Source organism: Pseudomonadota bacterium, assembly GCA_036339585.1.
Taxonomy (GTDB): domain Bacteria; phylum Pseudomonadota; class Alphaproteobacteria; order UBA8366; family UBA8366; genus UBA8366.
Map to the genome: position 1 here is coordinate 1 of JAYZAS010000005.1, position 115,343 is coordinate 115,343.

A 115,343-nucleotide genomic window follows, 5' to 3' on the forward strand; every position below is an offset into this window, starting at 1 on the left:
ACAAGACATAATTGGCCTGGTAACGTAAGAGAATTAAAAAATTTAATTGAAAGAGCATGCATACTTTTTCAAGGTCAAGAAGTTACTAGTACAAATGTTACTGAAAACCTCTTAAGGTTAAAAGCTCCAAATACAATTGAAGAACAAAATGAGATTTGGGATGTAACATCAGAATTAATGGATGAAGTTGAATTTGATAACAATGATGAAGAAACTAAGATTGATAATCTTCCTCATCCAAATAATTATAAAGATTGGTTTACTTTTTATGACGAAATTGATATTCGACGTCATTTACAAGATATTGAGATAATATTAATAGAAGCAGCTTTAGAAAAAACTAATGGGAAGATCGCCAACGCAGCAGACATCTTAAAGCTTAGAAGAACTACCTTAATTGAGAAAATGAAAAAGTTCTCAATTAAAAAAAATGATACTAATTAATAAATTTTTAATTCTTAAATTAACTGCTTTGATATGATTAAAAATAAATATTTTGAAGATTTTAATCTTGGAGACAAGTATGTACTTCCTTCAAGAACTCAAACAAGTGGTATTTTTTCAATGTTTCAGGGTGTATCAGGAGATAATGACCCAATTCACTATGATGTAGAATTTTGTAAAGAAAAAGGTCATAAAAATATGCTTGCTCATGGTATTCAAGTTATGTCTCAAACAGCAGCTGGTGCAGGAAGTTTTCCATCAGAGGTTAGACAAAGTTTATTAGGAATGATCGAAATTAGTGGCAAATTTTTAAAGCCAGTTTATAAAAATGATACTTTATATCCAGAACTTAAAATCATTAATTTAGTTTCTCAAAAAACCACAGGTATAATTGAAATGAAAGCAACAATACTAAATCAAAATCAGGAATTAGTATTTGAAGGTATTCAAAAATACTTAATAAAAAAAAATATTTGATATTTTAAAAGATTTGTTTAACAAGAATTTAATATTATCAATTGGGACGTGCTTGTTGAAATAGCAATGGGGTTGTTTTTTTGAAGTGGTTTAAGAACAACGGATTATTGTATTTAGCAAAGTCATAATAGCCACCTTATTATCTAAAAGTTTTGTGCTCTTAAAGATCGAAGGCTGTCATCCAAAGATTTTTTTCCAATCTAATAATCAAAGTTCAAGAGATTTTTTTATCACACCTATTGGGATGGCAAGCCTATCATACTGACTAACAAGCTGCAGACGTACAGAAGAATCATCAAATAGCTCCTTAGGCAAGGTAGCAGTAATAAGATCGCCTTCTACTACTAAATCAACTAGCATTAAATTATCATTTATGATGAGAGATGGATTGTTAAGTTTATCTAAGTTTTGAATTTTTATCCAAATACCTACTTCACCATTAGGTTGAATATTTGGTAGTGCACCCTCAGAGTAGCTATCAGGGCCCCAATATAATAATTTCAGATCTTGATTAAGGTCTAAATTAACATTGCCATCGAACAGAAAGTTAGGCGCAAGACTAGCAGGTTTTTCTAGACTTAATTTATAACCATTTTGAATTTGGAGTGAATTAAAGTACAAACTACGGACAAGTTTTGCGTATTCTATTATTGGCTGAGTATCAACTGTTTGATTCGTCAATGCGCTTTTTTTCTTGGAAAGATTATTCAAAAAAATTTTCAAGTTAAACAACTCACTCCCCATGTCAAAAAGATCATTAACATCTTTACGCGCACCATTGTAGCCAGAAATGATTTCATCACATAGTTGTTTAGGTTCTAGCTTTCTTCTGCAGCATCGACCACTATAATTAAAATCCAAAGATGTTTTAAAATTATCTATTCGTATATATCCTGGACCACCAAATCTGTCATAACAATATACTGGACGACGAGCAAGAATTGCACTTTGTACTGTTTTTCCAATCGTCACTACAACGTCAAATTTTTGTATGTCAGGTTTTGAAAGCCGCTTGTAATTTTGTTGCCCAAGCCCAAAAGCCTCTACCTTTACACTAAGTTTCGTCAAATTTTCTGCAGCTTTTCCTAATTCATCTGGAATATGATTCGAGACAATTAACACGCTTTCGATTGGCTTGAAACTTTGTGTTGGTAAAATTTTTTTTTCAACAAAATCATCTTTAGTGGCATTGTTAAAGTTATATATTTTATGAGAATTCATAAAAAAAGAATTAATCTTTTTAGCTGTTTCTTGGCTATTACTAACTAAGTTGGCTCCAATAGGTTTGGCGTAAACAAGTGAAGCTAACTCGAACGGTTCATAAGGTGACAAATGTATTGAATTAAAGCTGCCAGAAAAATTATCTAAATCTGAAAAACCTTTGCACAGAGGCGCTACAAAATGTTGTGCCCAAACAAAATCAAATTCACGTAAGTCGAATTTTTCGGGTTCATTTGAAACGCTAATACCATACTTTTTGTATAATGTATAAATCTCATTAGCTACAACATTTGCTACGAGCGAAACTTTATACTTATAATACTTAGGACTTCACTCACCTCAAGTGCTAGAATTTCACTACCTGCCCAATCATGGAGATGATTAGTTAACACTAGCGCACGCTTCATTACTTCTTCCTACATTCTATTGATGATAAGCAACTAATTAAATAAAATCAATCACTTACACTAAATTAATTACTCCCATTCAATAGTTCCTGGTGGTTTTGAGGTAATATCATAAGTTACCCTATTAACACCACTTACCTCATTTATAATTCTTGTTGATGTGTCAGAAAGAAAATCTTGGTCAAATTTAAAATAATCAGCTGTCATTCCATCCACAGAAGTAACAGCTCTCAAAACACAAGCATAGTCATAAGTTCGTTTATCCCCCATAACCCCTACAGACCTAGTAGGTAATAACACTGAAAAGGCCTGCCAAATTTGATCATAAAGATTATTTTTTTTAATTTGGTCGATAAATATTTCATCAACGTTTTGTAAAATTTTAATTTTTTTAATTGTTACTTCCCCAGGACATCTTATAGCTAATCCAGGTCCTGGAAATGGATGTCTATTTATAAATGTCTTGGGTAAATTTAATTCATTTCCTAATTTTCTAACTTCATCTTTAAAAAGACTTCTTAAGGGTTCAATTAATTTCAGGCCCATTTTTTTTGGAAGTCCACCAACATTATGATGTGATTTTATGGTAACAGAAGGACCATCATTTACAGAAACACTCTCTATTACATCAGGGTATAATGTACCTTGAGCCAAAAACTTTATATTATCCATTTTTTTTGCATGTTTTTGAAACACTTTTATAAATAAATTTCCAATTATTTTTCTTTTCTTTTCTGGATTTGTAACACCTTTTAATTTTTCTAAAAAAAGTTTGCTTTCATTAGCGTAAATTAGAGGTATTTTATAATTATCTTTGAACATTTTTAAAACTTTTGAATGTTCATTTTTTCTAAGCAATCCATGATTAACAAAAATACAGTTTAAATTATTACCAATAGCCTTGTGTAAAAGGATAGCCGTTACAGAACTGTCAACTCCACCTGATAGTGCACAAATGACTTTGTTATTACCAATCTTTTTTCGAATATTGTTAATCTGATCTTGATAAAATGATTGTATTGTCCAATCACGTTTAAAGCCAGAAATTTTTATGGTGTTCAATTTCATCCTGAGGTTCATCATACTCCAAAAGGAAAAGTTTTATTTGATAATTTTTTAAAAATCTCAGGTTTTAAACGTGATTGGACCATGCAATCATTTTATGAAGATGAGATTGAAAATATTAGAAAAAAAATTGGCAATAATAAAGTTATTTGTGCACTATCAGGTGGTGTTGATAGCTCTGTGACAGCTATCCTTTTACACAAGGCTATTGGTAATAATTTAACCTGTATATTTGTTAATCATGGATTGCTTAGGAAAAATGAACATTCAGAAGTTTTAAAAATGTTCAGAGATAACTATAAAATACCTCTCATTTACGCCAATGAAAGCAAGCTCTTTTTAAACAAATTAAAAGGTGTTACAAGTCCTGAAAAGAAAAGAAAAATAATTGGTAATTTATTTATAAAAGTTTTTCAAAAACATGCAAAAAAAATGGATAATATAAAGTTTTTGGCTCAAGGTACATTATACCCTGATGTAATAGAAAGTGTTTCTGTTAATGATGGTCCCTCTGTTACCATAAAATCACATCATAATGTTGGTGGTTTACCTAAAAGAATGGGTTTGAAATTAATTGAGCCTTTAAGAAATCTTTTTAAAGATGAAGTTAGAAAATTAGGAAATGAATTAAACTTACCTAAAACATTTTTAAATCGACATCCATTTCCAGGACCTGGATTAGCTATAAGATGCCCAGGAGAAGTAACAATTAAAAAAGTTAAAATCTTACAAAACATTGATGAAATATTCATCGACCAAATCAAAAAATATAATCTTTACGATGAAATTTGGCAGGCATTTTCAGTATTGTTACCAACAAAGTCTGTTGGTGTAATGGGAGATAAAAGAACTTATGACTATGCTTGTGTGTTGAGAGCTGTAACTTCCGTAGACGGAATGACAGCTGATTATTTTAAATTTGATCAAAGTTTTCTTTCTGAAACATCAACAAGAATTATTAATGAGGTAAGTGGCGTTAATAGGGTAACTTATGACATTACCTCAAAACCACCTGGTACAATTGAGTGGGAGTGAATAAAAATTGTTCAAAAGAAGTCACTTTGTAAAAAAAATATACTCAGTTTTTGTTTGTTTAATACCATTAAATATAATTTTTTCTATGGCGTTTGCTAAAGATAAATCAAGCAATTATTCAGAATGCATAAAAGATTTTGGAACAATAAATAATGCAGCTGTTCATAAATGTGCCTCTGAAGTTTCAGAGTTTTTAAAAGTAGAAATTGAACATAAATTAAAACAAATTATTAACAAAATTATTGAGAAGGGAAACTTTGAAAAGAAAAATGATTTGAATGAATTTCTACAAAGTGACTATCATTGGAAAACTTATATGGAATTGCAATGTAAATTTGAAACAAAATATATTGGTTCTCCAATGTTCAATTATTGTCCAATGACAAAACTTGAAAAAAGACTAGAAGAGTTAGAAATTATTTTAGATAAAGTTTCAAATTAGTTTCAAACTTCTTAAAAAATCAATATAAACAATGATTTACAAGGTTTAGATTATTGAGTGGGAATAGTGATTGACTTGTAAGTCATTGATATTATTAGGTTTCGAAGTTTGAAAGTTTTTGTAACATGTTGATAATAAAAAATAAAAACACTATGTCGCCATTAAGTGGGAGTAGCAAAAACGGTCATAAAAGCATTACAGTGACAGGGCTAAATAAGCCATTGATGTCGATGGTTTGTGATGCTGGTGCCATTTACTTTTAAATTGTTATTAAGCGGTTGCCATCATCCAAGCGAGGATTTTTGTACCCTCGCAAAAATCTTCCATCTCCATTGCTTCGTCCGGATTGTGGCTACCATTTTTATTGCGGATAAAGATCATTGAAGAGGGTACGCCCTCGTGATGGAACTCAGCCGCATCGTGACCGCCGCCACTAGCAAGGCTGAGTGCCTCGAGACCCATCGCGGCACAGCCTTTCAGCATGCGATCCTTCTCACCATTGTGGAGGGCGGCGGGCACGGATACCGAAAATTCCCCAAGATCGACATTAACGCCCCTTTGTTCAGAAATTTCTGCTGCAATACCTTCTGCCGTTTTCCTCATCGTGTCTAATGTTTCCGAACTTTCGCTCCGCATGTCCAAAGTGAACTTGACTTCACCACAAACCTTAGAAAGTCCGTTAACATCGGGGTCCGTATGGATAATGCCGGGATTAAAAACTAGATCACCGCCGTCGGCCAGTGTTTGTAGACCTGCCTGCTCAAATTTATAAAGAAATTCAGCAGCGCCCAGTGCTGCGTCCTTTCTAAAAGATTGTGGAGTGGCGCCACCATGATTGTATTCGCCCAATACTTTGCAATTTCGGAAGCGCCGATTCCCGCGAATGCCGCTGACTACGCCGACCGGTTTGTTCTCAGCTATCAATATGGGTCCTTGTTCAATATGAAGCTCACAATAGCCTTTAATTTTTTGCGGGTCCAAATGGGGCGGATTATTAGCAATAGCGTCGGGATCAAAACCAGCCGTTTTAATCACCTCATAGAGGGATTTGTCGAAATAGTTGTGGTGGGCAGTATTCAACTCATCTTCCATAAATCGGCCCAGCGCTGCCCGACTGCCAAGATGGCCACCGTGTAGGCCTGAAAACCAGCTGCCGGCCTCTTCGGCGCGGATTGCCATCACAACGGTATCCTGGGCGGGAGTGATACCGGCTGCTTGAAAAGCTTGAATGGCGGCAAGTCCTGAAATAACTCCTGCGGCACCGTCATAATTGCCACCGCAGGGCACGGTGTCCATATGGGAACCTACTATAAATGGTGGCGCTTCGCGATCTGCACCCGGAAATGTCATATACAGGTTGCCGGTACTGTCCCCCGAGATTTCTAGTCCGAGCTCGTTTGCCCATGCCTCGCACATGTCGTGACCTATTTGTTCACCTTCGCCCCATGCAATACGAGTGACACCCGGTCCATCTTTTGTTTTTTCTTCTATTTCTAGGAAAAACTGATCGGCACGCTCCATTGACTCTTCGACGGCGGTAATCAGTGCCTGTTCAAAATTATCCGTCATATTTCACTTTGCTTCTTTGTTAATAAATTGCCAAAGGTATAAAAGGTACATACCGTTCTAGCATGAAAATAAATGCCGTTAAAATGAGCAAAAAAATTATCGGAATTGGCTGAGTAGGTCTTAATGTTACATCAGTGAGGCTCTAGATACGAAGGATAATAAATTACGTGTGTGAGATATACATATAATAGCAATTATTTTGATATTTAAACCAATTTAAGCAAATTATAAAATAATATTAATCAATAAAAATTATTTTTCACAAATCAAAATATTGTAATAAATATTAAATAAAAAATGAAACTGCTACAAAATTAAATATAAATTTTTATTTATATCTAATAAAACGCATTAATATCGATAAAATATATTTTTCATTGTAATTTTACGTATCTATACAATGTTCGCATGCTATTAATAAATTATGTATTCTCGATGATGTCATGAACCATTGAAAAGCGACCTCATGTTTATTTAACCCAAATTATAAGAAAGTGATTTCGGGGATTAAAAATAACAATTAACATTTACTGTTAGAATTAATTCAAAGCTCAATGAAATAGAGCCGAGACACGCGAGGCATCGCATTTCATTTGCATAATGGTTGGAAGGAAAATTTATTGGCTAAAATTTTAATGATTTATTCGACGACCGACGGACAAACGAAGAGAATAATTGAACGTATAAAGGTTGAATTAGCAGGTAGTGATGTTGAAACAGCACCGATTTGCCGTGCAAACGAATTGGCATTAACCGATTTTGATAAGGTAGTGTTAGGTGCCAGTATTCGATATGGAAAACACAAGCCGGAGGTTTTCGACTTCGTCAAAAAACAAAAAAAGACCCTTGAGGGAAAAGAAACTTATTTTTTCTCGGTTAATGTTGTTGCACGCAAACCTAACAAAAATACGCCAGCCACCAATCCATACATGAAAAAATTTTTGGAGAAAACGGGCTGGAAGCCAGATTTTATTGAGGTATTTGCCGGAATGGTGAATTATCCAAAATATAATTTTTTAGATAGAAATATAATTCGTCTCATTATGTACATAACTAAAGGGCCAACCGATATTTCCCAATGTCATGAATTCACTGACTGGGAAAGTGTTAAGAGATTTGGCAAATTAATTTTAAAGCCGTCGTGATTTGCTTTGCATTGTATCTTTTTCAATACCCGCCTACTCAAAAAGTTTAAATGCTACGGCCGATAAAAATCCCACCAATGTGGCCAGTCCAGTCGAGTTTCTTCCGCCTAAGTGAATGGCTTCCGGAATCATAGCAGCGGCGATCATGGTTAACATTGCACCTGCTGCAAAACCTTCTACTAATACAAGAACACCGTGACCTAATATGCCGCCGAACCAGAACCCTGCGCCGGCACCGATGCTTGTCATAACCGTAAGGCTCAACCACATAAGTAGGATCCTTGTACTTCCCCATCCCTGCTTTTTCATTCCAATAGAACTACTCATCGCTTCTGGGAAATTAGCTAGGAATAACCCCGCAATAAGCGTGTAGGGAATTACAGACCCTAATGTAACTGAGTCAGGTCCGGCTTGCGCAATCACGGTTGAGATAGCGACTAATAGTGCAGAGCCTATCACAAAGCTCTCCGGGATGCCGTCTAGCATTATGCCGAGCCAGATGGCTAGCGGTGCTCCATCATGCTCTTCGCTAACCTCTTTGAGTTGAGATTTAGTGGGCACGAAAGAAGTTTCCACTGATGAATTCATTACATCGTCGACCCAAGCATCCGAATTACTATTGTATCCATCGCGGGCCAAAAGCTCCTTGAGGCGGCTTGCGGATAGTACTGTTGCCGCTGCTTCAAATGTTTTATATCTTGATCGCCAAGCATCAAATTCCCTTTTGGTAAGAGAAAATGCTTTTGTGGTTTCCGCGGCTATTGCTGTCGCGGTTCTTGCTGCTCCAGTTACAAGCGCTATCTCTCCCAATACGTCGCCGCTACTTAGTCGGGCGATTTCTTGAGAATCACGTGAAATGGTTACGCTGCCCGTCTCCAGAAAAAAAACATCATCCCCGTCATCCCCTTCTTGAAAAATTATTTCGCCAGCCTTGAAAGACTTCTCACTCACCCTTCTTACCATTTCTTCGACTGCTTCAAGCGGGAGGTGCCGAATTAGCTCGCTTATTGATAAGTGCTCTAAAATCTCTCTTCGGCGTGCGGCTCTACGGTTGGTGAAATATTCAATGGTGGAAGATGTTTTTCTAAGAAAACCGCCTTTCGAATTAATGATTTCGTCAAGAACTACGAATACAATACCGCCGCCGGCAGCACCCAATAATAAATATACAAGATGGTGTGCGGCCTCATCTTTCTCATCAGCGGTCGAGGCACTAACGAGGTCCATTGCAGTTGGTGCAACTAATTCTATTCCCAATGCAGCGAGCAAAGCACCTCCACCAAAGGCAGTCATCATCCCGACAATGCGATTATTAGGCGTCCAGACTAATCCCAATAATGAGCCCAATGGAAGTGATGCTGCAGAGAGAGCTCCTAGGAAAACGGCCCAAATCAGAAATTGAAAATCCATAATGGTGCACTCTTATTCAGTTAAACAACAACATCAAACCCGTGGAAATCCTGTCGGCTTAGGCGAGGGTAATGGAGACTTAAAGATAAATTTAGGTAAATGATTGATATTAAACTTAATATTTGTTGCATAAAAATCGTATAAAATCCATCTAATTGACTTGAATTCATTGCATGAAATAATTGTTCTGTCTTCTCAGACGGTCGATAGGTTAAAATCATGAACATAAAATTAGAAAAATTACAGGTGGCGGATACGTTGTATGGGAAGATGATTTTTCCCGAAAACGACGCCGTGGTCGGTAAGAGTTTGCCTTTGTATGGCGAATGGTCTGAGGGCGAAAATATTGTTATGTCGCAGTTTGTTGAACCGGGAGATACTGTTCTAGATATTGGCGCAAACATCGGCACAACAGTAATGTCGTTATCCAAAAGGGTTGGAGCAAAAGGGAAGGTATACGCCTTTGAGCCTCAACAGTTGATGTTACAATGCCTGAACGCAAATTTAGTCCTTAACAACATTAAGAATGTTGACGTATTTTCATTAGCTGTATCTTCGGAAACAGGCTGGGTACTATTAAATGACCAAGAGCACTCGGGTGCAGGACGTTACGGGTCCGTTGGCATATCCATCGATGGGACGCCTGCACAAGCCATTCATCTCAACGAATTTCCAACAAATAAATGTTCATTTGTGAAGATTGATGTGGAGGGTCATGAGTGGAATATCGTTCAAGGTGGCGATAAATTCTTAGTCCAGCACCAACCTGTAGTCTATTTGGAAGCAAAAAAAGAGTTGGAGGGAACCCAAAAATATTTGACTTGGTTTATGGATAATGGCTGGGTTTGTTATTGGCATTTTGCTTTTTGGTACAGAGATAACAATAGAAACAAAGTTAGTGATAATATTTTTGGTGGAACAGGTGATATGAATGTTGTTGCTGTCCCGGAAGGCAGTGCTCCGTTAGAAAATTTACTACGAATCAAGTCTCCTCAAGACAAATGGAACTCCAAAACATATTTTGATTTTTACAAAAAAAATAACATTCCAATCGTTTAGAATATTTAATTGAGCCAAAAATAAAATTGGGCTCTGTTGCTAATACCGTTCATTCGCAGGCTTTTGCCGACCAAACTTTAAAACTAATAAAATTACTTGTTATTGAATAAGGCGACAAAAAAGCTACCTACCAAAGGTAGTATTTTCACTACACTCGGTGCAGCATGAAAAGTAAAACTTTTGTAATACTTGGGAATCAATTGTTTGACCCCCGCTTATTAAGGGCAAATGGGTGTGACCATGTATTTATGTCGGAAGACCACGGTCTTTGTACCTACCAAAAACATCACAAGAAGAAGATTTATCTATTTCTCTGCGCAATGAGAGAGTACCGGGATGAATTAGAGCGTAGTGGTTTTAAAGTCTCATATTTTTCTCTGGAAGATAGAAACGATGGGTTGGGCTACGTCGAATTTCTTCTTCGATTTTGTGAAGAAAATAGAGTAGATCATTTAAATTTTTTTGAAATCGAGGATAAGAACTTTGAAGAATCTCTTCTCAGAGGGTGCACAAAAAAGGGATTGGCTATTGAGTTTTTTAATTCTCCTATGTTTATGTTTTCACGCGACGAATTCATTTCAGCACAGGGAGAAAAGAAAACATTTCGGCTCGCAAATTTTTACAAAACTGGAAGAAAAAAATTCCAAGTACTAGTCAACGAACATAACGAACCAATAGGCAACAAATGGTCGTTTGACGAGGAAAACAGGAAAAAAATCCCTGCAAACGTCTCTATTCCTCAGCCAAGTGCGCCGTGCTTGTCTAAGTATCACGATAAGGTCATGGACTTAATAAACAGCCGGTTTGCTGATCATCACGGCAGTTTGAATGATATTTGGTTTCCTGTTGAACGTCGCGGTGTAGAAAAGCAGCTAGAATTTTTCTTGCAAAACAAACTCTCTAACTTTGGAGTTTATGAAGATGCTATGCGGGTCGGTGAGAATTTTTTATTTCACAGTTGCATTAGTCCATTCCTCAATATTGGTTTAATTACACCAGATATCATTATTGAGAGGGTATTTGGGCTTTTCAAAAAAGGCGAAGTGCCCATTAATTCTGCGGAAGGTTTTATAAGGCAGGTGTTGGGTTGGCGGGAATTCATACGCGGAATCTATCAGATGAAGGGTGTTGAACAGTATGAGAGCAACTTTTGGAAACACAAACGCAGCCTGACTGATAGTTGGTATGATGGTTCTACCGGCATATTGCCCTTGGACGATTGTATTAACTCAGCGATCAATGATGGGTACAGCCACCACATTCCAAGGTTGATGGTAATCGCTAATTTAATGAATCTCAGTGAAATAGACCCTGTGGCTATCTATAAATGGTTTATGGAAATGTACATAGATGCTTCTGATTGGGTGATGGTGCCAAATGTGTTCGGAATGGCAACCTTCGCAGATGGTGGATTGATGTCAACCAAACCATACACGTGCAGTTCTAACTACATTCTTAAGATGAGTAATTACAAACGGGGAGATTGGTGCAATGTGGTGGATGGGCTCTACTGGCGGTTCATTATGAAACACAAGGCTTTTTATCAAAAAAACCCCCGGCTTTCATTTCAAGTAAAAATGTTAGAAAAAATGAATCCAGATCGAAAAGACACAATACTTCAAAGCGCGGAACGATTCATAGAAGAACATACATGCTAGCTGGAATTTATTATGTGTCCAAATCAAGGCACCACTGTAAATTCATCGGCACTTTTCTGTAATACTATTCGGATTTTTTCTGCACTCTGGTTTTTCTGCGAGACTGTATTTTCTCTAGGCTTAATTTATCCTTTAAACTCATTATGTAGGCCGCCCCCGCAAGCAAAAGTATAGAACCTGAGGCCGCTAGAAGCGTGGTGTCTTCAATATCTTTGCCTTGAGCTATCATTACACGACACAAAGCTGTAATCGCAATAATTATTGGCAGCGTTACGGGGATCCGGCTACTTGCATAAAAAGCACCGATCATGCCAACGATTTCGGCGTAAATAAATAGTAAAAATAAGTCGCCAAGCAATATTTCTTTTTTTTCCCATAGGGCATGTATCTCTAAAGCGGCAGCTAACATTGTAAGGGCACCAATTACTGCGAGAAGCCCCTTTTCACTAACGACAGTGGTCCAATGAAGGCGGCGATTTACCGACTTGGAGTTCAAAATTTCATTCATTTTTTTCTCTGAAAATAAATCCATGTGCCTGGTGCAACCAAAAAAAAATCTAAATCTTCATCCACCGAGGTAAGCAATTTAATAGAGTGTAAAGCTTAATAAAGCATTGGTAAAATGGATATTCTCAAAGCTCGCAAAATAATGTGATTTGAACCAAAAAAGGGCCACGATAAATGGGCCAATTGTTTGACTATTTTCATCTTTTTGTTTGCAATTAGTTTTGTAATTAAAAAATAATCACAACAGCACTAACACCAAAGAGCTTTCGCTCATTCAAAGTAACTAACTATATTTTATTATTTGAACAACATTATTGATAACATTGAATAGTAAATATCAAAAAATATTGTTTATTTCCTTTATGCATATTCTAGAAGCAATGATAGATGAGCATGTATATTGTAAAGTAGCACGTTTTGACAATCAATATAAACTCATGATGAAGAATGACAACACTGATTACTTAATTTCAAGCATTTGTTATTATTGATTATTTGGCCTTTTTACAAAACCTTTTTTCTTATCTCTGCCATTGTTCTTGGCCTATTTTTTTCGTATCCTCTTACACTAGTCCGCTTCAAAAATTATCGGTCTAAACTTTTAATTACGCATTTTTTCTGGAGATGTAGTTATGACTTTTGCACGACAAACGCAGTTAATGATAGTCGCAAGCCTTGCCTTATCATTACTTCCCTCGGTGACCATGGCCGACACGAAAAGCCTATCCGGTCGGCAAATTATGGATGAGGTCGAAGCCCGTCACGACAAACCCTTCGAGTTTGAAATACAAAAAATGACCTTGGTGGACAAGTCAGGCAAGAAAGAAGTGCGTGATGTGCGGCGGTTCACACGTGAAAAGGATAAGTCGCAAACTCGGTATCTCACAATCTTTAGATCTCCTTCCGGCATAAAAGGTACGGCTATGCTGACGTGGCAGAATGATAGCAAGGCTGATGATCAGTGGTTGTATTTGCCTGCGCAGGGGAAAAAACTGAAACGAATAGCAAAGGGGGGTAAACGAAATTACTTCATGGGCACAGATTATACTTATGAAGATCTGGTGTCTGAGGCTAAGGAGAAATTTTCGTACGAAAGACAAAAAGATGAAAAGATGAACGGTGAGAATGCATTTGTTGTAAAGGCGATGGCCAAAGACAAACAGCTAAAGAAAGATACCGGCTATAAATTCAGACTTCTTTGGGTGGGCCAAAAGCATTTTAATATCATAAGAACCGATTATTTTAATCGCAGAGGCAAGCTTATAAAGCGTCAAACTACCGACAAGTGGGTGAATGTTGAAGGAAAAGCATGGCGCGCAAATCTTTCAATTATGGAACATCTGAAAAACAAACATAAAACAGTGACGGAAGTTATCGAGCGCAGCCTCAAGGAGGCTGATGCACCCTCAAAGAATTTCAGAAAGAAAACTATTACTTCTGGCAAATTGGCGCGTTAATCCGGCCAAATTTGAAACCAAAATGTAATTGTAACTCAAGACCACGGTTCACTGGCTATTTAAATTTAGGAACACAGCATGGCAGAAGGCAATGTAAAATCCTTATCGCAACACGGCAACGGAGGCCCGGAGAGCGAGAATAACGGTAAGAAGAAGCCGTGGTATGAAATAGCAATGACTTTCGGGGCTCGCAGGCCAGTCGTCAGTTTTATGTTAGCTGCTATCATTACTGTGATATCAGTTTTTGGGGCCCTCAAACTAACTGTAGATGGTAGTTTCGATATTCTCTACAGCAAAAATGACCCGGGTTATGCTCCTTACCAAGAGACAGTCGCCGAGTTTGGTTCAGACAATATCGTTCTTGTGTATTTCAAAGATAAAGACCTATTTTCAAAAGAAAAACTGAGTTTGATTGAAGAATTTGCATTCGGCTTAGAGGATGTGAAATACGTTGAAAAACAAGAAAGCTTGTTTACAGCGTTAAATATCCGCGCGGGTCCGGATGGGTTAGATATGAACCCATTGATGGATGCCACTCCCGAAACAGCCCAAGAGATTGCAAAAGCGCGCGAGGATGCACTTTACAGTCCAATAATGCGCGGGACTTACATTTCTGATGATGCAATGAAGACGACTGTAGTGGTCACATTGGAGAATATCGAGGGAGATCCATCTTTTAATCGTAAAGCAGCAGCGGAAATAAATAGTCGCCTTAAAAATATCCGTGATGAATTTGAGGATGTTTTTGTAATGGGAGCGCCTCGCATCAATGTAGCCATAGAAAGAGGTCTGTTCAGCGATATCGGATTACTCACTCCGATTGGTGCGGTGCTTCTGGTAGTCATACTGTTAAGCCAATTAAGGACCCCAGTGGCTGCCGGTTTGCCATTGATTACTGCTGGAATGAGTATTCTGTGGACCGCAGGTTTCATGGGTTTTGCCGGCATCCCTTTAAATCTTTTAACGGCAATTTTACCAGCGTTGGTAATCGTGATTGGCTCAACCGAAGACACGCATATGCTGACTGCATACCTGGACGGTATAACTAAGGATAACCCTCCAAATCGGATTAACGCTGTCCGCTTTATGGCAGTTCATGTAGGCTTGCCGATTTTTATCACGTCCTTCACTACGGCTGCCGGTTTCATGGCAAACATCTCCAGTGATCTGATAATGGTCCAGCATTTTGGAATTACTGCAGGCTACGCAATGGTGGCAAATTTAATTGTTACCATTTTAATGCTTCCTTTATTGTTGAGGTTTTTTGGGCCGCGTAAGTCAAAAATAAAGGGCGACGGTGAAAATGTTAGTGGACTGGCAGGGAAGGTGCTGTCCATCCTCGATATGCTTGGAGGTCGATATGAGCGGAGAGTGGTAGTCGTCGTTTTATTGGCAGCAACTATCTTTGCAGGGTACGCGACCAAGGTTCAAACAAGCAATGATCCCTTGTCATTTTTTAAACCAGATAACTCGGTAAGGCTTGATGCTGACACCTTGCATAATGACTTGGCAGGGATGCAAGTATTCTACCTATCTATTAACGCAGACTCTGGTAAAGATTTCAAAGACCCGGAATGGTTACAAAAAGTTGACAAAATCCAAAATGTAATGAGGCAGCAAGGGGCGTACGACAAGGTCACTTCAATTGCTGATTATTTGAAACTCGTCAACCAGGAGATGAACCAAGGAAATAAAGCATTTTATGTAATGCCAAAGACGCGCGCATTGGCAGAACAATATCTCTTGCTCTTTGCGAGATCAGACGTTGAGCGCTTCATCAACGCAGACGCTACACGCGCAAATCTAATGGTGCGTCATAACATTTCAAATTCGTACGAACTAAAACAATATCTCGATGATCTTCGAAAGCAAATCGCCAACATTCTTGATCCCAAAACCACGTATCACATAACCAGTAAAAATATTTTGATCAACAATGGCGCTGAAACAATGATTAAGAGTCAAAGTACGTCTATCATTTTACTAGTTGCTATTATCTTTGTGCTGATGTGTTTCTTGTACACTTCTCTCACTGCTGGCTTTGTTTCTTTGGTGCCTAACCTCATACCTGTCGTTACTATGTTCGGCATTATGGGAATATTTGGGGTACCGCTAAACGCTGGCACCACTTTGGTATCAGTCATTGCGATAGGTATAGCAATTGACGATACCATTCATTTGCTTACGAACTTTAATGATCAGTTGAAAATCAATCCAGATCAAACGGTCGCTGCAAGAGCAGCGGTGCGCGTGGAGGCTATACCGGTTGTGTCAACCTCATTAGCTCTGGCCTTTGCTTTCCTCTCGTTACTCTTATCGGACTTTACAATCATCATTCAGTTCGGGCTTTTATGTGCTGTAACGATGGTGATGGCATTGATTACAGATTTGTTAATAACGCCTATACTTCTCAAACGATTTAGGCTCGTCAGCCTGTGGGACATTGCATCGCTTAAGCTTAATCAACAAGTTTTGGCGGATAGCGAGGTATTCAAAGGTATGTCTGCCTATCAAATGAGAAAGACAATATTACTGTCCTATGCAAAAGAGTTTGAACCCGGCGAGAATGTATTTCTTCAGGGAACCACGGATCGTAACATGTACGTGATCTTGTCGGGTAAGGCAGAGGTGGTGCTCGGTATAAAAGACGGTAAAGAGACTCTATTGGCCACGCTGGGCACGTCAGAAATATTTGGTGAAGCTGCGTATGCTGGCAATGTCGCCAGGACAGCAACTGTGCGTGTTCCAGAGAACTCAAAAGAGCCTCTCAAGGTTCTTATGCTGGAGCAAGAGCGCGTTGCATCAGCTATGCGCTCATACCCGCGCATCCATGCTCTTTTGAATCGTAACATTAGCGCCATATTGGCGGGTAGGCTTGCAAATATGGGCGAGCAGCTCAGCACTCGAGATTAACTTTTATGCATAAGAATTTTAAAGCTATTTGCGCAATCCTTTTAGCGATTGGTCTTAGTGCCGTTAACGGCCAAGCTGAAGCTGGTTCAGAAGTTGACGCGAAAATTAAGAAAGCCTTAATTACGCCAGTTAATAGGGTGCTCGTTGATCTTGCAACCAACGTCCAACGTACGGCCACTACTTCGTTTTCTGGCTTTATTACCAAAATTGATGATAGTTCAATCCGCGATGACTACGTTATTTTTAGCCCCAGACTTGAAGGGGAAACGGAGGCAAGCCTGAACGAAGAGTTTTCAATCGGGATGAAGGGATATTTGTCTCTATCTACGGATCAGGATACGGTGCAGGGTTGGTTTAATGGCCCTGGGCAGAATTACCAGAAAATTCGGTATGCCGACCTAACCGCAGCTTGGCTCAAATATGAGGCTGAAAATTATGAATTAATTCTCGGCAAAGATGTGCTATCGATGGGATTGCTTGAGCTTCATTCCCCCTCTGATCGATTTGGTTTGTGGGATGGAAGCGATCCCTCATCGACAACAGAGTTAGGTGTCTGGCATCTTGGTTTGAATTATTTCATTGATGACGACACCGTCTCATTCAAGTTTCTCCCATTTGACAAAAAATCAATAAGCCCCGGCGAGGGTTCTAGGTGGGCTGGTACTTCTGGAAGCTCTGTTTTTTTAAATCTACCAACGGGGTCATCGGTGGTTGATTTTTACCATCCAACCCATTTTGAAAATATGGGTTATTTGGCGCTATATGAGGGTGCACGAGAGGGTATTGATTTTTTTGGGTTTGCTCATCACGGCCCATCAAGTTATTCGGTACTGAGTTCTACCACGCGTAATGTAGCTGATCCTAATTCACTTGTTTTGGAAAGAGTAAACCCCATTTCTATAAGCACCGGAGCTGGATTGTCTCGTGTGATAGATGAATGGAAATTCACCGGTGAAGTAGTTTATCAGAGAACTTATAACGGCCGAGACGAGGACTTTATTCGGTACGGAGCAGGCTTTAGCTACACCGATAGTAGGTTTGCAAATTTTATCGGTTTGGAGAAGATAACTTCGATAGCGGAATTTTCCGGGGATGAAATAATTAGCGACGCTTATGCAGATGATTGGGTTCAGAGCTCGAAGCTATCTAGACCATTCCGACGCACAGTTTTTCTGCGAGTAGTAGTTGAGCATAATGAAGAGCTAAGCTACTTCGCAGGTAGTACCGTAAACATAAAATATGAGGATCATACTTTCGGTGCCGGAGTTGAGTATCGTCCAAATGACAACTTTAAAATACAAATGAGCGGCGCATTTTTTGAGGGAAATTCGGACACCCATTTTGGGCGATGGACCGATAATGAGCTTATTAGACTTGGCGCAGAGTATTCATTTTAGCGGGAGTACATCAACGTTTTAGCGTTACAGAACTACACTTTCAGTGTCGAGGATTATCAATTGAATTTGTGATACACTCAGAAAAAAATGGTAATTGTTTGCGGGTAGGTGCCATTATGGTCATTGGCTAGGCCTACAATTTATTATTCTGTGTCTATGCCAAAAACATCAAAATTAATAGTGCAATCTGAAGTGGCTTGAGCGTTTTTTTGCATCTCCTCTTTGTGGATTGCAAACGAGGGCACAGCTATCCGTAGCTTATGTCCGGGCAGATCTCATGAAAGTTACGAAGGTTATGATATTTTAACGTCATGGAGAAAGTATTAGATGCCCGAAAAATCATTGGACAAACTGCATAATAAGATAACAAATCAAATTGTATGCTCAAAATGTGAGATCGAATTTATGAAGGGTGAGACCGGGCGTCGCTCATTGCAGGAATATTCTTTGCTTGATGTGGGGTTCACAAATATTGGTGTGCAAGTATGGTGCCGCAGACACGATGTGAACGTGGTGCATATTGATTTTGATGGCAGTAGATTAGATGCAGATTTTCGTTGTCTGGAGCCTAAATTGCAATAAACATGGTGATGATCTTTACTCAGTAGATTGAATTAATGTGACTGTTATGTGCCGGATCTAGCAAACAACTGTTTGGTAAGAACTGGAGGTTTCAATGGTTGTGTCGAGATTTGTTCTCATTACACCCTACGAGATTTTTTTACATTATCCCCATTGTGTAACGTATACTGAAAGAGCTGTATTCATTTACACAAAAAAATTGTGACGCTACGCTAGCGTCTTAGAAAACTAGCTGAAGTCAAAGTGCATTAGGAGGTTGTTATGGACATCATTTTGATAATTGCCGCAGGGTTGGCTGTGGTTCTATACATCTGGTATGCAAAAATAGTTGCACGGCGAAATACGGCAGGAGAAGCATTGTCCGGGATTGACGTACAGTTGACCAAGCGGTCAGAGCTGATTCCTAATATCCTGGCAATAGCTAAGAAATTCATGGAGCATGAGAAAGAACTTCTAGAAGAAGTAACGAAACTGCGTGCAAAAGCCACTGAGGGATATGATACTTTAGATCCGAAACAAGTTGCTAAACACTTTGAGGATTCGGCTGCACTGGGTGCGCAAATGGGCAAGCTTATGATTTCTATGGAGGCATATCCAGATTTGAAGTCCGACAAAACCATGATCCAAGCTCAAAAGACATATAATGAAGTTGAGGCTCAAATCGCGGCTGCTCGTAGGTTTTACAACTCGGCTGTCTCTGACTTGAATAACTCGATAGAGATTTTTCCGGGTAGTTTGTTAGCTCCGCTGGCAAATTCGCGGGTCATGCCTTTTTACGAAGGTGATGCCACTTCGCGGGAGCCGGTAGACGCAGCAAAGTTGTTGGGCTAGCGTCCGCATAATATGTGGCAAATCAAACTTCAACTTTGCCAACCAAAACTTATTGTTCTCCGCACAAGCAAAAATGGGAGAAACACACTCGATAGTGAAGCATTGCGGGACAACCGGAGTGATTAATACTGATATTTTACCGGCGTGCTAAGGCTATAGGGTATTGTGATTTGTAAAAAAATGCTACGGATATATGGTAAACTAAATTCGTACACTGGTGAATTTCAATCATGCATTTTGAATCTGAATTTAAAAAAGGCATTTTTCTTCTATCATTGCCGATTATCATGTCCACGAATGTTGCACTGGGCTTCGAACGTCTGAATGTTGGTGATACTGTATTCGTTGCATGTGAAAACATCTTCATTCATTCTAAACCTTCGGTATTTTCTGAAAGAATTAAGACTTTAAAGTTTGGCGATAGCGTAAATGTTATTGGGTTAACTAAGTTATTCACACTGCCAGCATCTGATGCGTCGTCTAAAGAAACGCTCGAACGAGAGGAAGAAAACTCTGCGGAGCAGGAAGAAAGAGAAATTAGGCCAGTCCCGGCTGAGTCGTATACTCGGGCCTCTTGGCTACAGTTTACGAATGGATATAGCCCAGCATCGTGTTTTGTAACAAAAAAATTGATGAAAACCCAGACCCCCGAAAAGATAAAACAAAAGGTAGACGCTCTGTCTGCGAGCAAAGCGAAAAGAAATTTTTCGGAGGATGAAAAAGGAGATATGACTGCTATGCGTGGAGTAGCGGGAAAAGCAAAAGGTGCGCAGGCTGACTATGAAAAGGTTGATCAATTAATTGAGGAGAACCAAAAAAATCTAGATATCGAAAAGTTCCAGGTATTTCGCAAAAACGGTCGGTTGGGAGAATTCAGATGAAACGATGGCAACAAAAAATAGTTCTCCAAGCTGTAATATTCATCGTCCTAAGTGTGGGCGCTAGTGACGGAAAAGCGCAATCTCTCGGAGGTTTCCTTGATTCACTTAATAGCCAGAAGCCTGCTCAAAACGGTGGACAATCTCAAGAGCAAAGTCAAAGTCCAAGCCAGACTATCAAAAATCTGTTAGGCGGCATTAAGTCAAACAGTGACACGCCAGAGGGACAAGGCGAGACCCCCGGGGGCGGTGTAAATTTAGGAAAAATGGTTGGAAAGGTTTTTGATGCACATCACAATACCATTCTCGGTCCGATGGGAAGGTATTACTTGGGCAGGAAGCTTTCAGCGCATGTGTTGGGGCGTTACGCTACCCTGCCGCAAAGCGATTTGCGTACAAAATATGTTCGAAGTATAGTTTTGACACTGCTATCAGCAAGTAACTATGCCGGCAATCACAAAGAGCCGCTAGTTATTATTTTGCGAGATAAGAGCGTTATCAACGCGTTTTCTGCGCCCGGTAATTTTGTTTTCATTTCAACAGGAATGTTAGACTTTGTTCGGAATGAAGATGAATTAGCTTTTGTCCTTGCCCACGAAGTGGCTCACGTAGAGTTGGACCATGGATTGAATGCTGTTAAATCAAAGCAGGGCACCGACCTTATGAAAGATGTTGCCGGTAATGCTTTTCCTGGCTTGGGAGGGGTCCTTGGGAATATGATGGGCTTCATGGAAAATGGTTTTAGCGCTGACTTGGAGGGAGAAGCTGATCGGCGCGGCGCAGAGCTCGCCGCCAAAGCAGGGTATAATGCAAGGGCTGGCGTGAACGTGATCAGGCGTCTTGAAAAGTCGCAGGGGCATCAGCATGCGAAGGGCTATCCAAAGGATCGAACTTCTATTGTTACACGGGTAGCGAATGCATCCTCTCAAGTTTCGGAAAATTTGGTACAAATAAGATCGAGACGTTTTGATGAAATCATCAGAAACAAATGAGGAATACTCCGAACAAACAATACAAGAGCTTTTAACGCTACAAACCCGCTCACTGCGGCGGCTTGAAAATCACTTTGCGCCGGAGGTTGTTGAGGAACAAGAACGCCGTAGGTTTCAGAAGATTCGGTCTTTATGTGTCAAGTTAACCTCTTTAATTGCTCTACTTGCAACAGCAATTGTGGGTGGTGGCGAAGGTGTAATTTATCTTAAGGAGTTATGGGAAAAACGCGCTACTGCCCAAAAATATGCAGAAGTTGGCGTGCGGGTTTACTACGATGAAAATAATATAAACATTGGTAAAGAATTTATTGGAAAGGCTCTTGAGCTAAGTCCCAACAACTCTGAATATTTATACTTGGATGCATATATCGACGGTATGGCCGAAGTTCGAAGACTTCTCAACCTTGACCGTCCGTATACCGCCAGTGAGCTTGATGCGGCCCATAGAGCTATCGCTAAGTCTATACTTTTGGAACAACAGGCTCCACAGAAACCGGAAGCTTACATTCTACAGGGTCAGATTTACACGGCATTGCGCGAGAGTGACCGAGCAAAAAAAGCACTTTCAAAAGCAATTTTATTAGATCCGGATAACGATTTCGCAATAATGCGCCTTGGGGTGGTTGAATATAGGAGTGGGCGGAGAGATAGGGCAGTCGAACTTTTTGATAAAGCTCTTAAGATTAATAAAGAATCAAAATGGGCCCATTTATGGAAGGGTATAATTTTTTCGGACGAAAAAAAGTTAGACTTGGCCAAGTCTTCCTTCAATGCGGCTCTTAATATCGACCCACGATTTGATTTGGCTCTTTACAATCTTGGATGGTTGGAGCTTAAAACGAAAAAAAGAGACTATGTTACGGCCGAAGCATTTTTTAGAAAAACACTCCGCGTAAATCCATCATATAAAGAAGCGTTTTATGGGATGGGAATGGTTTACGGGTATCAGAAACAGTATGAAGTTGCCCATAGGTACCTTTCAAAAGCGCTAAAAATAGACAAGGAGTTTCTTACAGCTTGGAAGTGGCGAGGGATCGTCAACTATGAAATGAACAAACTCCAAGAAGCAAAAGCTGATTTTACGGCTGGCCTAGAACTTGATCCATCCAACGCAAATTTGTTCGTTCGTCGAGCCCGTGTCGCGATACTGTCGGAAGAGTTTGAAAATGCTTTATCAGATCTGATGTTTGCTAATAAGTTAGATAAACGGAATGCAAGGACATTTTTATATCTTGGTCAGGTTTATGAAGCCTTGGGTCAAATGGAACCAGCGATTGAAAGCCTTAATAAAGCATTATCAATTAACAGAAAATATAGTGAAGCACATGCAGCATTGGGCAGCGTTTACCGGAAACAAGGTGACAATAACAAAGCCATTGCAGCTTATCAGAATGCGTTAAACGGTTCTTCTTACAGAAGAGAACGTTTCGCAATACCAATGTCCCGGATTTTGCGTGATTTAAAAAGGACTAATGAGGCATATCAGTTAATCAATCAAATAACATTCACGGAACGTGAGTCACCCGAGCTTTGGTTCGCTCTATTTGAGACAGCTTTAAGTGTTGGTAAACTAGATCGCGCAAAGTCGGCTTTTGTTGAATACCAAAAATTATTACCAGGTTCTGACAAAATCGCATTGATGAGAAGAAAACTTAAAAGGTAAGTCCTTTAGTTTTCGTCCTCGCAAAATGTTCGTTATCAGGCTCTTTTAACGGTCTCTGTGTTTTTTTTATTTTTGTTACACTCTGCTATGTTTCTTGGCGGAGGTTCAAGAGTTATGGTTATTAGTCTAAAAAAAGGAAAAGATAAAATTGCAATTGCAAGAGATGATGCTGAGGTGCGTGAGGTTGTTGAGGGCATCATCAATGATATTGAGGCGCGTGGAGATATTGCGATTCGCGAATTATCTTTAAAGTATGACGGTTTCACGCCAAAAAAAATTTTTCCTTGACGAGGATGATATTGCAGTTGCCCTCGCAAGGGTTTCTGCAAATGATCTCGATGACATTAAATTCGCTCAGACACAAATCCGTAATTTTGCTGAACTCCAAAAAGATTGCCTTAAGGACCTAGAGGTCGAGACTCTTCCCGGTGTGGTGCTTGGACACAAAAATGTGCCGGTTAATGCGGTGGGTTGCTATATCCCTGGCGGCAAGTATCCAATGGTTGCATCTGCACACATGAGCGTCCTAACTGCGCAGGTAGCTGGGGTAAACCGGATAATGGCCGCTGCCCCTCCCCAGAATGGTAAACCCCATCCTGCGCAAGTGGCAGCAATGCATTTGGCCGGGGCAAATGAAATTCTTTTAATTAGTGTTCAGGCAGTTGCAGCTATGGCTTTAGGTACAGAAATTATAAATGCTGTTGATATGCTTGTTGGACCAGGCAATATGTACGTGGCCGAAGCAAAGAGACAGCTTTTTGGTCGTGTCGGAATTGATCTCCTTGCCGGCCCCACGGAGACGCTTATAATAGCAGATGACAGCGCCGATCCAGAGGTATGCGCGGTAGATTTATTGGGCCAAGCAGAACATGGGCCTACGTCGCCCGCAACGTTACTTACAAATTCCAATGAATTAGCTGTAAACACGTTGAAACAGGTTGAACGGCAACTCGAAATAATGCCCACTGCCGAGGTGGCAGGACGGGCATGGGCTGATCTTGGTTCGGTACTTGTCTATGACTCATTAGAAGAGATGGTTGTTGAGGCAGATCAATTGGCATACGAGCACGTGCAAATAATGACAAAAGACCCCGATTATTTTGCAGAGAAGATGACGAACTACGGTGCGCTCTTCTTAGGAGCGCGTACTAATGTTTCGTACGGTGACAAAGTCATAGGCACAAACCATACGTTGCCGACGGCAGGAGCAGCGCGTTATACAGGAGGTCTCTGGGTAGGAAAATTTATGAAAACTTGCACCTATCAAAAGGTGCTAACCAATGAGGCCTCTGCAATGATTGGAGGTTATTGTTCTCGTCTTTGTGCTTTGGAGGGTTTCGCAGGTCACGGTGAGCAGGCAAATCTACGGGTAAGACGTTATGGTGGATCTAATATCGAACCTTACGGAGTGGCAACGAAGGTATGAGTAAAGCGTTACCTAAAATGCCCAGTTTCCGTTTGGATGGTCGGCGTGCACTTGTAACGGGTGCAGGGCGAGGCATTGGCCGTGCTGCTAGTTTTGCTCTTGCTGAAGCTGGCGCAGATCTTTTCTTAGCAGCACGGACCATCTCTGAAGTAGAAAAAGTGGCCTCTGAAATTCATGAGGCTAATGGTAGGGCTAGAGCAATCCGTCTCGATGTTACCGATACGTTAGCGGTGAAAGAAATGATGGTAGAATTGGGGCCGTTTCAGATCCTAGTCAACAGCGCAGGTGGAAATCGGCCGCAGGACTTGTTAGATGTGTCAGAAGGAGATTTCGACTTAATTGCAAACCTCAATTTTAGAGCATCCTTTTTCGTTGCCCAGAGCATGGCGGCTGGTTTGATTGAAGGTGGCCTTCCACGATCAATTATAAATATTTCATCTCAAATGGGACATGTCGGGGGGCCCAAGCGAACAGTTTATTGCGCAACCAAACATGCGATTGAGGGTGCAACAAAAGCTATGGCTTGGGAATTAGGGAAACATAACATTCGGGTGAATACACTTTGCCCAACGTTTATTAGAACGCCTATGGTCGAGAAATTTTTGGCAAATTCTGAGTTTCATGATTACGTCATAGAAAATATTGCTCTGAAACGAATTGGGGAAGTTGAAGATATTATGGGTGCTGTAGTATTCTTAGCATCTGATGCTTCGGCACTAATGACTGGCTCAGCCCTCGTCATTGATGGTGGTTGGACAGCCGCATAAGAATTTTTAGACTCCGGCTCGGATTTCTTACCTCGTCGTTTATAGCTTTTGTAAGGCACTCACATGGTTCAATTCATCTCTGAATGTAGTCCTATTTTGCGGCGTCTGTATTAATGCATAATGAGACGCTTCATAAGGTCTCGGTTGCTCCGATGATGAAATGGACTGATCGGCATTGTCGGTTCTTCCTAAGGCAATTTAGCCACTATCTGTTGTTACATACAGAAATGATCACGACAGGCGCAATCCTGCACGGCAACTATAAACGACTACTTAGATTTGATCCCGAGGAACAGCCTGTAGCGCTGCAACTCGGTGGTTCGTGTCCTAAAGATCTTTCCGAATCTGCTCGCATAGGTTCTGATGCTGGTTATTGCGAAATTAATTTAAATGTTGGATGCCCAAGCAGTAGGGTCCAAGAGGGCAGGTTTGGAGCGTGTCTGATGAAGGAGCCTCAATTGGTTGGAGATTGTGTCAATGCAATGATTGAAGCAGTTGACATACCTATCACTGTAAAAACTCGTATTGGCGTAGACGAGCAGCCGGAGGGCCCAGCTCTTGAGGAATTTATCGATATCGTTACTCAGGCAGGATGCAAAAGGTTTATAATTCATGCGCGCAAAGCATTCCTTCAGGGACTCAGTCCACGGCAAAATAGAGAGGCACCGCCCCTCAATTACCCAGTTGTATATGAAATGAAGAAACGGTTTTCAGATATTGATATCGTAATTAACGGGGGGATCGCAGATTGCGACCAGGGTAAAATGCATCTTTCCCATGTTGATGGGATAATGTTCGGTAGGGCAGCATACCAGAATTGTTTCATGTTGAACCAAGTTGACCATTGTTTTTACGGCGAAGATGGGCCACACCGTAGCAGGCATGAGATTGCGCAAGCCATGATCCCTTATATTGCACGCGCAATCGAGGAAGGTACTCCTCTTGTCGCAATTACGAAGCACATGCTAGGTCTTTTTTACGGAGTCCCTGGAGCTCGATTATGGAGACGAAACTTAAGCGTAATGGCACGTGATCCGCACGCTTCGGCCTCACTAATTGAAGATACCCTTACTTCAATGCCGAATTCCGATCATCGCCCATGTATTCAAACAAAAACAGTATGTACGTCGTGATCTTCTATTATTTTGGGTTAAATCTAGCCACTAGTCCATCTTATTAGAGAATGTAAAACCGCAACGACATGCCTAGCTATCTATTAGCAGTAGCATGGGTGGAGTTTTCACTTTTCCTCCGGTAAGCTGCGGTGCAGTGATCCTCACAATAGGGCCGCCCATGCAACGCTGGCTTCCCACAAAAACGGAATTCAGGGTCTCCAGGATCCCCAATTGGCCACTGACACATACGTTCACTTACAGCAGCCAAAGGGATCATTTTACGTTTGATAGGTGATGGGCGTGAGGATAGACCCAGCCTATGAGCTTTGCCTATTACGGCATTGCGGCTAACCCCCCCTAACTTTTCGGCAATTTGACTTGCCGTTAGCCCATCTCCCCACAACTGCTTGAGCTGGTCCACACGTGTTTCAGTCCACTCCATTCTGGCCTCTCTCGCTACGTTCTTACGCTCGCTGGGCTGTCCAGCATAAATAATAAAATTTTTTGTCACGGACTATATGTTGCGATATTATCTGACAATTAACACAACTTATTGAGAGCTACTCCACCAAACAACTCTATTTGTGTTATGGCTTCACTTTGTAGACCCGTCAATAATCGAATCCGTCGAAACACTAAAAAAAGTTTTAAGAAACAGCCGAAAAGCGCCGTTTGCGGCCCGAACTAATTGACTTATCCACAGGATTGCCAGCGCGAAAATTACCAACTTTTGAAGAAGTAATTAAACTCGAGCAATAGAAGACACTACGAAATAATTGGATTCATTGGGATTCTCTGTAACGACTCGAAGATAAAAAATTGTTTTTTAATAAATTCTCCTTAATTGAAGGCTGTTTCGCAAATTTCACGAAAGGTAAAGGATCTTTTTTCCACAAGGTAGGTATTGGGTATCATTTATTTTGTCTGTACCTATTCAATTGGAACGATAAATACTACTAATGCTTTAGAGCAACCTGGTTGAACGACGTTCGACTCAATCATTGATGTTCTTTACGCTCAAGAGAGAGCTGTTTTTTCAGCGCGAACGGAAAACGAGATAAGGCTTGGTATCAAAGACTGATAATACCTCATTTATGTTCTTGCCGTGTTTCAGTTTTTGTGGTCCTGCAAAAACAGTGTAATAAGCCTTACGGCCTTGACGGTGTTTGAAGATCGAGAAAAGCGGCGTGTCGTAGGTGCTTCGGAAAATTGAGAAGGTAGCTGACCCTTTCTGGAGATCTATCGCGTAGTCTCTCCATTCCCCGGCCGCAACGCGGCGACTGTAGACATCCAGCAATTGCCGTAACTCATTTTTATCAAATGACACATAGGAATGTCGACGTTTGCGAAGTTCAGAAAGCCTTATCGGAGTACTCAGGGTCATAATATACTTTCTGCAAGTTGTTTCATGCTACTGTGAGGATAAACTACAAGCAAAATCTCCCAGCTTTTTTGATGGAATATTACTGTACTCGTGTAGTAGTAGGACCATACGGGTCTGGCTGTGCATAACATGCAACTTTGCCCAAGGTTCGATAACAATAAATCGGTTTTTCGTAGATCTGTGGGTTAAAGCTCTCGCGACAAAGTGGTCCTTTATCTCGCATAGCCTTTAATGTGCTGCATTCTTTACCTGTCACTAATTCAGCTAGGTAATCTTGAGGTAAGCGATCAGACTGGATGAAATTAGCCATGCCAGCTCCAAGAAGATATACGGAGGTTTCTGTGCCGCAAGCAACAACTAGAAGACAGGCACCCATAGCTGTCGCTATCACGCCCCGTCTGTAGATCTTTTTGATTTTATTTAGCCAGGTTTTATCCGGATACGTTTTTTCTAACAACTTGGAAGACGCCCACCTTTCGTATACTTTTTCCTAATGGGGATAGACAATAATGTTTTCATCGTTCTTTCGATTATTCACGGAAGCCGTATTCTATGCAAGTATTGGTCCTAGCTGTTTATGTTTAGGCAAGTTGAAAAGATCGACGATGGATTAAACTTGTAGAAAAAAAATCATTAAACCCTATACAATATAAGCGGTCATAAGTTTCATTGCGAGGGATTTGCGATGAGGTGCAGAATATCTTATCGGGAGCAGACCCGAGCGGAGGATTGAATTGTCAGATATTTTTGAAGAGGTCGATGAGGAGGTCCGAAAGGATAAATACTCAAAGTTGTGGCGAAAGTACGGTAATTGGTTTGTCTCTTGCGCTGTAGCACTCTTAATTTCAGCAGTCGGATATGTTCAATGGCAAAAATATAATTTTGAGCAGCGTGCTCAATCGAGCACTGAATTTAACGCTGCTCTTAGGCTAATTGATTCGAAAAAACTAGATGAAGCTACAAGCGCATTAGCTGGACTAGCTGAAAGCGGCACTAAAGGTTATACAATTTTAGCAAAATTTCGGGCCGCTGGTCTCAAGGTACAGGCTGGCGACAGTGCAGCTGCTAGTGATATTTATGACGCTATAGCCAATGATGATGAGATAAATGCGTTATATCGAGACTTAGCGCGACTCTACGCGATAATGCAGAAGATTGATTATGGTGATACTTCAGAATTATCTACTAACATACGTAAATTACTTTCAGATGACAATCCTTGGCGATTTTCTGCGCGGGAAATGGCAGCAGTCTTGGCATTACGTAAGCGAGATACAAAAACTGCTAAAGAATATTTCAAAATGCTGACCGATGATCCCGGTACTCCTGCAGGATTGAGACAGAGGGCCAGCGAAATGCTGCAAGCAATCGATGGGTAAAAACACAGATCGCTTCGGTACACATCATAACTTTTCAAAGTTTAGTTCGGTAATCATCTTTTTTCTAATATTGAGTGGGTGTGATACGTTTGATAGTCTTATTGGCAAGAAATCCCCCCCTCCGCTGCCTGGTGAACGCATCCCAATAATGCTTCATGAGCGTGACCGAACAGCAGATCCTCGTGTCTCGGACTTGCGAGTGCTGTTGCCTCCCCCCCGTTTGAACCGCGATTGGTCTCAATCAGGCGGCACCCCCTCCCATGCTATGCACCATCTTAAGATCAATAAGTCAGTGTTACGCCGTTGGAGTGCAGATGCAGGTGAGGGGTCAGGGAAAGATCGACGGTTGCTAGCATCACCCATTGTGGTCGGGAACAAAGTTTTCGTTACCGATCTCGAATCAAAAGTTACCGCATTTGATGCGAAGAATGGCAACTTTATTTGGCATTTCCGACCAAAAGTGCCGGCACGAGATGACGAGGCATTTGGTGGGGGACTTGCCTTTGGAAGTGAAACGGTATTCCTGAGCACCGGATATGGCCGTGTATACGCTTTAGAAGCGAAAACGGGCAAGCTCAAATGGGAAAAGAAATTGCAGGGCCCAATGCGCGCGCCTCCAGCGGTGGCAGGTGGTCGTGTCTTTGTTGTGACCATCGATAACCATTTAATTGCGCTCAATGCTGAGAGTGGCGAACGATTGTGGACCCATGCAGGCCTCTCAGAAATTGCTGGTTTGTTAGGAGGTGCAGCACCAGCAGTTGATGGTAACACGGTAATTGTTCCTTACTCATCCGGGGAGATTTTTGCGATCCGGGCCGAGAACGGTCGGGTTTTTTGGTCGGAAGCGTTATCTCCGGCTCGTAGAATAGATGCTCTTGCGACACTCGCGCATGTGCGCGGTAGTCCTGTCATTAATCGTGGGTTAGTCCATGCTATAAGCCATTCCGGCCGTTTGGTGGCAATTGATCAGCGATCGGGCGCTCGTATTTGGGAGCGGAGTATTGGTGGAGTAGAGACACCTTGGGTTGCTGGTGATTTTATTTACCTTCTTAGCAATCAAGCCGAAATTTACTGCCTAACGCGTCGGGGCGGTCGGATAAGGTGGGTTCGACCACTGCCAAAATTTGAGGACCCTCAGGATAAGGAAGGTCCCATTAAGTGGTCGGGGCCAGTCTTGGTAAGTGATCGTTTAGTTGTGACTGGCAGCCATGGCGAAGCCTTATCGATATCGCCATACACCGGTGTGCCGTTAGGGCGGGTTGAATTGCCTAGTAGCATTTCTATTGCGCCAGTGGTAGCGGGCGGGACACTCTACTTTTTCACTAACGATGCAGAATTGATTGCTTTTCGTTAGGATAGTCTAAAATATGTTTGGCACCTGAGGAGTGTGCACGGATGGGTATTACCGTGGCTATTGTTGGACGTCCAAATACTGGTAAATCAACGCTTTTTAACAGGCTTGTAGGCAAACGCTTAGCAATAGTAGACGACGCGGCTGGTGTTACCCGTGATCGACGTGAAGGGGATGGATCCCTTGGAGATCTCCACTTTCGTGTTGTGGACACTGCTGGATTTGATGGCATCGAGTCAAACAACCTAGCGGGAAGAATGCAACAGCAAACTAAGCAGGCAGTTTCGGAATGTGATGTAGTGTTGATGCTAATAGATGCCCGAGCCGGGATAAATCCACTAGACCGGTTTTTTGCGAATTGGCTCAGGGGTCAATCGGCCTTTACAATACTGATTGCAAACAAATGCGAGGGTGGGGGAGGTGTCTCTGGGCGGTTAGAAGCGTTTGAATTGGGGCTTGGCGACCCTCTAGCTATTTCTGCGGAACATGGCGAAGGCTTGGCAGATTTGTACACAGCGCTTCAACCAATTTTTGACCATGCCGGTAACTCAAATAAACTAGCTACGCCGCCGGAACTCCAATTGGCTATTGTTGGACGTCCAAATACCGGTAAATCCACACTTGTAAATCAATTATTGAAAAATGACCGAATGCTAACGGGGCCAGAGGCTGGAATAACTCGTGACTCAATCGGTATTGAGCTGCACTACCAAGGACACTCGTTGAAATTAATTGATACTGCGGGTCTTCGTCGCAAGGCAAGAGTAGACGATAAGTTAGAGAAGCTTTCTGCCTTAGATACTTTGCGTGCTATTAGGTACGCTCAGGTAGCTGTTGTCTTACTAGACGGACAACAACCAGTTGAACGGCAAGATATAACAATTGCTCGCCAAGTTGCAGATGAAGGGAGAGCTCTAATAATTGCAGTAAATAAATGTGATTTATTAGTTTCAAGAAAAAATACAAAACAAATGTTGGAGCAACGCCTTGAAAGCTCTCTTGCTCAGGTTCGCGGGGTTCCAATTATAACTTTGTCGGCCCTTACAGGACGTGGAATAAAAGAGTTAATGGAGGCGGTCTTTTCAATTTATCAAACTTGGAATCGCAGAGTCACCACCGCACAACTCAACCGCTGGCTGGCGGACATGGTTGAAATTCATCCGCCACCTTTGGCATCAAGTGGGCGTCGTATCAAGCTTCGATATATAACTCAGATTAAAAGCCGTCCGCCGACCTTTGCGATTTGGGTATCAAGACCAAAGAACATAGCTGAGTCTTATAAACGTTATTTGATAGGTGGCTTACGCGAATCTTTTGGATTGTGTGGTGTGCCAATACGGATGGAATTTCGTCAGGGTAAAAACCCATATAGTACTGATAAATAAATTTATTTCATTTGGGACAAATTTCAGGATAAGCCTCAAATGTCTTACCATTTTGTTCGAAATCTGCTTCGGCTAAATCAACGAAAACCCCAGTCATCTCCTCTGGTCGGCGAAGTTTTTTTGGATTTTCTCCAGGAAATGCCTTAGCTCGCATTGAGGTGCGCTGACGACCAGGATCTACAAGATTTACACGTACATTAGTGTGTTGAACTTCCTGGGCGTATGTTCTTATAAGCGCTTCTAACGCTGCTTTGCTGGCCGCATAGCCCCCCCAAAAAGGGTTTAAATCAATTGCTGCCCTTGACGTCACAAATATCGCACGTCCAGCATCAGAGGCCTTTAAAAGTGGATCCATAGAACGGATTAAGCGATAATTCGCTGTTACATTCAGAGCAATGACATTATCCCACGTAGTCGGTTCAAGGTGGTGGACTGGAGTTAATTCACCGAGTGTTCCCGCATTCCCAATTACAATGTCTATCCTGCCAAACCGCTCATATAGCGCAGCGCCAAGTTGATCAATTGTATCGCCGTCTGCTAGATCAAGTGGAACCAGCGTGGACTCGGTGCCATTAATTTTTCTGATGGAGTCGTCCGTGTCCTCCAAGCCCCCTACCGTTCGTGCTGTCAAAACAGTATGGGCCCCCTCCTGTGCAAATCTTTTTGCAATGGCCGAGCCTATGCCGCGGCTGGCACCAGTAATAAGTGCTATACGATCTTTTAAGCGGTTATTTGGCATCATGTATGTGTCACAATGTATCCCCTTGGCGCTCAACATTTACCCTTTGAATTTCACATATGTAGAGCACAAAAACGGAATTTTAAAGGTTTGCAAATGATACTAAGCTCTCGAGGCATTTTTATGGTGTAGTGATTTTTATCAATAACAAAAATAGTAGATTCGCAATTTGAACCTACTTTTTTACGCAAATTACCAAGGGCGAAGCAGTATGACGACATTTCTCTTGGAAATTCCTATTATCCAAGGCGTAGTCTTATCTAAACAAAATCATTGTACCTCGCGCTGCAAAAGCTCGTTAAATTCCCTGCGCTCGTTTTCATTGTATCCCTGCACCCCTTTTTGTCTGTTAGGATTAGCAGCATTAGGATTGAGAAGCTTTTCAAATGCCTCGCGGTTGTTTTGAGTGTTACCGAGTCTTTGAACTCCCTTTTTTAAAAGGTCTATTTCCGTTTTGCCCGTAACCGATTTGGCTGCATCGCCCACATTATGTTGCAGTCGAGTGGGCAGCAAGGACCAGATAAAATCGGCGCCGAGTGTAACTAACGGTGCAGCTTTAGCCCCCCTTATATCCGATGGAATATGCTCTTCTTTTTCATAAAAGATACTAATCGCGATGTAGATTACGGCGAGGAGCAGCCAAGCTCTTGCGATGCCAAAGAATACTCCAAATGTGCGATCGAGGCCGCTCATGTAGCTTTTCTGAACCTTCTCTGATAAAAAGTTTCCAATAATCGATAAGATAATTATTGATACCAAAAACAGGCCCGCTCCAGTAGCGATCCGAGATAGCCAAATATTACCTATCAAAGTGTAAACGTGAGGCTCGATATAAGGAAACGAAAACAGAGTAATCAAGCTTGCGCCAACCCATCCAAGTAAAGATAAGATTTCTTTCGCCAAGCCACGGGAGAGCCCAATCAGTGTGGACAAAAACGTAACGACCATCACGATAATATCAGTTACGGCGATATCACCCATGCTGTTTTCCTAACAATTTATCTTTAACCGCATCACTGCCGAACTGATGAATTAAGCCGCTCAAGTGTCGTATTTCTGTAACTTTCAGGTTCTGATCTTTGTTATTTTTTTTCGCTCGTTCTGGAAACGCTGGTGTTAATGCCACTGTAAACCCAAGTTTGGCTGCCTCACGAATTCGCGCTTCGGCTTGATTTACCGGACGCACCTCACCGGAAAGGCCTATTTCACCGAATACAATCATATTTTCAGGCATTGGCTCGCTTATGAGCGAGGAGATCAATGCGGCCGCAACTGCCAGGTCAGCTGCCGGCTCGCTAATACGCAATCCTCCCACTACATTGAGATAGACGTCGTTACCGCCAAATTGCAAGCCGCAACGAGCCTCTAAGACGGCCAGTATCATTGAAAGCCTTGCAGAATCCCATCCTACGACAGCACGCCGCGGCGTGGCTAATGGTGACGGGGCAACAAGTGCCTGAATCTCGACCAACATTGGCCGCGATCCCTCAATTCCAGCGAAAACCGATGCGCCTGAGACTTCACCTTGACGATCTGCTAAGAACAAAGCTGAGGGGTTAGTGACCTCGCTTAGACCTTGGCCAGTCATTTCGAAAACCCCTATTTCATCAGTTGCGCCGAAACGATTTTTGACTGACCGCAGTAAACGAAATTGATGGCCCCGCTCTCCTTCAAAATAAAGAACGGTGTCAACCATATGTTCCAAAACGCGTGGGCCTGCTAAGGCGCCCTCTTTAGTCACGTGGCCAACCAAAAGTAAAGCGAACCCACGCCTTTTTGCGAGTCGGATTAACTCTTGTGCAGATGCTCGGATCTGCGCAACTGTTCCGGGCGCTGACCCCAAGCTAGCGCTGTACATTGTTTGAATTGAGTCTATCACGACTACATCTGGTCGATCATCAATGTCGAGTGTTGCTAAAATATTGGCCACATTTGTAGCTGTTGCCAGCTCTACTGGCTCTGCAGCCACATCAAGCCTGGCCGCTCGCATTCTTATTTGATCGACTGCTTCTTCGCCGGATATGTAAATACAGCGAGCTTTCTGAGCAAGTGCTGCTGTTACCTGCAATAATAGAGTTGATTTTCCAATTCCAGGATCACCACCAATTAAAAGAGCAGATCCATCGACAAGACCATTTCCAGTAACGCGGTCAAATTCTTCGATGCCGGTTTTCCGTCGTGGTGCACTTTTGGAATTTCCCACTAAATTTACGAAATTTATGGGGGTTCCCATATCTGAAAACGACTGCGCCCGTAATTTACCGCCAATAGGTGCAGATTCAGGAAGGATTTCCTCTACAATACTATTCCAGGCGTCGCACTCATCACAATAACCGACCCATCGGGGATGCACAGATCCACAGCTCTGACAAACGAAACGATTTTTCACTTTGGCCATCAGTACATATTTCTTGCCAAAAATGGAGGATATGAATCAAATGATTGCAGGTTCGAAATCTATTGGTCCTTCAGAATTACCATTGATGAACTGGCGGAGGAACTCATTTTTGGTCGTTTCAATTTCTTCGACTGTTCCATGCCAGATGATTTTGCCTTTGTAAAGCATGGCTATACGGTCCGCGATTTTCCGTGCACTCGACATATCATGTGTAATTGATAAGCCAGTAGCACCAATATTTTGGGTGGTTTCGACAATAAGCTCGTTGATGATATCTCCCATAATGGGATCAAGGCCAGTAGTTGGTTCATCAAAAAATATTATTTCGGGATTAATCGCAATAGCGCGCGCAAGGCCGACGCGCTTGCGCATTCCTCCTGATAAATCGGAAGGGTGCATCTCTGCTGTATCTTTTTCCAATCCCACTGCAGCCATCTTTTCAAGCGCAATAGCGCGAGCCGTGCTTGCTAACATTCCTTGTCCTTCAACAAGACCAAAGGCTACATTCTCCCAAACTGACAAGCTGTCGAATAATGCAGCATGTTGGAATAGCATGCCGATCTTTGCGTTGATGGTATTGCGCTCAACAGGACTTAGATCCAGTACGGATTGGCCGTCTATTTCAATTTCTCCAATATCTGGTGTTAGAAGCCCTAGTATGCATTTAATGGTGACGGATTTGCCCGTACCGGAGCCTCCAATTATTACAAGCGACTCCCCCGGCATGATCTCAAGATCTACACCATCTAGCACAACCTTGTCACCGAAGCGCTTATGAATATTTTTTAGCTTAATTTTTGGTGTTTTCATGCGCCAAAGAACATCGCGGTTATCATATAATTGAGGATGAGTATTAAAATTGCCGAAGAGACCACCGCGTTGATGGTGGCCGCGCCAACACCTTGCGCTCCTCCTTTTGAGAAATATCCCTGATAACACCCCATTAACGTTGTGACAAAACCAAAAACTGTCGCCTTTACCAGGCCAGAAAAAACATCAGTGAATTGGACGAAATCCCAGGTGTTTTTAAGATAGATTGCAGCATTAAAATCAAGCTTATATACCGCTACTATATAACCACCGAATATGCCGATAACATCGCCTACTAAGATGAGAATAGGTAATGTGGCTATTCCGGCAATCACACGCGGCGCTACGAGATACTTAAAGGGCTCCGTAGCGAGCGTAGTCAAAGCGTCAATTTGTTCAGTTACCCTCATAGTGCCGATTTCGGCAGCGATCGAAGAGCCAACCCTCGCGGCAACCATCAGACCAGCGAGTACCGGGGCTAACTCTCGCGTTATGCTGAGCACGACAACCTTCGCTATCGAACTTTCTGCACCCGCGGCAAAACGAGCAAAACCGGTATAGCTTTGTAGGGCTAACACCATTCCGGCGAACACGGTTGTTAGCCCCACGACTGGCAGCGAATAATATCCAATCTCTACTATTTGCCGCCAGATGAGTTGGAAATAGAAAGGTGGACGAAAGCAATGTGACACTGCCACTATTGTAAAATGGGTAATATGTCCAACGGCTCGGAAAAATCCGAGGATTGTTGCCCCCGTAAGTTGCAAAAAGCTCATTCATTAGCCCCAATATAAATCCGTTTGTGGCGTGGTCCTAGAGTAGTTAGCAATTCATATCCAATAGTTCCAGCGCATTTAGCAAGATCGTCAACGCTAATTGTGGAGCCTATTATTTCAGCCCAGTCCCCTGGTTTTACGCCTTCTATACCCGTTATGTCTACGCTTATCAGGTCCATTGAAATACGGCCGGCAACAGGGGCAAGCATTCCTTTTATAGCAACATGCGCTGTTTGCGCTAAAGCACGTGAATAGCCGTCCGCATATCCAATTGCTATCGTTGCGATTTGGCGTCTTTTATTAGATCGAAAAGTAGCTCCATATCCAACTGTTTCTCCGCGAGTTACTTCTCTGCATTGCATTATTCTAGCCTTTAAATTGATGACAGGCCTCATTGGGTTTGGTTGATTTTTTGTTGGATTTCCACCGTACAGTGCATATCCGGGCCGCACCATGTCAAAATGATAAGATGGGCCCAAAAAAATTCCAGATGAGGCGCTCAACGAGCGGGGAGAGGATTGAAATGTGGGTCGTAGTGCTTGAAATTTTTTAAGCTGTTGAACATTTAAATCATGGCCTGGCTCATCGGCACATGCGAGGTGGCTTAATATGAGTGTTGGCTGGATTACAGATCCATTTGAGATACTAGAGGACAGTTTTAAGAAATCTTTTTTCGATAGCCCAAGTCTATTCATACCTGTATCCAAATGAAGCGCTGCAGGTCCTCTCGAATTCCATAGTTTAACTTGCGGAATTGAATTCAGCACGGGCCGCAGTGAAGCCTCTGCAAGGGCAACGTTGTTCTCTTCTGATACTCCAGCAAAAACATAAATTGTCTTTGCGGTTATAGTTCTTAAAGTTAGTCCTTCATCAAGTGTTGCAACAAAAAATGTCTTGCACCCGGCTTCCTCTAGCGTGCGTACGACGGGCCGCAATCCTAAACCATAGGCGTTTGCCTTGACGACCGCGGCGCACTCCGAAGGCGCACTTTGTTCGGCAAGAAAATGATAGTTTGCGGCGAGTGCTTCAAGGTTAATAGAAAGCTCGCTCAGGCTGTTTTTAGTTAAAGCCGTCTCCATCGTGATGGCGATCATAGTTGGCGAATCTGGTAAAACGGCCATCGAAATAAAGGTCTATTGTACCGACCGGGCCGTGTCTTTGTTTGGCTATTATAATACTGGCTGTGTTGCGAACTTGTTCAATACGTTCTGCCCACTTTTGCGAACGCTCTGAGAATTTAATGTTGTCTTCGTCGGAGCGGATTATCGGCTCTGCTTTCTCCAAATAATATTCTTCGCGGAAAATGAACATAACCACATCAGCATCCTGTTCAATTGAGCCCGATTCTCGGAGGTCGGACAATTGCGGCCTTTTATCATCACGGTTTTCGACTTGACGAGAGAGTTGTGAAAGAGCCAAAACCGGAACGTCTAATTCTTTTGCCAGTGTTTTGAGGCCACGCGTAATTTCAGATATTTCCTGAACGCGATTATCATTTCTTCCACCACCACCCTGCAGCAATTGAAGGTAATCTACAACTATTAGGTGTAATTTTTTTTGTCGTTTCAGCCGGCGGGCGCGGGTTCTCAGCGCAGACACCGTTAAAGCTGGGGTGTCATCAATATAAAGAGGTAACGCGTTCAATTCTTGTGCAGCGGATGCTAGCCGATCAAAATCATCCTGCTTAATATCGCCGCGGCGTATTTGATCTGAGGGAATTTCTGACTGTTCAGAAAGTATACGCCCAGCTAATTGTTCTGCTGACATTTCCAGTGAAAAAAATAAAACGTGCCCACCCTCAGTAACAACTTCGCCCTGATCATTTTTGATTTCTCTAAAGGCCTGGGCTGCATTAAAGGCAATATTAGTTGCTAGTGCAGTTTTGCCCATGGATGGCCGACCAGCGAGGATGAGTAAATCGGATGAATGTAGACCACCAAGTTTAAGATCTAGATCTTTAAATCCGCTTGTAACACCAATTACTTTGCCATCACGTTTATAAGCTTCTTCGGCAGTTTTGATTGCATCGTATACCGCATCTTTTAGATCAACGATGCCTCTTTCTAGGTCGCCAACATTCGATAAATCGTAGAGCTTTTGTTCGGCCGCCTCAATTTGGGTGGGGGCTTTTTCGTCTACTGATGGAGCAAATGCGTCATTGACTATATCTTCCCCAAGTGTGATCAATTGTCGCCGTAGATACAAATCATGAATTGTTTGCGCATAATCATGAGCATTTATTATGTTTGGTGCGTTGGCGGCTATATCAAATAGATATTCAGCCCCGCCAACGTCGGCTAAGGCATCATCGCGTTCGAAAATATGTTTTAGTGTCAATGGGCTAGCGATTTGCCCGGTTTCGGTGAGTGTTTCAATGGCCCCATAAATTCGTCCATGAACTGGCTCAAAGAAATGGTCGGCCCGCAAGAAATTTGAGACTTTCTCAAGAGCTCTGTCATGTGTTAGTAGAGCTCCAAGCAACGCGGCCTCTATCTCGGTATTCTGTGGAGGCGTTCTGTAAAGAGGATTGCCATCGCCATCAGCCTGATGGAGGGGGGTTATAGTTGTATTTGAAGATAAAGTAGCCATGGTTGTAATTTAAACCGTGGTCTTTATGAGGTTGTATAATTTCTAGCTGTAGATAAAAAGAATTGTGGGGAAAACTTTTTCTATTGATGCAAAAGGCATGTAAACAAACGAGTCGCAGCGCATCAAAAAACCATTCTGGAAAAAACGAAGAGTAATTACTGACTGCAACTCCTCTGCATTGTAGGATGCTACTCTGTTTTTTCTGTCGAATCGGATTGAACTCCGTCATCAATTTGACCAGCAGCTTTGTCCTCTAGGACCTCTTCGTGTGAACTACGGTCATCAGTATCCTCCCGTTTTTGCTCGTTGTCTTCATTTCCCATCGCAAGATCTGCAGCAGCGTTTGCTTGCGCTTCGGGCTCAAACATTTCTTCTGTATTTTGTGTTGCGGATTGAGCCAATTCTTCCTCCGCATACTGTTGTTCATCCTCGCCGCTGATTATAGCGCGGCCAAGTTCTTGCTGCTGTTTAGCCTCATCTTCAGACCGAGCCACATTCACACAGACAAATGCATCAACCTCTGGATGAAGACGTATACGTATATCAAAGATGCCCAACAACTTGACTGGTCGGTCTATTACGACCTGGTTCCGAGTAATTCTAAAACCGTTATCAGACACTGAGTCGGCAATATCACGAGCATTCACAGATCCATAGAGCTGTCCTGCTTCGCCGGCACTGCGTATGATCGCAACCTGCAATCCATTCATACGATTAGCTATATCTTCCGCCTCACTTTTACGCTTCAGATTCTCCGCTTCAAGCTCTTTGCGTTGATTTTGAAAATGCTGCAGGTTAGCGTCGCTGGCTCTCAGTGCCTTTTGCCTGGGAAAGAGAAAGTTGCGGGCATACCCTGGCTTTACTGATACCACATCGCCCATTTGGCCCAAATTTTCAATACGTTCTAACAGAATAACATTCATGGGAATCTCCTTAGTCTTAGCGTGAGGCCTTCGACTAACTTAATACATACGGCATTAGGCCGAGATAGCGCGCTCTTTTTATTGCCCTTGTCAATTCACGTTGCCTCTTCGCTGAGACACCTGTTATTCTACTGGGAACAATTTTGCCTCTTTCAGAGGTAAAACGGCTCAATAGTTTAATGTCAGTATAGTCTATTTTCGGAGCATTTGGCCCGCTGAATGGGCACGACTTTCGGCGTCTGAAAAAGGGACGTCGACCACCGTTTGCACTGGAACGCGGTGAACTCACTGTTAATTCTCCTTTTCATCATGCGGTTCGTTTTGGTCAATATTTTCGCTTTCGTCTGAAGCAAGTTTCGCTTCATCAATCTCTGTTTGTTCAATGCCGGACACTTCTTCGGGTTTCTCTCGTTTGCTACCGCGATCAGCTCGATCCCGATCCCGATCGCCTTTTCCCTGCATTATAGGTGAAGCATCCCCCCTCAAACTCTCTAGACGGACTGTCATAAACCGAAAAACGTCCTCGTTCAGACCCATGCTACGTTCCATTTCTTGGACGGCTTCTACGGGTGCATCCAAGTTAAAAAGGACGTAATGACCTTTGCGATTTTTTTTGATGCGGTATGCAAGAGTGCGCAAACCCCAGTATTCCCTGCGTTCTACTGAACCTGAATTATCAGTAATAATCTTTTCAAAGCCATCAGCCAGACTATCTACCTGAGCAGCAGACACATCTTGCCTAGCGATAAAGATACTTTCGTAAAGTGGCATACAATAAGCTCCCTGTGGTTATTTATGAGCTGGCGTCAAAACCAAGACATTCCAACTCCAGACGGCAAACGTGTTTGCCGCCAAGGAGGTTTCCAAACTTTCCACAGTTCAGCGTGGACAGTAAAGGTGGGAATATACACAAATACTACCTAATCGAAAGTAAAAACTGCATTGAAGTTAATAATTAGGTTTGCTCAAATGGTAGTTTCTTGTTAGGTCGATGGAAGGGTTCATGTTTCGCAGTTTCTGCATGCGGCAATTACATACAAGAGGGTAAATTCATATGAAAAATGCTTTCGTTTTTCCCGGGCAGGGCTCTCAAGCGGTTGGGATGGGCTTTGCGCTGTCGGAAGCATTCCCCGCTGCCCGATTGGTTTTTGAGGAAGTAGACGATGCACTTGAGCAAAAGCTTTCTTCTTTGATGTTTGATGGCCCGGAAGACAAACTTATTCTTACTGAGAACGCGCAGCCGGCATTGATGGCAACGAGCATTGCCGTTATTCGTGTATTGAAGGATGAGTGTGGGATTTCCCTCACTGAAACTGCAAAGTTTGTTGCTGGTCATTCTCTTGGTGAGTATTCAGCACTCGCAGCTGTAGATGCATTAGCTCTAGCTGACGCGGCCCGTCTCCTTAAGCAGCGTGGAATGGCTATGCAAGAGGCAGTGCCAGTCGGTGAGGGTGCGATGGCAGCCTTGTTGGGTCTCGATTTAGATGCGGCGCAGCAGGTTGCTGATTTAGCCTCAGAGCACGGGGTCTGTGCTTGTGCGAATGATAATGCTCCGGGCCAGGTTGTTGTTAGTGGTAGCAAACAAGCGGTGGAGCTGGCTGCAGAGATTGCAACGCAAAAAGGAGCCCGGAGGGCAGTTATGCTGCCTGTGAGTGCTCCCTTTCATTGCTCATTAATGCAGCCGGCTGCTGACACGATGGAAGAAGCCTTGAACCGAACACATATTCGGGAACCAAAAGTACCTATAATCTCCAATGTAACCGCGGCTGAAGTGACTAATCCCGATGACATAAGAACCCATTTAGTTGAGCAAGTTACAGCAATGGTTCGTTGGCGTGAGAGCGTTCTTTATATGAGGGAAAAAAATGTGGATACGTTGATTGAGATAGGTTCTGGAAAGGTTTTATCGGGTCTTGCTCGGCGCATTTCGAGTGACTTAACTGCCAGAGCAATACAAAACCCGAATGATTTTGATAGTTTCGTAAAGGACGTTTAAGAATGCCTTGTCTTTTTGACCTTTCTGGCAAAGGAGTTTTGATTACTGGCGCATCAGGCGGGATCGGTGGTGCGATTGCGCGAGGCCTTCATGGAGCAGGTGCTGAGGTCGTGCTATCGGGTACTAGAACTGATTCGTTGAATGCGCTGGCAGGCGAGCTCGGGGATAGTGCCCATGTGCTAACAGCAGGACTGGGAGTGGAGGGCGCGGAGGACCAACTTATTAAGAAAAGTATAGATGCACTTGGCTCTTTGGATATCCTTGTAAACAATGCCGGCATAACGCGAGATATGCTTAGCATGAGGCTATCCGATAAGGATTGGGAGGATGTTTTAGACATTAATCTTTCCTCAGTTTTTCGACTGTGTCGCGCCACCGTGCCGGCTATGATGAAGAAGAGATGGGGGAGGATTATCAATATCACATCAATTGTCGGCATCACTGGAAACGCTGGACAAGCAAATTACGCTGCGTCAAAGGCAGGTATGATTGGCATGACCAAGTCGATTGCCCAGGAAGTAGCACCACGCGGGATAACAGCAAATTGTATTGCACCAGGTTTTATAGACACAGCCATGACGGAGGATCTTAGCGAAGCTATAAAAGAAAGACTCTTAGGGGCTATTCCAGCAAAGCGCCTTGGAAAACCCGATGATATAGCTGGTGCAGCTATCTACCTCGCGAGTGACGAGTCTGCTTATCTAACAGGTCAGACACTACACATAAATGGTGGAATGGCGATGGTGTGAAAAAGAAGTGACTTTAGTTGTAATTTCTGGGTGTTGGCAATTAAAAGGGAATCGTGATAGGACACGCCCGGTATCATTTAGGGCATCAATTAAAGAGGCAATCTCACTGTTGATGCGGCGATTGTAAGTAGTTTCGTTTTGCAACTTTTGAGAAGGAATTTTCGATTATGAGTGACGTTGCCGACCGCGTGAAGCAAATCGTTGTGGAGCATTTGGGCGTGGATGAAGCCAAGGTAACCGTTAATGCGAGCTTTATTGATGATCTCGGTGCTGACAGCTTGGATACGGTTGAGCTGGTGATGGCTTTTGAGGAGGAATTCGGTTGTGAAATACCTGATAACGCAGCTGAAAAAATTCTTACCGTAGAAGATGCCATTGGGTTCATTGAAGAGCAATCTTCATAATTGTAATGCTAGCGTTTTGGGCACCTTTGAATTAGGTGCGTAGGTTAAAGAGATGAGACGGGTTGTAGTTACCGGGCTTGGGCTAGTGTGCCCTTTAGGGCTTGGTGTGGATTTTGTGTGGCGAAAGTTGGTAGCCGGGAAATCCGGTATAACTCGCATTAACAACTTTGATACGTCCGATTTAAACTGTAAAATTGCGGGCCAGGCACCTTTTGGTCCTTCTGAGACTGGTGGGTTTAATCCGGATGAGTGGGTCCAACCCAAAGACCAAAAGAAAATGGACCGGTTCATTGTTTGCGCGGTAGCGGCTGCTGCCGAGGCGGTTTCGGATGCTGGATGGACGCCGACAGAACAATCGGCGCTGGATCGTACTGGAGTATTAATTGGTTCTGGCATCGGTGGTTTGCCGGGAATTGCTGAAACAGCTGTCACGTTGCACGAACGTGGACCTCGCCGAGTTAGCCCGTTTTTCATAGCGTCGGACCTAATCAATTTAGCATCGGGTCAGGTATCGATAAGATTTGGATTTCGTGGACCGAACCATTCAGTAGTTACGGCTTGTGCTTCTGGAGCTCATGCCATAGGCGACGCCGCTCGCATGATCATGTGGGACGATGCAGACGTCATGCTTGCGGGTGGCGCAGAGTCGACAGTATGCCGCATTGGTATTGCGGGGTTCTCGGCTTCAAGGGCTCTCTCAACTGAATTTAATGACACTCCCGAGGCCGCATCACGACCGTGGGACATAGACCGCGATGGGTTCGTAATGGGCGAAGGTGCAGGTGTTTTGGTGCTGGAAGAACTGGGACATGCTAAAGCACGAGGTGCACAAATCTATGCAGAATTAACTGGTTACGGGATGTCTGGTGATGCTCATCACATTACGGCACCGGCACCTGATGGCAATGGTGCTTTTCGGGCTATGCAGACGGCATTGAAGCGTTCCAAACTTAATCCCGAAGATGTGGATTATATAAACGCTCACGGAACATCGACGCCACTTGGTGATGAGATAGAGGTAGGTGCTGTAAAAAAACTTTTTGGTGCTGCTGCATACGATCTTTCGATGTCGTCAACCAAATCGGCGATAGGGCACTTGTTGGGAGCAGCGGGTGCTGCAGAGGCTGTATTTTGCATCAAAGCTCTTACTGAGGGAGTTTGTCCACCAACACTCAACTTAGATACCCCATCCGATGGTTGCGACATTGATTTAGTGCCACACCAGGCAAAGGAGCGGCCTATTGAAAATGTAATGTCAAACTCCTTTGGCTTCGGAGGAACTAACGCATCTTTAATCCTATCAAATAAGCCGTGAAAAAAACCGATCGGGCTCATAGTGAGCAAGCTTCCAAGAAGCTAAGGAGATATTTGTTTCTCGGTATCATGTTAGTTTTTGCATTTGCACTTGTTTATGAGGGCATAAACGGGGCCGGCCCTTTATCGAAAAGTACAGCGGTAATTGTGCCCAAAGGTGCCGATTTAAATAGCATTAGTCGAAAGTTGAAAGATGAGGGTGTTATTGGGTCGGAGTTTCTTTTTTCTTTCGGCGCACGGCTGAAGCAAGTACACCGGGAATTGCGTGCAGGTGAATATCGATTCCCTCCTGGAATAAGTATTAGAGATGTTTTATCTGTGATGCGTGAGGGGCAACACATAAACCGTCGGGTTACCATAGCCGAGGGGTTGAACGTCCGACAGGTGTTAGAAGTTTTGGATAGAACGAAGGGTTTAGACGGCCAAATATCTCCTTTGCCGGAAGAAGGGACCCTACTTCCTGATACGTATTATTTTGTTTTTGGGGCAACCCGTCAGAGTATAGTCGATCAAATGAGATCACAAATGAACGATTTGCTGGAAAAATCGTGGACTAATCGTGCAGCAAGTCTCCCAATAAAAACAAAACAAGAGCTTATTATTTTGGCGTCTATTGTTGAAAAAGAGACTGGCCTAGCGGCGGAACGACGCCAAATTGCCGGAGTATTTATCAATAGATTGAGGTTGGGTATGCGCTTGGAATCTGACCCGACTGTGATGTATGCGGTCACAGGAGGAAAACGGAAGCTAGCAAGAGGTTTGAAGAAAAGTGAGCTGCGCCGCGAACATCCTTATAATACATATCGAGTTCACGGTCTGCCCCCAGGTCCGATTTGTAACCCAGGAAGAGAATCTATTGCTGCGGTTCTTAATCCAGAAAGAACATCAGCATTATTCTTTGTTGCTGACGGAACAGGAGGACACATATTTTCAGACACGCTGAAGGAGCATCTTAAAGCAGTACGCAAATGGCGGAAAATTGAACGAACACTTAAGCGACGCACGACACAAGCTAATTAATGCTGAACGAAGATTCACGCCATATTTCAGTGAGAAAAAATGCTATTTTTAACGACTTGTCATTCGAGGAGTGACCGTCCTAACTCAGCGCCGGCCTTTGAGTTGTCTTTTTCCACAGCCTTTACCGCATCAACGATGCGGTCATTTACCGGTGTGGGTATCCCGAGTTCCTTACCTTTAATGCAAACAAGGCCATTCATAAAGTCTATTTCAGTACGCCGGCCTTTTTGCATATCTTGGCCCATGGATGGTCGCCCATCGGGATTTCCCTTTTTGCCCATAGCTATATAATCTTCCTCAATTTCATTGTAAGCCGTCGTATCGCCATCCACAGCCTTTATCCATTGCTCGCAGTTTATTCCGTGTAACTGCTCTAAATTAAATCCAGCCGCTTTTCCAACAATGATGGCCTCTGCTGCTAGATGAGTCTTTAATTTCCTGAGGACTTCGTCCTGGGAAATAGCTGTAGAGGACATGTCAGTCACGGCTGAAACTGGATTAGAGCTGGCGTTCATTACCAGCTTTGTCCAGCGTTCACCCCAAAGGTTAGTAGTGACCATGTGGCTATCGCAATAACCGCAAAGTCGCGCAACCTCTTCTGCTCGAGGGGTAATGCGGCCATGTGGTTCTCCTACTCGAAAAACGGTGTGGCTTGAGCCCATTATCGGACCGTTTCTGTGAACATGGCCCGGACCGGGCAGTGCGACAGAAATCTTAGCCGCAATGGTGCCCATGACCTTCCCCCAACCTACGATAGCTGCAATAAATTCCTCATTCATGCAGTTTTGGAGCGACACTATGAATCCATCGGGAGAAAGGTAAGGTTTAATCAGTTGTGTTGCCCACTGAGTATCGTAGGATTTCATGCTCACAAATGCGATATCGATAGGGTCTTCCTTGGCTAGTTGTTGGACATCGGTCAAATGCAGCGCTCGGCCTTTTACGGTGATCTCTTCTTCAGCGGTATTTCCGGTCAAGTGCAGGCCCCGGGAATTAATTGCCTCCACATGCTCAGGCCACCCGTCTATGAAAACAACATCTTCGCCATTAGCTAGCATATGGCCACCAACTTTCGACCCAACAGCTCCTGCGCCGACAATAGCGATTTTCTTACCCATGAATTCCTCCGATTAATTCCGATTTTTTGAACTTTTTATTTATTATAATATAGAAAGGTCAATTTGGGAAAAGTTTGTGTTTATCTGGGGATAAAACAATGTCCGACGTGACACGGGAGCTTGATGGAATGGTAGCCCTTGTAACTGGCAGTGCGCGAAACATAGGTCGTGCTACAATAGAGGAGTTGGCACGGGCTGGTGCGGCGGTAACTGTGAATTCCAAACAAGCACGGGACCTGTGCGAAGAGGTGTCTGCTGGCATTAAAGAGAATGGGGGTAAAGCAATTGTTGCAATGGGTGATGTTCGTGATCCATCACAGGTGAATGAGATATTAACGGCGACTTTTGAAACTTTCGAGTGTATAGATATTATTGTTCATAATGCTGCGGTCAGAACCAATCAATCCATAGAAGAAATCAAATTTGAGACTTTTAAGCACATTGTTGACCTCTCGATACATGGCTGCTTCCATTTGGCGAAGGCTGCAATACCCTCGATGAAACGAAGGGGTGGAGGGTGTTTCGTTGGGGTAGGAGGTATGAGTTCGTTGCAAGGAGTAAAGGGTCGTAGTCATGTTATGGCGGCTAAGATGGGCTTGAATGCTTTTATTCGCGGCTTAGCGATTGATCTGGCGCCCTATAACATACGAGCGAACCAGGTCGTAGTTGGGCATTATGATACTAATCGCGATGGTAACCCTTCGTCATTGTCGGAGCGTCAAGTTGTTGATTGTGATGTTCCGCTCGGTCGCAGAGGTGTGCCTCAAGATATGGCTAATCTAATAAGATTTATCGTCGGGCCAAAAGCAAGTTACATCACGGGCCAGACCATTCACTCGAATGGCGGCGCATATATGAATCTTTAGGGCCAAAAAAATGAAAGGGAGAATAGCGGTAATTGGTGCTGGTATCACAGGCCTCACACTTGCTCAACTTCTGCAGAGAAAATTTGATGTGTTGTTATATGAAAAATCCTGGAGACCAGGCGGGCGCATGTCAACAAGACACTCCGATGAATTTCAATTCGACCACGGCACGCAGTATTTTACTATTCGTGGTGCTGAATTCCGAAATTTTTTAAATGATGCCCTTTTGGATGGAATTATTAGGCCCTGGGAGGCCCGTTTTATGACTTTCGATGGCCGTAATACCCTTAAGTGCGAAAAACGACAAGAAGTTGTGTATGTTGGTACGCCATCTATGAATTCCCTCTGCCAGTATCTTGCTCGGGACCTTGCCATAAAGTTTGATACTGATATTAAAAGTTGCCGATACGACGCGGAAGGTTGGTTTTTAAGTATTGAGGATGATATCGAAGAAGGTCCGTTCGATTTACTTGTTTCAACTATTCCTGCGCCTCAGAATGATGGTCTTTTCACCAAAAATATAACGCTTTGGGAAGGCTTGGCGGGTGTTCAAATGCGCGGCTGCAGTACTCTTATGCTTGGCTTTAATGATCCTGTCGATATTGCTTGGGAGGGCGCAATCGTCACCAATTCACCTATTGGCTGGATTGGGCTAGACAGTTCCAAACCCGCGCGTCCCGGTAATACTTCATTGGTAGTCCAATCAACAGGCGACTGGGGCGACAAACTACTAAATGCAAAGACGTCCCAAATTGAAAATGTTCTGTTAGAGGAATTAAAAAAGATATCTGGAATTGATGGATGGCTGGCGTCTCACCGTTCAATCCACAGGTGGCGTTACGCTGGCACCTCAAAAGCTGCGGGCCAAAAATATTTTTTGGATCCCGCTGGCAAATTAGCTATTTGTGGAGATTGGTGCATCAAGGGCAGGGTGGAGGCCGCCTTTATGAGTGCCGAAGCATTGGCAAAAGCACTTTTGCAATAACCATATGGTGTATTAGATGAGCACCTGTCGCTCTTGATACAGGGTTCTCGAATCTTTCAATCCACTGGGATTCGAATATAGCACAAATAAATTTTAAGCTTAGGGGGTAGACGAGTACGGGAACGGTGAATTTTTTATCGTTGAGATATTTACAGAAAAATTAGGCTGATAAAACAACAGCCTTCGTTATTGTATTTAATCTTTAAACTTCCTGTCTAAATGCTATGGAATCATTTATTGTTGGGATGAAATTCGGGAGGGCATATGTTTCAGGACGTCAACACTTCGAAAATAGATCGGAACAATGAACTTGAGGGTAAGGTTGCTATAATTACGGGTAGTGCACGCAACATTGGGAAGCGGATAGCAATTGAGTTGGCGAAAGCGGGCGCAGCAGTAGTCATTAATGCGGTGTCAGCGCAAGATCTTTGTGAGGATGTTGCGAATGAAATTGAAAATGGTGGGGGACGGGCAATCCCGATATTAGCTGATATCACTAAGGAAAGAGATGTTGATAAAATAGTTGCCGAAACAGTTAGTGCTTTTGGTGGAATAGACATTCTAGTAAACAATGCAGCTGTTCGGACAAAAAAACATTTCACTGAGCTCACATTTGAGGACTGGGAAAAACTAAGGGAAGTTGCGCTCGATGGCGGTTTTCGGATGTCAATGGCCACGGTGCCTCATATTATCCAGCGTGGAGGTGGTTCGGTCGTCGGTATTCATGGTATGAGTTCCTACTCTGCCGGACCGATGGGAGCTCATAAGTCTGCTGTCAAGTGTGGAATGGCCGGTATGGTGCGAGGGATGGCTCGTGATCTCGGGGAACATAACATAACTTGTAATATTGCAGTGGTTGGCCGTTTCGATACAGAGCGTGTAGGGAGCTCCGGCGAGATAGAGCCAGCTCACGCTGATTTGGGTATACCTCTCCAGCGAAGGGGTACCCCGCAAGACATGGCGGAATTAGTTCGCTTTTTAGTGGGCCCATTTTCACGATATATTTCTGGCCAGACGATTCAACTCAATGGGGCAGCTTTAATGCCTCACTAACAAAAAGAAGGAAATTTGAAATGTGTGCTATGCGTATTGCTCATATTGCTGTGCGTGTCGATGATATTGGCGAGGCGCGTGATTTTTACGAGGGAGTTCTTGGAATGAGAGAGGTTCGAAGTGAGCACCATCGTGAACATTGGTCGTGTCATTTGACGGATGGTCATATTGATTTTTCAATACTTCAATACGATAAAGGCAGCAAGACGAAGGAATCACTAGCTGCGGGTGACAAGCCATGCATTCACCACATAGGATTTGAGGTAGATGACTTGGAAACCGGAATTGAAGAGTTGCGAGCGCGTGGGTACGAAATCATCACTGCTCCCGGCGTGATCCCGGTCAAGTTTCGAGCCCCTGGCGGAACAGTTGCTGAAATTGCTCCAAAAGGAAGATTTTTGAAGGATGCCTCTAAATAAAAAGTTACGAGCATAGTGGCTGTATTTTGTCTTTTGACTCGGATACCGAAAATTTCTTCTGCTAATCATGGGTTCAGAATATTCTTACGCTCATTCAAAAATTCTATGAAAAAATTTTATTTCTAATTTGAAAACCAATTTATGCAAATTCTTGATGTTGCCATACTCACGATAGCGGCATTCTTTACATCTGCCCTTACCGCTGTTGCAGGTTCAGGTGGGGGGGCAGCACTAATGGCAATTATGTTGCAGTTCATGCCGCCAGTAGCTGCAATCCCGGTTCACGGGGCCGTACATTTAGTGTCAAATTTAACACGCTGTTGGCTTTTATGGCACAACATGTCTTGGCCGATAATTATTCGATTTGCCCTGCCGTTACCCTTTGGCGCGGTCTTAGGAATATGGTTATTCCAAGGGCTCTCAACCGAAATTGTTCAAATTCTAATCGGTGTTTTTGTTCTTCTGTCGCTGGTAAGTGGAAGGAAAGGTTGGCTTGGGAATAATGAACTGCCGTTATGGAGTTTCTTTCCAGTGGGTTTTGCGGCTGGCATCATGAATATGATTGTGGGTGCAATCGCCCCTATCCTTGGGGTATTTGTAATCCGAAAGGATTTAAAAAAAGAAAATGTAGTGGCAACGCTTGGATTATTTGGGGTTGTTTCAAATATTGCTAAAATAGCAGGGTTCACTTTAATAGGATTTAGTTATCAATCTTATGGAATAGCTGTGCTTTGTATGATCCCTGCGGTCATTATAGGTACTCGCCTTGGTCGTTTAGCTCTTGATAAGATTAATGAACGGATATTCCTAATAATATTTAGGATTATTCTCTTGGCTCTGGGCTTGAAGCTAATCGTGGTAGATGGTTTGGCATTATTTAAAAAATTTTAATGATTGGGTGTTTGCCAGTTAAACTTTTTTCTTCAGCTGCTCGGAAAAATAATGCAAATCAGAAAGCTTCTGATTAAAGGGGATATCCCCGCGCCAAATTAAAAATTTGAAGGCAGTGTCTTAGATGAATTCGGCTGTAAACTGATTTATTCTCCAGCTATAATGACTAAATTTAGAACGATTAATTACAGATCCGGACTTATTTTCACTTGGTTGGAGGAATTTCATTATGGTTTCGGCGGAAGTAAGGATCCTTGCAGGATCGGGCGTTTGTGGCGCAGGATTTAGAGCTGAGTCTCTCGAGGAGGGCATTGGAAAGAAGCCACATTTTATCGGTTGTGATGGTGGGTCGACTGACCCAGGACCATACCCACTTGGTTCAGGCGAAACTGCGTTCGGGAGGTCATCCATCAAACGGGATATGCGATTGATGTTGTTGGCCGCACAAAAAGAGAAAATACCATTACTTCTGGGAACGGCAGGAACCTCTGGTGGCCATCCTCATGTTGCTGCGGCAAAGGAGATATTGCTGGAAATCGCGGAAGAGGAGGGCCTTAAATTTCCGCTTGCCGTTATCCATGCTGAACAAGACAAGGCTTTCCTTAAAAAGTGTTTCAGGCAGGGTCGCATTAAGCCACTCGATCCAGCTCCAAAGTTTGATGAGGCAACTATAGACAAGGCCGAGCGTATAGTTGGTATGATGGGCGAGGAGCCATTTTTAAGAGCGCTCGATAATGGGGCGGAAGTTGTGTTGACAGGTCGTTCTAGTGACTGTGCGATCTATGCCGGGATCCCTGTGCGAGAGGGCATCCCTGCGGGTATTGCTTGGCACGCTGCAAAAATCCTTGAATGTGGTGCGGCATCCGTGGAGCAGCGTAAAACTGCGGACAGCCTCTTTGCCACATGCCGCGGCGATCACTTTGACGTCGAACCGTTGGATCAAGACCTCCGCTGCACTCCACAGAGCGTCGCCTCTCATAGTCTCTACGAAAATGCTGATCCATTTCGTCTTGTGGAATCTAGCGGGACAATGGATTTGTCGACATCCGTTTATGAGGCACTTAATGATAGGTGTGTGAGAGTATCCAAGTCTGGATTTGAGCCAGCAACAAGATACACCGTAAAATTGGAAGGGGCGGAAAAAGTTGGATATCAGACTATTGTTATAGGCGGGGTGCGCGATCCATACATATTACGTCAGCTTGATGGCTGGTTAGAAACAGGCGAAGCCAATATTCACAAGCGGATCGCTGATATTTATGGTGACACCATTACTCGTGATGATTACGAATTAAATATCCGAATATACGGTAAGAATGGTGTCATGGGTCCTTTAGAGCCCCAAAAAGAGCTGACTTCGCACGAAGTTTGCCTGATTTTAGAGGCAACTGCATCAAGTCAAGAGATCGCAACATCGATTGCTACGATAGCCCGGCATAAAATTTTGCATGAACCCATCCCTGAATGGAGCGGTTTAATAACCGGTCTTGCTTGCACCTATAGCCCGGCTCATATAGAGCGTGGAGCTGTATACAGGTTTAATGTTAATCATGTATTGGAGCCCGTGGATCCTTACGAGATGTTTCCGATTGAATATATGAATGTAAATTAGGAGATATCGCATGAAGACAATCGGGGAATTAGCGAAATTAGTACGATCAAAGAATGCTGGGCCTTTTGTAATGACAATCGATATTATGTTCGCAGACTCTGAGACTTACGAATTAGTTAAAGAGACTGGAGTGCTGAATAGGGGGATGGTTTCTGAGATTTATAACGTGTCAGAAAACCAAGTGCAGTTTTTTGAGGTTGATAATTGTTACGCGTTCAAAATCTCAATTCCAAGGCCATATTTTCAAGGAGATATCCGTGACTCAGATAGTCACGCCGGGCAGCAATACGCTCCTTTTGTTGACCTATTAGTGCCAGGCACCTGAGTTGCGTTTTGCGGTCTAGCAAAGTTCCCATCCTAGGCAGTCTTTGGCGTGCCCTAAGCATATGTTATGAAATATAATTATATGCTAGGACTTCAGGGCACTCAGTCCTTCAAAGATTAATTAATTGGAATACTTAGATTTAAGCCTATCATCTCTGTACCTGGATTTGTGTCTGAATTGAGCAGCTTTCCGTGTGACATGTGGTGGAAACTTCCAGTGATTCTCATAGCGTTATCAAATCTATATCCAACTTCAAAGCCTGACCTTAAAACACCGGCTGAGCCAAGGTTTTTGGCTTTCTCCCCTCCAATGTAAAACGCGGGACCAATATTAAAGTTGATTACGAAATGGCGAGTTATATGGAAGTCGTGGGATGCGGCAAGCCAGCCATAAAAGCTACCATCTGTATTACCAGTTACACCTACAAGGGGTTTGATTCGTGCCCAAGTCCAACCGGGCTGAAATTCTAAACTAAAATCGTAAGCCTTATTTTCATCATCCACGGCATCAAATTGACTAGCACTAAGTTTGGTAAAGGCTTGTTCTGAGTCGGGCTGAGGTAGATCAAACACAAACCCGGGCAGCACAGTAGTGAGTGCTGCTCCGGCAATGTAGTAAACCGCAGGGTCTTGAGCACGGGACTCTGATGTCCCCATTAGATTCAGCAGAAGCACAAGCGTAAAAGAAAAACTTGTTTTTTTTATGTGATGCCATTTTTTCATATCTATTTTCCGCCTTTGGGAGCTGAAATTGGATCATCAGCGCCAGTTTTACCGTGTCGGTGCGTGTGGCTAGTATCCGCGCCCATATTGATTTCTCTATGAGTCGTGCAAATGTGTTGTTTATTTTTTTCTGCATCTTCCTCGGCAACATCTGAATCTGACAAGCGGTCTTTCATTAAAGATCTGAGCTTTGTAGGTGTGCGTTTCATCGCCCAGGTTGAAATTTGCGCGTATCCATAAGCACCTTCAAACATAAATCGGTAAAGAGTAAGGCATGTTATGAGTGAGATAAGGGCAGAAAATACGACGTCGCTCGTAAAGTGCCCGCCCTCTCCGACCCTTAGGACAGCAAAAAAAACTCCATACCCAAGTGCAAGTTTTATCAACAGTGGCCGCCGGCGTGAAATCATACCGAAAGCCAAAAAACAAAAAGCGAAAGATGCTTCTCCAGATGGGAACGAACAATTCCCAGTACATTGATTGGTTCGCATCATTGGCGGGGTGTACTCCATTTTGCCGCCAAAATCTGCAATGTGCGCTGGCCGTGCACGACCCCAATTCTCTTTTAAAATAACACTTACGAATAGCCCAGGAGCCAATGCAAAACAAAAGAAGACATAGAGCAATTTCTTGCGATTTAGCCAAAATCGAGAACGACGGAAAAAGTATGCAACGACAATAAGTACAAAAAGTCCAATCATTGTGATCCGTGTTATTGCGAAACCAGCTTGTCGGAGGTAACCGATGATAGCAAGGCGTTCCTCACTGTGAGTCAGCGCAAAGATAGTAGGCTCAATGAAAAATACCTTCGAGATCCATAAATCAATTTCTGGGAAGGAAACAAATAAAAATGCCAACCCAAAGCCTGCCGCTAGCACTGCAGCGAGTGCTCGCTGCACGCGGGTTTGTGTAAGACGATTATTGTCGGTTGAGGATACTGCCGACACATTAGGCTCCGACGCTTCGTGCCTGTTTATGGCACCCATTTATTTTTTTAAAACACGCAAATATGCGTGGACCAAATCATTGCCATGATAAGGTAACATGTGAATAAAAATTTGCAAATAAAAATCGACCTGTTTATAGTAATTAATGCAGTAAAAAATACTATATATGGTAATGACTTCAATATTAGTCTATTTAATAGCGATATTACTTAAATTATTTAGGTGATTTGATCGCCAAATGTACTTTTATTATCCTTTTATTTATGTTTTATGATTTGGCGATCACGCTCCGCAGGGGCGAAATAATGGGTAACAAAGATGTTTGATTCTCAAGGTTCCAAACCGAGGCAATGGTATTTTCGGCATTTTTTTCTCCCACCAAAGGCACGGCGAGAGCCCGAAATTTAGAAGACAATTTTTCCCATTGGCCTGACAGGTCCTCGTTAGGTTTAGCAAGGTCATCAGTCTCTCGGATTACAGTTCCGTCATCCTGATGAACAATTACCTCAGATTGGTTAGGCGTAAAAGTGTTCTCAGCTATTAACTTCACTTTATCGCGAAGCTCTATCAGACCTTTTTTCTTAGCTGTTTCGCGACTGTATACATCAAGTCTTCCTGTATCCAAACCAGCCAAAGCCATGGCGGTAGTCATATAAAGACTAAATTTTATTTCCAGACCTGTTTCTGGCTTTGGTTGATCACACATACCCTTAAGACGCGCGGCGTGCCGAACCTCTATTTTTGTAACCCTTTCGATTCTGAAAGCTGGGTTTTTTGATATTCGTTTTGCACACTCGATTGGTGAGTGCACACCGTAACAAGCAGCGTGATATTTGAATAGTAAATCTGTAAGGTGAAACTTTTCACCGAGTCCCTCTAGCGCTGCATTTACGTTGCATTCGCCCTCAAAGTTTTCACCAAACCCATCGACGCGCTCGACGATATTTTGGCGTGAGGTAAAACCGCGCTTTGCCCATTCTGCTGATAATAGTCCATTCATGGCTGCTTTACCTGCATGGAGTGGTTTGCACATAGTTCCAAAATTAGCTTTAAGACCGGCGGCCTGTGTGCCTGAAATGCCAAGGGCATTTGCGGTGGTTACTGCATCTAATCTCAGCAACTTTGAGGCACCAGCAGCTGAGCCAAAATGTCCCATTGTGCCAGTTGCATGCCAACCCTTCAGGTAATGTGAGTCGCCCATATAGGCGCCAATGCGGGCTTCAACCTCAATACCTGTAATTAATCCAAGCATGAAATCTGCCCCTGAACATCCATCGCGTTCAGCAATAGCTAGCACTGACGGTGCCACAGGAGCAGTAGGGTGACCACGAAAAATACGCACAACATCGTCGTAATCAAGAGCGTGCCCGGCAGCACCGTTAATTAGAGCAGCTTGACTTGCAGAGGCGGTTTGTCCCCGGCCGATTAGACTTGCTTGGCTTCCAAGGCCCTCCATGTTTGCTGTGTCATGTAGAATGCCTACCAATTCGTCCTGAGCGCCAGCAATGGTGACTCCCAGCCAGTCTAGGAGGCAGTGTTTCGCATTGATTTGCGCCCTCTCTGGCACCTGCGCGAGCGTAAGAGCATTGCCCCAGTGCGCCAATTGTTCTGTGAACCCATATTCCTCATTAGAGGGTGTAGCTGCAGTTTCCATATTATTCTCTCTTTACCTGACGAGTTTGGCACGATATTAACATTAATAGAAACTTTACGATAGAAGTATGGTTTCTCCGGCGGAATATGTTTAGCGTCTCACATTTACTGAATAGGGGTTGGCACTTGAAAGTCTTAATAGTTTTCTGTAATTCCTGAGGTTATGACCGAGAGGCTTTCCGTGTGAGAGACTATCTAACTGAAAAATTCGAAGCTGATGTTTCATTGCAAGAAGGTACCGGTGGCATCTTCGATGTGTTTGTTGACCAAGAATTGCGTTTTAGTATTTTTAAAACCGGTTGTTTTCCGACTGAGAAACATTTAAATGCGCTGGGTTTATAACATGTCAATCGTATTTGTTTGGCAGTGCATTCATTTAAGGATCGGTCAACTGGTTGGGCAGGATTCCCACGAGTCAACTTAGAAAATGGCTCGCCACCGGAAACGCAATCATGGGCTTGTTAGCTTGCAAGCCTTGGTAGATAATCGGCGCTGTATGTTCAGCATCCATTAATAGAGGCATAGGGAACTGATTTCTCTCCGTCATTCTGCTATCAACAAACCCGGGACATACGACCGACACGTTTATCGTATGTATCTGAAAGGCGCCGCGCAAAGCTTGCCCGTAAGCAGGTGCAGCCGCCTTAGACGCGCTATAAGCTGGTGCTACTGGCAGACCACCAAACTCGGCGAGGGAGCTCATAATGGTAATCTGCCCTTTCCCGCGTTGCTGCATACGTTCGATTGCAGGATGGATTGTGTTTAGCATGCCCTCAAAATTGATTGAAAATATTTCTCGTGCCTGCTGTCCGGTTTCACTACCGGAGCCGGCAGAAATGCGGGCGTTAGCGATAACCAAGTCAAGTGGTGCAACATCATCTATTGTTTCGATCCACTGTCTCATTCCTTTCTGGTCTACTACATCAACTGGCTTACAACTGACAGACGCTTTCTTATGGTGGCACGCCAACTCCACCATCTTTATCCTCATTGTATCACGTCCATTTATAGCCAAATTTCGTGTTTTACCTGCATAAAGCATGGCGAGCGCCTCACCAATGCCACTCGAAGCATCTGTAATCAACACTGATGAAGGATGTTTAAACAAATTGACACTTTAGCACAGTCTGAACTTCAACGCTGGTCCATTAGTTAAAAACAGCGTCACTATATTTATAATTTTAGAAAGAGAATACTTTGACCGTTTCATCTATGACTGGATTTGGCCGCGCCGAATATGAATTCAATAATTTGAATTGGTGCTGGGAAGTAAAAAGCGTGAATAACAAATCCCTTGATATTCGTGTACGATTACCAAGTAAATACTATCGCCTTGAGTCAGCAGTGCGTCGGGAGGCTCAACGTCGATTTAAACGTGGCGCATTAGATGTGTCACTAACGGTTCGGCAGTCCGAGGTAACTGAAGTCCAACATAAATTTCACATAAATCATACTCTTTTGCATCAGTTAGTCGAAACAGCGCAAAAAATAAATCCTTGTGAAGTGGTGAATATCGAGGCCTTACTTAATGTTCGCGGAGTTGTTGAAAAACTGGAGGAACCTGAGGGTGAAGAAGAAAAAGGGGCACGGACTGCTAAGATGATGGAATCACTTGTTAAAGCACTTGATTCATTAAAGCACAACCGAGTTGCAGAGGGTGAAAAATTAGCGAAAGTATTGCAGCAGCAGCTGCAAGGTATTTCAGATTGTATAGATGCTACTGAAATAATTTTGATTCAAAGGGGGCAAGATAAGAGTGAAAGGTTGCAAGTTCAGCTCAGCGAAATTTTAAAAGCGCACCCTCCTCTTTCAGAAGAGCGTTTATTACAAGAACTTGCACTAATTACAATTAAATCTGACATTACTGAAGAGTTGGATCGTCTTCGATCGCACGTCTCCGCCTCAAAGCAGATCCTGAAGGAAAGTGAACCCAAAGGACGGCGTTTGGATTTTTTGTGTCAGGAATTTAATCGTGAAGCCAATACAATTTGTTCAAAAGCAAACTACACAGAGTTGACGAAGCACGGGCTTGAAATGAAGGCTTTGATAGAGCAATTTCGCGAACAAGTTCAAAATGTGGAGTAGAATATTTGACTAATGAATTGGGGCTCCGGCGGCGCGGCTTGATGCTTGTTTTATCCTCACCGTCTGGAGCAGGGAAAACAACTATCGCTCGCGAGATTCTAGTTCGCGATCAATCGATAGAGATGTCTGTTTCAGCAACAACGCGTCGTAAACGTCCCGGCGAAGTAAGCGGGGTGGATTATCACTTCGTCAAAAAAACTGAATTCAATATAATGCGCAATCAAGGAGCATTTCTCGAGAGTGCGAAGGTTTTTGATCATTACTATGGTACACCATCAAAACCAGTTATGAATGCTCTCGCAAACGGTACTGATATTCTGTTCGATATCGATTGGCAGGGGACGCAACAGCTTGTTGAGAAAGCGCCTGATGATGTTGTGAGCGTTTTTATTCTGCCTCCGAGCCACGCCGAGCTTGAACGCCGCCTTTACAGTCGAGCTCAAGACTCATCGGATATTGTTGCTAGGAGAATGGCAAAAGCTGCGGCCGAGTTAAGCCATTACGCCGAATATGATTATGTATTCATTAACAATCATTTAGGTGAAAGCATTGTAAACATTATGGCTATTCTAGAGGCTGAACGCTTGAAACGTCGTCGGATGATTGGCCTTAGTGATTTTGTAAAACGGCTTTGCGAAGGTGGCTAAACCCTCGGGCAAGGCGCGTGTAATCTTCAATTGTCAATTCTTCTGCTCGCTTTGTAGGGTCTATTTTCGCTGCGTATAAAAGTGTTAATGTGTTACAGTCAAGAGTTTTCAGAGAACTTCGCAACATTTTGCGTCTTTGTCCAAAAGCGGCAGCGGTGACCTTTTCGAGGTCCGAGAGCTCCACATTTTCAGATAAGCTCATGTGAGGTTTGATCGATACTAATGCGGAACTTACTTTTGGTGGTGGCGTAAAGGCGCGAGCCGGTATTTTGAATAGGAAATCAGTGTTAGCTCGCCAATTACAAACTACCGATAGTCGCCCGTACACTTTGGTGCCTGGCCCTGCAACGATCCGCCTTGCAACTTCATTCTGAAACATGAGGGTCATGCGTTTAAAAGCATTGCCCTTAGAGATCCATTTGGTCAGCAGGACTGTCGATATATTGTAAGGTAAGTTGGCGACTATTCGACGGGGAGGGGGGGCGAGTTCTGTTAGATCAATATATTGAGCATCTCCCTCCAATACTTTTAGCCTGCCGTTTGCAGCATCTACTAAGCTAGTTAATGCAGTTATACATCGCGGATCACGCTCAATCGCAATTACACGGCGGGCACCCGCCTTAAGAAGGGAACGGGTCAAACTGCCCGGCCCTGGGCCAATTTCGAAAACGGTTCCGTCCGTTATATTCCCGGCGCTACGAGCTATTCTGTCTGTGAGGTTTAAATCAAGTAGAAAATGCTGGCCGAGTGTTTTTCTCGTTTTCAAGTTGTGGGTAGAGATGATTTCCCTTATTGGCGGAAGTGTTTCAAAGTGAGTTTTAATGTTCATGTTACTCGGGTATTTGTCGTTTTTTGAGTCGTCGATTTGCAATATCGGCGGCCATTCTAACGGCAGAAACAAGGCTAGTTTCATCGGCGATCCCTAAACCTGATATTTCAAAGGCTGTGCCGTGATCAGGCGAGGTCCGTACAAAAGGTAAACCCATTGTGATGTTAACTCCCCCGACGAAATCGATAGTTTTGAGGGGGATCAGTGCCTGGTCATGATACATGCAAATCACTGCGTCATAGTTTTCTCGTGCTTGGGCGTGAAATAACGTATCTGCAGGTGCCGGACCGGCGACATTTGCCCCTTGCCTCTTAAGTTCCTCTATTGCGGGTTGTATAATTTCATGCTCTTCAACACCTAATCGGCCCTGTTCGCCACCGTGCGGGTTAAGAGCAGCTATTGCGATTTGCGGTACTTCGATACCAAAATCTTGTTTTAGCGAAGAAATAGTAATGTTGCTTATCTCAATAATATTTTTGGCGGTGAGGGTTCGGATAGCATTACTAAGGGATACATGGGTAGTGACAGGGACCGTTCGCAAACCCGGGCAGGCTAGCATCATTGCTGACCTATTTTTACCTGCAAGTTTTGCCAGATATTCCGTATGTCCAGGATGCCCAAACCCATTCTCATAAAGTATGTTTTTGTGTATCGGATTCGTTACGATTGCTGAGGCAGAGCCTTTTGTCACTAATTTCACTGCCATATCTATGGCAGCGACCACACTCTTGGCATTAGCAGGATTCGGCTCCCCAGACTTGACCTGTGCTGGTAATTTGAGTGGTAATACTGGAAGGCCTAGTCTAAATACATCTGCTGTTGCAGCAGGGTCCTCAATGGGGATCACCTCGACTGGCCATTCGAGATCTCGCGCGATCTTTTGTAATCGTGCAGGATCGTCGATTGTGAAGAATGGTGGCAGAGGGCCACCTTCCGTATTGGCCCAAGCCTTCAAGGTTATTTCCCCACCAATTCCAGCGGGCTCCCCCATAGTCATTGCAATTGGTGTGAAATTAGTCATTAGCCGCGCAGGTCAATATATGCTGTGCGCCTCAAGTCGCGCATGTATCGCTGCATGAGTAGATTTAATTGCCGGTCACCCAAGCGCGCCCGAACTTCTTTTTTTGGCGGAAGGCTGGACCTAGGTTTGTCCCATTCGCAAACCATCATTAGCAATAGCCCTTCAGCAACTCGGATAGTCGGGCTCACTTTGTTAGCTGGTAAATTCCTGATTGCTTTTGAGATCGTTGATGGTAGCTCTTCAATATTTATTTTTCCAAGACTGCCTGACTGAGGTGTATTGAGTGCGCGCCCACTCTCGTCAAGGTGTTTACACGATGTCGAGGTGTCTCGAATTTGCGCAGCAATATCTTCTTGCGAATCAATTTCCGCTTTTTTTGCTTCCGCTTTTAAAGGTAAAAGTAATTGTGAGACCAAGGCCATGACCGGTTTATTGTTATGTATGGTGGGTGAAATGCGCTCGTGTAATTTCAAGATGTAAAAACCAGATATAGTGCGGAGGGGGCCAGCCAATTCTCCGTTATTTAATGCATCAAGCGCTTTCTCGAGTTTAGGGTCAAGCTGGCCTTTTGACACAGTCCCCAAATTTCCACCAGTTGCCGCACTTGAACTTTGGGAAAATTCTCTCGCGATCAAATTGAATTTGGCCCCTTCGTCCAATTGACCTAAAAGCCTGCGCGCTACGTCTAAAACCTGATCTTCTTGGTCTGGATTATCGACGGCGAGAAAAATTTCGGAAACCTTATACTTAGGTAAGTGTTGAATTGATTGTAAGCGACGAAATTCATCCTCTATTTCCTCATTACTTACATTAACTTGTTTAATTAGACGGCGACGAACAATAGATTGCCATGCAATTTCACCTCTTAATTTATCATGTAAAACACTATGACCTATGCTCGCTTGATCAAGTAATCGTGGTATGCTCCCACTTGGCAGATTATTGCGTTTCTCAAGTAAAGATATCTGTTGGTTCACACGGCTTGTCGGTACACGTATGTTTAATCGGGCCGCTTCTTGGAGGCGCAGCTTTTCGTCAATCATTGCCCGAAGAACTTGGGGTGCCAGTCTTTTTCGGTTATCAGGAGAATCGGGAATTGCACTTGTCATGATCAAAAGACGAACCCGTTGAAAAAGATCGTAAAATGAGATCACATCATCATTGACTATTGCACGAATACGTAACACTTCGTTAGCGTTCGCGCACGTAGAGGTAATAACGCAAGCCATACCAATTAGTGCAGCGAACACCATTTTTAAGAGTCGCTGTTTGATAAGCTGGAATAAGCTTATAGTCGTAAGAGAATTAGTTTGGGAATTCGCCATGGCGTCATCCTGCGTTAGTCGATACCTGTCCCAAGTTCTTGAATATAATTCTGAATAATAACGAGGTTGATGGGCGTATATCGGCGTCCCGAAAAAAGCTGCGTCTACCTATCACGTTGAACGTTATACACTCATCTGCATATCTAAGGCTCGCAGAATGGCTAAGCGAGCCGCCATCTTTGGTCAAATCCCTATGAGTAGATGCACGGATTGACCAGAATTGACTAATTTGTGAAATAACCGCAGTTTTTATTTCTTCACGCTTTCTTGATGAGCCGGCACCGGTCCCGTTATCAACGTAAATGTAATCTCCTGAAATCTGAAAGGCTTTTGGGCCAACGTTGAATGAGAATTCATTACGCAGAGGCGTTAGATTCATGTGGTTGGCTCGAAATCTGTACAAAAGGTCAATATATCTGTGCGGTTTGATATCGACCCGTCCCACTAGATCGGAGAATCCTTGGTTAATCCCGCTATTTGCAGCCAGGTCATCATCTTCAGAAATTCTGAAAGTTTGACCAATGAAGATACTATTCTGGCCAAATTGTCTGCCAAAAAGACCATATCTAGCACCATATATTAGGCGTTGCCCACTCTCGACGCGATCAAGTCCCGGCAGTCTATCCATGCTTAAAAGATTGGTGTCATCCTCTTCAAAAACACTGCTATCTTCGTCGGGAATTTTGTTTGAGTTTCCACCATTTCGCGTTGCAACGAGGCCAATCAGGGGTTCAACTAAGTGGGAAGTTGCGTCCCTCGCTAGAATAAATGGGAATCTCCAGTCTGCATATATCCGAGGCATGAGCCGATATTCAACACCATCTGACGAAGTGGAGTTAACTTTTGGGTTCGAAATCTGATCAGTGTTGTAGAGATCCATTTGCATATCTAGATTTATTCGAGATACAAATCCGATATCTGAGGTGCGCGAAAGTCCATATCCCGGCTGTGCAGAAAATCGTTGGCCAGTCGGCCCATCACCTCGTCCAAGAAAACGAAAATTTGCATCAAGAGAGGTGCGTCCGCCCCAGGAGTCGGCCTCACCAATATGTTTGTAATCAATAATTGGTGCTACAAAAGGTTGTTCGTTTTGTCCTTCTTTACTTGAGCGTAGGTCTTGGAAGGAATAAAAATTTAGTGAAGCGTAGTTCCGGTGTCTAAAGCCCTCGATGTACACATGCTGTTTGAGCGAATTTCCTTCAGGTTTAAAAAAATTAAAGCGACGTAGGTATGAGCGGTCGGTACTCCGCTCAATATCCATTCCCATACGCCAAGTATCATTGATATCGTAACGCCCAAAAGCTTCAACATGCCCCCGAAATTCGTCTTCTTTTGTTTGTGGATTGGATGGATCTCCCTCTTTGCGGTCGGCCCCAGTGGCACTACCTGCCAGATAGAGTTCACCCTTATTGAATCTATGGCGATATTCACCGTTAAAAATTAATCCTTCCTTCATTGTATAAATCGGTGAGATGGTCATATCTTTGTTATCGTCAAGCACTAAGAAAAAAGGTGTTTGTAAAAATCCATCAAAGTTCCCCCCTAAGCCAAAGTTTGGAGTAAGAAAACCACTTCGGCGATAGACAGTAGGGTCTGGATGCGAAAAATAGGGTGAATAAGCTACAGGCACCCCAAAAAGTTCGAGGAAGGCGTTACGGTAGGTTACCTCTTGATCAGATTGGTCATGGACTATTTTCTCTGCTTTTAGTTGCCAAACAAGGGCCCTATTGGGGTCGTCTTTGCAAGGCTCGCATGGTGAGTATACGGCCCGACGCATCACAGTTCTATTGCCGTCGCGCCTAGTTCCTTCAGCAGCAGCGAACCGACTTTTATCGGCTAATAAGATACGAAGTTCTTTAACAATACCATTTTTAAAATCGTCAGTAAGTTCAATGTATTCCGCAAAAAGGACTTCTCCTGAGGGTTCGAGTAGTGAAATATTTCCAGACGCACTTACAGTATCAGACTTCTGATTGTAGCTTATGGAGTCAGCCGTGAGCAAACGTTCACCTTGAGCAATTTCGACATTGCCACGAGCTAGAATTGCACCTAGTTCTTCATCATAATTTACTTCGTCGGCAGTGATTAATATTTTGCCGGCTTGCTGATACTCGATTGCGTTTACTCTTTTTTGCAAATTGTAGGTTGTTGGTTGCTGCGCAACAGTTACAGGTGACGTAACCATCAATGCGGCCACAATGAACCAACGCTTTGAAGTCCCCTTGAACATTATCCATCCTCCAGATGAAATAACATTGCGAGTCCGATCATGATTGAGACACACGCAGGAGTCCAAGCAGCAAGGGTTGCTGGAATGGTGGCCGATATGCCGAGCGCGTGCACTACGTCAGACATAAAGTAAATGACAAAACAAACGACGATACTTCCAATTATGGCAAAGCTTGCCCCAGTTCGACGATGCACCCTTAAAGTAAAACTGGCAGCAATCAGGACCATTGCGCAAAGAAGGAATGGATAGGCGAGAAGTGAATGAAAATGAAGTAAGTGCCGATGTCCAGAGAACCCTGCTGCTTCTAAAGTGCGGATAAACTCCGGTAAATCCCAAGAAGACATGGTTTCTGGAGACGCAAAACTCTCTTGGATTTTTGTTAAGGTGAGATTTGTTCGCACTTGGTGTCGCTCCCGAAACTGTGCCTGAGCTAGGGGGGCAGAGATCCAAGCATTGTCAAGTTGCCAATAGCCTTTTTCAAGTCGCGCTTTTTCAGCATCAATGCGTTCTGCAAACCGGTCTTTTCCTTCAAAACGGAAAATTATTACATCATGCAGGTCCATGGTCGAATTCGTTATGCGTTGGGCATGAATTACTGATTGATACCGTCCATCTGCCTGTCGAAGCCAAAGCCCATTTTTCGAAACTGCGAGCATACTTGTGCGTCTTTTTAGAAATTGTGCCTCATACGCTTCATATTTGGATAGCATAGCTGATGCGAATGGATTGAAGCCGCCTATTTCAAATACACCCACGACAAATGTAATAAAAACGGCTGGTAGCAAGAATTGCCATACCGAAATTCCAGCAGCGCGGGCAACAACTACTTCATTTGTTCGAGCAAGGCGCCAGAATGCCAAAAGTGCTCCGAATAATATGATGAACGGCAACAAAGAATGGATCATAAATGGCAATTTTAGCAAACCCATTTTCAGTACTACGTCCATTGTCGCATCTACTTTGCCGGATGCTCGACGCATCAATTCTACAGTGTCTAGAACCAAGGCGATACACGCAAAACCAAGAAATACGCTTCCGAACCAAAAAAGAAATTGGCGCGAAAAATACTTTGAAAGTGTTAGTGACAGCCGCAATTGCACGCCCTCGCAATTATGCCAGCTCTACCGGCGTGGTCATCTGGGAACGAAATAATTTTTATGGCCGCATCAACCACGAATCGGATAATTAGGCTACCATATTGAAGTCGCCTCAGGGTATGCCGATAGGTGGAATAGCGGCTTGCTCGCTGGCTCGCGAGTAAGCGTATGGTGCCCATCTCGTTACGTTCTTCTTATTTTTCTTCAATTTTCACTATTCATCACACTCTTTAACCTTGTTTACGATATTTTTGAAAGCTTTTTCTTAAGTTTATTTGAAATTGTTCTTGGCAACCTTTGTTCTTTATCAATCTTGTGGGAGTTATATTTCAAAAAGTAATTAAAATTTTTTAACCACTTCAAAGAGTATTTTGATTTCGAGAGTTATTCATGTCTGATTGCATTTTCGCTTTCGATTTGATTGTGTTATCTGCATTTACAGCTATTTTACTTTTGAAATTTCTGGCCATCGGAACTTAATCTTAATGATCGATTTTTTAATTGAGATTTTGCCATCTCAAAAACAGACCATAGGTTTGCTCTCAGTTTTACTTGCAAGCTTGGTGATGAGCATTATTGGTCGTTCAATCAGCTCTGAGTGTGTTTTAGGTGGGTCCACTCTATTAATGGGATGGGGTATAGGAAGTCTTTTGTACACAGGACTTGCAACACTTAGTACCACAAATCTTTCGAATGTTGTTTGGACATTAATTCTGTTCGCTTTCGGGAGCATTATTTTCTTAAAACGACGTGGGGTAGAATTAGTGACGATGAAGCCGTGGCGAGTTTTTTTCCTCGGGTTTCCATTTTTACTAATTGTTGCAGCAAAATATCCATCTGAAGTAGATGTCTTAAGCCACTGGCTCTACAATGTTATATATTTATTAGATTATGGCACTCTTCCTCGACCAGGATTGCCTCAGTCACTTTCTGCTTATACAGGATTTCCCTATAATCACACTTTTGCGCTTCATTTTGTCTCTGTATTAGCGGGAGGGGTGGCGGAGAGTGCAGGTAATATAATAAACTTTGGTCTAGTAATTCTTTTCGCGGTTTTATTGGCCAACTTGATTCAATTGGCTAAGACAAACAGTCCTACGCAAAGTCCAGCTCCTATTGGTTGGCTATTGGCTGCTTTGGCATTGATCCTTGCTACATATGCAAACCCTATTTTTGTGCGAAAAATCGTATTAATGGCCAACCCCGATACTGCAACCAGTGTTGGGCTTGCTTTCTTGGGGATTACCGCATGGCAACTCACAGAGCGACTTCGAGCAAACAATGCCCCTATAAAACCCTTTGTATTTCAATTTAGTTTAATCTCACTTCTTTTCGTTAATTTAAAGCAACCAAACATCATCATATTTTCTATACTATTTATGGGTATGGCTTTGGTTTTGCTAGGTCAAAATGCGTTTCCACGCTTCCAAAGACTTCTCAGACTGTCACCAACATTGATTGGTCCCGCGTTATTTTCATATCTTCTCTGGCGTAATTTCGTATCTGCGGATGCCTATCTTCACGAGGCGACTTTGTTACCTTTCGAGCAATGGCAATACCAGAACATTCCAGCCATTTTGAGCTCTTTTTGGGCAAATGCAGTAAAGAAGGCGGGCTATTTCGGACTTATGGGCGTTCTTGTTGTTTTGGCAGGTATGAAATTATTTAGGCCTGAAACTTCGTTTGACAGGCTTGTTTTTTTAGCTGCAGTTATTTTTATAGGATGGAATGGCGTTCTATTTTTTCTCTATATTGCTCATTGGACTGGGCACGCTAGTACCGGGGCATCAAGTTACTGGCGCTATAATACCTTTATCGGTTATTTTGGTTATGCAGTCGCAATATATGGCCTGTCCCGTTTTTACTTCCAGAATTATTTGAAAACACCCGTCATTAAAACGTTTGTACGGAGCACAGCCCCAACGCGGATCATTATAACATTGGCAATCTTGATGCCGTTTGTAACAGCTCCATATCTGCGTTTTGATAGGCAACAACCAAAGCCATACTTGCGTTCAATCGGTCACGAACTTGGCACCAGTGTTCCTCATGGAGCAAGAGTTTTAGTTCACATACCCGGGGACATCGGAGATTATGCCACCGTGATGCAGTATTTTGCAAATAGGTTTCGATCAGATATTTCTGTTGCTCCAGCTCCTAGCCTGTCGATTATTAAAACCGATCTGCGCAAGGAATACCCGTCACCGCCAATGGTGTGGTCCATATGCGGTAGCAAAGAATTAGAGCAATATTTCACATTGAAACTACCCGAAAACAAATCCTTCCTCCTTAAGAAACGCAATGGAAACTGGGCAATCGCGAAATCATGGGATTGGCCAAAATCGCGTCTTCTGAGTAGTTATCATAAAAATATTAGGAACCTAAGCTGTGACATTAGACAATAGTGTTCGAAATGTCATATTGCCGCGGTGGGGGAAAGCGACTCGGCTTTAAGATTATGTAAAGGGCAATCAAGAGGGGAATAATAGAATTGCAATACATCAATGGCAGAAGCCACTGGTGAGTCACAGCGTAGTTTTTAAGTGTTAAACTTAAAAATAAGACCATAAAAACACCGCCTAAAGCCTTTACAATCAGAATGGTGTGGCCGCGGCGGTTGAAACTCCCATTCAGAAGGATAGCCAGAGCTAATGCACAAAATGTAAGCGGTAAAAACCCGGTAGCGAGGCGATTATGCCCTTCCGCAAACATTTCTGACCTATAACGTAAATTTTTATATCTACCGTCATTGGTTTCAAAAAATAACTCGTTCAAGAATCGTTCTGCCGGCTCACGTGACCGTGATGCACTCTGTCGACGGCTTGGTAATTCTACTGTCCAACGATCAAACTCCAGGGTATCCGGAGAATTATTTTTTTTATAATTTACGGTCTGACGTATTCCGTTGACAAGAATTATACGCGGGCCTTTATCTGTATCCACTAAGGCTCCCTTTTCCGCCATCATGGTCTCTGGGTGATCTTTTTTACGGTTGTCATGCAACATTATGCCGTATAGCTGGCCGTCTTTATCACGTTCTCGCACATACACGGTTATGTCTTTCCGGATATCATTAAAAATACCCTCTTGAAGAGCCACTGAGGCTAATTCGTTTCGGAATTCATGTTCGCGTGACTTGTACTCCCTAAAACTGGCGGGTTGGACATAAAGATTAAGAATGAAAGTAAGCGCCATCATCACAAACCCGACGGCTAATCCGGGGCGTGCTAGAGCCCAGTTCCCAATTCCAGCTGCTCGCATAACGATAAGCTCACTGTCGGTAATCATCTTACTATAAACAAAAAGAGTCGAAAAACAGGGTGCTACTGGGAATAAAACAACCAAAAAAAATGGCATTTGTAAGCTTGCCATGGTTAGGAAAGTGGAAAAATTTAATCCTCTATTTAAGGTCCAGTCAATGATACGCAGCGATTGTGTAAGAAAGACAGCAAAAATGAGCACCAAAAGGAAAACAATGGTGATACCAACAATCTGTTTCGAGATATAGGTCCCTAGACTTTTCAAGTTCGCTTCCTATTTATATTTTTTTGCAAATCTTACTTACCCCTTATAAAGGCATATCATAAGATATAATTGTGAAGGCAGTACCTTAACTACAGCATAAACGCATTTTATTTGATTGGACTTTCAGAATGAACATCACTTTTTCGAAGTTGAGCCTACCAAAATCTGGTCCTGTTGTCTTTGGCATTCAGGATAAATCACGCCTTTGTCCATCCGTTGCCGCATTAGATAAGGAAAGTGGAGGTTCTGTGCGACGCGCTATTGATGTCAGCCAATTTAAAGGTAAGAAAAATCAAATACTTGAGATCATCGCGCCACATGGTCTCAAGCATGAAATGGTTTTTTTCATAGGTTTAGGAAGTGAATGTCTTAGTGAAACTGAATTGCAAGATTTAGGTGGTTCTATTTATGCCTGTATTGATAAACTTAAGCAGCAGCGAGCTACGGTCATGGTGGATTTTGGCAGTGACCCCACACAATCAGCTGCTCACCTAGCATATGGAGCTAAATTACGTAGCTACACATTTTCGAAATATAAAACGAAACTAAAAGAAAACAGCAACAAAGTGAAAAAACTTATCATCGCTGTCAATGGAGAGGCAAAAGCAAGACGCGAGTTTAATAAGCTCGGAAAACTGGCGGAGGGTGTTTTTCTCTGTCGTGATTTGGTCACTGAGCCACCGAACATTCTCTATCCGGCTACATTTGCTGCCGAAGTGCGAAAATTAAAGCGACTTGGCGTAAAGGTTGATATCTTGGGTGAGGCCGCGATGAAGAAGCTTGGTATGGGCGCGTTGCTTGGTGTTGGCCAAGGATCGCGCAAGGATAGTCAGTTAGCAGTGATGAAATGGAATGGTGGGGTTTCCTCGCAAAAACCAGTCGCTTTCATTGGTAAGGGTGTCACATTTGATACAGGTGGCATATCCCTTAAGCCAGGTGCTGGAATGGCAGATATGAAGTGGGATATGGGCGGCGCTGGAGCTGTGGCAGGCCTCATGAAGGCGTTGGCTGGTAGAAATGCAAAAGTTAATGCTGTGGGTATAATCGGCCTCGTAGAAAACATGCCAGATGGTGACGCGCAACGGCCCGGAGATGTTGTAACTACGATGTCAGGTCAGACTGTTGAAATTCTAAATACTGACGCGGAGGGTAGGCTTGTTTTGGCTGATGCACTATGGTATTGCCAGAAAAAATTCAAACCATGCCTGATGATTGATCTTGCTACTCTTACAGGCGCTATTTTGGTAGCGCTAGCAAAAGAATATAGCGGTCTATTCTCAAACAATGATGAGCTTTCAAATCAACTTATCTCGGCTGGAGAAGGTAGCGGAGAAAAAGTTTGGCGCATGCCTTTGAGCGAAATTGGCGGTCATTTTGATAAGATGATTGATAGTAAAATAGCTGATATGAAAAATATCGGGGGACGCTATGCAGGCTCTACAACAGCTGCGCAATTCTTACAGAGATTTGTTAATGGAGTACCATGGGCGCACCTAGATATTGCGGGAATGGCTTGGGCGGAAAAAACTACGGCAACAGTACCTGAAGGAGGTACAGGATATGGAGTAAGACTTCTCGATCGATTTGTGAAAGATAACTTCGAATAGGCTTCATAAGTTTTGACTGAAATACGGTTTTACCATTTGTTTTCAATGACCTTAGAAAAGGCATTACCTGTTTTATTGGAGAAAGTCTTAGAGCGTGATTGGCGAGCTTTGATAATTACGGACTCATTAGAGAGAGTGACCGAGCTTGATTCTGGCTTGTGGACTTACAAACCGAGCAGCTTTTTGCCTCATGGTATGGTGGGAGATGAAGACGCTGATTCGCAGCCAATCTTGATTACCCATAAAGATGAAAACTCTAACAACTCAAATGTACTTTTTCTTGTTGACGGTGCAGAAAGTAAGCAAGTCGGAAAATTTGAAATGTGTTGTTTACTTTTTTTTGGTAATGATACAAGTGGGTTAAGGAAAGTTCGTGAGGCTTGGACAGGCTACAAAAATGAAGGCCACAAGGTTATATATTTGCAGCAGGACTCTACCGGTAAATGGAGTGAAAAGCGCACGGTTAGCGATTAAAAATATTCACCAATATTTGTAAATTTTTTTGACACAAACCCTTGCGGCAACGCTTAGAGCCGTCTATAAGGCGCTGCCTTTAATAATACTCTCCATAAAAGGGAAATATATCAAATGGCCCAGGAACGGACACTATCCATAATAAAGCCTGATGCTACTCGTCGCAACTTGACCGGTGAAATTAATGCGCGGTTCGAACGGGCTGGATTGCGCATTGTTGCACAGCGGCGCATCCACCTGATACGTAAAGAAGCTGAGGGATTTTATGCAGTTCACAAGGAACGTGCATTTTTTGATGAATTATGTGATTTCATGTGCTCTGGGCCCGTAGTGGTGCAGGTATTAGAGGGAGAAAACGCAATTCTAGCTAATCGTGATATTATGGGTGCCACAAATCCTGCAAATGCCGACGAAGGTACAATCAGGAAAGACTTTGGTGAGTCAATAGAGGCTAATTCTGTCCACGGTTCTGATTCACCAGAAACGGCAATTACCGAGATAGCTTACTTCTTCTCCGAACTTGATATTGTTGGGTGAGAAAATCAGGCAAACACTTCGAATTTCATGCTTTGGACGACCAAGACTAAACCAACGTTATTGCTAGAATTACAAGCAAAAGAACTACGCCTGCACAAGTCCACGCCGACACTTTAATAAGGCCAGCCCAAGTTTTGAGATGATCTTTCGGAGCTTGCTTATACTGCATTTCTCCTGACATATTCTGCTCCTACATAAATTTTCTTTATCTCTATGTTTACCTATACCGGCTTTCTTCAGCACGCAAGTGTAAACGTTTTTTACTCTTCTAATTTAGCTTTGGACTAATGATTACAGAGTCATCAAGCGATATTTCATCAAAAATAACGTATCCATCCTCTATCTTTACGCGCCCTTCAGCAATCATTTTAAGTGCTAATGGGAAGATAATATGTTCTTGCTGAAGAATGCGTGCCGCTAGAATATCTTCGCTGTCATTTGGCATTACCGGAACAGCGGCTTGAGCAATAATTGGCCCCGCATCCATATCCTGACTGACGTAGTGAATAGTACAACCTGCTATTTTAACGCCAGCGGCAAGGGCACGGGCATGGGTGTCTAGCCCCTTAAATGCTGGGAGTAACGATGGGTGTATGTTAACGAGGCGACCGTGCCACTTTTTTACGAAACTACTCGTTAGGAGCCTCATAAATCCAGCGAGACATACCAATTCCGCATTGCAAGACACGAGCTCATCATTGAGTTGCGTTTCGAAATCCGTCCGATTTTTAAATTTGAGGTGATCTATTACCGAGTGAGGAATACCGGCTTTTAATGCTCGTTGAATACCAAAAGCATCTCTAACGTTTGATATTACCCGCACTATGTGCGCAGGGAAACCGGGTTTCTGGCAGGCGTCAATTAGAGCTTGTAAATTTGAACCATGTCCCGAGACCAAGACAGCAACCCTTAACCGATCGGTCACGCCCAATCACCGTGAACTAGAACGGGTTCTCGCTTTTTCAGATGCTCAATGACACCTATGGGAGTTGCAGGTTGGCCACTTGCTTCTATTGCGTTAGCAATTGCAGAAGCCTCGTCTGCAGAAACTATTATCACCATTCCAATGCCACAATTAAAAGTTCGCAACATTTCAGGCACTTCGATTGATCCTGTTTCAATAAGCCAATTGAATACTGGCGATTTCGGCCAAGAGCTTAGATTTAAGGCGGCACACTTGCCGTCAGGTAGAATACGTGGAAGGTTTTCCAGTAATCCTCCACCAGTGATGTGCGCAATACCCTTGACGTTACCTACCTCGCGAGCAATTTTAACCGCGTTAACGTAGATGATTGTTGGTTTTAAGAGTGCATCACCCAGCGAAACACTTGTATTAAAGGGCGCTGGTTCGAAATAGCTAAGACCGCTTTCATCGACAATTTTTCTAACTAACGAATAACCGTTAGAATGAATACCACTGGAGGCCAAGCCTAATACAATGTCACCAACGTTTATATTGCTCCCATCAATACCGTCGTGGCGTTCCATCGCTCCAACAGCAAATCCCGCGAGGTCGTAGTCATTTTGCCCATAATGGCCTGGCATTTCTGCCGTTTCTCCACCGATTAGTGCGGATCCTGCTTGCTGGCAACCATTGGCAATACCAGCAACCACTTTTTCTACTATTTTATTTTCAAGCCTGCCGGTAGCGAAATAATCCAAAAAAAATAGTGGCTCTGCCCCTTGTACCACTAGATCATTTACACACATCGCAACGAGGTCAACACCAATAGTACCGTGCTTATTAGCCGCTATGGCAATTTTTAGCTTAGTGCCCACACCATCCGTGGCAGCGACAAGTATGGGGTCCTTAAACCCAGCGGATTTAAGGTCGAATAATCCCCCAAACCCACCAAGCGATCCGGAGGCGCCAGATCTCGCAGTTTGAGCTGCCAAGGGTTTAATGGCCTCTACCAATGTATTGCCAGCATCAATGTTTACGCCCGCATCACGATAAGTCAGTTTAGTATTTGATTTTAACGCAGCTATGGAGTCCTCGCTTCGAAAGACATATAAGTTAAAAATGTTCCTTCAGGTTACTATATCATTCCACCACACGAAAATACCGAATTGGATTTATAATTTAATGTTTCGCCTGTTACAAATTGTCAACTTATTTGGTTTCTGTTTCCTTGCTCTGGTGTTTCAAAGCCTTCATGGTACTTCAGTCAAGGCTGATGTGTTCACGGTTCGAGATGTTGAGGTGAATGAGAAGGCTGCAAGTGAGTTGACTGCCAAGGCCAAAGCGTTAGCTTCCGGGCAGCAAACAGCACTCTTACTACTCCTAAAACGCATAACGATGCTATATGACCATGACAAGCTGCCAAAGGCTAATAATCAGCTGGTTACAGAATTAGTCCGCGATTTTTCGGTTGCTGATGAAAAATTCGGCGGCGGTCGCTACCTGGGTAAGGTGAATGTCCGCTTCAAACCAAAGGCTGTCCGCAGGCTCCTAGAAAAAATGAATATCCCATTTGCAGAGACTGCGAGCCGCCCTTTGGTTGTTTTACCGATCTTAGTTGAAGGTGATACTCAGTTGCTTTGGGATGAGCCTAACTCATGGTTTGATATGTGGGGCGAGTATGCTCGTTCAGATGGACTATTACCTCTTACAATACCTCATCGAGAGCTTTCCGACATCTCTTTGATATCAGCTGAGCAAGCGAGTAGCGGAGATTTGGCTGGTCTTAGGGCTGTGTCAGAGAAGTACAAAACCCGAGGAGTCTTAATTTCAATAGCGCAATTCAGTACAATTCCGGAGCGCGGGGTTCAACGAGTAGAAATCAAATTGATTAGCTTTGGAAAAAATAATCGTTTAGATGAAAAACTATTTGCCTACGAGAGCCAGACTGAGATGTCTCAAACGGATTTTCAGAAACAAGTTGTTTTGGCCCAAATACAACAACTCGAGGAAGATTGGAAACAAGCGAACTTATTGAGCGGGGGGATCAATAATACGGTGACTGCTGTAGTGCCTGCAGAAAGACTTTCCGATTGGTTAGAAATTAAGAAACGGTTGAGTCGGGTAGCAACTGTTAAGCACGTGGAGATACGGCGTATGTCAGTACGAGAAACTGAAATCCGCATTCGATTTCAAGGCGCAACTGATCAATTACGTGTTGCGTTGGAGCAGATTGGTTTAGGCTTATCTGCTTATCCAGGGAGAAACGTGTGGGCTATAGAACGGCTAGACCAATAGACAGGGGATTTTAAGCCGATGGCATTCCATGACGCATTGCGGAGATTGCCGAATTTAATTTCGCTTGGACGGCTGTTTGCGGTCCCCATTATCGTTTGGCTTATCTCATCCAGTGAAATGGCAATAGCGCTTTGGATCTTTATTGCAGCTGGGGTTTCCGATGCTGTCGATGGTTTTATTGCGAAACGTTTTGATGCGGCAAGCAGGCTCGGAAGCTTTATTGACCCTTTGGCAGACAAGGCTTTACTGGTGAGTTGCTTCGTCACACTCGGTATTGAAGGTCAAATTTCGACTTGGTTGGTGATATTAGTTGTTTTCCGCGACGTATTAATTATTGGTGGTGTTCTTTTATCATTGCCTTTGGAGCGCCCGGTCATTGTACATCCTCTATTCATCTCAAAGCTAAATACAGCGTTACAGATAATATTAGTTGCTCTAGTGCTTTCGAAAGGTGGTCTTGGTATGAACGATGGACAAATATTGCCTATCGTGGAATGTGTTGTTGCGGCAACAACTCTCGCATCCGGTGTCAGCTATGCGTATCGCTACGTAGTTGCTGCAAACGAAAAGGATGTAAGGGAAAGCAGTAGTCATACTAATCAGCTTGGAGATTAAATGATATGACCTTGCAACAGAAAAGCCTGCTTTGGCTTTTAATTATTGTTGGTATTATTAGTATGCTTGTCTTATTGAAGGGCATTTTACTGCCTTTCGTGATCGGCATTGCGGTGGCATATTTGCTTGATCCCGTTTGCGATTGGTTAGAACGACGGCACTTTACAAGGATCTGGGCATCAATTGCAGTTACTAGTATGTTTTTTATCACTATTGCAATGGCTTTTGCACTTTTAGCGCCACTTCTTATTAATCAGATTACAGACTTCATCGAGAAAGTTCCCGGTTATATCCGGATCTTAGAGATCAAATTTATGCCTATGTTAGCCTATTTGATGACCCAATTCGACACTGATGGTACAGGCGAAATTGAGAAAATTTTTGGTCAATATATTGGAGATGCAGCCGCTATCGCAGGGCGTGTAATACTTCGCCTTCTAAGTGGCCTTGAAACAGCATTAAATATAATTTCTATTATAGCAATAACGCCCATCGTTGCGTTCTATTTACTCCGAGATTGGGATAAAATAATTAGTCGATTGGATGGATATCTTCCACCAGCGTATCGGAAGACAATACAAATACAGATCCGTTTGATAGATAACACCTTATCGGGGTTCCTGCGTGGCCAATTCATGGTTTGCCTTATTTTAGGAATATTTTATGCCGTAGGACTAATGATTATTGGTCTCGATTTTGGGCTGATTATTGGTCTTGGTACGGGTATGGTTTCATTCGTTCCATATTTTGGAATGTTAGCGGGAGTACTTGTGGGCCTAGGACTTGCTATTGCACAATTTGACTCATATGGTCCAATACTAGCAGTCGGCCTGCTGTTTGCTGCTGGACAAATAATGGAGGGTAACTTTGTAACCCCAAAACTAGTTGGCGATCGGGTCGGTCTGCACGCTGTTTGGATTATTTTTGCATTGATGGCCGGCGGCGCGCTTTTCGGTTTTCTTGGCATTCTGTTAGCTGTGCCAGTGGCCGCCGTGATTGGCGTACTTGTGCGCTTTGTTCTCGATTGCTACTTGCGTAGTGGGCTTTATGCTGGAGAATTACCGGAAAAACCCAATCCTCCGAAACCGCAATAGGGTTGTATTGGCACCAATATCTCAGATACCGTTGGACTTCGGATATCGTTCTGCCGCTGGCAGCAGTGATTTCCTTGTAGCACCTTGCAATAAAGATGCTGTCGCTTGGGTAGACCGGTGGCCTGATTGGCCGGCTCCCGCATTGTTTATTTTTGGTCCGGTCGGGTCTGGTAAAAGCCACCTTGGTCATATTTGGTGCGCACGGTCTGGGGCAGATAGATTGCAAATTGAAGACCTTACGGTTCAGACAACAGCCGACTTGGAGAAACAGAATTTTGTCTTGATTGATCCTCTAAAATCTCCCTTTGATGAATTGGCGCTCCTACATCTATACAACACCACAGCTGAAAAAGGAGGCCACCTTCTAATAATCGCTGAGGATCCACCAGCCCGTTTGGCTGTTGGGCTTGCCGACCTTCGCTCACGGTTGCAAGCAGCACCCACAGTAGGTATTGGCATTCCAGATGATGCATTAGTAGGTGCTGTAATGCTGAAGCAATTCACAGATCGTCAGCTGAGTGTTGACCCTGAAGTTCTTACTTTTTTAATGGCACGCATGGAGCGTACTTTTGAGGCTGCTAGCAAGTTGGTTGCTGCTTTGGATGAGGCTGCCCTGATTGAAAAGCGTCGAATAACAGTGCCACTTGCTAGGGAAGTGCTTGCACGACAAACAGCTTAAAGTTACAGAACTTCAATTGTGCGCTCGGTTCGAAGAATTTTTCGACGTAGTCCTCGTTCGGTACGGAAAAGCTCAAATATTCCCTTATAAGTGCCTTTCGGCCATATTCGTCCATAGCCCTTACGCCCTACAAAGTCGAATTTAATATTGGTAATTCGTGTGATTTTTTTCTTCGAAAATGCTATTCTTTGCGCTCTTGGGGAGACCAAACTAATTTCATATTCATCCCCGGGCCTTCCACCACCAAACTCAATAGCAAACACAAAGTTTGGAGATTTTCGCCCCATCCTTTCTTTAATGTCTAATCCATAAGTCAATGCAACACGATTGAATTTGGTACTATCGCTAAAGCCTGCTTGAAGGATGAATGCCTCCTTGTAGCGTAATTGAGCCCTAGCTTTCGCGCTCCACAGAGTTTTTTGCTCGATGCCACAACTTTTATTATTATCTGATATTTTGGGGGCGAAAGGATCTACAACCTTCCCTCGACGTTGGACAGCGAAATGTAAGTGGGGAAATTCGGAAAGACCAGACATTCCTACTTGACCGAGGACGTTACCAGCCTTGACTTCCTGACCTGTTGCTACACGAATGCTGGCATTTTTGAGATGTGCATAAATTGTTCGCCATCCTTTTCCATGATCAAGGATAACAACATTGCCAAGACCACGTCGTACGATGATATCATGGCCAATGGCCTTAAAAGAAACATCTGGAAGCCCGCGGCGTACTTTAATCACTCGGCCATTAGCTGCAGCTAAAACATCTACGCCGCGTTGCATTAACTTAATGCTGCGAAGTCGAATATCAGTGCCTTGATGGTTATTGTAGCTTAAATTGCCGCATTGAAAGTCCTTCCACTTGGCTGATTTGTCATGATCAACGAATAAGACAAGGTCACAATTATTTCCGAATTTACAATCTATTGGCATCTCAAATGGTTTTGGACTTTGACGCGCGAAAGTTTCTCCACAAAAAAAAAGAAGAAAAACAAAAGGCAAAAATCTCATAAACATTAGACTTTGCACTTTGGAATTACTTTGATGAGGTTTTTTTCAATGGTTACTGAAATTTCACCCCGCTTGAGTGCAAGCGCCTGATTTCCAAATATTTTTTTTCGCCAACCTTTGAGAGTACGTACATCAGCATTGTCATCTGCCGCTATTTGTTCCAATTCTGAAACCGTGGCTATGAGCTTGCTTGCGACACCGGTTTCTTCGCTGCAACGCTTCAGAATTACTTTCAATAACTCGGCTACTGGACCAACGCCTTGCGGAAGTGGTGGTTTAATTTTCTTTCTGGGAGCCCGACATTCAGGAACTGATTGACCTTCAGCTATTGCTGACAGGAGGATTTCGCCACTTTTGCCTCTTACAAAATTAGGAGAAAGACCTCTGGTGCGGCTCAGATCTTCGAAATTGCCTGGGGCCCGGCCGGCAAGATCAAGAAGTGTATCATCGCGAGCGATTCGATTGCGGGGTTTGTCACGCCTTTGTGCTTCGCGTTCCCTCCAAGCCGCAACGGCTTGCAAAACTGCTAGAAACCGTGGCTCATTATTTCTGCTTTTGATGCGTTGCCATGCATCAATTGGATTTGCTGAGTAGGTCTTTTTTGCTGTCAGTACTGCCATCTCCTCGTCAAGCCAATGACTGCGTCCACTCTCTATGAGGCTACTATTCAAATTCTCATAGACGGGCCGAAGGTGCGTAACATCCCCGAGGGCATAAGTTAGTTGTTGGGGAGTGAGAGGGCGGCGCGACCAATCACTGATCCGCGACTGTTTATTCATCCGTACGCCAGTAATCTTGGCCACCAAGGGTTCGTAGCCAATCTGGTCTCCAAACCCTGACACCATCGCTGCTAGTTGTGTGTCAAATATTGGAGAGGGTAACTCTCCCATTTCATAATAGAAAATTTCCATGTCTTGTCTTGCGGCGTGAAAAACCTTTAGAATTGACTTATCGCACATAAGATCGTGTATTGGTTCGAGGTTTATACCAGTGGCCATGGGATCTATAATTGCTGCCTCGGCAGGCCCGCCAATCTGGATAAGGCATAAGATAGGATAATAAGTCTTTTCGCGCATAAATTCTGTGTCAACTGTCAGAAATTCTGCGTTCTTTTGGCGTTTGCAAAAGATTGCAAGCGCGTCAGTAGTAGTAATTGGTATAATTGGCATACTGATGAGAGGCTACACCCATTTAATTTCCCGTCAATAAAAAGCATTATCTAACGTGTTAAACTTGACAAGACGCTAGAATTAATGCCCCTTGCTTACAGTGATTAAGGCGACATTGATACCCCATATGCATCTTTACCGTACACATAATTGTGATCAGTTGCGCACCGCAAATGCCGGCCAAAAAGTACGCTTGTCGGGCTGGGTTCACCGGACGCGGGATCACGGGAATTTGCTTTTTATAGACTTGCGCGATCATTATGGAATTACCCAATGTGTAATTGATTCCTCTAGTAACATTTTTGCTGAAGTTGAAGCCTTATCTATTGAATCGGTAATAACTGTCACTGGGTCGGTCAAAAAACGCTCAAATGAGACGGTAAATACCTTGATACCTAGTGGTGAGGTTGAAGTTTGGATAGAACAGTTCACGCTCCAAGCTTCTGCCGAATTGTTACCAATGCCAGTTAATCAGGATGCGGGCTACCCCGAAGATATACGCCTTAAATATCGGTTCTTAGATCTTAGGCGTGAAGAATTACACCGTAATATAATCTTACGTTCGGCTGTGATTGCGTCAATACGTAGGCGCATGATAGAGAGTGGATTCAGTGAGTACCAAACTCCGATACTTACTTCCAGCTCTCCGGAGGGTGCACGAGACTTTCTTGTTCCTAGCCGTCTTCACCCTGGGCAGTTTTATGCCTTACCTCAGGCACCGCAACAATTTAAACAGTTACTAATGGTTGCAGGTTTCGATCGGTATTTTCAAATTGCTCCGTGCTTTCGAGATGAGGATGCGCGCGCGGATAGATCTCCCGGCGAATTTTATCAGCTAGATTTTGAGATGTCCTTTGTGACCCAAGAGGATGTTTTTGAGGCGATTGAACCTGTCATAGCGGGCGTCTTTGAAGAGTTTGCAGATGGTCGTCTTGTCACAAAAACACCGTTTCCTCGCATTCCCTATGATGAAGCGCTTCTGAAATATGGTAGCGATAAACCAGACTTGCGTAACCCTTTGGTCATCGTCGATGTAACTGACACTTTTCGAGGATCAAATTTTAGTATCTTTGCAAATGCTATCGAGAAGGGCGCGGTAGTTAGGGCGGTGCCGGGACCTGGTGCAGGCGACAGGCCGCGAAGTTTTTTTGACAAATTAAACGAATGGGCGCAATCAGAAGGTGCGGCGGGGCTTGGGTACATCATTTTCATTGAAGGTGGTGGAAAAGGGCCTATTGCTCGTAATTTGGAGGAGGATCAACTTTTTGAACTCAAAGAAGCTCTTGGATTGGTCGATGGCGATGCCGTATTCTTTATATGTGACAATCCGAATGACGCCGCACGTTTCGCGGGGCTTGTAAGGAACCGTATCGGAATATCTCTTGAACTAATTCAGGAGGGAAGGTTTGATTTTTGTTGGATCGTTGATTATCCAATGTATGAGTTTGATGAGGTAAAAAGGAAAATCGAATTTAGTCATAATCCTTTTTCAATGCCGCAGGGTGGTATGGAAGCATTGGAGACGAAAGATCCACTTGAGATCAAAGCTTTTCAATACGATATCGTGTGTAATGGGGTTGAGCTTTCCTCAGGTGCAATAAGAAACCACTTGCCAGAAATAATGTACAAGGCTTTCGAAATTGCTGGTTACGGGGCTGACGTTGTTGAAGAACGTTTTGGTGGTATGTTGAATGCCTTAAAATTTGGGGCGCCTCCCCACGGTGGCTCTGCTCCTGGAATAGACCGCATAGTCATGCTTCTTGCTGATGAACCAAATATACGCGAAGTAGTTGCTTTTCCTATGAACCAACAGGCACAAGATCTGATGATGGGTGCACCCAATTCTGTGGATCAGTCGCATCTAGAGGAATTACATTTGCGAGTAAAGATGCCCCTGAAAGTTAATGATTAGTATTAGCCACCCAAAAGTGCGATTTATTCATATGTTCTTCTTTGTGTTCGAGTCAAAAATCAAAATTGGCATTTTATTTGTTTTTGTGTTGTTTAATTATAAGATAGGTGTGGCGAACCAATTAAGTGATATTGCAAAAAAAATATTGCCTCACGAAGCTGCATATGAGTTGGATCTCGAAGACGTAGTTTCTGGCAGTCAACTTGTGCATGCGAGCGGCTTTATGAGTTATAATTGGAAGCGCCGTTGTGATGGTTGGACTAGCGAGCAAAGACTATTCCTAGAGCTTACCTATCCGGAAAATAAAACCATAAAATTCAAGGCTATATCGGTCACATGGGAATCTGAAGATGGATTACGTTTCCGATTTAACATAAGTCGTGGAGCAAATGGTGAAGAAACCGAAAAATATGTGGGTGAGGCTATTTTGGATGGGTCTGGAGGCCCGGGCCGCGTTTATTATGAAAATCCTAAAGGTAAAGAAGTCTTGTTGGATCGTGGGACTATGTTTCCATCACATCATACTCTATTGCTGTTAAAAAGAGCGTCAAATGTTACTCGGTTCAGCCGGCAGCTTGTTTTTGATGGAGGTGATCCAGCGGGTTCTGCTGCGGTTGCGGCGATCTTTTTTCCAAAGCAAAAGGCCATGAAGCTAAAGAAACTCGTCAAGGGTTATGATCCCAAGTCGGTATACCCAGTGAAACTCTCTTTTTTTCCTTCAGCGGGCGCTAACTTGAAGGCGGATATTTTGCCGGATGCTGAGGTAAAAGTTTTCTACCAAGCCAACGGCATTGCACCAGTTTTATATTTTAATTTTAGCGAGTTAAAATTTCGCGGCGAGATGATCGCCTTTGCAGCCTTGGAAAGGCCTGTGTGCTAATCGGTTCCCTTTCTTATCTTTGTGCTCCCAAATTTAGACCTAACAGCATCCATTGCGGTGTCAATCCGAGCAGCGTCAGTATTATAGTTGTTGAAAAGATCTGGTGGATCCATTTTGGTTTCCTTGGTTAGATTTGCGGCACCGACCCCGACAAGCCGAAAATACGTGCCGTCAGCCTCCCTCTTGAGAATATCTACCGCAGTTTTTTGCAATGACCCTAGGAGCCGCGTGGGGCTCTGCAAGCGCCGTGTGCGGGTTAGAAGTGAGAAATCGGCACGCTTAAGTTTTAAGGTTACTGATCCAGCAGCAAAACCTTTTTCAATTAATTTTATTAAGACCTTTTCACAAAGGTGGTTAACCCTTTCTTCCAAATCTTCAAAAGCATTAGTGTTATTTGTAAATGTTGTTTCAGCAGAGATACTTTTTGTTTCTTGGTCAGGGATCACAAGGCGGTCATCCTCCCCTCGCGAAAATTGGAACAAACGCGTGCCTATTGATCCGTATCTCGAAACTAACTTTTGTTCTGATAATTTTTGCAGTTGTCCTATTTGTGAAATTCCATCGCGACGTAGTCTGGCAGCTAGGGATCGGCCAACACCCCAAAGTAAAGTAACTGGCTTAGGTGCGAGAAAATCCAAAGCATTTGCTTTTCCAATTATCGCGAAGCCACGAGGTTTATCTAAGTCGGAAGCAATTTTAGCGAGAAATTTATTGTAACTCAGGCCCACGCTAGCAGTGACTCCAGTTTCATTTTCTATACGTTTCGCTAATCGCGCTATAGACTCGGAAGGTGACATACGGTGAACTCTTTCGGTGCCGCTTAGGTCAAGGAAGGCTTCATCGATAGAGATTGGCTGCACCAACGGAGTAAGATAGCTCATTAACTGTCTAATTTCTGCAGCTACAGCCTTATATTTTTCCATATTAGGTTTTATTATGACCGCATGGGGACAAGCGGCCCGTGCTTTAAACATAGGCATGGCGGATCTCACTCCATATACTCGCGCCAGATAGCAAGCAGTCGCTACGACACCCCGTTTGCCTCCACCTATTATCAAAGGGCGTTTAGCGAGATCAGGATTATCTCGTTTTTCAACTGCAGCATAAAATGCATCACAATCTAAATGGGCAATAGTGAGGGTCTTAAGTTCAGGATGCGTTGTAACTCGCGGTGACGTGCAAGCCGGGCATCGGTCGCATTTCTTATCGGTAGTGTGATCAAATTGATAAAAACATTCGCGACAAAGCGAGGTTTGGTTGTTATTAATTTGCACCCCTATACTCATATCCTTTGCCATATTTTTATGAGACACTGCTGCACTGTAACTTACCTTTGCATGCCAAAAAACAGATTATGAAGCGTGGGGTAATAAGCTAATTGATAGGCGTTAAAGATCACTCGAGTCTATAAGATCTCAAGTTTTCGAAGAAACGGCAGTTATTCCCCGCATGCACAGTGATCGAGACCACGTATTAAATCATTGAACTGGCCGGTTCCGTTTAAAGCTGAATTTGAACATAAGAATGTTTGAAATGCGACTAGTATTATAAAACGATATTTGGCAGCGTACCTTTTGGCTTGCTTGTTAAATTGCAAGTATCAAGCGCCAAAACTTTGAATCGATTACTAACATGGATAAGGGTTTTCTCGATAAAAAAATCGAAAGGCAGATAGAATATTTACCACTACCTAATGAACATTTGTGATCGTCACTCAATACCTTAGTAGGACCTTTTTTAGTCAATACTGTCCCAGGTTCTCTCGGCTCACTTGATACGTCCCTCTTTGAAAAGGACATGCTTGCGAGCTACAGGATCGTATTTGCGAAATTCGAGTTTTTCGGTTTGGTTGCGGGGATTTTTTTTTGTAACGTAATAGTAACCAGTATCCGCAGTGCTTTCGAGTTTTATAAGAATAGTTGCCGATTTCGCCATATTTTGTACCTATCCCCGTTCCAGAAAAAATCCATATTGTAATTCATCCTAGCGGGATACGCTCCTGTTCCTTGCACGTCAAGGCAATTCATCAAAGTTACTCCTCACGCCAAATCCTATTATGGTCCATGTCTGCACTGAAAAACATAATTTTACGCTTAGAATCCGGGGCTGGTTTCTCTTGCAAATACAGTTGTGTCTGCTTAATCACTATTTCTGTGATACTTGCAACCTTCATTTGAATTAGATTATCGAGTGGCACCCAAGAAATTTCCTCTAATTCAGGTGTTTGACGTATTTGACCGCTTGCAGCTGAACCGTCAGCGATAAAAAAACGAGTATTGAAACGAATGGGCTGGTATTCTGGTGTGCATGCACGCATCAAATAGTCCAGAGCAGATAAGTCTGGAGCCAGCCCCGATTCATTGTAAGCTGATTGGGCTTCACTTATTGGTGGGGTGTTTAAGGAGCTTTTCCGCCCAATAAATAGTCCGGTTTCCTCATACATTTCCCGTAGCGCGGTCCAAGCCAACGCGTGAGCTACTTCCGGTTTGCTTGTTCGTGTTAAAAGCGATGAAACGCCAGAACGGAGGCTGAAAGGTGTTGTGATTTCAAAATCACTTGTTTCAAGTGCTCCGCCTGGAAACACCCAGACATTAGGCATAAAACGTGCCGTGCTTGGTCTTCTTCCTACAAGGACATCGGGATTCTTATCTTTACCGCGCACGACTATAATGCTGGCCGCGTCACGTGGTACTGCTGGCTTTTGGTTTTGCTCTTTTGAAATGTTTTCCATTCTCCTATCCGATATGTTGTCTTTGGTTTACGGAAACTGATTTATTGATGTAAATCTTGCCAGATTTATAGCTTGGGAATATTTAGTTTTGGATTCTAGTATCATGGTTGCAACTTGTTCATCAGGGCTAATTTTTTGTTTTGGTTTCCACGGACATACTTTTCTAATTAATTTCCCGTTATCAAGGGCTTGCGAATTCAGCGCTCGCCGCATTTGAAGGAATTTTTTAAAAGAAAAAAAGTTATTAGGGTCAAAAGCTTTTAAAAGTTTCGGCCCAGCCAACTCTCCCGATGTACATATGGACGGGAACACTCCAAGTTTTTGAAGCGAATAACCGGACGGAGCGAGAAGTAAGGCCCAAGTGAGAATGAGCTCACCATCATTTGGTAGGCGCAAGATGGTTTGAACCGTTCCTTTGCCAAAGCTTGAGGTTCCTACAACTACTGCCCGGGCATTATCCTGTAGAGCTGAGGCGAGGATTTCTGCTGAGGATGCTGTTGCGCCATTTATCAGAACTATCATGGGTAACCCTTTCAGGATGTCTCCAGCCGTCGCTTTGAAAGTCTTGATACTTTTTCGGTGTCTTCCTTTGGTAGATACAATCCGTCCGGTTTCCAAAAATAGGTTTGCTATTTTTACTGATTCATTAAAAAGACCACCGGAATTGTTGCGTAAGTCAAGAACTATACCACGCAGTTTCTTACCTCTGTGCCGCAAGATTTGTTCTATCAACTCTTTAATTCGCCCAGATGTTTTCCTATTAAAACTGGCGACACGTAAGAAGCTGACATTCTCATATTGTGTGACAAAAACCGTTTCGGCTGTGATTCGGGCGCGATCTAATAAATAGCGCTTTGGCGAAGAAACTGTTCCCCGTCGAACTCGAAGCGATACAGGGACATTAAGTGGCCCTCGTATTAAGTTTTGTATTTTTTGAATGGACGCACCGGCGATGTTTATTCCGCTTACCATTGTTATAACATCTTTGACGCGGAGACTTGAATGCGCTGCAGGAAGTCCATCAATCAATTTGACAATCTTAGCTCCCGCGGGGTGACGCTTGAGCCTTACACCAATACCGCCGAAACCTTGTCGTTGAACCCTATTGGCAGCAGCTTTTTTTGCGGAGGCATAGCGCGAATATTTATCGAGTTTATCAAGAATATTAGTAAAAAATAATTTGAAAATATTTTCGTCGTCTGCCTTGGCAATATGATGTGATAAGGTTGAGGCTTTCTCGAGTGCCTCGGCAAGATAATATCCCCATTGTGCGGGCGTTGTGGGTATCCTGTTCCTGTAGGCTTCAGCCTTTCCAATGGAAATGATTAAATCATTCCCTTTTTGAGAAACATAAAAATCTGGGTCAATTTGACTTAGTCCATCGAGGCCAGCGATTGCTAATTTTAATAACTGTGTTTTCTCAAGATACACTTTATCGATTTTATTGATAGTGTAAGTGAACATGCGGAGACGGTTTTCGCGAACTTCGTCAATTTCCACTCTATGTTGCGTAACGCATCCTGCTAATACGGTTATGAGTGTCAGTAAACAAAGTATACTTCGCCGCTTCATTAGCCACACAACTGCTGCTTTGGACGAAATCTTACCGAGCCCTTGGTTTGCGTATTTACAGAGAAACAGTGGCAGTGGGGTGAATAATTTGGGCTTAGGTGGAAATATCTAAAATACATGAATTTGACCGGCAAATAATTCAATGACTACTTTTACGGTGTCTCTTGTGCCGCGATTTTCGCTTCCCCGAGCTGTACGCCGTTCCATTCTTCGCCACAATAGCAAATTTTAGGCTTCCTGTTATTGGCAATGCTTCTACCAATTTTACATCAACAGTTTCACCGAGATAAAAGTGGATGCCGGTTTTTTCCTCTGTCATTTTAAGACCGGCTTTGTCAACATTGTACCAATCTCCCGGAAGTGTCCCAATTGGAATGAGCCCCTCTGCTCCGTTATCATTTAAGCGGACAAATATTCCAAAGCGAGTAATCCCTGTGATTTGTGCTTTGAATTCTGCGCCTATTCTTTCTGCAATGAAACCCGTTATCAGCCGGCTCTTAACTTCACGCTCAACAGCCATGGCCCTGCGTTCGGTTTTTGAAATCTCTTCACCTATGGCGGAATAGTTTTGCGCAAATCCAGAGGAGTGGCCATCACTACCCAATTTGAGAGCTGTAATCAATGAACGATGAACTAATATGTCTGAGTATCGCCGAATGGGTGAAGTGAAGTGACAATAAGTTTTCAGGCCTAATCCAAAGTGACCGATCCGCAACGGACCATATACAGCCTGACTTTGGGTTCGTAGAACGATTTCGTTTACAATTGTTGAGATATTTTTCTTGTGCGCGTTTTTTACCAGTAAAGAAAAAGAGCGGGGATCGATCGTGGTAGTTTTTTTGAATTTTAAACCAAGGTTTTTTGCAGCCTCGGCGAGCGATTCGATCTTATCAGCTGTTGGGCGGTCGTGGATACGATACATTACTGGTTCAGAATTATGTTCCAGAACTTCGGCGGCTGCTACATTAGCGGTTATCATAAATTCTTCAATCATGCGGTGGCTGTCAAGGCGTTGCTGCTCGTTGATGGCATGAACGTGTCCAGTTTTATCAAACTCTATTTTTCGTTCTGGTAGTTCTAATTCGAGGGCCCCGCGCTTTTGGCGTGCTCGATTAAGCACATCAAATGCTCCATATAACGGCTTTATAATCTTTTTTGTCAGAGAACCGGTTTCTTCGTCAGGAATGCCGTCATAAACTGACTGAACTTGTTCATAGGTCAATCTCGCAACTGAACGCATCAGGCCCCGCACAAAATTCTTTTTAATAATTGTGCCTTTGGCATCAATTGTTATGCAAGCAACGATGCAGGCACGGTCCTCGTTCGGTTTGAGGGAGCATAAACCGTTTGATAGAGGCTCGGGTAACATGGGAACTACTCGGTCTGGGCAATAAATTGAATTGCCCCTAAGGCGAGCCGCCTTATCAAGTGCATCCCCTTCCCGCACGTAATAGGCGACATCTGCTACCGCAATCCGTAGTTTCCAGCCGTCCCGATTGTTCTTTGCTGTGTCTGGTGCTGCCCAAACAGCATCGTCAAAATCACGTGCATCATTTCCATCAATCGTTACAAATTGTGTTTTTCTAAAATCACGACGGGTACCAATCTCTGGAACGGTCTTTGATTTTGCGAGCGCCATTGTCTCAGCATCAAAATCTATCGGGATATTTTTTGACTTCAACACTAAAACGCTGACAATCTGAGGTTCGCTCTCAGCACCAAGTCTCTCTATGACGCGTCCTTCGCGTTGATTATGCGAAATGCGTTGGGCAACGACATAATCGCCGTCAGTAGCGCCAAGCAAATTTTCTTTTTTTACGAAGAGATCTTGGCGATCACTCCGCGCTATCGAGGTTATAGTTGCGCCATTTGTGGTTGCATGTATTAAACCAATAATTTTTACTGGTGTGGACGGAAGAACTCTTATGGGTGCAGCTTCATAGCTACCATCCTGCATTTTTTTTAATCTGGCTAAAAAGCGGTCTCCGACCCCGGGATTGATAGGATTATTTGGGCGTATTGATAAGTAAATGATGGCCGGTGATAGTCGCCTATCCTGTTTTAAGGGTATGCAGATTGCATCTCCGTGACTGTTAATGTGGCTCACTTCAATTGCAATGACATATGGAATTTCATCGGGTCTTGTCATACGACGTCGATCGCCTCCAATCAGCCCCTCTTTCTTGAGGTTTTTAAGCTCCTGCCGCAGCCAATTCCTGTCAGCCCCTCGAAGGCCGAAGGTGCGCGCTATTTCGCGTCGTCCTACGGTTCTACCATTATTTAATATGAATTCGAGTATTTGATCGCGAGTGGGAAGCTGCGAGTTTTTATGGTCCGTCATTTAAAATTATTGTCCGACCGTATCTTTAACTAACCTTGCTCCAGCCTTGGAAGATGGTTTTTTGGTGGATTTTTGTTTTTTCTTTTTCGGCTTTTTTTTCGTGGTTGCTTTTTTCTGTGGTCCTTTCTTCGCTCGGTCGTCAAGTAATATAACTGCTTGCTCAATAGTCAAATCGTCAGGCTCTGTTGTGTCAGGAAGAGACGCATTTACCCGTCCATGTTTAACATATAGGCCCCAACGTCCTTTCCGTATTGTTATCGGCTTGCCATCGCGCGGGTGGTCCCCCACTTCGCGGGCACCGCTGCTAGGAGCCTCTGCAAACAAAGTAACTGCACGGTTAAGACCGATTGACAATACATCATCTTCTTTTAAAGAAATGTAAATACTACCGTGTTTTATGTAAGGTCCAAACCGACCAATTCCGGCGGTAATCATTCGTCCTGTCTCTGGGTGTGGGCCAACTTCACGCGGCAACGAAAGTAATCCCAAAGCCGCATCAAGATCGAGTGCTGCTGGATCCATATGACGTGGCACCGATGCACGTTTTGGTTTCGGGGGTGCTTTCTTTCCTTTTTCTTTTTCTAATTCGTCACCGAGTTGTACGTAAAAACCGTAGGGGCCTTTCCGAAGTGTAACATTAAGGTTAGTCGTTGGGTCTATTCCAAGAAGTTTTGGGCCAGCTGCAACTGCTGCGTCGCCGTCAGCGGTTTCCGAGTCACTCCCCGCGACCGCTAGTTGCTTGGTATATCGGCAATCAGGATAATTATTGCAACCGATGAAGGCTCCATATCTGCCAATTTTAAGATTAACACGCCCGTCTTCACAGGCAGGGCACTTTCGCGCTAGCTCACCTTCGGCACCTTCTCCAAAGAAATGTGGGCCAAGGTCCTCATCTAAACGATCGAGCACATCCGAGATGCGTAATTCTTTGGTTCCATCAACCGCAACGGAAAAGGCAACCCAGAAATCTTCTAATACTTTTTTCCAATCTAGCGTACCGCCTGATATGTTATCCAACTGTTCCTCGAGATCAGCTGTAAAATCATAATCAACGTATCTTCTAAAAAAATTTGCCAGAAAAGCAGTGACTACACGCCCTCTATCTTCAGGCTCAAATCGACGTTTATCCAGAATGACATAGTTTCTGTCCTGAAGTACTTTGAGGATGGAGGCGTACGTTGATGGTCGGCCAATGCCGAGTTCTTCCATTTTTTTTACTAAGCTAGCTTCGGTATAACGAGGTGGTGGCTGAGTAAAGTGCTGTGTGCTCACAACGTTCTGTTGCTGCACGGCCTGCCCCTTCTCCATTGAAGGTAAGCGTCGATCAGAGTCATCCTCGCCTGATCTATCGTCCTCACCTTCTTTATAAAGTTTTAAAAAACCGTCAAATCTTAATATCGATCCGTTGGCCCGAAGTGTTACCATTCTATCCGAGCAGGCAAGGTCGGCTGCTACTTGATCAAAGGCTGCGCTTTCCATTTCGCAGGCTACGGTGCGGTTCCAAATCAATTCATAGAGGCTGAGTTGAGGACCATCAAGCAACTGGGCTAGTTGGAGCGGTCGCCGAAGAAAGTCGGTCGGGCGTATGGCCTCATGAGCTTCTTGGGCATTTTTTGCTTTTGTCTTATAAATCCGTGGGCTGTCAGGCAGATATGAAGGCCCGTAATCTTCTTTAATCAATTTACGACTAGCAGATATTGCATCATTGCTCAAAGTTACGCTGTCTGTTCGCATATACGTAATTAAGCCGACATTTTCTCCGTCAATGTTAATGCCCTCATAAAGTTTTTGGGCAGTTTGCATAGTGCGTGAAGCACTAAAGCCAAGCTTACGGCTCGCCTCTTGTTGCAGCGTTGAGGTGGTAAAAGGCGGTGCTGGATTGCGGCGCACGGTTTTTCTTTCGATCTCACCGATTTGGAACTTTCGTTGTTCAATTGCGAGTTTTGCTTCATCCGCACTTTTCTTATTAGTTATATCTAATCGTTTTAGGCGCTTCCCTTTGAAGTGAGTAAGTCGCGCATCGAATTTGTCTCCGGATGAGGTTTTAAAGCTGCCTGTTATTGACCAATATTCTTTTGGTTTAAATATTTCGATCTCGGATTCCCGTTCACAGATTAATCGTAGGGCCACTGACTGTACGCGCCCGGCTGAACGTGATCCAGGCAATTTACGCCATAGAACAGGTGACAGCGTAAATCCAACAAGATAATCTAAGGCGCGCCGTGCAAGATATGCTTCTACCAAATCTTGATTAACATCCCGGGGGTGCGCAATCGCATCAAGAACGGCCGTTTTTGTAATTTCATGGAAGACTACTCGTTTAACTGTGATATTATTGAGAGCATTACGTTGTTCTAAAACTTCTTGGACATGCCACGAAATCGCTTCCCCTTCTCGATCTGGGTCGGTCGCTAGATAAAGATGTTCAGCACCTTTAAGTGCGTCAGCTATAGCATCGACCCTCTTTTTAGAATCTGCTGCCACTTCCCATGACATTGAAAAATTATCGTCGGGTTTAACAGATCCGTCCTTTGCAGGGAGATCTCGGACATGGCCATAGCTAGCCAATACTCGGAAATTGCCCCCAAGGTATTTGTTTATGGTTTTAGCCTTTGCAGGCGATTCAACAATAACAACGTCCATTGATTGCCTTTAACAGAACTGATATCGCTAGGAATTGGCATCGGTAAGGCGTTTCGTCAACTAAAAGCACACCAAAAAATTTACGGATTTGTAAAATAAGTATCCGGCTATGACCTTTCTAAGTTAGCGACTAATCTTAAAAAATATTTAAAAACATATAGTTAGATTAAAAATAATTTTCCTTATTTGCGAATTAAAATAAATTTAATTCAACATGGCGGATATTATTTTTTGTAGAGCTGAGCATTTCACTGTTTCAATGAATAGGCTAATTTTGATGAACAGGCTAATATTCTAAAAAAAGGAAAACGTTCCATTTGGTTCTGGGCACGCTGGCCTTTGTTTGATCGTTTTAAAATTAATTGTAACTTAAAGTGCCTGTACAATGCGCGAAAGCAACGCGTCTGTAGCGAAACTAAAAGAAAATATACCATGTCACATATGAAAAAATTGCGGGGAAACTGAAACTTACTCTTTCATTAGATAATGTTTTTTTCGTTTCTCAAAGATGATCGGATCGAGACATTTTTTGAAGCGCTAATTTTTTTTGTTTGCGCTGGCACCTATCTTGTCTTCTGTGCCAGCGAGAAGTCTTTCAATGTTTTCTCTGTGGCGGTAAATAACGAGCAATGCAAGCAGAACAGTCGTAGAAATTAAGCTAGGCTCTAACAAAAAAGCAATCACCGGAGTGAGGCCGACTGCAACAAGAGCTGCGAGCGACGAATATCTTGTTATTACAGCCGTGAATACCCAAGCGCCCAGGGCGCATGCAGCCACGGGCCAAGACATGGCGATATAAATGCCTGCCCCGGTTGCAACGCCTTTTCCGCCCGCAAAATTTAGCCACACAGGGAAAATATGACCGACCAAGACAGCAACGGCAGCAAGATTCATAGCGTCATTGCCATAATTTCCTGCCAGAAGTACTGCAACTGAACCTTTCCCTGCATCGAAAATTAGTGTTGCCAATGCTAGTAATTTATTACCCGTGCGAAGAACATTGGTTGCGCCAATGTTACCAGAGCCAACCTTTCGTATGTCACCATGGCCGGCAAGTTTTGTAAAAATCAACCCGAATGAGATTGACCCCAGCAAATAGCTTATAAAAGCAATGATTAGGAAAGATAAAAATTGAGTGTCCAAAAGTCGATCCTACGGTGCGAATTTGAAAACGCTTCTACCATCAACAATAGTTTCGTGCACTATTCCCTGGACGGGTCGTCCGTCATACGGGGAATTTTTGGATTTGCTAGAAAAATTCTCTTCTCGAAGTACCCAAGGCTTGTTAGGGTCAAAAAGTACAATATCTGCCGGCGCTCCGCGCTGTAATTTACCCCCTGGCAAATTGAAGAGTGTCGCTGGTTTTGAAGTAATTTTCTCTAATGCGGCAAGCAATGAGAGTTCACCGTTGTGAACTAATTCAAGCGTAAGTGGCAGAAGAGTCTCTAGTCCTATGGCACCACATTCTGCTTGGATAAATGGTAGTCGTTTGGACTCCTGATCTTGGGGCGAGTGGTCGCTGGCAATTATATCAATCGTGCCGTCAGCCAATGCGCTAACCACGGCGAGACGATCGTCCTCGCTCCGCAATGGCGGTGATAATTTAGCAAAGCTTCGATAGTCGCCGATAGCATTTTCATTTAGCGCGAAATAATGTGGTGCTGTGTCGCAGGTTATACTGAGGCCTCGATTCTTGGCGGCGCGGACAATTGCAACGCCATCTGCAGTAGAAATATGTGCAGCATGATAACGTCCGCCGGTCATTTCGACTAATCTGATATCGCGCTCTAGCATGATCGCCTCAGCGGCAGTTGGAATGCCCGGTAGACCTAGCCGTGTCGATATCTCGCTTTCGTTCATGACGCCATCTTTAGCAAGGAATGGCTCCTCCGGATGCTGGACAATGATTAATCCAAAGCCACTTGCATAACTGAGGGCCCGACTCATCACCATGGCATTTGAGATCGCTTTTGTACCATCTGTGAACGCTACAGCACCGGCCTCAGACAAGAGCCCCATCTCTGTTAATTGTTCTCCTTCCGTCGCACGAGTTACAGTTCCGTAAGTGTAAACCTTTACAAGCTTTGCTTCACGAGCGCGCCGGGCTATGAACTCCACTACAGATACATCGTCAACAGGTGGTTGTGTGTTTGGAAGGCATACCATTGCGGTTACACCGCCTGTCGCTGCTGCTTGCCCAGCAGTCTCGATTGTTTCTTTATACTCCTCACCTGGCTCTCTTAAATGAACTCGGATATCGATAAAACCCGGCGAAAGGCATAGACCAGTGCAATCAATCATCCTTGCTTTGCTCGGCAAACTATTTTTGTCTAACCCAGGACCATAATCGACAACGATTCCATCCTGGGTAAGAAGAGCACCTATACTGTCAAGACCCGTTGCCGGGTCGAGGAGACGTACATTGAAATATATGGTCGGCCCCAAGCTCATTGAGCTTTATTCAATTTATTGCGCGTTAAAACTTCAAATACAGCCATTCGTACTGCTACTCCCATTTCAACCTGCTCTCTAATAAGAGATCGATCTATGTCGTCAGCTAACTCACTATCGATCTCCACACCGCGGTTCATAGGGCCGGGGTGCATCACAAGCGCATCAGGATTAGCTGCATTGAGTTTTTCTTTGGTTAATCCATAGAAACGAAAATATTCTCGTATCGATGGAACATACATACCTTGCATTCGTTCGGTTTGAAGTCGCAGCATCATTACGATATCGCAACCAGAGATTCCATCTTCGAGGTTGTGAAATATATCTACGCCATATCTTTCAACGTCTGTGGGGAGAAGCGTCGGTGGGGCGACGAGGCGCACTTTTGCACCCATCGTAGTCAAAAGACACATATTTGACCGTGCGACACGGCTGTGTAAAACGTCACCGGAAATTGCTACCGACAACCCCTCTATTTTTCCGTACCTTCGCCGAATTGTTTGTGCATCCAGTAACGCTTGAGTGGGGTGTTCATGAGTACCGTCACCACCGTTAACTACCGAGCAGTTTACCTTCTCCGCAAGCAACTGTACTGCTCCAGAATGCGGATGGCGAACGCACAAGATATCGGGATGCATTGCATTCAGTGTCATTGCGGTATCAATTAACGTCTCGCCTTTTTTAATGGAACTGGTGGAAACAGCCATGTTTATAGTATCCCCACCGAGTCTCTTTCCGGCAAGTTCGAAAGAGGTTCTCGTCCTTGTTGAATTTTCGAAGAATAAGTTAATTAGAGTGCGCCCACGCAATAGATCGGTTTTTTTATTCTCAGCCCTATTCTGTTCAACATAGGAGTCTGCAAGATCTAATAGTATTTGAATTTCTTGTGGACTAAGCCCTTCTATCCCCAAAAGATGTTTGTGGGGAAATGCGCGAGCAGGTGGGTTTTGCGGACTTTTAACCGCTTTCCGCTTAGATTCCATTAAATTCAATGTATAACGGCGAAGTAGCTGAGGTGGCAAGAGTCTTTAAATTCAAAATCAATATTTTTGTATTGTAGGGATTTATCTGGATTGCGATTTTATGTCTCTGATACATGATTTTTTAACGCATCAAGTGCACCCTGCAAGATGAAGGCGGCTGCCATTTTGTCGACAGAACGAGCTCTTTTTTGTCGGCTAAGATTAGCTTCATCAATCATTAATCTTTGAACCGCAACGGTTGAAAGGCGTTCGTCCCAGAAAACCACTGGGAGACTTATATGTGTAGATAAATTAGATACAAAATCACGAGTTGCTTGAGCACGTCGCCCTTCTTCGCCGCTCATATTAGTTGGAAGGCCAAATACAAAACTGCTTACAGTGTACTCAGTAATCACTTTTTGGAGATAAGGCAGGTCTTTTGAAAACTTAGTTCGTGGAAGTGTTTTCAAAGGGGTTGCAATAATTAAATTTGGATCAGTAATCGCTAGTCCTAATGTCTTTGATCCGAGGTCAACACCAAGCCAACGACCATTTTTGGGTTTTTTTTTGGCTAAATTGACTAATTTTTCTATTGTCATAATAAAGCTTACGGTGTTGTTATTGATACCTGCAAGGGTGATTGTTAGCCTTCACGGAAGATTGGTATTTTGGGATAGCGTTGATTATGAGTATTGACCACAAGATTATTCAAAAAATTGCACTTTTAGCGCGCATAAAGGTATCTGCTGAAGAGAGAGAAGAGCTCGCATCGGAATTAACAAATATTTTCGATTGGGTTGAAGAGTTAGATAAAGTCGATACTAATGACATTGAGCCAATGACCTCTGTCGTTCAAGCATCAGCCTCGTTGCGGAAAGATAATCCGAATGATGGAGGCTATCCTGAGAGAATTACTGCTAATGCCCCAGAGGCCGTTGAGCATTTTTTTACTGTGCCAAAGGTCGTCGAATAATGATCTTAACCGATCTCACTATCGCTGAAGCTCGAAATTTGCTCATTGCTGGAGATATTTCATCGGTAGAGTTAACAGAAGCGCATATCAGAGCTATGGAGGCAACTTCCAGCCTTAACTTGTTTATTACTGAAACTTGCGAACAGGCATTGTCTAAAGCTGAAAAATCAGACACCCAACGTTTGTCGGGTAATCAAGGCAAGCTGGAAGGTATTCCAATCGCCGTAAAAGACTTATTCTGTACCCACGGCGTGCTGGCATCCGCTGCGAGTAAAATGTTAACGGGATATACACCTTGTTACGAGTCAACCGTCACTAAACATCTATGGAATGCGGGTGCCGTAATGCTTGGTAAGACGAACATGGATGAATTTGCTATGGGCTCATCAAATGAGACCAGTTACTATGGCCCTGTGACAAACCCATGGCAGCGTGTCAATGAACCGACAGTGAAGTTAGTTCCAGGTGGATCATCCGGTGGATCTGCAGCGGCTGTGGCAGCGCGAGCAGTCATGGGGGCTCTTGGTACAGATACTGGAGGGTCAATCCGTCAACCTGCAAGTTTTTGCGGTGTTGTTGGTATAAAGCCTACCTATGGGCGTTGTTCCCGCTGGGGTATGATTGCTTTTGCTTCATCCCTTGATCAAGCAGGACCGCTTACGCGCACAGTACGAGATAGCGCGATTATGCTAGGAGAGATGGCTGGGTATGACGCAAAAGATTCTACGTCTGTTAACATAGAGGTGCCCGACTACGAAGCCGCTCTTAAAAAAAATGTAAAAGGTGTGCGCGTGGGTGTTCCGCAAGAATATTTCTTGGAGGGGATGCCAAAAGAGATTCAATGTATTTGGGATAAAGGCATCACTTGGTTTAAAGAGGCCGGAGCGGAAGTTAAAGATGTAAGTCTACCGCACACTAAGTATGCTTTGCCCACCTATTACATTGTAGCGCCCGCTGAGGCTTCCTCAAATTTAGCGCGATATGATGGTGTTCGTTATGGACTTCGTATTGAGGGTAAGGACCTTCAAGAAATGTATGAGAATACCCGCGCAGAGGGGTTTGGGCGGGAGGTACGGCGAAGAATAATGATTGGCACTTATGTCCTATCAGCAGGTTACTACGATGCCTATTACCTAAAAGCTCAGAAGGTGCGCACCAAAATTGCTGACGACTTCAGAAATAGCTGGAAGAGTGTTGATCTATTGCTAACCCCGACAGCACCCAGTGCTGCATTCGTTCAAGGAGAAAAAATAAACGATCCGATAGCAATGTATTTAAATGATATTTTTACTGTGCCTGCTAGTATGGCAGGCCTACCTGCCATATCGGTGCCGGTAGGTCTCTCTTCTGAAGGCTTACCCCTAGGCCTGCAATTAATAGCTAAGCCATTCGATGAAGAATTATTATTCAGAGGGGCTGGTTTGTTGGAGCTGGCTGCTAATTTCAAAGAGAAACCAAAATTGGCAGCTTAAAACATGTAATGAGTTTTTTTGCTTATCATGACATGGAGGTTAATAGGCTGATTTTTTGTCCGTAGGTGCACGCATTTTTAATATTTTTGAAAATGTACAGTTTTTTGAAACTAAATTTTAGAAATAGAGAAAATTGTTACTAAATACCGATTCCATTTTCTAATAGCATGCCGGAACATAGTCAGAGATTTTCAATGGCTGAATTATTAAAAGGTACTAAAGGTGATTGGGAAGTGGTCATTGGTTTGGAAGTCCACGCCCAGGTTATAGCTGGATCTAAGCTTTTTTCGGGCGCGACAGCTGAATTTGGTGCGGAACCAAACGCACAGGTGAGCTTTGTAGATGCCGCCATGCCCGGGATGCTTCCCGTTTTAAATGAAGAAAGTGTGCGGCAAGCTGTGCGCACCGGTCTAGCTGTCAATGCAATCATAAATTTGAGATCAGTATTTGCGCGAAAGAATTATTTTTACCCAGACCTGCCACAGGGCTATCAGATTTCTCAATACGAATTACCCATTGTTGGAGAAGGTGCTGTTGAAATTGATCTCCCAGACGGCGGTGCTAAGACTATCAGAGTCGAACGTCTGCACCTGGAGCAGGATGCAGGAAAATCGATACATGATCTTCATCCCACCAAATCATACATTGATTTGAACCGTTCCGGAGTAACTTTGATGGAGATTGTGTCGAAGCCAGACATGAGGTCAGCTGATGAGGCTGTCGCGTATATTGCAAAGTTACGTTCTATACTCCGGTATATCGACGCATGCGATGGTAACATGCAGAATGGAAGTATGAGAGCAGATGTAAATGTCTCTGTGCGAAACCCTGGTGACAAGCTTGGCACGCGTTGTGAGATAAAAAACGTAAACTCTTTACGCTTCGTTCGTCAAGCAATCAATTTCGAGGCACACCGCCAGATTGAAATCCTTGAGAATGGAGGGCTAATAGACCAAGAGACACGTCTGTATGATCCAGATCGTAACGAAACACGTCTGATGCGCTCGAAAGAAGACGCGCATGACTATCGATACTTTCCAGATCCAGATTTATTACCATTGGATTTGGAGCAAGCGTATGTCGATGAATTAAAAGCAGGCCTCCCGGAGCTTCCAGATGCTCGGAAAAAGCGCTTTGTCGATGATTATGGCCTGAGTGTCTATGATGCGAGTGTACTTGTGGCTGAGCGTGATACAGGTGATTATTTTGATTCTGTGGCAAAGAGCCGTGATGCAAAACAAGTTGCCAACTGGATCACAGGTGAATTATTTGGGCATCTTAAAAAAGATGGTCTATCAATAAAGAAGTCTCCAGTTAGTGCAGAAAAACTTGGTGGGCTCATCGATTTGATCAGCAGCAGTACAATATCTGGGCGGACGGCAAAGGAAGTTTTCGAAAAAATGTGGCAAACGGGTAATGATGCCAAGGAAATTGTTGAATCAGAAGGCCTTAGTCAGATAACTGATGCCGGGGAGATCGAAATAATTGTAAATAAAGTAATTTTGGAAAACCCGAAAAATGCGGATGAGGTTCGAGGCGGCAATTCGAAAGCCATAGGTTGGTTTGTCGGGCAGGTAATGCAAGCGACTGCTGGGAAAGCAGATCCTAAAGCGGTAAATGAATTACTTCGCGATAAGTTAAAAGCTTAGGCAGCAAAAGTAGCCAAAGAACTTACAAAAGCTTACTCCTTTCCTCTAAATCGGCAGTAATTCTCGTGGAATTAAACTACATCTCCCGGTTTTCGGAAAGACGATCGAAGGTTATGCTGCCTTCATGATGTCATTAGAGCGTGGTCGTGACTTGACATCATCTTCTACATCTTTAATCACTTTCTCCAATGCCTTATGAAGTGCTTTTGCTGATTTCAAGTCCAACTCAACACCTACTCGAGTTCCGGCTCCAAGACCTTTATTTACAAAGTCTATAGTCACAGCATCATTTAGCATGGCGTGATGAGGGTGGTCATATGAGATTGCAGCATGTGTAAGGTTTACCCATCCTTCCGGACTCTTTCCTGACCCTTTGCAGGCCACTAGTTCAAGTATTGATGTGCACATTTTAAAAGTTCCCTAAAATATTTATCCAACATATTTTTTTACAAAAGCGAATAATTTTTCCCAGCCATCATTGCATTGTTCAACTCGGTGTAGAGGCCTATTATAATAAAAGAACCCGTGCCCCGCGCCATCATACCGATGAAACTCATAGGTCTTCCCGTGTTCCTGAAGTTTCTTTTCATGTTGATCTACTTGCTCAGCACTAGGTGCTTGGTCTTCATTGCCAAATAAGCCAAGAATCGGACAGTTGAGATCTGCCGTCATATCTATAGGAGCTTGAGGTAACTTTTCATTTAGGTCCTCCTCAGCCATAACCACGCGACCTCCCCAGAGATCTAGACAAGCATCCGCTTTTTCTGTTTTTGAGCAATAAATTACGGCGTGGCGGCCGCCAGAGCATGTGCCAAAAACGGCTGCTTTACCTGTAGAGAATTGCTGAGATTTAAGCCAGTCCATTGCGGCGTCAACATCTCCAACCATTTGGGCATCTGAAACACCCCCTTCCGCACGAACTTTGGCTGCAACATCTTCTGCGCTGCCCTCGCCAGCGCGTTCGTAAAGATTAGGACTTATTGCTGCATACCCGTGGTGTGCAAATTTACGCGTTGTTTCGCGGTACCATTCATCCCATCCCGGCAAATGATGTATCAGTACTATTCCAGGAAATGGACCGGGCCCCATTGGGCGGGCAGTATAAGCCTGAATGGGATCATTGTTATGGCCGTCTAAGATTATCATTTCTGCGATCATACTTTCGTAAGACATTAGTTTTCCTTCCGTAATTTTTTATTTATTAACAAGAATAAAGACGCTCGGTCGAAACTGAGCAAGAGGGTCGCTGATAAAAGTTTTGCATGAAAAGTAATTAACCTCTTACCGTAACTGAGACAGACCCTAGTCCGGCCATATGATGGTGTAATGTATCGCCCGGTTTTACCCAATGAGTTTTTACCATAGAACCCAAAGTGACAATATTGCCGCCTCGTAGCATGCGGCCTTGCTCGCAAAGTTTATTAGCAAGCCATGTAAGAGCGTTTAATGGGTGTCCCATAATCAACGAACTCTTACCGTGGCCTAATTCTTTTGAATTAAGTGTAACAAACGCTTCTAAAGAGGCAAGGTCAAGCTTGTGCCAGTCTGCGATGGGTCGACCTAGAACGATACCAGCATTGAAAAAATTATCAGCTGTCAAGGTGGGCGTATCTAAGGCCTCAAAATTCTTATATCTCGCGTCAACAAGCTCTATTGATATCATGACAGAATCTATGGCATCAACAACAAGCTCAAAATCGTAGGGATCTCCGTTATTGGGAAGATTAGTATCTAACCGGACTGCCATTTCTGCTTCAATTCCTAATTGTACATAATTAGCTAAATCTAAAACTGCTGTATCTCTGAAAATAGTAGAGCTAAAAATCTCGCCATATATGGGTTCGTGTATGTCTAAGTACCGCTGAAGAACTGGAGTGGTGCAGCCAATTTTGTAGCCGGACCTGCTGCCTAGACGGCTTCGACTAAGTTTATCATTCAGGCTGTTTTGAATCTTGTATGCAGCTCCCATATCTAAGGGGCGTACATCGCTATTCAACTTATCAAGCGCGGTATTAGCAAGGCGATTTTCCTCTAAGATGGTCACCGCTTGATTAACATTATCTGATTTCATTCTGTTGCGACAGACGTGAGGTTTTCAATTATTGAATCGAAAGCTTGATAGGCAATCATCTCTAACTCTTTTTTGGTACGGTTTTGAATAGGGTGTTCTACCCATACCGTAGCTGGCTCGAAACCAAGAGATGCCGCTTGCGCCTTTGCTGCTGACACAAACTCGGTCGTTGCTACAAGTAAACCAGGCACCTTTAATTGATCAAGAGCATTTAAATCATGCAAACTGCACGATGTGCATGACCCTCAATCTGCCAGACTTTCAATAACAATGTCTGCCTCGTGCACTATAGACTGAATGGTGTGCAAGTCAGCGTTTTTTGAATTGCTAGCTTTACGATACCGCCTCACTTCAATTCTCTTCTCTGTAAATTTAGCTTCAATATGGTCGAGAAACTCGTCGGACCGTTCCTTAGCAATATCAAGAAGTGCAATGGTCCTTTTCTCGATATTTTCTGGAAAACATGTTGGCTTACGCAGCGTTGTTGAGGCTTCGCTGGTAGGATCTCGTAGGAATTGCGGTTTCTGCATGACTACTCCACGGTTGTGTAAAAATTAAAATTGGTGGGTCACAGGCTGGATCTCATTACGGTTACGACCACCACCCCATCCACCTATAATGGCCGTTTGTAATCCTGCTGTTCCTCCGGCGCGGATAAGAAGAATACCATGGTCTCTCCAGAATTTGGGCACCATTTCTTCAGCTAATTCAGGGTCAATTCCCTCATCAATGCCGTGTGCTCCTTTTACAAGATCTGCTCCCGGTCGGGTGGTGTAGTGATGTAATGCATCTTCAATATCTTTACGCCCCCACCCGTCATTCTTATAGATTTTATAATGTTCTGGCGAGATGGCGACGATTACATTTGCGCATTGAACCTTTTTTGGGTGCAATTCATTGACCAGTGACATGGAAAGTGATTTTGCAAGCTGATCAGCTGACCGCGCTGTGTCATCTGCAAAAGCCTGCGTGCCATGACCGTGGTGAAGTGTTACAGCATTAGAGCCCGCTGTGCACCCTCGTGAAATATGAAGTGGCTCCCATTCTGGGTCAGTTTCGTCTTCTGCAAAACAGAAAGTATATTTGCCAGGGTTGCCAAAAACAGCACGATCAATCTCGCCAGGACGTCCGCCGCCTACATTTCTTACAACCAGCTGCAAAGTGCGGCCAATGGTGGCGTTAGCGCGATTTCCTTGACCAAAGACATTATGACCCCAGTTCATGCCAATAGATTTAGTTATGGGACCATTCACAATAATTACCGGGCCAGAAAAAAATAAAGTACACAATACTCCGTGAAGAGTAAATTTCGGATTGAGTGCTGCTTCTATCGAGGCAAGAATGACTGGCATATACTCAGGACGGGCCCCTGCCATAACAGCATTTATCGCAACCTTTTCAATGGTGCACTCCTGAAAATCTGGGGGCATGAGACCGAGTTTTTCATTGGGGGAACGATTTATGCCTGCAAGCATTCGAATAATCCTGTCGTCAGTTGGGGGGACTATTGGAAGACCGTCTGTCCAGCCCCTATCGTAAGCTTGCTCCACTGGATCATCCCATTCAGAAAATTCTACTTTCCGCGACTTAAATCCAATTTCACCATATGTTGCCTGAAGTTTTTCGTGTACTCCCGGTTCGGTCGATTTTGATCCGCAGCCGGGTTGATTTGGTGGCAGTGCGAGACCCAACCCTTTAATTCCAGTCATTTTTTCCCAGTCGCTTCGGTTCCATCCGTGAACCCGATCGATCTCTTTTTTTCCTTTGGTAAGAATTAGGGTAGGGACGATGTCGACTCCTAACCTGAAACTGTTCTCCAAGGTCCTGTCGTCGATTACACCGCCGGGTATGGATGGGAAATCAGGGTCATCCTGACAATAAATTCTTATGTTAGCGACTGTATGCCTAAGCTGCTGTAGTACTGGCACCACAAGCTCACAAGTAGGACAATCGCGTTTGACCACTGCGATAAAGCAATACTCATTAATAGTCATCATTCATCACCTTACATGGAGTGGATAAACCTAACATACGTCACAACGATTATCACGGTTGCGCACAAAAATTAAAACCTCGGATCGTGCATAGCTTAAAAACGCTTAAACAACGCATCTTTGACTTTTGTATCGTGCCATACTCGGGGCAAGCGTAACCTTTTGTTGGTAAGCATAATTGATAAACTTTTTTCGAATTGTAGATGTGCCTAGCTCAATTCGTGTTGGATATGAACTCCGTCTGTTTTGGGAACTAATTAGTTTTAACTAGACCCAATCTGTTGCCTTGCGGATCCTCAAAAATTGCAAAAGTAAGCATTCCCGGAATGTTTGTTGCTGGGACAATAACTTCGCCGCCCATCTCTTCTATTCGGTCTAGATATTGTTCGGGGTCGTCAACCTCGATGTACACCAGAACTCCGGGGGAGTTGTTATTCTCAAAAATTCCACCGCTAATACCCTTATCATCTGACTTTGTGTTCACACGCCCATAACCCAATGGGTTTTTGTCTTTAACTTCCCACCCAAAAAGACTCTGATAGAAGTCTTTGAGTTCTTTACGATCAATAGCATTTATCTCAAAGTGAACAACAGGACAGCCCATTATACCAATCCTCCAACGTAAACCCTAAGTTTGAATGGCAAATCGAGTCTCAACAACTTCATCATATGGTATCACGCGATTGATTAAGCCGCCGGTTAATAAAGCAGTACGTAAACGTTCAAACCCCTCCACATCTAACAGCGTACTTTTATTCCAAATGCCATTTTTTTTGTAACGTTCAATTGCAGACGTCAATATATCTCCTGAGAATTCCCTAAAAAATGGTTTAACTGCGCTGGCTATTTCTGTCGCACTATGACAGTGCACCCAGCCAAGAGACTTCGCCATTGCATTTGTTATTGCCTGCATATCATCAGGTCTCGCATCTAACATTGAGCGGTTAGCATAAAGGCTCGTATAGGAGCATGCGCCTCTGTGCGCTTGTTGGTACAAAATGTGTCCACCTTCCCGAATTAAAATTTCGGCAAATGGTTCATGCAATTGCACTGCCGCTATATCTCTATTTTTCCAAGATTCTATATTTTGAGACACCGTTTGAGTGGAAATACGAGCAATAGTATTGGGATCAATATCAGCCCTTCGACAGTCGTCCTGTAGGCAGAGCCAAGGTGTTACGGCCTCGCTAAAACTGCCGAGTGTAATGTCTTTCAGGTCTCCCAATTCGAAATTTTTAAATTTTTTATTGCTCACAATGTAAAATGGATCGCGACAAACGACCTCACAAAAACAAACCATTTCACATGAAGGATCTTTGTCATGAAAATGAAGTACTCTCATTGGTCCGCCCCAAGAAAGTGCATCGTGTCGACCTGCGGAAGCCTCCGCTCCCTTTCCCGGTTTTTCACATTCGCCAAATTCCATGGATAAACCCTCTCCAACAAAAGAGCCAATTTCGAAGGCTAGATAGAATGGAACGTAGAAAAGGCTCCGGAAATTTTCATATAAGGTGATAGTTTTTTGCATTTATTAAGGCTCTTTGGTTCGTTCTATAGATTATCTAAAGCTCATTGGTTTTTCTTTTTCTTGGACTTTTTAAATTAATATGCCTACGGCCATTTTGGCCTATCCTTAAGATTATGAAAATGAGTTTCAAAAACCACGTTCCATATTTTTTAGCGATCTTATCGGTAACGTTTGCACCTGTGATGCTATCGATCTTAGCATGATCCAAGAAATGACGCTTCAGTAGAACTGCAGTTATTATTGAAATTAGGGCACCAGCTATCACATCACTGAGAAAATGGACTGTTAGAATCACTCGGCTGATGGCAACTAAGGTAGCAAATGTGATCAAAACTGGTGTCGCCCGAGGGAAAATCAGAGAAAGGCTTATTGCAAGTGCCCAGCCCGTTTGTGAATGCCCCGACGGAAAGGAATTCATTGCGTGATTGGTATTGAATGGGATCAGACCATAGAACCCATCCTCAAACATAGCCTTAGGGCGTTGGCGCCCTATTATAAATTTCAAAAAATTTATTGAGATGCCTGAAATCACCAGTGTGTAAAAAACAAATAATGAATTCCTTGCACCTGCACAAAAATGGCTGCTCCATCTAAACTCAGATTGGTCCTTCTTGATGATAATCAGTGCAAAGCAAATGAAACAAATAAAAGAAAGACTTATATACGTACCTGCACGTCCGAGGTCGGTGATGATGCGCCAATAGTGAGCGTAACTATCGGAAACCTTTATTTTAAGCCAGTTTGTTAGCCAAGGGTCAATCGTTAACGCCAACGTAACGCAAACAATGAATGTGATTACGGTCCATGAGATTAGGGGTTTCTTTACTATAACATTACGCAATTATTTTATTCCCCGGCGTGGTCATTTATATATTTTCATAAGCCTGTTTTAAAAAAGACCGTCTCTGTGCTGACCAGGCTGAATGTGAGAGGTAATTGTTACGGGTAGGAAATCATACAACTCATCGTTAGTAAGTGAAGTGAGGCGGTTTATTGCTGCTAAAAAGCGTTCTGACTCCGCCTTTGCGATTATATCTTCAGTGAGACGCAAAAATTTGTTTATGTATTCAGTATGCCCAAACGGGCGTTGGCCTCGCGGGTGAGCGTTGGGCACAGCCATCTCAGACTCTATCACGGTACCGTCATTGTACACCACCTCTGCACGAACTCCGTGATCTTTTTCTAAAGGCTCTCGGCCATCAAACCGAAGGTTCCAAGCCGTGTCCTCCATGGTGGTGATTTTCTTCCATAGTGAAACCGTGCTCGGTCGACTAGCTCGCTCGGCCGAGTAACTCTTTTTATGGTGCCATTCCCCATCCTCGAGCGCTACTGCAAAGCAATACATTGCGCTATGATCGAGTGTTTCTCTCGAAGCCGACGGATCCCATTTAGATTTATTTCCAGACCCAGCTCCCATCATATTATGTGTTTTTTGTTTTGTATGAAGAATTATATTACGTATTTCATCAACACGTTCAAGTTTATCACGCATGTTAATAGCAAGGTCTATAGGCACTTGTCCGTGATAACCCGCGGCATGTTCCTTAGTATAGGTTTCAAGTATGCGGCGTTTCGGCTCTCCTTTATCAGGTAGCATCACGTCGTATCCCTCGGGACGATTCTCTAAGTAAGAAGCGATAAAGCCGCATTCACCCTCGTAGATACACCCCGGGCTACATCCACCGCGCATTGCTCGATCAATAGCATGAATTGCTTGCATTGAAGCATGCGCTGGCGCATTTGCTTTCCAGCTAGTTAATTCTCCACAGCGGCCTTGGCCGGTGGTTGCACTGACTTGAACCCCATGCTGTATAGCTTGAAAAATAGTTTCAGTTTCTAACCCAAGCATTGTTCCAATGCCACAGATTACCGATGGAACTATGTGAGCAGTGTGGTCAAGCCGATTTTTAGCAAGTGGAATGTTGTGGGCTAGTGCAATTTGAACTTCATAGGCCGTAAGTAATCCTTGCACGAATTGTTTTCCGTTGCAGCGCATTTGTTGCGCGACTGCAAGTATCCCAGACATGGTATCGCCAGGATGTGCTACGTCTGCTCCATAAAAATTATCATGGAAGTCTAATTCGCGAACAGCCGTTGCGTTTGCCCATGTAGCCCACTCGCAATGGACCGTATCACAGCTAGCTAAACCGAACAAAGTGGCTCCGCCAGGACGTGGATGTGCTAGTGCTTCAGATCGTGCATTAGCTACCGAAGGCGCGTTCAGCGCGGCTAATGCCACTCCTAAATTATCTACCACGCGAAGCGCCGCCATTTCAGCAGCAGCGCCATCTAATGGCGCCGTGTCGGATGCGGTTTCGGCTAAAATCCACGCAAGCTGTTCATGCTTTGGCAGTGTGCCTGTGGGACGCACATTTACATTAAAAACACGCATTCATATTACTTCATTGTTAACTGCACGAGCCATATTATTCCTATCAGTGCCGGCTGATGTAAAATATATACTATGAGGGAATGTTGTCCCACCCACTGAGTAATTTTAGAGACGTAATTTTTCGGGCACCAATTACTGATTGACATAAACCCTGTCGTTCGTTGCCAACGGCAGCACGCGACACCAAAGAGTACTATTCCTGCCCAAGGAAAGATTGGAACATAATCTATACTCTGAGGAGGCGAAGTGACGAGGCCAATCCATTGTAACCAGTCACGATTAAAAAAAGGGTCGCTAGCGAGGCTAGGCAAAAAGCAAAACAGCACGGCAATCATAAAGGTGATAAAAAAATTAATTTTAAGAAAAGGGAGTGCAATGAAACTTGCTACAGCTATGCAATGGAGAACGCCAAAGAAAACGTAGACTTGCGGCATTACCAACAATGTTCCGAGCGAAACAAGTATTGCGCCCCCAGTGATACCAATCCAACGCCGCCAGAATGCGCGCCAGTTGTGACCGTTTTCATGTGCCAGCACCATCGCAATTCCAGCTACAAATAAAAATATTGAGAGGATCACAGTTCGCGCTAAAAGCCAGATCGGGTTGCTGAACAATTCCAGATCGATAAACCCGAAGTCGCTGAGATCCCACACGAAGTGATACAGGATCATAAACCAGACAGCGATCCCGCGCAGAATGTCAAGTGTTGCGATCCGGTTTGATGTGGGCGGCCCACAGAGAATTAGTTTCATGGCTGTAAGTTAATACTGGAAAGAGGTTACGCGACGGATTTTTACAATTTTTTTGAGCTTGACACTTTATTTGTCAGTATCGTTACCACTGGAAAAATTGATATATTCAATAGGCATAGGAGGTAGTGAAAATCGTACCCATTTGCCAGAAAGAGATGTTGTGCTAATTGCAATTGCGGATGCATTGCTGAGAAAAGTTAGGAAACTATTATAGTTGAGATGGCCGGATAGAGGCATCTGTTGTTGTGGAATAAAAACTCCTTCCCCGGCTCCATGTGAATTAAGATCCATCGAGAATACCTCAGACAAATTATCAAACCGTAGCTCCAAATCCTCATAGGGTTTAAATGTTGTTCGCTTACAGTTTATATCCGTATATCTTTTGTTTAGTTTTTCCCGTCTTATTGAAAGTGTGCACTCTCCATCATCAGACTGTATCGACAAAGCATCTATATATTTTCGTCCATTAGCTGGATCAGCACGATGTTCAATAATCCATCCGGGATCTATTTTATTTTCAGGATTGAGTGTACTTTCGCTGGTGGACGACTGTTTTGCTGAATATCCTTTCTCAGCCTCCGCCTCATCTTTAGAAGTGTGTGAGTGGTCCCCGATAAACACAATTGACAGCGCTAGAACTATTAGAAGGATGGGGAGACATGCAAAAGCCAACGGATAATTTCGAAAAACCCAAAATCCAAGCATAAGTCCGATAAGAATTATTACCCACACCATTGTCACTATCCTAAACAGTATTCTTTTCTGCTTTTTTAATTACCGGCATTATTATGCCAGAATATATTAATTTTTGGTATGGTTTGCCTTACTTCAGCTTAATCCGACCTATTGGCAGAATGAAATGAACTACATAAAGAGGTTTTGTGTTATGTCATTAACGTCGGATATCGTATCAATCTGTTTCCAGCCCTCAACTAATGATTCAAATTTTTCTTGAGGCCAGTCTCTATAGGTAGAGCAACGTTGCGCCTTTTCTGCAGTCTCATCGTAAGAGAATGGGTTATGCGCTGAACCTTTGCCAAAGTCAGAACGCTCAGTGAATGTCCGTCCATCTTTTAGTGTGAAGGTTATTAAAGTGGTGTAGTTCTCGTAACCTAAACTTATGCTTTCCGCATCGGGAAAAGCTGAATAATTGGTGTTCCCAAGCATATGTTGAATATCTGGACGTTGCACAACCTCATCAGAAAAATCACTGAGACCAAGGTCTCCATCAATTAATATTTTAACGATACAGAATTCCATAGAAAATTTACTTTGCAAGCCGGTTTTAGGATGATGATGAATTAGCGTGTCATAAATTGATTGTTTGGTTTGAATGTCTAATTTGCATACGTCGTTTCGTAGAGCGTTATTTTTCTCTAGAAATTCATCGATTCTACTCATGCCTGGGTGGGTCAGATTACCGCTAGGGTAGGGTTTGATCCACATTCCTGGCGACAAATAGGCCCATGGACAACCTAGCGCCTCCAATGGTGCCATATCAATAGAATCGCCATATGCATTCAGAAATCCTATGTCTCCACCAATAGCATCGGCTGCAGCTGTGAATCCACCCACAGCCATTTCTACTGCTAAAAACCCAGACATCGCTCCATGGCCAGGGTGATAAGGTTTCATCATTGAGCCAAAGTTCGCCCTTAAGCCGCAAGCATGACTAGCGGCAATACCAAGCGCGGTTTTTGTCGTTTGCAGGTCAAGCCCCTTTAGTCTAGAGGCCGAAGCAGCCGAGCCGAAGGCACTCATGAGAGCGGTTGGGTGAAAACCAGCAGAGAAAGAGCGCGGACCCAAAGCTGAGTTTAATTTTGCCATCACTTCCACGCCAATGTGATAAGCAATAAGGAAATCCTTGCCAGTAGTTTTTTTGCTATCAATAAGTGCGAGTAATGTTGAGAGGAGAGGCCCGGTGGGATGGGTCGAGCCGTGATAACCTTGAGCCACCGGATCGGCAGCTAATGTATCGTCAAAATCATCGGCATGAATGGTATTGCCATTTGCCATGGCAGCAAATGGAGCAGGCAGACGCATATCAGTGCCTATCACTTGTGCGCCCCCTGTGCTTGAGTAAGGTAGGAGAACGGAATTGAGTGTCCTCGCACCTTTAGAGGCCGATCCGGCGATCCCGACAGCACTAGCATCTAACAAAGAACTACGACCATAAGCTAGGGCCTCGTCGGGTATATCAGAATAGTGAGACTCTGTAATAAACCGTGCCAATAATTCTGTTGGGGTTTGAGCCATTCTTCATATCCCTCCGGGTAGTTCTTTTTTGAATTCAAAATTCATTGGTCAACAGAAATAGGTTGTAGCAAAATAGGCTATTAGGTTCGTTGGTATTCTTGATGGGCCAACAAAATGGGAATGATTTACGCACCATCAACAAAAACAAAGGATCCGGTTGAAGCTTCCTCGCGGATACGGCAGATTTTTTGGTATTCCTTTGACTGATACCACTTTTTGAGTGTTGCCATATTAGGAAATTCTATTATCACAAGTCGTTGTGGACGCCAATCTCCAGCTATTACCGTAATCTCTCCGCCGCGCACGACAAATTTACCACCAAATTTTTCGATAGTTGCTGGGGTCTTTTTAGCATACTCGTTGTATCGCTCTGAATTTGTTACAGTTATATCAGCTATGACGTAAGCCGGCATGGAGTACTTTCTCCTGTGAGTTAGTTTGTCATAATAAGTAAAGCATCAAAACGGTAGTCTACCACTCTGGTCGAAACATGCTAGGGGCATACTAAAGGTATACCTGTATATGCAGGAATGGGATTTGTCGATTTGTATCTATGGGCTACCCCGAATGGGCGGAAGGTATCAATAATGTTGGAGGAGTTGGAGCTTCCATATACCGAGAAGCCTGTAAATATATGGGAAAAGAGCAATTCTCCTCAGATTTCTTGGCTATTTTTCCCAATAATCGAATACCTGCAATCGTTGATCATGATGGTCCTGGTTGCAAACCAGTTTCTGTATTCGAGAGTGGTGCCATCTTATTATATTGGGGCGATAAGGAGGGTAAATTGATTCCGACTGATCCAAGGAAACGGATTATGGGGTTGGAATAGTTAATGTGGTAGATGGGTGGAGTAGGGCCGTTGTTTGGTCAAGCACACCATTTTCTAGACGGCACCAAAGAAGAGGTGCCCTACGCTATAGAGCGCTACTCAAATAAATGTCATGGGCTTTATGCAGTTTTGAACGATGGTTTGGGAAGCAAAGAGTATGTTGCAGGCAGCGTATATTCGGTGGCCGATATAGCTATAATACCATGGGTCCAAAGACATGCACGTCATCGACTAAAGTTAGAGGATTTCATTTGTTGAGAACGTTGGTGCAAGAAATTAACTCAACGCCCTGCAGTAAAACGAGGCATGGCATGTCTTGGGAGAATAAATTTGTAAAAAATTTGGGCGGCGTCGGGCCAAGAGTATTTATTTCTGCATAATCAACGGTTCGTGTAACACTGTCATTGCGCCTTTAATTGAAAATCAAAAATTAGGTGGCCATCCTCCATGGTGTTTTTCAAATTAGAAAACATTGTAAGTCTTTAGTCTGCTGGACATTTGAGAGATTTCCATTGATAAATACACAATTATGATAAATTAAGCCACAACGGCTATGAAGGATATGGCACAACGAAAAAGGTTAAGTCGTCGAGAAAAAGGAGGGGTGGCAGAGCGGTAATGCAGCGGATTGCTAATCCGTCATGGGGTAATACTCATGCCCGGGTTCGATTCCCGGTCCCTCCGCCAGAATGCTCTCTTAAATAAATAAATATGCTACACTGTCATTAAGTTCATAAAGAGCAAAACAGGTGCCTGCCCCGTTGGAAAATACGAATATTTTGTGCGGAGTGCGTGGTGTCCAAGCTATAATGTTAGTACTGGGATTGAGAGGCGGCAGTTAGGGGATAAAACGAGAGCCCTTTGCACTCAGTCATTAACTTCGAATTTGGTAGAAAGCAGCTGTAAAAAATCAGCGGAAAATCTTGTTGGGGGGGTATCAGTATGTCGAAGGTTCATGCAAGCGAAGCAAAAACCCAAAACTATCTTGATCGGTACATGGAAGGTGTGGGGAAGCGCAATCCTGGGGAGCCTGAATTCGTTCAAGCGGTCTTCGAAGTGGCTTCTACTATTTTTCCATTTATTGCGGATAAGCCGATTTATCACGAAATGCAAATACTTGAGCGGATGGCTGAGCCGGAACGAGTCATATCATTTCGCGTGCCTTGGACTGACGATAAGGGAAATATTCGAACAAACCGAGGTTGGCGTGTCCAATTCAATTCAGCAATTGGCCCTTATAAAGGTGGTATCCGCTTCCATCCTAGTGTTAATCAGTCAATATTAAAATTTTTGGGTTTTGAGCAAACCTTCAAGAATAGCTTAACCGGCTTGCCTATGGGTGGTGGTAAAGGCGGAGCAAATTTTAATCCAAAAGGCAAATCCGATCTTGAAGTTATGCGTTTCTGCCAGTCTTTTGTTACAGAATTGTACCGTCATATAGGCGAAGATACCGATATTCCTGCGGGAGATATAGGGGTGGGTGGAAGAGAGATCGGCTTTATGTTTGGTCAATATAAACGCATTACAAATCGTTTTGCGGGTGTCCTGACCGGTAAAGGCTTAGAATTTGGGGGTTCAAAAATGCGAACTGAGGCAACCGGATATGGTGCGGTTTTTTATCTTGAGAATATGTTAAGGCACCACGGGGAAGGCCTAGAAGACAAAACAGTCTTAATCTCAGGCTCCGGGAATGTTGCCACCTACGCGGCAGAGAAAGCACTTCATTTGGGTGCTAAGCCCTTAACAATGTCTGATTCGAGCGGTTTTATTCATTGCGCAAAGGGTTTTACCGAAGAACAAATCAATTGGATTAAAGAGCTGAAAGAAGTACGGCGTGGTAGAATTCACGAGGCTGCTGACGAATTTAACGACATTACTTTTCATAAAGGAGAGCGACCCTGGGGTGTCGAGGGAAACTGCATAATTCCATCTGCGACACAAAACGAGGTTAGCCGTAAAGATGCCGAAGCCCTTATAAGGAACGGTACTACTTATGTTGCTGAGGCTGCTAACATGCCCTGTGAGCAGGAAGCCATCAATGCATTCATTCAAGCAAATATCAAATTCGGACCAGCTAAAGCGGTAAATGCGGGTGGGGTTGGCGTTTCAGGTCTTGAAATGAGCCAGAATAGTGCTCGGATTGCATGGGAGGAAGAACACCTCCGGGAATTGTTGGAGAATATGATGCGCGATATCCACGATTCCTGCGTGGAGTATGGCTCGGAGGGAGGCGGTGCCGTGAATTATCTCAAAGGCGCTAATATAGCGGGTTTTGTTAAAGTAGCGGATGCCATGCTTAGTTATGGACACGTTTGACACATTCAACAAAGAGGTCATACACTCGTATTTAGGTTGCTTTAGCCATCGGTTTAATGGCGGTATTTTTTTCTAAAAGCCACCTAAGTAGTTACCGAGCTATCGGATTTAAACACTTAGAATTTTGCGAAATTATATTTTGCATGGAAGTACCACGGTGATAAATATGAGCTATACAACTTTATTTTTGGTGATTAGGTCGGGTGTGGGGCCCAGCCAAAGGGGGACGAGACGTTTATGTTAAGAGCAACTGTAGCACTGAGCATCCTTGCGGCATTTTTCTTGTCAGGCGCAACAACGAATGCTCAGCAAAATCATCCGTGCTCCGCAGATGTGTTGGTACGTGCTCCTGGCCTTCTGAAACACCATCTGCCAGACCTTGGCAGCGCCTCTAGCCACGGCTTTAGCATCCAAAAACAGATTAGCCAGTTGGCACCGATCAAGAATCCAGCCGATTCAAAACAAAGTTTTGATGTCCTTGAGGCTTGGGCTTTTGTTTACAAAGCCAAGTACCGACTGCGTTTCTATTACGCAAAATTTCCGGGAGAATGCGTGCTGATGGGCCAAGAGGTGCTGGAGCATGCGAGGCTTTAGAATATATCGTTGGTTGGGAAAAGATTGTAGCCTGACCTCCATCCATTAATTTACTTGAGATTAATGGCTTGCTATAGAACTTGCCTATTTAAAGGTGTCTGCAATATCGTAAATAGATCAACATTGTTTGCAGACCTCTTCGAGGATGTCCATGGAAGTGTTCGAAAAAATTTACTACGGAAACACTGTCTTACAGTGGTCAACAGCGCTTGGTATCATCATAGCGACTATTCTGATTGGGAGGCTTGTTCTGTGGCTTTCTAAAAACATGGCGCGCAAAGTTGCATCTAAGACAAGGACGCAACTTGATGATTTGCTCATTGAATCCACTGAGCGTCCGTTAGTTTTCATAATATCTCTATTTGGTATTTGGTGGGCTTTGAACCATTTATCGCTAACAGAGCAGGTGCGTGTTTGGATTTCGAATGGCTACGATTTTCTTGTAACAATTGCATTCGCATGGATACTGACACGTTTCTTTGACTTACTCGTAAAAGAGTATATTGAGCCAAAAGTACGAGAGACAGAGACTGACCTCGATGATCAACTTTTGCCAATATTGCGTAAAGGTGTAAAGGCAACCATCTGGGTACTTGCTGTCGTCGTTGGATTAGACAATGCGGGTTATGATGTTGGCGCCCTTCTGGCAGGTCTTGGTATCGGAGGCCTCGCCTTTGCAATGGCCGCGAAGGATACTATTTCGAATTTATTTGGTGGATTTACTATTTTCACTGATAAACCTTTCACTATTAACGATCGGATTATTGTTGCGGGTGTTGAAGGCTGGGTAAGGGAAATCGGTGTCCGATCAACCCGCATACAAAAGCTAGATGGACGAAACGTAGTTATCCCAAACGCTAAATTCTCCGACTCAGTAATTGAGAATGTTTCGGCAGAACCAAGTCGTATGATAAAGCTTAATCTTGGACTTACCTATAGTACTAGTGCAGAACAGATAGAAAAGGCATTAGGTTTGTTGCGTGAAATTGCTAAGGAGCATAGCGATAAAATTGAGGAAAAAACCAAATTAAGTTTTAATGGGTTTGGTGATTTTCATCTAAACATATACTTCGCCTATTATATAAAACGTGGAGCCAATATTCTCGAAACGCAAACATCAATGAATATAGAAATTTATAAACGTTTTAATTCGGCTGGTCTCGAGTTTGCCTTTCCAACACAGACCATATACCACAAGCCTGTGGAGTAAGGTTATGACTGTTGATGGTAAAGAATTAGCAAGCTCAAGTGAAACAATTGAGTTGTTAAATAGAAGAAGAAGCATCCGCAAATATTCCGAGAAGCCAGTTTCAAGTGCCCATCTGGATGCACTGCTTGGGGCCGCAATGCGGGCTCCTACATCATCTAACATACAAGCATACAGTGTGATTGTTGTAAGAGACAAAAAGATTTTAGCTGAAATTTACCCGGTCGTTAATAATCAGGAGCATGTTTTAAACGCCCCAGTGTTTTTATGTTTTTGTGCTGATTTAACGCGTATGGAAAAGGCTATTGTAGCACGCGGTGGATCCATGGATGAAAATCCTTTAGAAATTGGATTGGTGTCCAGCATCGATGCATCTTTAGTTGGGATGAGTGCTTATCTAGCAG

At 43.5% G+C, this 115,343-nt stretch carries 109 protein-coding genes, 1 tRNA gene and 4 pseudogenes (1 of these 114 running past the window's edge); 56 read left to right on the forward strand and 58 right to left on the reverse strand.

The annotated features are described in order from the left end of the window. Both VX941_05430 and VX941_05435 read left to right on the forward strand, forming a co-directional pair. Positions 1 to 444, forward strand: a 444-nt coding sequence (locus VX941_05430) for a helix-turn-helix domain-containing protein (protein ID MEE2932849.1), incomplete at its 5' end; no start/stop codon positions are given. Positions 445 to 477: 33 nt separating this feature from the next. Beyond that, entirely contained in the window at positions 478 to 921 is a 444-nt protein-coding gene (locus VX941_05435; GenBank protein ID MEE2932850.1) for a MaoC/PaaZ C-terminal domain-containing protein, read from the forward strand. A gap of 207 nt (positions 922 to 1,128) precedes the next feature. Here the strand turns inward: VX941_05435 and VX941_05440 are convergent, their stop codons facing one another. Next, positions 1,129 to 2,253, reverse strand: coding sequence for a hypothetical protein (locus VX941_05440; protein MEE2932851.1), 1,125 nt, complete (start codon positions 2,251 to 2,253; stop codon positions 1,129 to 1,131). A 365-nt stretch (positions 2,254 to 2,618) separates the two neighbouring features. Continuing rightward, positions 2,619 to 3,620 (reverse strand): annotated as a pseudogene (gene guaA, locus VX941_05445) (glutamine-hydrolyzing GMP synthase). Between guaA (VX941_05445) and guaA (VX941_05450) the strand changes: the two are divergent. Further along, positions 3,591 to 4,649 (forward strand): annotated as a pseudogene (gene guaA / locus VX941_05450) (glutamine-hydrolyzing GMP synthase). The pseudogenes guaA (VX941_05445) and guaA (VX941_05450) sit on opposite strands and share 30 nt — an antisense overlap. Before the next feature lie 7 nt (positions 4,650 to 4,656). Beyond that, positions 4,657 to 5,091, forward strand: coding sequence for a hypothetical protein (locus VX941_05455; GenBank protein MEE2932852.1), 435 nt, complete (start codon positions 4,657 to 4,659; stop codon positions 5,089 to 5,091). A gap of 270 nt (positions 5,092 to 5,361) precedes the next feature. Here VX941_05455 and VX941_05460 read toward each other — a convergent pair whose 3' ends face one another. Next, entirely contained in the window at positions 5,362 to 6,660 is a 1,299-nt protein-coding gene (locus VX941_05460; GenBank protein MEE2932853.1) for a hydantoinase/carbamoylase family amidase, read from the reverse strand. Between the two features lie 620 nt (positions 6,661 to 7,280). Between VX941_05460 and hemG the strand changes: the two genes are divergently transcribed. Continuing rightward, positions 7,281 to 7,805, forward strand: coding sequence for a menaquinone-dependent protoporphyrinogen IX dehydrogenase (gene hemG, locus VX941_05465; protein MEE2932854.1), 525 nt, complete (start codon positions 7,281 to 7,283; stop codon positions 7,803 to 7,805). Positions 7,806 to 7,838: 33 nt separating this feature from the next. Here the strand turns inward: hemG and VX941_05470 are convergent, their stop codons facing one another. Next, positions 7,839 to 9,215, reverse strand: coding sequence for a cyclic nucleotide-binding domain-containing protein (locus tag VX941_05470; GenBank protein ID MEE2932855.1), 1,377 nt, complete (start codon positions 9,213 to 9,215; stop codon positions 7,839 to 7,841). A gap of 219 nt (positions 9,216 to 9,434) precedes the next feature. On the opposite strand from VX941_05470, the gene VX941_05475 reads away from it, so the two are divergent. Continuing rightward, positions 9,435 to 10,274 carry an FkbM family methyltransferase gene (locus VX941_05475; GenBank protein MEE2932856.1) on the forward strand — a complete coding sequence of 280 codons (840 nt, stop codon included), beginning with the start codon at positions 9,435 to 9,437 and terminating at the stop codon, positions 10,272 to 10,274. A 164-nt stretch (positions 10,275 to 10,438) separates the two neighbouring features. After that, the gene (locus VX941_05480) at positions 10,439 to 11,932 is read left to right on the forward strand and encodes a cryptochrome/photolyase family protein (GenBank protein MEE2932857.1); all 1,494 of its coding nucleotides are present in this window, start codon (positions 10,439 to 10,441) and stop codon (positions 11,930 to 11,932) included. 64 nt (positions 11,933 to 11,996) lie between these two features. On the opposite strand, the gene VX941_05485 is transcribed toward VX941_05480, so the two are convergent. After that, complete coding sequence (locus VX941_05485; protein MEE2932858.1) at positions 11,997 to 12,440, reverse strand: phosphate-starvation-inducible PsiE family protein; 444 nt, start codon at positions 12,438 to 12,440, stop codon at positions 11,997 to 11,999. 631 nt (positions 12,441 to 13,071) lie between these two features. Here VX941_05485 and VX941_05490 point away from each other — a divergent pair. The 11 genes and pseudogenes from VX941_05490 to dusA all read left to right on the forward strand — a co-directional run bounded on the left by VX941_05490 (position 13,072) and on the right by dusA (position 26,478). Beyond that, positions 13,072 to 13,896: an outer membrane lipoprotein-sorting protein gene (locus tag VX941_05490; protein MEE2932859.1), complete on the forward strand. Its 825-nt coding sequence runs from the start codon at positions 13,072 to 13,074 to the stop codon at positions 13,894 to 13,896. 78 nt (positions 13,897 to 13,974) lie between these two features. After that, positions 13,975 to 16,809, forward strand: coding sequence for an MMPL family transporter (locus VX941_05495; protein ID MEE2932860.1), 2,835 nt, complete (start codon positions 13,975 to 13,977; stop codon positions 16,807 to 16,809). 5 nt (positions 16,810 to 16,814) lie between these two features. Next, positions 16,815 to 18,206 carry a hypothetical protein gene (locus tag VX941_05500; protein ID MEE2932861.1) on the forward strand — a complete coding sequence of 464 codons (1,392 nt, stop codon included), beginning with the start codon at positions 16,815 to 16,817 and terminating at the stop codon, positions 18,204 to 18,206. Positions 18,207 to 18,533: 327 nt separating this feature from the next. Further along, on the forward strand, positions 18,534 to 18,788 hold the full coding sequence (locus VX941_05505) for a hypothetical protein (GenBank protein ID MEE2932862.1): 255 nt from the start codon (positions 18,534 to 18,536) through the stop codon (positions 18,786 to 18,788). A 261-nt stretch (positions 18,789 to 19,049) separates the two neighbouring features. Further along, positions 19,050 to 19,619, forward strand: coding sequence for a LemA family protein (locus VX941_05510; GenBank protein ID MEE2932863.1), 570 nt, complete (start codon positions 19,050 to 19,052; stop codon positions 19,617 to 19,619). Between the two features lie 287 nt (positions 19,620 to 19,906). Further along, complete coding sequence (locus VX941_05515) at positions 19,907 to 20,500, forward strand: hypothetical protein (protein ID MEE2932864.1); 594 nt, start codon at positions 19,907 to 19,909, stop codon at positions 20,498 to 20,500. Next, a complete protein-coding gene (locus VX941_05520) occupies positions 20,497 to 21,489 on the forward strand; it encodes a M48 family metallopeptidase (protein MEE2932865.1) in 993 nt (330 codons plus the stop codon). The genes VX941_05515 and VX941_05520 overlap by 4 nt, the downstream gene beginning before the upstream one ends. Next, positions 21,467 to 23,152, forward strand: coding sequence for a tetratricopeptide repeat protein (locus VX941_05525; protein ID MEE2932866.1), 1,686 nt, complete (start codon positions 21,467 to 21,469; stop codon positions 23,150 to 23,152). Before VX941_05520 ends, VX941_05525 begins: the two co-directional genes overlap by 23 nt. Positions 23,153 to 23,266: 114 nt before the next feature. Beyond that, positions 23,267 to 24,578 (forward strand): annotated as a pseudogene (gene hisD, locus VX941_05530) (histidinol dehydrogenase). Then, positions 24,575 to 25,345: an SDR family oxidoreductase gene (locus VX941_05535; protein ID MEE2932867.1), complete on the forward strand. Its 771-nt coding sequence runs from the start codon at positions 24,575 to 24,577 to the stop codon at positions 25,343 to 25,345. The pseudogene hisD and the gene VX941_05535 overlap by 4 nt, the downstream one beginning before the upstream one ends. Positions 25,346 to 25,458: 113 nt before the next feature. Next, the gene (dusA, locus tag VX941_05540; GenBank protein ID MEE2932868.1) at positions 25,459 to 26,478 is read left to right on the forward strand and encodes a tRNA dihydrouridine(20/20a) synthase DusA; all 1,020 of its coding nucleotides are present in this window, start codon (positions 25,459 to 25,461) and stop codon (positions 26,476 to 26,478) included. Between the two features lie 76 nt (positions 26,479 to 26,554). On the opposite strand, the gene VX941_05545 is transcribed toward dusA, so the two are convergent. The 3 genes from VX941_05545 to VX941_05555 form a co-directional block, all read right to left on the reverse strand. Further along, positions 26,555 to 26,902: a GcrA family cell cycle regulator gene (locus VX941_05545; GenBank protein ID MEE2932869.1), complete on the reverse strand. Its 348-nt coding sequence runs from the start codon at positions 26,900 to 26,902 to the stop codon at positions 26,555 to 26,557. A 594-nt stretch (positions 26,903 to 27,496) separates the two neighbouring features. Further along, positions 27,497 to 27,844: a DUF2794 domain-containing protein gene (locus VX941_05550; protein MEE2932870.1), complete on the reverse strand. Its 348-nt coding sequence runs from the start codon at positions 27,842 to 27,844 to the stop codon at positions 27,497 to 27,499. 79 nt (positions 27,845 to 27,923) lie between these two features. Next, positions 27,924 to 28,301, reverse strand: a complete 378-nt coding sequence (locus tag VX941_05555) for a hypothetical protein (GenBank protein ID MEE2932871.1) — start codon at positions 28,299 to 28,301, stop codon at positions 27,924 to 27,926. Positions 28,302 to 28,578: 277 nt separating this feature from the next. Here VX941_05555 and VX941_05560 point away from each other — a divergent pair, with 277 nt between their 5' ends. Genes VX941_05560 through der form a run of 3 tightly spaced genes read left to right on the forward strand, consistent with a single transcriptional unit; the run spans position 28,579 to position 31,959 of the window. Continuing rightward, complete coding sequence (locus VX941_05560; protein ID MEE2932872.1) at positions 28,579 to 29,223, forward strand: tetratricopeptide repeat protein; 645 nt, start codon at positions 28,579 to 28,581, stop codon at positions 29,221 to 29,223. Beyond that, the gene (locus tag VX941_05565; protein ID MEE2932873.1) at positions 29,216 to 30,577 is read left to right on the forward strand and encodes a PQQ-binding-like beta-propeller repeat protein; all 1,362 of its coding nucleotides are present in this window, start codon (positions 29,216 to 29,218) and stop codon (positions 30,575 to 30,577) included. The genes VX941_05560 and VX941_05565 overlap by 8 nt, the downstream gene beginning before the upstream one ends. A 41-nt stretch (positions 30,578 to 30,618) precedes the next feature. Next, the gene (gene der / locus VX941_05570) at positions 30,619 to 31,959 is read left to right on the forward strand and encodes a ribosome biogenesis GTPase Der (GenBank protein MEE2932874.1); all 1,341 of its coding nucleotides are present in this window, start codon (positions 30,619 to 30,621) and stop codon (positions 31,957 to 31,959) included. A gap of 7 nt (positions 31,960 to 31,966) precedes the next feature. Here the strand turns inward: der and VX941_05575 are convergent, their stop codons facing one another. The 10 genes from VX941_05575 to rpsF all read right to left on the reverse strand — a co-directional run bounded on the left by VX941_05575 (position 31,967) and on the right by rpsF (position 40,965). Then, on the reverse strand, positions 31,967 to 32,737 hold the full coding sequence (locus tag VX941_05575) for an SDR family NAD(P)-dependent oxidoreductase (protein ID MEE2932875.1): 771 nt from the start codon (positions 32,735 to 32,737) through the stop codon (positions 31,967 to 31,969). Positions 32,738 to 32,968: 231 nt separating this feature from the next. Next, positions 32,969 to 33,679 carry a CvpA family protein gene (locus VX941_05580; protein MEE2932876.1) on the reverse strand — a complete coding sequence of 237 codons (711 nt, stop codon included), beginning with the start codon at positions 33,677 to 33,679 and terminating at the stop codon, positions 32,969 to 32,971. Beyond that, positions 33,672 to 35,096, reverse strand: a complete 1,425-nt coding sequence (radA, locus tag VX941_05585; protein MEE2932877.1) for a DNA repair protein RadA — start codon at positions 35,094 to 35,096, stop codon at positions 33,672 to 33,674. Before radA ends, VX941_05580 begins: the two co-directional genes overlap by 8 nt. 36 nt (positions 35,097 to 35,132) lie before the next feature. Beyond that, a complete protein-coding gene (locus VX941_05590) occupies positions 35,133 to 35,906 on the reverse strand; it encodes an ATP-binding cassette domain-containing protein (protein MEE2932878.1) in 774 nt (257 codons plus the stop codon). Then, positions 35,903 to 36,682 carry an ABC transporter permease gene (locus VX941_05595; protein MEE2932879.1) on the reverse strand — a complete coding sequence of 260 codons (780 nt, stop codon included), beginning with the start codon at positions 36,680 to 36,682 and terminating at the stop codon, positions 35,903 to 35,905. The genes VX941_05590 and VX941_05595 overlap by 4 nt, the downstream gene beginning before the upstream one ends. Beyond that, entirely contained in the window at positions 36,679 to 37,776 is a 1,098-nt protein-coding gene (alr, locus tag VX941_05600) for an alanine racemase (GenBank protein MEE2932880.1), read from the reverse strand. Before alr ends, VX941_05595 begins: the two co-directional genes overlap by 4 nt. Continuing rightward, complete coding sequence (locus VX941_05605) at positions 37,742 to 39,271, reverse strand: replicative DNA helicase (protein MEE2932881.1); 1,530 nt, start codon at positions 39,269 to 39,271, stop codon at positions 37,742 to 37,744. The genes alr and VX941_05605 overlap by 35 nt, the downstream gene beginning before the upstream one ends. A gap of 188 nt (positions 39,272 to 39,459) precedes the next feature. Further along, positions 39,460 to 40,194, reverse strand: a complete 735-nt coding sequence (gene rplI, locus VX941_05610; GenBank protein ID MEE2932882.1) for a 50S ribosomal protein L9 — start codon at positions 40,192 to 40,194, stop codon at positions 39,460 to 39,462. A 34-nt stretch (positions 40,195 to 40,228) separates the two neighbouring features. Next, positions 40,229 to 40,483, reverse strand: coding sequence for a 30S ribosomal protein S18 (rpsR, locus tag VX941_05615; GenBank protein MEE2932883.1), 255 nt, complete (start codon positions 40,481 to 40,483; stop codon positions 40,229 to 40,231). A 2-nt stretch (positions 40,484 to 40,485) separates the two neighbouring features. Beyond that, positions 40,486 to 40,965: a 30S ribosomal protein S6 gene (gene rpsF / locus VX941_05620; protein MEE2932884.1), complete on the reverse strand. Its 480-nt coding sequence runs from the start codon at positions 40,963 to 40,965 to the stop codon at positions 40,486 to 40,488. 283 nt (positions 40,966 to 41,248) lie between these two features. On the opposite strand from rpsF, the gene fabD reads away from it, so the two are divergent. The 5 genes from fabD (at position 41,249) to mltG (ending at position 45,677) form a co-directional block, all read left to right on the forward strand. Next, positions 41,249 to 42,190 carry an ACP S-malonyltransferase gene (gene fabD, locus VX941_05625; protein MEE2932885.1) on the forward strand — a complete coding sequence of 314 codons (942 nt, stop codon included), beginning with the start codon at positions 41,249 to 41,251 and terminating at the stop codon, positions 42,188 to 42,190. Positions 42,191 to 42,192: 2 nt separating this feature from the next. Continuing rightward, a complete protein-coding gene (fabG, locus tag VX941_05630) occupies positions 42,193 to 42,939 on the forward strand; it encodes a 3-oxoacyl-[acyl-carrier-protein] reductase (GenBank protein MEE2932886.1) in 747 nt (248 codons plus the stop codon). 167 nt (positions 42,940 to 43,106) lie between these two features. Then, positions 43,107 to 43,343 carry an acyl carrier protein gene (locus tag VX941_05635; protein MEE2932887.1) on the forward strand — a complete coding sequence of 79 codons (237 nt, stop codon included), beginning with the start codon at positions 43,107 to 43,109 and terminating at the stop codon, positions 43,341 to 43,343. A 52-nt stretch (positions 43,344 to 43,395) separates the two neighbouring features. Continuing rightward, entirely contained in the window at positions 43,396 to 44,658 is a 1,263-nt protein-coding gene (gene fabF / locus VX941_05640) for a beta-ketoacyl-ACP synthase II (GenBank protein MEE2932888.1), read from the forward strand. Then, positions 44,655 to 45,677, forward strand: a complete 1,023-nt coding sequence (mltG, locus tag VX941_05645; GenBank protein ID MEE2932889.1) for an endolytic transglycosylase MltG — start codon at positions 44,655 to 44,657, stop codon at positions 45,675 to 45,677. Before fabF ends, mltG begins: the two co-directional genes overlap by 4 nt. Positions 45,678 to 45,736: 59 nt before the next feature. Here the strand turns inward: mltG and VX941_05650 are convergent, their stop codons facing one another. Beyond that, on the reverse strand, positions 45,737 to 46,795 hold the full coding sequence (locus VX941_05650; protein ID MEE2932890.1) for a 2-dehydropantoate 2-reductase: 1,059 nt from the start codon (positions 46,793 to 46,795) through the stop codon (positions 45,737 to 45,739). A 98-nt stretch (positions 46,796 to 46,893) separates the two neighbouring features. Here VX941_05650 and VX941_05655 point away from each other — a divergent pair, with 98 nt between their 5' ends. The 7 genes from VX941_05655 to VX941_05685 all read left to right on the forward strand — a co-directional run bounded on the left by VX941_05655 (position 46,894) and on the right by VX941_05685 (position 52,946). After that, entirely contained in the window at positions 46,894 to 47,661 is a 768-nt protein-coding gene (locus tag VX941_05655) for an SDR family oxidoreductase (protein MEE2932891.1), read from the forward strand. Between the two features lie 10 nt (positions 47,662 to 47,671). Beyond that, positions 47,672 to 48,646: an FAD-dependent oxidoreductase gene (locus VX941_05660; GenBank protein MEE2932892.1), complete on the forward strand. Its 975-nt coding sequence runs from the start codon at positions 47,672 to 47,674 to the stop codon at positions 48,644 to 48,646. A gap of 264 nt (positions 48,647 to 48,910) precedes the next feature. Next, on the forward strand, positions 48,911 to 49,699 hold the full coding sequence (locus VX941_05665; protein MEE2932893.1) for an SDR family oxidoreductase: 789 nt from the start codon (positions 48,911 to 48,913) through the stop codon (positions 49,697 to 49,699). 20 nt (positions 49,700 to 49,719) lie between these two features. Beyond that, on the forward strand, positions 49,720 to 50,118 hold the full coding sequence (locus VX941_05670) for a VOC family protein (GenBank protein ID MEE2932894.1): 399 nt from the start codon (positions 49,720 to 49,722) through the stop codon (positions 50,116 to 50,118). Between the two features lie 141 nt (positions 50,119 to 50,259). Next, complete coding sequence (locus VX941_05675) at positions 50,260 to 51,009, forward strand: sulfite exporter TauE/SafE family protein (protein ID MEE2932895.1); 750 nt, start codon at positions 50,260 to 50,262, stop codon at positions 51,007 to 51,009. Between the two features lie 229 nt (positions 51,010 to 51,238). Beyond that, positions 51,239 to 52,621, forward strand: coding sequence for an acyclic terpene utilization AtuA family protein (locus VX941_05680; GenBank protein ID MEE2932896.1), 1,383 nt, complete (start codon positions 51,239 to 51,241; stop codon positions 52,619 to 52,621). 10 nt (positions 52,622 to 52,631) lie between these two features. After that, positions 52,632 to 52,946 carry a DUF4387 domain-containing protein gene (locus VX941_05685; GenBank protein MEE2932897.1) on the forward strand — a complete coding sequence of 105 codons (315 nt, stop codon included), beginning with the start codon at positions 52,632 to 52,634 and terminating at the stop codon, positions 52,944 to 52,946. 116 nt (positions 52,947 to 53,062) lie between these two features. Here the strand turns inward: VX941_05685 and VX941_05690 are convergent, their stop codons facing one another. The 3 genes from VX941_05690 to VX941_05700 form a co-directional block, all read right to left on the reverse strand. After that, positions 53,063 to 53,668 carry an acyloxyacyl hydrolase gene (locus VX941_05690; GenBank protein MEE2932898.1) on the reverse strand — a complete coding sequence of 202 codons (606 nt, stop codon included), beginning with the start codon at positions 53,666 to 53,668 and terminating at the stop codon, positions 53,063 to 53,065. 2 nt (positions 53,669 to 53,670) lie between these two features. Next, a complete protein-coding gene (locus VX941_05695) occupies positions 53,671 to 54,615 on the reverse strand; it encodes a phosphatase PAP2 family protein (GenBank protein ID MEE2932899.1) in 945 nt (314 codons plus the stop codon). A gap of 268 nt (positions 54,616 to 54,883) precedes the next feature. Then, entirely contained in the window at positions 54,884 to 56,269 is a 1,386-nt protein-coding gene (locus VX941_05700; protein ID MEE2932900.1) for an MmgE/PrpD family protein, read from the reverse strand. A 173-nt stretch (positions 56,270 to 56,442) separates the two neighbouring features. Here VX941_05700 and VX941_05705 point away from each other — a divergent pair. Continuing rightward, positions 56,443 to 56,610 (forward strand): annotated as a pseudogene (locus tag VX941_05705) (Rdx family protein). A gap of 73 nt (positions 56,611 to 56,683) precedes the next feature. On the opposite strand, the gene VX941_05710 reads toward VX941_05705, so the two are convergent. Beyond that, positions 56,684 to 57,376, reverse strand: coding sequence for an SDR family NAD(P)-dependent oxidoreductase (locus VX941_05710; GenBank protein MEE2932901.1), 693 nt, complete (start codon positions 57,374 to 57,376; stop codon positions 56,684 to 56,686). A gap of 89 nt (positions 57,377 to 57,465) precedes the next feature. Here VX941_05710 and VX941_05715 point away from each other — a divergent pair, with 89 nt between their 5' ends. Both VX941_05715 and gmk read left to right on the forward strand, forming a co-directional pair. Beyond that, a complete protein-coding gene (locus VX941_05715) occupies positions 57,466 to 58,353 on the forward strand; it encodes a YicC/YloC family endoribonuclease (GenBank protein MEE2932902.1) in 888 nt (295 codons plus the stop codon). 41 nt (positions 58,354 to 58,394) lie between these two features. After that, a complete protein-coding gene (gene gmk / locus VX941_05720) occupies positions 58,395 to 59,000 on the forward strand; it encodes a guanylate kinase (protein MEE2932903.1) in 606 nt (201 codons plus the stop codon). Here the strand turns inward: gmk and rsmA are convergent. Genes rsmA through lptG form a run of 5 tightly spaced genes read right to left on the reverse strand, consistent with a single transcriptional unit; the run spans position 58,963 to position 65,505 of the window. Beyond that, complete coding sequence (gene rsmA, locus VX941_05725) at positions 58,963 to 59,829, reverse strand: 16S rRNA (adenine(1518)-N(6)/adenine(1519)-N(6))-dimethyltransferase RsmA (protein MEE2932904.1); 867 nt, start codon at positions 59,827 to 59,829, stop codon at positions 58,963 to 58,965. The two genes, gmk and rsmA, sit on opposite strands and share 38 nt — an antisense overlap. Position 59,830: 1 nt before the next feature. Further along, positions 59,831 to 60,850, reverse strand: coding sequence for a 4-hydroxythreonine-4-phosphate dehydrogenase PdxA (gene pdxA / locus VX941_05730; GenBank protein ID MEE2932905.1), 1,020 nt, complete (start codon positions 60,848 to 60,850; stop codon positions 59,831 to 59,833). Beyond that, entirely contained in the window at positions 60,850 to 62,175 is a 1,326-nt protein-coding gene (locus tag VX941_05735) for a peptidylprolyl isomerase (GenBank protein ID MEE2932906.1), read from the reverse strand. Before VX941_05735 ends, pdxA begins: the two co-directional genes overlap by 1 nt. A 4-nt stretch (positions 62,176 to 62,179) precedes the next feature. Next, a complete protein-coding gene (lptD, locus tag VX941_05740; GenBank protein ID MEE2932907.1) occupies positions 62,180 to 64,405 on the reverse strand; it encodes an LPS assembly protein LptD in 2,226 nt (741 codons plus the stop codon). Then, a complete protein-coding gene (gene lptG / locus VX941_05745; protein MEE2932908.1) occupies positions 64,405 to 65,505 on the reverse strand; it encodes an LPS export ABC transporter permease LptG in 1,101 nt (366 codons plus the stop codon). The genes lptD and lptG overlap by 1 nt, the downstream gene beginning before the upstream one ends. Positions 65,506 to 65,987: 482 nt before the next feature. On the opposite strand from lptG, the gene VX941_05750 reads away from it, so the two are divergent. After that, positions 65,988 to 67,907: a hypothetical protein gene (locus VX941_05750; GenBank protein MEE2932909.1), complete on the forward strand. Its 1,920-nt coding sequence runs from the start codon at positions 65,988 to 65,990 to the stop codon at positions 67,905 to 67,907. Here VX941_05750 and VX941_05755 read toward each other — a convergent pair. Then, positions 67,897 to 69,027 (reverse strand): LptF/LptG family permease, encoded by a 1,131-nt coding sequence (locus VX941_05755; GenBank protein ID MEE2932910.1) that lies wholly within the window; start codon positions 69,025 to 69,027, stop codon positions 67,897 to 67,899. The two genes, VX941_05750 and VX941_05755, sit on opposite strands and share 11 nt — an antisense overlap. A gap of 128 nt (positions 69,028 to 69,155) precedes the next feature. On the opposite strand from VX941_05755, the gene VX941_05760 reads away from it, so the two are divergent. The 3 genes from VX941_05760 to ndk all read left to right on the forward strand — a co-directional run bounded on the left by VX941_05760 (position 69,156) and on the right by ndk (position 71,645). Then, positions 69,156 to 70,634, forward strand: coding sequence for a leucyl aminopeptidase (locus VX941_05760; GenBank protein MEE2932911.1), 1,479 nt, complete (start codon positions 69,156 to 69,158; stop codon positions 70,632 to 70,634). Positions 70,635 to 70,646: 12 nt separating this feature from the next. Beyond that, positions 70,647 to 71,108 (forward strand): DNA polymerase III subunit chi, encoded by a 462-nt coding sequence (locus VX941_05765; protein ID MEE2932912.1) that lies wholly within the window; start codon positions 70,647 to 70,649, stop codon positions 71,106 to 71,108. A gap of 114 nt (positions 71,109 to 71,222) precedes the next feature. Beyond that, positions 71,223 to 71,645: a nucleoside-diphosphate kinase gene (ndk, locus tag VX941_05770; GenBank protein MEE2932913.1), complete on the forward strand. Its 423-nt coding sequence runs from the start codon at positions 71,223 to 71,225 to the stop codon at positions 71,643 to 71,645. 46 nt (positions 71,646 to 71,691) lie between these two features. On the opposite strand, the gene VX941_05775 is transcribed toward ndk, so the two are convergent. The 3 genes from VX941_05775 to purM form a co-directional block, all read right to left on the reverse strand. Beyond that, entirely contained in the window at positions 71,692 to 71,826 is a 135-nt protein-coding gene (locus tag VX941_05775) for an aa3-type cytochrome c oxidase subunit IV (GenBank protein ID MEE2932914.1), read from the reverse strand. Between the two features lie 87 nt (positions 71,827 to 71,913). Then, on the reverse strand, positions 71,914 to 72,570 hold the full coding sequence (gene purN / locus VX941_05780; GenBank protein ID MEE2932915.1) for a phosphoribosylglycinamide formyltransferase: 657 nt from the start codon (positions 72,568 to 72,570) through the stop codon (positions 71,914 to 71,916). Then, positions 72,567 to 73,607, reverse strand: coding sequence for a phosphoribosylformylglycinamidine cyclo-ligase (gene purM, locus VX941_05785; protein ID MEE2932916.1), 1,041 nt, complete (start codon positions 73,605 to 73,607; stop codon positions 72,567 to 72,569). The genes purN and purM overlap by 4 nt, the downstream gene beginning before the upstream one ends. 124 nt (positions 73,608 to 73,731) lie before the next feature. On the opposite strand from purM, the gene VX941_05790 reads away from it, so the two are divergent. From VX941_05790 to VX941_05805, 4 genes are read left to right on the forward strand one after another with little or no spacing between them, the layout of a single operon-like run. Further along, the gene (locus VX941_05790) at positions 73,732 to 74,844 is read left to right on the forward strand and encodes a DUF2066 domain-containing protein (GenBank protein ID MEE2932917.1); all 1,113 of its coding nucleotides are present in this window, start codon (positions 73,732 to 73,734) and stop codon (positions 74,842 to 74,844) included. An 18-nt stretch (positions 74,845 to 74,862) separates the two neighbouring features. Beyond that, the gene (locus VX941_05795; GenBank protein MEE2932918.1) at positions 74,863 to 75,459 is read left to right on the forward strand and encodes a CDP-alcohol phosphatidyltransferase family protein; all 597 of its coding nucleotides are present in this window, start codon (positions 74,863 to 74,865) and stop codon (positions 75,457 to 75,459) included. Positions 75,460 to 75,464: 5 nt separating this feature from the next. Then, positions 75,465 to 76,553 (forward strand): AI-2E family transporter, encoded by a 1,089-nt coding sequence (locus tag VX941_05800; protein ID MEE2932919.1) that lies wholly within the window; start codon positions 75,465 to 75,467, stop codon positions 76,551 to 76,553. Positions 76,554 to 76,560: 7 nt separating this feature from the next. Further along, a complete protein-coding gene (locus VX941_05805; GenBank protein MEE2932920.1) occupies positions 76,561 to 77,232 on the forward strand; it encodes a DnaA/Hda family protein in 672 nt (223 codons plus the stop codon). 2 nt (positions 77,233 to 77,234) lie between these two features. Here the strand turns inward: VX941_05805 and VX941_05810 are convergent, their stop codons facing one another. After that, on the reverse strand, positions 77,235 to 78,248 hold the full coding sequence (locus VX941_05810) for a M23 family metallopeptidase (GenBank protein ID MEE2932921.1): 1,014 nt from the start codon (positions 78,246 to 78,248) through the stop codon (positions 77,235 to 77,237). After that, positions 78,248 to 79,411 (reverse strand): ribonuclease D, encoded by a 1,164-nt coding sequence (rnd, locus tag VX941_05815; protein ID MEE2932922.1) that lies wholly within the window; start codon positions 79,409 to 79,411, stop codon positions 78,248 to 78,250. The genes VX941_05810 and rnd overlap by 1 nt, the downstream gene beginning before the upstream one ends. Positions 79,412 to 79,538: 127 nt before the next feature. Here rnd and aspS point away from each other — a divergent pair, with 127 nt between their 5' ends. Beyond that, positions 79,539 to 81,323, forward strand: coding sequence for an aspartate--tRNA ligase (gene aspS, locus VX941_05820; GenBank protein ID MEE2932923.1), 1,785 nt, complete (start codon positions 79,539 to 79,541; stop codon positions 81,321 to 81,323). 109 nt (positions 81,324 to 81,432) lie between these two features. Continuing rightward, the gene (locus VX941_05825) at positions 81,433 to 82,203 is read left to right on the forward strand and encodes a DUF1849 family protein (GenBank protein MEE2932924.1); all 771 of its coding nucleotides are present in this window, start codon (positions 81,433 to 81,435) and stop codon (positions 82,201 to 82,203) included. On the opposite strand, the gene VX941_05830 is transcribed toward VX941_05825, so the two are convergent. From VX941_05830 to ruvX, 10 genes are all read right to left on the reverse strand, one after another. Further along, entirely contained in the window at positions 82,200 to 83,489 is a 1,290-nt protein-coding gene (locus VX941_05830; protein ID MEE2932925.1) for a DNA polymerase IV, read from the reverse strand. The two genes, VX941_05825 and VX941_05830, sit on opposite strands and share 4 nt — an antisense overlap. Positions 83,490 to 83,970: 481 nt before the next feature. Further along, positions 83,971 to 84,138 carry a 50S ribosomal protein L33 gene (gene rpmG / locus VX941_05835; protein MEE2932926.1) on the reverse strand — a complete coding sequence of 56 codons (168 nt, stop codon included), beginning with the start codon at positions 84,136 to 84,138 and terminating at the stop codon, positions 83,971 to 83,973. Positions 84,139 to 84,235: 97 nt separating this feature from the next. After that, positions 84,236 to 84,934: an NUDIX hydrolase gene (locus tag VX941_05840; protein MEE2932927.1), complete on the reverse strand. Its 699-nt coding sequence runs from the start codon at positions 84,932 to 84,934 to the stop codon at positions 84,236 to 84,238. Positions 84,935 to 84,961: 27 nt separating this feature from the next. Continuing rightward, positions 84,962 to 86,506, reverse strand: a complete 1,545-nt coding sequence (locus VX941_05845) for a S41 family peptidase (GenBank protein MEE2932928.1) — start codon at positions 86,504 to 86,506, stop codon at positions 84,962 to 84,964. Between the two features lie 139 nt (positions 86,507 to 86,645). Then, positions 86,646 to 88,847, reverse strand: coding sequence for a ribonuclease R (rnr, locus tag VX941_05850; GenBank protein ID MEE2932929.1), 2,202 nt, complete (start codon positions 88,845 to 88,847; stop codon positions 86,646 to 86,648). A 6-nt stretch (positions 88,848 to 88,853) separates the two neighbouring features. Further along, positions 88,854 to 91,490, reverse strand: coding sequence for a type I DNA topoisomerase (topA, locus tag VX941_05855; protein MEE2932930.1), 2,637 nt, complete (start codon positions 91,488 to 91,490; stop codon positions 88,854 to 88,856). 537 nt (positions 91,491 to 92,027) lie between these two features. Then, positions 92,028 to 92,633 (reverse strand): glycerol-3-phosphate 1-O-acyltransferase PlsY, encoded by a 606-nt coding sequence (plsY, locus tag VX941_05860; protein MEE2932931.1) that lies wholly within the window; start codon positions 92,631 to 92,633, stop codon positions 92,028 to 92,030. Positions 92,634 to 92,642: 9 nt separating this feature from the next. Continuing rightward, the gene (pyrC, locus tag VX941_05865) at positions 92,643 to 93,941 is read right to left on the reverse strand and encodes a dihydroorotase (GenBank protein MEE2932932.1); all 1,299 of its coding nucleotides are present in this window, start codon (positions 93,939 to 93,941) and stop codon (positions 92,643 to 92,645) included. Continuing rightward, positions 93,938 to 94,924, reverse strand: coding sequence for an aspartate carbamoyltransferase catalytic subunit (locus VX941_05870; protein MEE2932933.1), 987 nt, complete (start codon positions 94,922 to 94,924; stop codon positions 93,938 to 93,940). Before VX941_05870 ends, pyrC begins: the two co-directional genes overlap by 4 nt. Before the next feature lie 98 nt (positions 94,925 to 95,022). Then, positions 95,023 to 95,502 (reverse strand): Holliday junction resolvase RuvX, encoded by a 480-nt coding sequence (ruvX, locus tag VX941_05875; protein MEE2932934.1) that lies wholly within the window; start codon positions 95,500 to 95,502, stop codon positions 95,023 to 95,025. 86 nt (positions 95,503 to 95,588) lie between these two features. Here ruvX and gatC point away from each other — a divergent pair, with 86 nt between their 5' ends. From gatC to gatB, 3 genes are all read left to right on the forward strand, one after another. Next, positions 95,589 to 95,876 (forward strand): Asp-tRNA(Asn)/Glu-tRNA(Gln) amidotransferase subunit GatC, encoded by a 288-nt coding sequence (gene gatC / locus VX941_05880; protein MEE2932935.1) that lies wholly within the window; start codon positions 95,589 to 95,591, stop codon positions 95,874 to 95,876. Further along, a complete protein-coding gene (gatA, locus tag VX941_05885) occupies positions 95,873 to 97,348 on the forward strand; it encodes an Asp-tRNA(Asn)/Glu-tRNA(Gln) amidotransferase subunit GatA (protein ID MEE2932936.1) in 1,476 nt (491 codons plus the stop codon). Before gatC ends, gatA begins: the two co-directional genes overlap by 4 nt. A 194-nt stretch (positions 97,349 to 97,542) precedes the next feature. Next, a complete protein-coding gene (gatB, locus tag VX941_05890) occupies positions 97,543 to 98,997 on the forward strand; it encodes an Asp-tRNA(Asn)/Glu-tRNA(Gln) amidotransferase subunit GatB (protein MEE2932937.1) in 1,455 nt (484 codons plus the stop codon). Between the two features lie 111 nt (positions 98,998 to 99,108). On the opposite strand, the gene VX941_05895 is transcribed toward gatB, so the two are convergent. The 14 genes from VX941_05895 to VX941_05960 form a co-directional block, all read right to left on the reverse strand. Beyond that, complete coding sequence (locus tag VX941_05895) at positions 99,109 to 99,405, reverse strand: DUF6295 family protein (GenBank protein MEE2932938.1); 297 nt, start codon at positions 99,403 to 99,405, stop codon at positions 99,109 to 99,111. Positions 99,406 to 99,426: 21 nt separating this feature from the next. Beyond that, positions 99,427 to 100,170 carry a dienelactone hydrolase family protein gene (locus VX941_05900; protein MEE2932939.1) on the reverse strand — a complete coding sequence of 248 codons (744 nt, stop codon included), beginning with the start codon at positions 100,168 to 100,170 and terminating at the stop codon, positions 99,427 to 99,429. A 100-nt stretch (positions 100,171 to 100,270) separates the two neighbouring features. Continuing rightward, positions 100,271 to 101,068, reverse strand: coding sequence for a fumarylacetoacetate hydrolase family protein (locus tag VX941_05905; protein MEE2932940.1), 798 nt, complete (start codon positions 101,066 to 101,068; stop codon positions 100,271 to 100,273). Further along, positions 101,065 to 101,292, reverse strand: coding sequence for a hypothetical protein (locus tag VX941_05910; GenBank protein ID MEE2932941.1), 228 nt, complete (start codon positions 101,290 to 101,292; stop codon positions 101,065 to 101,067). The genes VX941_05905 and VX941_05910 overlap by 4 nt, the downstream gene beginning before the upstream one ends. A 21-nt stretch (positions 101,293 to 101,313) precedes the next feature. Further along, positions 101,314 to 101,598, reverse strand: coding sequence for a hypothetical protein (locus tag VX941_05915; protein ID MEE2932942.1), 285 nt, complete (start codon positions 101,596 to 101,598; stop codon positions 101,314 to 101,316). Between the two features lie 24 nt (positions 101,599 to 101,622). Then, complete coding sequence (locus VX941_05920; protein ID MEE2932943.1) at positions 101,623 to 103,065, reverse strand: thioredoxin family protein; 1,443 nt, start codon at positions 103,063 to 103,065, stop codon at positions 101,623 to 101,625. Positions 103,066 to 103,315: 250 nt separating this feature from the next. After that, positions 103,316 to 103,666: a VOC family protein gene (locus VX941_05925; GenBank protein ID MEE2932944.1), complete on the reverse strand. Its 351-nt coding sequence runs from the start codon at positions 103,664 to 103,666 to the stop codon at positions 103,316 to 103,318. A gap of 24 nt (positions 103,667 to 103,690) precedes the next feature. After that, complete coding sequence (locus VX941_05930; GenBank protein ID MEE2932945.1) at positions 103,691 to 104,590, reverse strand: hypothetical protein; 900 nt, start codon at positions 104,588 to 104,590, stop codon at positions 103,691 to 103,693. A gap of 34 nt (positions 104,591 to 104,624) precedes the next feature. Continuing rightward, the gene (locus tag VX941_05935) at positions 104,625 to 105,431 is read right to left on the reverse strand and encodes a phosphatase PAP2 family protein (protein ID MEE2932946.1); all 807 of its coding nucleotides are present in this window, start codon (positions 105,429 to 105,431) and stop codon (positions 104,625 to 104,627) included. Positions 105,432 to 105,479: 48 nt separating this feature from the next. Further along, positions 105,480 to 106,982 carry an MmgE/PrpD family protein gene (locus VX941_05940; GenBank protein ID MEE2932947.1) on the reverse strand — a complete coding sequence of 501 codons (1,503 nt, stop codon included), beginning with the start codon at positions 106,980 to 106,982 and terminating at the stop codon, positions 105,480 to 105,482. Between the two features lie 5 nt (positions 106,983 to 106,987). Then, the gene (locus VX941_05945; GenBank protein ID MEE2932948.1) at positions 106,988 to 107,734 is read right to left on the reverse strand and encodes a heparan-alpha-glucosaminide N-acetyltransferase; all 747 of its coding nucleotides are present in this window, start codon (positions 107,732 to 107,734) and stop codon (positions 106,988 to 106,990) included. Positions 107,735 to 107,800: 66 nt separating this feature from the next. After that, positions 107,801 to 108,469, reverse strand: a complete 669-nt coding sequence (locus VX941_05950; protein MEE2932949.1) for a hypothetical protein — start codon at positions 108,467 to 108,469, stop codon at positions 107,801 to 107,803. 129 nt (positions 108,470 to 108,598) lie between these two features. Then, entirely contained in the window at positions 108,599 to 109,990 is a 1,392-nt protein-coding gene (locus VX941_05955; protein ID MEE2932950.1) for an MmgE/PrpD family protein, read from the reverse strand. A gap of 125 nt (positions 109,991 to 110,115) precedes the next feature. Next, positions 110,116 to 110,403 (reverse strand): DUF1330 domain-containing protein, encoded by a 288-nt coding sequence (locus VX941_05960; GenBank protein ID MEE2932951.1) that lies wholly within the window; start codon positions 110,401 to 110,403, stop codon positions 110,116 to 110,118. 140 nt (positions 110,404 to 110,543) lie between these two features. Between VX941_05960 and VX941_05965 the strand changes: the two genes are divergently transcribed. The 7 genes from VX941_05965 to VX941_05995 all read left to right on the forward strand — a co-directional run. Then, positions 110,544 to 110,822 (forward strand): hypothetical protein, encoded by a 279-nt coding sequence (locus VX941_05965; GenBank protein ID MEE2932952.1) that lies wholly within the window; start codon positions 110,544 to 110,546, stop codon positions 110,820 to 110,822. Positions 110,823 to 110,852: 30 nt separating this feature from the next. Continuing rightward, positions 110,853 to 111,080 (forward strand): glutathione binding-like protein, encoded by a 228-nt coding sequence (locus VX941_05970; GenBank protein MEE2932953.1) that lies wholly within the window; start codon positions 110,853 to 110,855, stop codon positions 111,078 to 111,080. A gap of 340 nt (positions 111,081 to 111,420) precedes the next feature. Beyond that, positions 111,421 to 111,509: transfer RNA gene (locus VX941_05975), tRNA-Ser, on the forward strand. Between the two features lie 255 nt (positions 111,510 to 111,764). Beyond that, entirely contained in the window at positions 111,765 to 113,138 is a 1,374-nt protein-coding gene (gdhA, locus tag VX941_05980; protein MEE2932954.1) for an NADP-specific glutamate dehydrogenase, read from the forward strand. Between the two features lie 237 nt (positions 113,139 to 113,375). Continuing rightward, positions 113,376 to 113,732: a hypothetical protein gene (locus VX941_05985; protein MEE2932955.1), complete on the forward strand. Its 357-nt coding sequence runs from the start codon at positions 113,376 to 113,378 to the stop codon at positions 113,730 to 113,732. 151 nt (positions 113,733 to 113,883) lie between these two features. Next, entirely contained in the window at positions 113,884 to 114,942 is a 1,059-nt protein-coding gene (locus VX941_05990; GenBank protein ID MEE2932956.1) for a mechanosensitive ion channel family protein, read from the forward strand. Between the two features lie 4 nt (positions 114,943 to 114,946). Continuing rightward, on the forward strand, positions 114,947 to 115,343 hold the 5' portion of the coding sequence (locus VX941_05995) for a nitroreductase family protein (GenBank protein MEE2932957.1). It continues 383 nt past the right edge of the window; only the first 397 of its 780 coding nucleotides appear in the window; the start codon lies at positions 114,947 to 114,949; its stop codon lies off the right edge, out of view.

Bases quoted from the DNA above. Each gene is read 5' to 3' on its own strand.
- VX941_05460 (MEE2932853.1), bottom strand. From the start codon at position 6,660: ATGACGGATAATTTTGAACAGGCACTGATTACCGCCGTCGAAGAGTCA.
- VX941_05840 (MEE2932927.1), bottom strand. From the start codon at position 84,934: ATGGAAAACATTTCAAAAGAGCAAAACCAAAAGCCAGCAGTACCACGT.
- VX941_05905 (MEE2932940.1), bottom strand. From the start codon at position 101,068: ATGAAATCAGATAATGTTAATCAAGCGGTGACCATCTTAGAGGAAAAT.
- VX941_05605 (MEE2932881.1), bottom strand. From the start codon at position 39,271: ATGGCTACTTTATCTTCAAATACAACTATAACCCCCCTCCATCAGGCT.
- VX941_05950 (MEE2932949.1), bottom strand. From the start codon at position 108,469: ATGGTGTGGGTAATAATTCTTATCGGACTTATGCTTGGATTTTGGGTT.
- VX941_05500 (MEE2932861.1), top strand. From the start codon at position 16,815: ATGCATAAGAATTTTAAAGCTATTTGCGCAATCCTTTTAGCGATTGGT.
- VX941_05470 (MEE2932855.1), bottom strand. From the start codon at position 9,215: ATGGATTTTCAATTTCTGATTTGGGCCGTTTTCCTAGGAGCTCTCTCT.
- VX941_05900 (MEE2932939.1), bottom strand. From the start codon at position 100,170: ATGTCTTACGAAAGTATGATCGCAGAAATGATAATCTTAGACGGCCAT.
- VX941_05870 (MEE2932933.1), bottom strand. From the start codon at position 94,924: ATGGAATCTAAGCGGAAAGCGGTTAAAAGTCCGCAAAACCCACCTGCT.
- rnr (MEE2932929.1), bottom strand. From the start codon at position 88,847: ATGACGGACCATAAAAACTCGCAGCTTCCCACTCGCGATCAAATACTC.
- VX941_05920 (MEE2932943.1), bottom strand. From the start codon at position 103,065: ATGATGACTATTAATGAGTATTGCTTTATCGCAGTGGTCAAACGCGAT.
- VX941_05690 (MEE2932898.1), bottom strand. From the start codon at position 53,668: ATGAAAAAATGGCATCACATAAAAAAAACAAGTTTTTCTTTTACGCTT.
- gdhA (MEE2932954.1), top strand. From the start codon at position 111,765: ATGTCGAAGGTTCATGCAAGCGAAGCAAAAACCCAAAACTATCTTGAT.
- alr (MEE2932880.1), bottom strand. From the start codon at position 37,776: ATGATCGCCATCACGATGGAGACGGCTTTAACTAAAAACAGCCTGAGC.
- gmk (MEE2932903.1), top strand. From the start codon at position 58,395: ATGCTTGTTTTATCCTCACCGTCTGGAGCAGGGAAAACAACTATCGCT.
- VX941_05660 (MEE2932892.1), top strand. From the start codon at position 47,672: ATGAAAGGGAGAATAGCGGTAATTGGTGCTGGTATCACAGGCCTCACA.
- VX941_05790 (MEE2932917.1), top strand. From the start codon at position 73,732: ATGTTTCGCCTGTTACAAATTGTCAACTTATTTGGTTTCTGTTTCCTT.
- VX941_05990 (MEE2932956.1), top strand. From the start codon at position 113,884: ATGGAAGTGTTCGAAAAAATTTACTACGGAAACACTGTCTTACAGTGG.
- VX941_05480 (MEE2932857.1), top strand. From the start codon at position 10,439: ATGAAAAGTAAAACTTTTGTAATACTTGGGAATCAATTGTTTGACCCC.
- dusA (MEE2932868.1), top strand. From the start codon at position 25,459: ATGCATAATGAGACGCTTCATAAGGTCTCGGTTGCTCCGATGATGAAA.
- rpsF (MEE2932884.1), bottom strand. From the start codon at position 40,965: ATGCCACTTTACGAAAGTATCTTTATCGCTAGGCAAGATGTGTCTGCT.
- gatB (MEE2932937.1), top strand. From the start codon at position 97,543: ATGGCTGAATTATTAAAAGGTACTAAAGGTGATTGGGAAGTGGTCATT.
- VX941_05750 (MEE2932909.1), top strand. From the start codon at position 65,988: ATGATCGATTTTTTAATTGAGATTTTGCCATCTCAAAAACAGACCATA.
- VX941_05635 (MEE2932887.1), top strand. From the start codon at position 43,107: ATGAGTGACGTTGCCGACCGCGTGAAGCAAATCGTTGTGGAGCATTTG.
- VX941_05675 (MEE2932895.1), top strand. From the start codon at position 50,260: ATGCAAATTCTTGATGTTGCCATACTCACGATAGCGGCATTCTTTACA.
- pdxA (MEE2932905.1), bottom strand. From the start codon at position 60,850: ATGACTAATTTCACACCAATTGCAATGACTATGGGGGAGCCCGCTGGA.
- topA (MEE2932930.1), bottom strand. From the start codon at position 91,490: ATGGACGTTGTTATTGTTGAATCGCCTGCAAAGGCTAAAACCATAAAC.
- VX941_05985 (MEE2932955.1), top strand. From the start codon at position 113,376: ATGTTAAGAGCAACTGTAGCACTGAGCATCCTTGCGGCATTTTTCTTG.
- rnd (MEE2932922.1), bottom strand. From the start codon at position 79,411: ATGCCAATTATACCAATTACTACTACTGACGCGCTTGCAATCTTTTGC.
- VX941_05525 (MEE2932866.1), top strand. From the start codon at position 21,467: ATGAAATCATCAGAAACAAATGAGGAATACTCCGAACAAACAATACAA.
- VX941_05580 (MEE2932876.1), bottom strand. From the start codon at position 33,679: ATGGGTGATATCGCCGTAACTGATATTATCGTGATGGTCGTTACGTTT.
- VX941_05960 (MEE2932951.1), bottom strand. From the start codon at position 110,403: ATGCCGGCTTACGTCATAGCTGATATAACTGTAACAAATTCAGAGCGA.
- gatC (MEE2932935.1), top strand. From the start codon at position 95,589: ATGAGTATTGACCACAAGATTATTCAAAAAATTGCACTTTTAGCGCGC.
- VX941_05760 (MEE2932911.1), top strand. From the start codon at position 69,156: ATGAACATCACTTTTTCGAAGTTGAGCCTACCAAAATCTGGTCCTGTT.
- VX941_05590 (MEE2932878.1), bottom strand. From the start codon at position 35,906: ATGAAAACACCAAAAATTAAGCTAAAAAATATTCATAAGCGCTTCGGT.
- radA (MEE2932877.1), bottom strand. From the start codon at position 35,096: ATGGCCAAAGTGAAAAATCGTTTCGTTTGTCAGAGCTGTGGATCTGTG.
- VX941_05655 (MEE2932891.1), top strand. From the start codon at position 46,894: ATGTCCGACGTGACACGGGAGCTTGATGGAATGGTAGCCCTTGTAACT.
- fabF (MEE2932888.1), top strand. From the start codon at position 43,396: ATGAGACGGGTTGTAGTTACCGGGCTTGGGCTAGTGTGCCCTTTAGGG.
- VX941_05670 (MEE2932894.1), top strand. From the start codon at position 49,720: ATGTGTGCTATGCGTATTGCTCATATTGCTGTGCGTGTCGATGATATT.
- lptD (MEE2932907.1), bottom strand. From the start codon at position 64,405: ATGTTCAAGGGGACTTCAAAGCGTTGGTTCATTGTGGCCGCATTGATG.
- VX941_05965 (MEE2932952.1), top strand. From the start codon at position 110,544: ATGGGCTACCCCGAATGGGCGGAAGGTATCAATAATGTTGGAGGAGTT.
- pyrC (MEE2932932.1), bottom strand. From the start codon at position 93,941: ATGAGCTTGGGGCCGACCATATATTTCAATGTACGTCTCCTCGACCCG.
- VX941_05575 (MEE2932875.1), bottom strand. From the start codon at position 32,737: ATGTTGAGCGCCAAGGGGATACATTGTGACACATACATGATGCCAAAT.
- VX941_05565 (MEE2932873.1), top strand. From the start codon at position 29,216: ATGGGTAAAAACACAGATCGCTTCGGTACACATCATAACTTTTCAAAG.
- VX941_05665 (MEE2932893.1), top strand. From the start codon at position 48,911: ATGTTTCAGGACGTCAACACTTCGAAAATAGATCGGAACAATGAACTT.
- VX941_05955 (MEE2932950.1), bottom strand. From the start codon at position 109,990: ATGGCTCAAACCCCAACAGAATTATTGGCACGGTTTATTACAGAGTCT.
- VX941_05685 (MEE2932897.1), top strand. From the start codon at position 52,632: ATGAAGACAATCGGGGAATTAGCGAAATTAGTACGATCAAAGAATGCT.
- der (MEE2932874.1), top strand. From the start codon at position 30,619: ATGGGTATTACCGTGGCTATTGTTGGACGTCCAAATACTGGTAAATCA.
- VX941_05490 (MEE2932859.1), top strand. From the start codon at position 13,072: ATGACTTTTGCACGACAAACGCAGTTAATGATAGTCGCAAGCCTTGCC.
- VX941_05680 (MEE2932896.1), top strand. From the start codon at position 51,239: ATGGTTTCGGCGGAAGTAAGGATCCTTGCAGGATCGGGCGTTTGTGGC.
- VX941_05595 (MEE2932879.1), bottom strand. From the start codon at position 36,682: ATGAGCTTTTTGCAACTTACGGGGGCAACAATCCTCGGATTTTTCCGA.
- VX941_05945 (MEE2932948.1), bottom strand. From the start codon at position 107,734: ATGAAACTAATTCTCTGTGGGCCGCCCACATCAAACCGGATCGCAACA.
- VX941_05810 (MEE2932921.1), bottom strand. From the start codon at position 78,248: ATGTTTATGAGATTTTTGCCTTTTGTTTTTCTTCTTTTTTTTTGTGGA.
- VX941_05915 (MEE2932942.1), bottom strand. From the start codon at position 101,598: ATGCAGAAACCGCAATTCCTACGAGATCCTACCAGCGAAGCCTCAACA.
- rplI (MEE2932882.1), bottom strand. From the start codon at position 40,194: ATGAATGTTATTCTGTTAGAACGTATTGAAAATTTGGGCCAAATGGGC.
- VX941_05485 (MEE2932858.1), bottom strand. From the start codon at position 12,440: ATGAATGAAATTTTGAACTCCAAGTCGGTAAATCGCCGCCTTCATTGG.
- VX941_05735 (MEE2932906.1), bottom strand. From the start codon at position 62,175: ATGGCGAATTCCCAAACTAATTCTCTTACGACTATAAGCTTATTCCAG.
- VX941_05830 (MEE2932925.1), bottom strand. From the start codon at position 83,489: ATGAGTATAGGGGTGCAAATTAATAACAACCAAACCTCGCTTTGTCGC.
- VX941_05895 (MEE2932938.1), bottom strand. From the start codon at position 99,405: ATGTGCACATCAATACTTGAACTAGTGGCCTGCAAAGGGTCAGGAAAG.
- VX941_05795 (MEE2932918.1), top strand. From the start codon at position 74,863: ATGGCATTCCATGACGCATTGCGGAGATTGCCGAATTTAATTTCGCTT.
- VX941_05845 (MEE2932928.1), bottom strand. From the start codon at position 86,506: ATGAAGCGGCGAAGTATACTTTGTTTACTGACACTCATAACCGTATTA.
- ndk (MEE2932913.1), top strand. From the start codon at position 71,223: ATGGCCCAGGAACGGACACTATCCATAATAAAGCCTGATGCTACTCGT.
- rsmA (MEE2932904.1), bottom strand. From the start codon at position 59,829: ATGAACATTAAAACTCACTTTGAAACACTTCCGCCAATAAGGGAAATC.
- VX941_05435 (MEE2932850.1), top strand. From the start codon at position 478: ATGATTAAAAATAAATATTTTGAAGATTTTAATCTTGGAGACAAGTAT.
- aspS (MEE2932923.1), top strand. From the start codon at position 79,539: ATGCATCTTTACCGTACACATAATTGTGATCAGTTGCGCACCGCAAAT.
- VX941_05505 (MEE2932862.1), top strand. From the start codon at position 18,534: ATGCCCGAAAAATCATTGGACAAACTGCATAATAAGATAACAAATCAA.
- VX941_05545 (MEE2932869.1), bottom strand. From the start codon at position 26,902: ATGGAGTGGACTGAAACACGTGTGGACCAGCTCAAGCAGTTGTGGGGA.
- VX941_05925 (MEE2932944.1), bottom strand. From the start codon at position 103,666: ATGGGCTGTCCTGTTGTTCACTTTGAGATAAATGCTATTGATCGTAAA.
- VX941_05650 (MEE2932890.1), bottom strand. From the start codon at position 46,795: ATGGGTAAGAAAATCGCTATTGTCGGCGCAGGAGCTGTTGGGTCGAAA.
- VX941_05510 (MEE2932863.1), top strand. From the start codon at position 19,050: ATGGACATCATTTTGATAATTGCCGCAGGGTTGGCTGTGGTTCTATAC.
- fabD (MEE2932885.1), top strand. From the start codon at position 41,249: ATGAAAAATGCTTTCGTTTTTCCCGGGCAGGGCTCTCAAGCGGTTGGG.
- VX941_05520 (MEE2932865.1), top strand. From the start codon at position 20,497: ATGAAACGATGGCAACAAAAAATAGTTCTCCAAGCTGTAATATTCATC.
- VX941_05930 (MEE2932945.1), bottom strand. From the start codon at position 104,590: ATGCAAAAAACTATCACCTTATATGAAAATTTCCGGAGCCTTTTCTAC.
- VX941_05700 (MEE2932900.1), bottom strand. From the start codon at position 56,269: ATGGAAACTGCAGCTACACCCTCTAATGAGGAATATGGGTTCACAGAA.
- fabG (MEE2932886.1), top strand. From the start codon at position 42,193: ATGCCTTGTCTTTTTGACCTTTCTGGCAAAGGAGTTTTGATTACTGGC.
- VX941_05550 (MEE2932870.1), bottom strand. From the start codon at position 27,844: ATGACCCTGAGTACTCCGATAAGGCTTTCTGAACTTCGCAAACGTCGA.
- VX941_05475 (MEE2932856.1), top strand. From the start codon at position 9,435: ATGAACATAAAATTAGAAAAATTACAGGTGGCGGATACGTTGTATGGG.
- rpmG (MEE2932926.1), bottom strand. From the start codon at position 84,138: ATGGCGAAATCGGCAACTATTCTTATAAAACTCGAAAGCACTGCGGAT.
- VX941_05940 (MEE2932947.1), bottom strand. From the start codon at position 106,982: ATGCGTGTTTTTAATGTAAATGTGCGTCCCACAGGCACACTGCCAAAG.
- VX941_05775 (MEE2932914.1), bottom strand. From the start codon at position 71,826: ATGTCAGGAGAAATGCAGTATAAGCAAGCTCCGAAAGATCATCTCAAA.
- VX941_05515 (MEE2932864.1), top strand. From the start codon at position 19,907: ATGTCCACGAATGTTGCACTGGGCTTCGAACGTCTGAATGTTGGTGAT.
- VX941_05800 (MEE2932919.1), top strand. From the start codon at position 75,465: ATGACCTTGCAACAGAAAAGCCTGCTTTGGCTTTTAATTATTGTTGGT.
- VX941_05495 (MEE2932860.1), top strand. From the start codon at position 13,975: ATGGCAGAAGGCAATGTAAAATCCTTATCGCAACACGGCAACGGAGGC.
- ruvX (MEE2932934.1), bottom strand. From the start codon at position 95,502: ATGACAATAGAAAAATTAGTCAATTTAGCCAAAAAAAAACCCAAAAAT.
- VX941_05535 (MEE2932867.1), top strand. From the start codon at position 24,575: ATGAGTAAAGCGTTACCTAAAATGCCCAGTTTCCGTTTGGATGGTCGG.